Source organism: Mesorhizobium australafricanum (assembly GCF_033977265.1).
GTDB lineage: Bacteria > Pseudomonadota > Alphaproteobacteria > Rhizobiales > Rhizobiaceae > Mesorhizobium > Mesorhizobium australafricanum.
Genome location: NZ_JAVIIT010000010.1, coordinates 1 through 114028, shown reverse-complemented (window position 1 = coordinate 114028; position 114028 = coordinate 1). Strand labels below are relative to the sequence as shown.

Annotated in this window: 101 protein-coding genes and 1 pseudogene (1 of these 102 cut by a window edge); 41 read left to right on the top strand and 61 right to left on the bottom strand. The window is 64.6% G+C overall.

All coding sequences use genetic code 11. The features are described from left to right. From RFM98_RS20200 to RFM98_RS20180, 5 genes are all read right to left on the bottom strand, one after another. Positions 1-185: the start of a molybdopterin-dependent oxidoreductase gene (locus tag RFM98_RS20200; protein ID WP_320310522.1), read on the bottom strand. 427 nt of this gene lie to the left of the window's left edge; only the first 185 of its 612 coding nucleotides appear in the window; the start codon lies at positions 183-185; its stop codon lies off the left edge, out of view. Between the two features lie 125 nt (positions 186-310). After that, positions 311-1855 carry a DegQ family serine endoprotease gene (locus RFM98_RS20195; protein WP_320310521.1) on the bottom strand — a complete coding sequence of 515 codons (1545 nt, stop codon included), beginning with the start codon at positions 1853-1855 and terminating at the stop codon, positions 311-313. A 186-nt stretch (positions 1856-2041) separates the two neighbouring features. Beyond that, a complete protein-coding gene (locus RFM98_RS20190; RefSeq protein WP_320310520.1) occupies positions 2042-2788 on the bottom strand; it encodes an MBL fold metallo-hydrolase in 747 nt (248 codons plus the stop codon). Then, on the bottom strand, positions 2788-3954 hold the full coding sequence (locus RFM98_RS20185; protein ID WP_320310519.1) for a diphosphate--fructose-6-phosphate 1-phosphotransferase: 1167 nt from the start codon (positions 3952-3954) through the stop codon (positions 2788-2790). The genes RFM98_RS20190 and RFM98_RS20185 overlap by 1 nt, the downstream gene beginning before the upstream one ends. A gap of 165 nt (positions 3955-4119) precedes the next feature. Beyond that, positions 4120-4887 (bottom strand): L,D-transpeptidase, encoded by a 768-nt coding sequence (locus RFM98_RS20180; protein WP_320310518.1) that lies wholly within the window; start codon positions 4885-4887, stop codon positions 4120-4122. Between the two features lie 231 nt (positions 4888-5118). Here RFM98_RS20180 and RFM98_RS20175 point away from each other — a divergent pair, with 231 nt between their 5' ends. The 3 genes from RFM98_RS20175 (at position 5119) to xylB (ending at position 8824) form a co-directional block, all read left to right on the top strand. Beyond that, positions 5119-5742, top strand: coding sequence for a LysE family translocator (locus tag RFM98_RS20175; RefSeq protein ID WP_320212937.1), 624 nt, complete (start codon positions 5119-5121; stop codon positions 5740-5742). 219 nt (positions 5743-5961) lie between these two features. Beyond that, the gene (locus tag RFM98_RS20170; RefSeq protein ID WP_320310517.1) at positions 5962-7287 is read left to right on the top strand and encodes a tetratricopeptide repeat protein; all 1326 of its coding nucleotides are present in this window, start codon (positions 5962-5964) and stop codon (positions 7285-7287) included. 82 nt (positions 7288-7369) lie between these two features. Beyond that, positions 7370-8824: a xylulokinase gene (gene xylB, locus RFM98_RS20165; RefSeq protein ID WP_320310516.1), complete on the top strand. Its 1455-nt coding sequence runs from the start codon at positions 7370-7372 to the stop codon at positions 8822-8824. Positions 8825-9051: 227 nt separating this feature from the next. On the opposite strand, the gene RFM98_RS20160 is transcribed toward xylB, so the two are convergent. Then, entirely contained in the window at positions 9052-9414 is a 363-nt protein-coding gene (locus RFM98_RS20160) for a nuclear transport factor 2 family protein (RefSeq protein ID WP_320310515.1), read from the bottom strand. 113 nt (positions 9415-9527) lie between these two features. Between RFM98_RS20160 and xylA the strand changes: the two genes are divergently transcribed. The 3 genes from xylA (at position 9528) to RFM98_RS20145 (ending at position 12093) form a co-directional block, all read left to right on the top strand. Beyond that, on the top strand, positions 9528-10853 hold the full coding sequence (gene xylA, locus RFM98_RS20155; RefSeq protein WP_320310514.1) for a xylose isomerase: 1326 nt from the start codon (positions 9528-9530) through the stop codon (positions 10851-10853). 190 nt (positions 10854-11043) lie between these two features. Next, positions 11044-11247: a hypothetical protein gene (locus RFM98_RS20150; protein WP_320310513.1), complete on the top strand. Its 204-nt coding sequence runs from the start codon at positions 11044-11046 to the stop codon at positions 11245-11247. Positions 11248-11295: 48 nt separating this feature from the next. Next, a complete protein-coding gene (locus tag RFM98_RS20145) occupies positions 11296-12093 on the top strand; it encodes a TIGR01458 family HAD-type hydrolase (RefSeq protein WP_320310512.1) in 798 nt (265 codons plus the stop codon). Positions 12094-12153: 60 nt separating this feature from the next. On the opposite strand, the gene RFM98_RS20140 is transcribed toward RFM98_RS20145, so the two are convergent. Beyond that, entirely contained in the window at positions 12154-13134 is a 981-nt protein-coding gene (locus RFM98_RS20140) for a GlxA family transcriptional regulator (RefSeq protein ID WP_320310511.1), read from the bottom strand. Positions 13135-13266: 132 nt separating this feature from the next. Between RFM98_RS20140 and bcoG the strand changes: the two genes are divergently transcribed. From bcoG to RFM98_RS20080, 12 genes are all read left to right on the top strand, one after another. Next, positions 13267-14184 carry a 3-dehydrocarnitine:acetyl-CoA trimethylamine transferase BcoG gene (gene bcoG / locus RFM98_RS20135; RefSeq protein WP_320310510.1) on the top strand — a complete coding sequence of 306 codons (918 nt, stop codon included), beginning with the start codon at positions 13267-13269 and terminating at the stop codon, positions 14182-14184. A gap of 15 nt (positions 14185-14199) precedes the next feature. Beyond that, positions 14200-14823 carry an HD domain-containing protein gene (locus tag RFM98_RS20130; RefSeq protein ID WP_320310509.1) on the top strand — a complete coding sequence of 208 codons (624 nt, stop codon included), beginning with the start codon at positions 14200-14202 and terminating at the stop codon, positions 14821-14823. Between the two features lie 2 nt (positions 14824-14825). Next, positions 14826-15953, top strand: a complete 1128-nt coding sequence (locus RFM98_RS20125) for a carnitine 3-dehydrogenase (protein WP_320310508.1) — start codon at positions 14826-14828, stop codon at positions 15951-15953. Between the two features lie 4 nt (positions 15954-15957). Next, positions 15958-17121, top strand: coding sequence for an acyl-CoA dehydrogenase family protein (locus RFM98_RS20120; protein WP_320310507.1), 1164 nt, complete (start codon positions 15958-15960; stop codon positions 17119-17121). Positions 17122-17185: 64 nt separating this feature from the next. Beyond that, positions 17186-19264 carry an acetate--CoA ligase family protein gene (locus RFM98_RS20115; RefSeq protein WP_320310506.1) on the top strand — a complete coding sequence of 693 codons (2079 nt, stop codon included), beginning with the start codon at positions 17186-17188 and terminating at the stop codon, positions 19262-19264. Next, the gene (locus RFM98_RS20110; protein WP_320310505.1) at positions 19257-20039 is read left to right on the top strand and encodes a carnitinyl-CoA dehydratase; all 783 of its coding nucleotides are present in this window, start codon (positions 19257-19259) and stop codon (positions 20037-20039) included. Before RFM98_RS20115 ends, RFM98_RS20110 begins: the two co-directional genes overlap by 8 nt. A 216-nt stretch (positions 20040-20255) precedes the next feature. After that, positions 20256-21188, top strand: a complete 933-nt coding sequence (locus RFM98_RS20105) for an alpha/beta hydrolase (RefSeq protein WP_320310504.1) — start codon at positions 20256-20258, stop codon at positions 21186-21188. Positions 21189-21553: 365 nt separating this feature from the next. Next, positions 21554-23515, top strand: a complete 1962-nt coding sequence (locus RFM98_RS20100; RefSeq protein ID WP_320310503.1) for an NHL repeat-containing protein — start codon at positions 21554-21556, stop codon at positions 23513-23515. A gap of 11 nt (positions 23516-23526) precedes the next feature. Continuing rightward, entirely contained in the window at positions 23527-27417 is a 3891-nt protein-coding gene (locus RFM98_RS20095) for a DUF7929 domain-containing protein (protein WP_320310502.1), read from the top strand. A 188-nt stretch (positions 27418-27605) separates the two neighbouring features. Next, the gene (gene rpe, locus RFM98_RS20090) at positions 27606-28283 is read left to right on the top strand and encodes a ribulose-phosphate 3-epimerase (protein ID WP_320216762.1); all 678 of its coding nucleotides are present in this window, start codon (positions 27606-27608) and stop codon (positions 28281-28283) included. A gap of 262 nt (positions 28284-28545) precedes the next feature. After that, positions 28546-29283 carry a GntR family transcriptional regulator gene (locus RFM98_RS20085; protein ID WP_320310501.1) on the top strand — a complete coding sequence of 246 codons (738 nt, stop codon included), beginning with the start codon at positions 28546-28548 and terminating at the stop codon, positions 29281-29283. A gap of 111 nt (positions 29284-29394) precedes the next feature. After that, complete coding sequence (locus RFM98_RS20080; protein WP_320310500.1) at positions 29395-30912, top strand: malonate--CoA ligase; 1518 nt, start codon at positions 29395-29397, stop codon at positions 30910-30912. Between the two features lie 286 nt (positions 30913-31198). Here RFM98_RS20080 and nagA read toward each other — a convergent pair whose 3' ends face one another. The 4 genes from nagA to RFM98_RS20060 are packed head-to-tail and all read right to left on the bottom strand — an operon-like array spanning position 31199 to position 35088. After that, positions 31199-32359 carry an N-acetylglucosamine-6-phosphate deacetylase gene (gene nagA / locus RFM98_RS20075; RefSeq protein ID WP_320310499.1) on the bottom strand — a complete coding sequence of 387 codons (1161 nt, stop codon included), beginning with the start codon at positions 32357-32359 and terminating at the stop codon, positions 31199-31201. Beyond that, positions 32356-33387, bottom strand: a complete 1032-nt coding sequence (locus RFM98_RS20070; protein WP_320310498.1) for an SIS domain-containing protein — start codon at positions 33385-33387, stop codon at positions 32356-32358. Before RFM98_RS20070 ends, nagA begins: the two co-directional genes overlap by 4 nt. Further along, positions 33384-34163: a GntR family transcriptional regulator gene (locus RFM98_RS20065; RefSeq protein WP_320216757.1), complete on the bottom strand. Its 780-nt coding sequence runs from the start codon at positions 34161-34163 to the stop codon at positions 33384-33386. The genes RFM98_RS20070 and RFM98_RS20065 overlap by 4 nt, the downstream gene beginning before the upstream one ends. A gap of 43 nt (positions 34164-34206) precedes the next feature. Continuing rightward, positions 34207-35088 (bottom strand): glucosamine kinase nucleotide-binding domain-containing protein, encoded by an 882-nt coding sequence (locus tag RFM98_RS20060; protein WP_320310497.1) that lies wholly within the window; start codon positions 35086-35088, stop codon positions 34207-34209. A gap of 201 nt (positions 35089-35289) precedes the next feature. Here RFM98_RS20060 and RFM98_RS20055 point away from each other — a divergent pair, with 201 nt between their 5' ends. The 6 genes from RFM98_RS20055 (at position 35290) to RFM98_RS20030 (ending at position 42063) form a co-directional block, all read left to right on the top strand. Then, positions 35290-36198, top strand: coding sequence for an N-acetylmuramic acid 6-phosphate etherase (locus tag RFM98_RS20055; protein ID WP_320310496.1), 909 nt, complete (start codon positions 35290-35292; stop codon positions 36196-36198). Positions 36199-36251: 53 nt separating this feature from the next. After that, positions 36252-37511 (top strand): ABC transporter substrate-binding protein, encoded by a 1260-nt coding sequence (locus RFM98_RS20050; protein WP_320310495.1) that lies wholly within the window; start codon positions 36252-36254, stop codon positions 37509-37511. Between the two features lie 240 nt (positions 37512-37751). Then, positions 37752-38681, top strand: coding sequence for a carbohydrate ABC transporter permease (locus tag RFM98_RS20045; RefSeq protein WP_320310598.1), 930 nt, complete (start codon positions 37752-37754; stop codon positions 38679-38681). 8 nt (positions 38682-38689) lie between these two features. Then, positions 38690-39529: a carbohydrate ABC transporter permease gene (locus RFM98_RS20040; protein ID WP_320310494.1), complete on the top strand. Its 840-nt coding sequence runs from the start codon at positions 38690-38692 to the stop codon at positions 39527-39529. A 250-nt stretch (positions 39530-39779) separates the two neighbouring features. Then, entirely contained in the window at positions 39780-40838 is a 1059-nt protein-coding gene (locus tag RFM98_RS20035; protein ID WP_320310493.1) for a Gfo/Idh/MocA family protein, read from the top strand. Between the two features lie 226 nt (positions 40839-41064). Beyond that, positions 41065-42063, top strand: a complete 999-nt coding sequence (locus RFM98_RS20030) for an ABC transporter ATP-binding protein (protein ID WP_320310492.1) — start codon at positions 41065-41067, stop codon at positions 42061-42063. Between the two features lie 209 nt (positions 42064-42272). Here the strand turns inward: RFM98_RS20030 and RFM98_RS20025 are convergent, their stop codons facing one another. The 5 genes from RFM98_RS20025 to RFM98_RS20005 all read right to left on the bottom strand — a co-directional run bounded on the left by RFM98_RS20025 (position 42273) and on the right by RFM98_RS20005 (position 49150). Then, positions 42273-43118, bottom strand: coding sequence for a fumarylacetoacetate hydrolase family protein (locus tag RFM98_RS20025; protein WP_320310491.1), 846 nt, complete (start codon positions 43116-43118; stop codon positions 42273-42275). A gap of 199 nt (positions 43119-43317) precedes the next feature. Next, positions 43318-44049 carry an SDR family oxidoreductase gene (locus RFM98_RS20020; RefSeq protein ID WP_320310490.1) on the bottom strand — a complete coding sequence of 244 codons (732 nt, stop codon included), beginning with the start codon at positions 44047-44049 and terminating at the stop codon, positions 43318-43320. Between the two features lie 239 nt (positions 44050-44288). Then, complete coding sequence (locus RFM98_RS20015) at positions 44289-46664, bottom strand: aldehyde dehydrogenase family protein (RefSeq protein ID WP_320310489.1); 2376 nt, start codon at positions 46662-46664, stop codon at positions 44289-44291. 168 nt (positions 46665-46832) lie between these two features. Then, positions 46833-47885 (bottom strand): deoxyribose-phosphate aldolase, encoded by a 1053-nt coding sequence (gene deoC / locus RFM98_RS20010; protein WP_320310488.1) that lies wholly within the window; start codon positions 47883-47885, stop codon positions 46833-46835. 437 nt (positions 47886-48322) lie between these two features. Continuing rightward, positions 48323-49150, bottom strand: coding sequence for a ferredoxin--NADP reductase (locus RFM98_RS20005; RefSeq protein ID WP_320310487.1), 828 nt, complete (start codon positions 49148-49150; stop codon positions 48323-48325). A 221-nt stretch (positions 49151-49371) separates the two neighbouring features. Here RFM98_RS20005 and RFM98_RS20000 point away from each other — a divergent pair, with 221 nt between their 5' ends. Together RFM98_RS20000 and RFM98_RS19995 are read left to right on the top strand one after the other, a co-directional pair. Continuing rightward, positions 49372-51444 (top strand): hydantoinase/oxoprolinase family protein, encoded by a 2073-nt coding sequence (locus tag RFM98_RS20000; protein WP_320310486.1) that lies wholly within the window; start codon positions 49372-49374, stop codon positions 51442-51444. Between the two features lie 2 nt (positions 51445-51446). After that, complete coding sequence (locus RFM98_RS19995) at positions 51447-53147, top strand: hydantoinase B/oxoprolinase family protein (protein ID WP_320310485.1); 1701 nt, start codon at positions 51447-51449, stop codon at positions 53145-53147. 262 nt (positions 53148-53409) lie between these two features. Here the strand turns inward: RFM98_RS19995 and RFM98_RS19990 are convergent, their stop codons facing one another. From RFM98_RS19990 to RFM98_RS19965, 6 genes are read right to left on the bottom strand one after another with little or no spacing between them, the layout of a single operon-like run. Next, positions 53410-53871, bottom strand: a complete 462-nt coding sequence (locus tag RFM98_RS19990; protein WP_320310484.1) for a MarR family winged helix-turn-helix transcriptional regulator — start codon at positions 53869-53871, stop codon at positions 53410-53412. Beyond that, complete coding sequence (locus tag RFM98_RS19985) at positions 53868-54452, bottom strand: amino acid synthesis family protein (RefSeq protein WP_320310483.1); 585 nt, start codon at positions 54450-54452, stop codon at positions 53868-53870. Before RFM98_RS19985 ends, RFM98_RS19990 begins: the two co-directional genes overlap by 4 nt. Further along, entirely contained in the window at positions 54445-55326 is an 882-nt protein-coding gene (locus RFM98_RS19980) for a UPF0280 family protein (protein WP_320310482.1), read from the bottom strand. The genes RFM98_RS19985 and RFM98_RS19980 overlap by 8 nt, the downstream gene beginning before the upstream one ends. Beyond that, positions 55323-56867, bottom strand: a complete 1545-nt coding sequence (locus RFM98_RS19975) for a 6-hydroxynicotinate reductase (RefSeq protein WP_320310481.1) — start codon at positions 56865-56867, stop codon at positions 55323-55325. Before RFM98_RS19975 ends, RFM98_RS19980 begins: the two co-directional genes overlap by 4 nt. Continuing rightward, positions 56864-59641 carry a molybdopterin-dependent oxidoreductase gene (locus tag RFM98_RS19970; RefSeq protein WP_430682330.1) on the bottom strand — a complete coding sequence of 926 codons (2778 nt, stop codon included), beginning with the start codon at positions 59639-59641 and terminating at the stop codon, positions 56864-56866. Before RFM98_RS19970 ends, RFM98_RS19975 begins: the two co-directional genes overlap by 4 nt. Before the next feature lie 32 nt (positions 59642-59673). Then, a complete protein-coding gene (locus RFM98_RS19965) occupies positions 59674-60531 on the bottom strand; it encodes an FAD binding domain-containing protein (RefSeq protein ID WP_320310480.1) in 858 nt (285 codons plus the stop codon). 300 nt (positions 60532-60831) lie between these two features. Here RFM98_RS19965 and pncA point away from each other — a divergent pair, with 300 nt between their 5' ends. Then, positions 60832-61446, top strand: coding sequence for a bifunctional nicotinamidase/pyrazinamidase (pncA, locus tag RFM98_RS19960; protein WP_320310479.1), 615 nt, complete (start codon positions 60832-60834; stop codon positions 61444-61446). Between the two features lie 130 nt (positions 61447-61576). Then, positions 61577-62899, top strand: coding sequence for a sodium:proton antiporter (locus tag RFM98_RS19955; RefSeq protein ID WP_430682329.1), 1323 nt, complete (start codon positions 61577-61579; stop codon positions 62897-62899). On the opposite strand, the gene RFM98_RS19950 is transcribed toward RFM98_RS19955, so the two are convergent. The 8 genes from RFM98_RS19950 to gcvA all read right to left on the bottom strand — a co-directional run bounded on the left by RFM98_RS19950 (position 62896) and on the right by gcvA (position 72065). Next, positions 62896-63624 carry an ABC transporter ATP-binding protein gene (locus RFM98_RS19950; protein ID WP_320310477.1) on the bottom strand — a complete coding sequence of 243 codons (729 nt, stop codon included), beginning with the start codon at positions 63622-63624 and terminating at the stop codon, positions 62896-62898. The genes RFM98_RS19955 and RFM98_RS19950 overlap by 4 nt on opposite strands. Beyond that, on the bottom strand, positions 63617-64345 hold the full coding sequence (locus RFM98_RS19945) for an ABC transporter ATP-binding protein (protein ID WP_320310476.1): 729 nt from the start codon (positions 64343-64345) through the stop codon (positions 63617-63619). The genes RFM98_RS19950 and RFM98_RS19945 overlap by 8 nt, the downstream gene beginning before the upstream one ends. After that, the gene (locus tag RFM98_RS19940; RefSeq protein WP_320310475.1) at positions 64342-65304 is read right to left on the bottom strand and encodes a branched-chain amino acid ABC transporter permease; all 963 of its coding nucleotides are present in this window, start codon (positions 65302-65304) and stop codon (positions 64342-64344) included. The genes RFM98_RS19945 and RFM98_RS19940 overlap by 4 nt, the downstream gene beginning before the upstream one ends. Next, positions 65301-66182, bottom strand: a complete 882-nt coding sequence (locus RFM98_RS19935; RefSeq protein ID WP_320310474.1) for a branched-chain amino acid ABC transporter permease — start codon at positions 66180-66182, stop codon at positions 65301-65303. Before RFM98_RS19935 ends, RFM98_RS19940 begins: the two co-directional genes overlap by 4 nt. Positions 66183-66400: 218 nt before the next feature. Then, entirely contained in the window at positions 66401-67705 is a 1305-nt protein-coding gene (locus RFM98_RS19930; RefSeq protein ID WP_320310473.1) for an ABC transporter substrate-binding protein, read from the bottom strand. A gap of 247 nt (positions 67706-67952) precedes the next feature. Next, positions 67953-69392, bottom strand: coding sequence for a hypothetical protein (locus RFM98_RS19925; protein ID WP_320310596.1), 1440 nt, complete (start codon positions 69390-69392; stop codon positions 67953-67955). A gap of 194 nt (positions 69393-69586) precedes the next feature. After that, positions 69587-70891 (bottom strand): nicotinate phosphoribosyltransferase, encoded by a 1305-nt coding sequence (gene pncB / locus RFM98_RS19920; RefSeq protein ID WP_320310472.1) that lies wholly within the window; start codon positions 70889-70891, stop codon positions 69587-69589. A 199-nt stretch (positions 70892-71090) separates the two neighbouring features. Continuing rightward, positions 71091-72065, bottom strand: a complete 975-nt coding sequence (gene gcvA, locus RFM98_RS19915) for a transcriptional regulator GcvA (RefSeq protein ID WP_320310471.1) — start codon at positions 72063-72065, stop codon at positions 71091-71093. 210 nt (positions 72066-72275) lie between these two features. On the opposite strand from gcvA, the gene speB reads away from it, so the two are divergent. The 4 genes from speB to RFM98_RS19895 all read left to right on the top strand — a co-directional run bounded on the left by speB (position 72276) and on the right by RFM98_RS19895 (position 75607). Further along, the gene (gene speB, locus RFM98_RS19910; protein ID WP_224631519.1) at positions 72276-73331 is read left to right on the top strand and encodes an agmatinase; all 1056 of its coding nucleotides are present in this window, start codon (positions 72276-72278) and stop codon (positions 73329-73331) included. A gap of 74 nt (positions 73332-73405) precedes the next feature. After that, the gene (locus RFM98_RS19905) at positions 73406-74215 is read left to right on the top strand and encodes a transporter substrate-binding domain-containing protein (protein ID WP_320310470.1); all 810 of its coding nucleotides are present in this window, start codon (positions 73406-73408) and stop codon (positions 74213-74215) included. A gap of 79 nt (positions 74216-74294) precedes the next feature. After that, a complete protein-coding gene (locus RFM98_RS19900) occupies positions 74295-74963 on the top strand; it encodes an amino acid ABC transporter permease (RefSeq protein ID WP_320310469.1) in 669 nt (222 codons plus the stop codon). Further along, the gene (locus RFM98_RS19895; RefSeq protein ID WP_320310468.1) at positions 74960-75607 is read left to right on the top strand and encodes an amino acid ABC transporter permease; all 648 of its coding nucleotides are present in this window, start codon (positions 74960-74962) and stop codon (positions 75605-75607) included. Before RFM98_RS19900 ends, RFM98_RS19895 begins: the two co-directional genes overlap by 4 nt. 33 nt (positions 75608-75640) lie before the next feature. Here RFM98_RS19895 and RFM98_RS19890 read toward each other — a convergent pair whose 3' ends face one another. The 4 genes from RFM98_RS19890 to RFM98_RS19875 all read right to left on the bottom strand — a co-directional run bounded on the left by RFM98_RS19890 (position 75641) and on the right by RFM98_RS19875 (position 82441). After that, positions 75641-77044: an MATE family efflux transporter gene (locus RFM98_RS19890; RefSeq protein WP_320310467.1), complete on the bottom strand. Its 1404-nt coding sequence runs from the start codon at positions 77042-77044 to the stop codon at positions 75641-75643. A 260-nt stretch (positions 77045-77304) separates the two neighbouring features. Further along, positions 77305-80115: a DUF3131 domain-containing protein gene (locus tag RFM98_RS19885; RefSeq protein WP_320310466.1), complete on the bottom strand. Its 2811-nt coding sequence runs from the start codon at positions 80113-80115 to the stop codon at positions 77305-77307. Then, positions 80112-81389 carry a glycosyltransferase family 2 protein gene (locus RFM98_RS19880; protein WP_320310465.1) on the bottom strand — a complete coding sequence of 426 codons (1278 nt, stop codon included), beginning with the start codon at positions 81387-81389 and terminating at the stop codon, positions 80112-80114. Before RFM98_RS19880 ends, RFM98_RS19885 begins: the two co-directional genes overlap by 4 nt. Next, positions 81386-82441 carry an NAD-dependent epimerase/dehydratase family protein gene (locus tag RFM98_RS19875; RefSeq protein ID WP_320310464.1) on the bottom strand — a complete coding sequence of 352 codons (1056 nt, stop codon included), beginning with the start codon at positions 82439-82441 and terminating at the stop codon, positions 81386-81388. Before RFM98_RS19875 ends, RFM98_RS19880 begins: the two co-directional genes overlap by 4 nt. 447 nt (positions 82442-82888) lie before the next feature. Between RFM98_RS19875 and RFM98_RS19870 the strand changes: the two genes are divergently transcribed. After that, positions 82889-84235, top strand: coding sequence for a nucleotide sugar dehydrogenase (locus RFM98_RS19870; RefSeq protein ID WP_320310463.1), 1347 nt, complete (start codon positions 82889-82891; stop codon positions 84233-84235). A 175-nt stretch (positions 84236-84410) separates the two neighbouring features. Here RFM98_RS19870 and RFM98_RS19865 read toward each other — a convergent pair whose 3' ends face one another. From RFM98_RS19865 to RFM98_RS19825, 9 genes are all read right to left on the bottom strand, one after another. Next, entirely contained in the window at positions 84411-85997 is a 1587-nt protein-coding gene (locus tag RFM98_RS19865; protein ID WP_320310462.1) for an FGGY-family carbohydrate kinase, read from the bottom strand. Continuing rightward, complete coding sequence (locus RFM98_RS19860; protein ID WP_320310461.1) at positions 85994-86677, bottom strand: HAD family hydrolase; 684 nt, start codon at positions 86675-86677, stop codon at positions 85994-85996. The genes RFM98_RS19865 and RFM98_RS19860 overlap by 4 nt, the downstream gene beginning before the upstream one ends. Before the next feature lie 123 nt (positions 86678-86800). Further along, on the bottom strand, positions 86801-88279 hold the full coding sequence (locus RFM98_RS19855; RefSeq protein WP_320310460.1) for a mannitol dehydrogenase family protein: 1479 nt from the start codon (positions 88277-88279) through the stop codon (positions 86801-86803). A 185-nt stretch (positions 88280-88464) separates the two neighbouring features. Next, positions 88465-89235: an L-iditol 2-dehydrogenase gene (locus tag RFM98_RS19850; protein ID WP_320310459.1), complete on the bottom strand. Its 771-nt coding sequence runs from the start codon at positions 89233-89235 to the stop codon at positions 88465-88467. After that, positions 89232-90236: an ABC transporter ATP-binding protein gene (locus RFM98_RS19845; protein ID WP_320310458.1), complete on the bottom strand. Its 1005-nt coding sequence runs from the start codon at positions 90234-90236 to the stop codon at positions 89232-89234. Before RFM98_RS19845 ends, RFM98_RS19850 begins: the two co-directional genes overlap by 4 nt. A gap of 46 nt (positions 90237-90282) precedes the next feature. Continuing rightward, positions 90283-91107, bottom strand: coding sequence for a carbohydrate ABC transporter permease (locus tag RFM98_RS19840; RefSeq protein ID WP_320310457.1), 825 nt, complete (start codon positions 91105-91107; stop codon positions 90283-90285). Positions 91108-91117: 10 nt separating this feature from the next. After that, positions 91118-91990 (bottom strand): carbohydrate ABC transporter permease, encoded by an 873-nt coding sequence (locus RFM98_RS19835; RefSeq protein WP_320216372.1) that lies wholly within the window; start codon positions 91988-91990, stop codon positions 91118-91120. Between the two features lie 143 nt (positions 91991-92133). Then, the gene (locus tag RFM98_RS19830; RefSeq protein ID WP_320310456.1) at positions 92134-93444 is read right to left on the bottom strand and encodes an ABC transporter substrate-binding protein; all 1311 of its coding nucleotides are present in this window, start codon (positions 93442-93444) and stop codon (positions 92134-92136) included. Between the two features lie 172 nt (positions 93445-93616). Beyond that, entirely contained in the window at positions 93617-94525 is a 909-nt protein-coding gene (locus RFM98_RS19825) for a LysR substrate-binding domain-containing protein (RefSeq protein ID WP_320310455.1), read from the bottom strand. 110 nt (positions 94526-94635) lie between these two features. On the opposite strand from RFM98_RS19825, the gene RFM98_RS19820 reads away from it, so the two are divergent. Then, on the top strand, positions 94636-94821 hold the full coding sequence (locus RFM98_RS19820) for a hypothetical protein (RefSeq protein WP_320310454.1): 186 nt from the start codon (positions 94636-94638) through the stop codon (positions 94819-94821). A gap of 42 nt (positions 94822-94863) precedes the next feature. On the opposite strand, the gene RFM98_RS19815 is transcribed toward RFM98_RS19820, so the two are convergent. Continuing rightward, complete coding sequence (locus RFM98_RS19815; protein WP_320310453.1) at positions 94864-95823, bottom strand: sugar-binding transcriptional regulator; 960 nt, start codon at positions 95821-95823, stop codon at positions 94864-94866. Between the two features lie 312 nt (positions 95824-96135). Between RFM98_RS19815 and RFM98_RS19810 the strand changes: the two genes are divergently transcribed. Next, on the top strand, positions 96136-96768 hold the full coding sequence (locus RFM98_RS19810; protein WP_320310452.1) for an HAD family hydrolase: 633 nt from the start codon (positions 96136-96138) through the stop codon (positions 96766-96768). Between the two features lie 327 nt (positions 96769-97095). Here RFM98_RS19810 and RFM98_RS19805 read toward each other — a convergent pair whose 3' ends face one another. From RFM98_RS19805 to ureC, 8 genes are all read right to left on the bottom strand, one after another. Next, a complete protein-coding gene (locus RFM98_RS19805; protein ID WP_320310451.1) occupies positions 97096-97863 on the bottom strand; it encodes a class II aldolase and adducin N-terminal domain-containing protein in 768 nt (255 codons plus the stop codon). 66 nt (positions 97864-97929) lie between these two features. After that, entirely contained in the window at positions 97930-98562 is a 633-nt protein-coding gene (gene ureG / locus RFM98_RS19800) for an urease accessory protein UreG (RefSeq protein WP_320310450.1), read from the bottom strand. Further along, positions 98559-98999 carry a DUF3995 domain-containing protein gene (locus RFM98_RS19795; RefSeq protein WP_320310449.1) on the bottom strand — a complete coding sequence of 147 codons (441 nt, stop codon included), beginning with the start codon at positions 98997-98999 and terminating at the stop codon, positions 98559-98561. Before RFM98_RS19795 ends, ureG begins: the two co-directional genes overlap by 4 nt. After that, entirely contained in the window at positions 98996-99667 is a 672-nt protein-coding gene (locus RFM98_RS19790) for an urease accessory protein UreF (RefSeq protein WP_320310595.1), read from the bottom strand. The genes RFM98_RS19795 and RFM98_RS19790 overlap by 4 nt, the downstream gene beginning before the upstream one ends. Then, positions 99660-100232 (bottom strand): urease accessory protein UreE, encoded by a 573-nt coding sequence (gene ureE, locus RFM98_RS19785; protein WP_320310448.1) that lies wholly within the window; start codon positions 100230-100232, stop codon positions 99660-99662. Before ureE ends, RFM98_RS19790 begins: the two co-directional genes overlap by 8 nt. A gap of 71 nt (positions 100233-100303) precedes the next feature. Then, positions 100304-100939, bottom strand: coding sequence for a glutathione S-transferase family protein (locus tag RFM98_RS19780; RefSeq protein ID WP_320310447.1), 636 nt, complete (start codon positions 100937-100939; stop codon positions 100304-100306). 57 nt (positions 100940-100996) lie between these two features. Continuing rightward, on the bottom strand, positions 100997-101590 hold the full coding sequence (locus tag RFM98_RS19775) for a hypothetical protein (protein ID WP_320310446.1): 594 nt from the start codon (positions 101588-101590) through the stop codon (positions 100997-100999). 91 nt (positions 101591-101681) lie between these two features. Continuing rightward, the gene (ureC, locus tag RFM98_RS19770) at positions 101682-103394 is read right to left on the bottom strand and encodes an urease subunit alpha (protein WP_430682327.1); all 1713 of its coding nucleotides are present in this window, start codon (positions 103392-103394) and stop codon (positions 101682-101684) included. A 197-nt stretch (positions 103395-103591) separates the two neighbouring features. Between ureC and RFM98_RS19765 the strand changes: the two genes are divergently transcribed. Both RFM98_RS19765 and RFM98_RS19760 read left to right on the top strand, forming a co-directional pair. Next, the gene (locus RFM98_RS19765) at positions 103592-103975 is read left to right on the top strand and encodes a hypothetical protein (RefSeq protein ID WP_320216385.1); all 384 of its coding nucleotides are present in this window, start codon (positions 103592-103594) and stop codon (positions 103973-103975) included. 117 nt (positions 103976-104092) lie between these two features. Beyond that, complete coding sequence (locus RFM98_RS19760; RefSeq protein ID WP_320310445.1) at positions 104093-104578, top strand: hypothetical protein; 486 nt, start codon at positions 104093-104095, stop codon at positions 104576-104578. Between the two features lie 20 nt (positions 104579-104598). On the opposite strand, the gene RFM98_RS19755 is transcribed toward RFM98_RS19760, so the two are convergent. From RFM98_RS19755 to RFM98_RS19735, 5 genes are read right to left on the bottom strand one after another with little or no spacing between them, the layout of a single operon-like run. Next, the gene (locus tag RFM98_RS19755) at positions 104599-104904 is read right to left on the bottom strand and encodes an urease subunit beta (RefSeq protein ID WP_320310444.1); all 306 of its coding nucleotides are present in this window, start codon (positions 104902-104904) and stop codon (positions 104599-104601) included. Positions 104905-104911: 7 nt separating this feature from the next. Further along, positions 104912-105505, bottom strand: coding sequence for a HupE/UreJ family protein (locus RFM98_RS19750; RefSeq protein ID WP_320310443.1), 594 nt, complete (start codon positions 105503-105505; stop codon positions 104912-104914). A 19-nt stretch (positions 105506-105524) separates the two neighbouring features. Continuing rightward, positions 105525-105779 carry a DUF1272 domain-containing protein gene (locus RFM98_RS19745; protein WP_320310442.1) on the bottom strand — a complete coding sequence of 85 codons (255 nt, stop codon included), beginning with the start codon at positions 105777-105779 and terminating at the stop codon, positions 105525-105527. Positions 105780-105784: 5 nt separating this feature from the next. Continuing rightward, positions 105785-106087, bottom strand: a complete 303-nt coding sequence (locus tag RFM98_RS19740; protein WP_041003069.1) for an urease subunit gamma — start codon at positions 106085-106087, stop codon at positions 105785-105787. Between the two features lie 21 nt (positions 106088-106108). Then, positions 106109-106969 (bottom strand): urease accessory protein UreD, encoded by an 861-nt coding sequence (locus RFM98_RS19735; protein WP_320310441.1) that lies wholly within the window; start codon positions 106967-106969, stop codon positions 106109-106111. Positions 106970-107172: 203 nt separating this feature from the next. Here RFM98_RS19735 and RFM98_RS19730 point away from each other — a divergent pair, with 203 nt between their 5' ends. From RFM98_RS19730 to RFM98_RS19720, 3 genes are all read left to right on the top strand, one after another. Further along, entirely contained in the window at positions 107173-107427 is a 255-nt protein-coding gene (locus RFM98_RS19730) for an acyl carrier protein (RefSeq protein ID WP_027167033.1), read from the top strand. 4 nt (positions 107428-107431) lie between these two features. Further along, on the top strand, positions 107432-108640 hold the full coding sequence (locus RFM98_RS19725; RefSeq protein ID WP_320310440.1) for a beta-ketoacyl-[acyl-carrier-protein] synthase family protein: 1209 nt from the start codon (positions 107432-107434) through the stop codon (positions 108638-108640). A gap of 133 nt (positions 108641-108773) precedes the next feature. Then, the gene (locus RFM98_RS19720) at positions 108774-109478 is read left to right on the top strand and encodes a glutathione S-transferase family protein (protein ID WP_320310439.1); all 705 of its coding nucleotides are present in this window, start codon (positions 108774-108776) and stop codon (positions 109476-109478) included. Between the two features lie 186 nt (positions 109479-109664). Here RFM98_RS19720 and RFM98_RS19715 read toward each other — a convergent pair whose 3' ends face one another. The 4 genes and pseudogenes from RFM98_RS19715 to RFM98_RS19700 form a co-directional block, all read right to left on the bottom strand. After that, entirely contained in the window at positions 109665-109991 is a 327-nt protein-coding gene (locus tag RFM98_RS19715; RefSeq protein ID WP_320310438.1) for a hypothetical protein, read from the bottom strand. 155 nt (positions 109992-110146) lie between these two features. Further along, on the bottom strand, positions 110147-110758 hold the full coding sequence (locus tag RFM98_RS19710) for a nucleoside triphosphate hydrolase (protein WP_320310437.1): 612 nt from the start codon (positions 110756-110758) through the stop codon (positions 110147-110149). 354 nt (positions 110759-111112) lie between these two features. Next, positions 111113-112219 (bottom strand): hypothetical protein, encoded by a 1107-nt coding sequence (locus RFM98_RS19705; RefSeq protein ID WP_320310436.1) that lies wholly within the window; start codon positions 112217-112219, stop codon positions 111113-111115. 177 nt (positions 112220-112396) lie between these two features. Then, positions 112397-112607 (bottom strand): annotated as a pseudogene (locus RFM98_RS19700) (methyl-accepting chemotaxis protein); the annotation flags it as partial. Positions 112608-112779: 172 nt separating this feature from the next. Between RFM98_RS19700 and RFM98_RS19695 the strand changes: the two are divergent. Beyond that, positions 112780-113808 carry a D-alanyl-D-alanine carboxypeptidase family protein gene (locus RFM98_RS19695; protein WP_320310435.1) on the top strand — a complete coding sequence of 343 codons (1029 nt, stop codon included), beginning with the start codon at positions 112780-112782 and terminating at the stop codon, positions 113806-113808. The last annotated feature ends 220 nt before the right edge of the window (positions 113809-114028 follow it).

The window sequence follows — 114028 nt, the reverse complement described above, 5'->3', positions numbered from 1 at the left end:
CAGTTCCATTTCTTGAGCGGCTTTGGCCCCTGCTTGAGCGTGAAGGACCAATCCTCTGTGCGCACCCGCGGCGTCGGCCCGGCTGAAAGCACGGGAAAACCCTGCTCCAGATATTGGCCGGGCGGGATGCGCGCGTCGGTGTCGGAAGGAGGACGCCGTCCGGAAAAGAAGCCACGCGTCACCATCGATTACATCCCTTGCGCCGGGTTTAGTCGAGCGCAGGGAGTGTTCTCGAAAGCGCCGCAAGGGGCAACAGAAATCTTGCCGGCAGAGCCCGCCGGCGACGCCGGCGTCTCTGCCGGAGCCTTTGTCAGCCGGCGGCGAAGGGCACGGCGACGAAGATCTGCGCGTCGCCGCGATCGATCAGCAAGAGCACCGACTTCCTGCCGGACTTGCCGGCCTCGGCGATCGCCCGGTTGGCCTGCCTGGCCGTCTTTACCGGCGTCTGGTCGACACCGACGATGACGTCGCCGGGCTGGATGCCGGCGGTCGAAGCCGCCTTGTCCGGATTGACGCGCTCGACCACCGCGCCGCGCTGGTTGCCGGCAAGGTTGAGCTGGTCGCGGATATCGGGCGTGAGGTCGGTCAGGCCGAGGCCGAGCGAGGGAACGCGCTGGCCCTGTTCGGCCGACGGGCCGCCGCCTTCATTGCCGTTCGAGGCGGTCTTTTGATCGTCGCTGTTGCGGCCGACATCGGCGGAAATCTGCATCACCTTGCCCTTGCGCCAGACATCGAGCTTTTCCTTGGCGCCCGGCGAAACATCGGCGACGGCGCGCGACAGATCCTTCGGATCCTTGACCTCCTGGCCGGCAAAGCCGGTGATAACGTCGCCGGTCTCGATGCCGGCCTTGGCTGCCGGTGAGCCCTGCGAGACCGCCGAGACCAGCGCTCCACCCGGGTGATCGAGACCGATGGCGCTGGCGACATCCTGCGTGACGGGCTGGATCTGCACGCCGAGATAGCCATATTCGATGTTGCCACCCTTCATCAGCTTGGCGACGACCTTCTGCGCCTGATCCGAAGGGATGGCGAAGCCGACGCCGACGCTGCCGCCATTGGGCGAATAGATCGCCGTGTTGATGCCGATGACATTGCCATTGACGTCGACCAGCGGGCCGCCGGAATTGCCGTGGTTGATCGGCGCGTCGATCTGGATGAAGTCGTCGAACGGCCCGCTGTGCAGGTCGCGGCCGCGTGCCGAGACGATGCCGGCGGTGACCGTGGTGCCGATGCCGAACGGGTTGCCGATAGCCAGCACCTGGTCGCCGGTCATCAGCTTGTCGGAATCGCCCCATTTGACGGTCGGCAGCGGCTTGTCGGCCTTGATCTTGAGCACCGCCAGGTCGTTCTTGGCGTCGTGGCCGACGAGCTTGGCGGGAAGCTCGGTGCCGTCGTCGAGCGTGACCTTGATCGAGCTTGCGCCGTCGACGACGTGGTTGTTGGTGACGATTGCGCCATCCGCGCCGACGATGAAGCCGGAGCCGAGCGCCTCGGCGCGCTGGCCCTGCTGCTGCGGCGGCGTCTTCGGCATCGGCATGCCCTGCTCGCCGAAGTACTGCTGGAAAAACTGGTCGAAGGGCGCATCACCGCCGAGCGGCGAACCCTCGTCCTCCCCTTCGGGCTGCGCCTTCATCACCGAGGTGATGGTGACGACCGCGGGCTTGGTGACGGCGATGACCGGCGCGAAAGAGCCGTTCGGGGCCGTGATGCCGGCGACGGGCGTCTGGGTCGTCGCGGCCACGGTGCTGAGGCCGGAATTGCTTTGGGCAAAGGAGACGATGGCGGGCGAAATGATCAGCGCGGCGCCCAGCAGGGCGGCGACGCGATGTCTGCGAAGAATGCTTGAGGGTGACATGGTCGTTCTGTCCGGGCGAGAGTTGATCCGGCGTCGCGGACGCTCCCACGGGATCGTCCGTCGACGTGCCGATGACCGGATTTGCCTGTCTCGCCGTGCATGGCAGCCGGCCGTCTCGACGGACAGTCATCTAGGACGCCGAATGGCCCGAATTAGGGTTTTGAGGTGACCTTACAGAGATTTAATTCAAAGGGCGCTTACGAGCCGCTCCCGCCGGCGCAGGTAGGTCGAGGCGATTTCGCGCATGCGGACGGCATCGAAAGCCGGTCCGTGGCCGCCTAGCCCGATGCGGATCGGCAAATCGAGCAGGCGCTGCATGGTGTGGCAATAGGCCGTGCGGTCCGAATCCGGCAAGTCATCGATCAGCATGCCGTCATAGATGGCGTCGCCGGCGAAGAACAAGCCGTCGGCTTCATCGAAAAGCGCGATCGAGTCCGGCGAGTGTCCAGGCAGATGCAGCACGCGGAATTTCCTGTCGCCGAGATCGACGACATCGCCTTCGTCGAGCGCGCGGGTCAGCGGGGCGGAAGGAATGCGGTAGTCAGCCGCCTTCCAGTCCGGCGCGGGCAGTTTCGAGACGGCGCCGTCGAGATTGTGGAACATGTAGGCGTAGGTGACGGCGTCATCCATGCCCTCGAACTGCGGCGCGCTCATCTTCGGCCCCATGCGCAGCGGGAATTCATGCAGCGAGCCGACATGGTCGAGATGGATATGCGTGGCGACGACGATGAGCGGCTTGCCGGCCGGCGTGTCGATCTCGGGCGCCAGCGGGCAAATCCCCATCCCGGCATCGACCAGGAGGTCGGCATCGCGGCCCTTCAAATGCCACATGTTGGCCCGCACGAAATCATGCACGAACGGCTCGGTCAGCATCGTCGTCCTGGCATCGACGATAGCCTTGCCGAACCAGTCACCCACTACGAGCTCGCCCATTAGACGAACGGCTTTCCGACCTTGTATTTTTCCGGCACCAGCCGCTTCAGATAGGCCATGCCGGCTTCCGAAAGCTGATTGGCGTCCGGCTTCATGAAATCGTCGGGCATATGGCGCGTCTTGCCGGCCACCGCCTTCAGCGGCACTTTCTTCAAGAGGGTCTTCGACCCGTCATATTGGATCGCGACCGAGCCGTCGCCTTCCCCAGCGACGGCAACCGCGAAGGCGCCGGCATCGAAGGCTTCCTTGGCGTCGACGGCGTTGATCGCACCGACATAGCCGCGCGGCATGTAACCCAATGCGTCGACCCGCGCGCGCTTGCCCGGCAGGCCTTCGGCCAAGGCCCGTTCCAGCGCCGCCGGCAGGTCGCTGCCTGACAATTTGACGTTGCCGTGCTGGTCGCGCTCGAGCTTTTCCTGCGGCACCAGGCTTTCGACCAGCGCCTTGCCGTCGGCGGTGCTGACGCCTTCGGAGACGGCGACGATGCAGCGCTTGTGGCGGTCGAGCTTTTCGCGCACTTCATCGATGAAGCGCTTCGCCGAGAAGGCACGCTCCGGCACGTAGATCAGATGCGGGCCGCTGTCGGGATCGAGCTGCCAGGCGGCCGCGGCGGCGGTGAGGAAGCCGGCATGCCGGCCCATGACGATGCCGACATAGATGCCGGGCAAAGCGCGGAAATCGAGATCGACCGAGAGGAAGGCGCCGGCGACGAATTCGGCGGCCGAGATGAAGCCCGGCGTATGGTCGTTCTCCTCGAGGTCGTTGTCGATGGTTTTCGGCGCATGCACGAATGCGATCGAGCCGCCGGCGGCGTCGGTCAGGATCTGCTGGGTGCCCGACGTGTCGTTGCCGCCGATATAGATGAAGGCGTCGGCGCCGGCCTTCTTCAGGCCGTTGAGGATGACCTCGCAATAGGCGGCGTCCGGCTTGTCGCGGGTCGAGCCAAGGGCGGCGCTCGGCGTGCCGGCGATCAGCCGCAGCCGGTCTTCGGGGATGGCGGACAGGTCGACATAGTTGCCGTCGCGGATGCCGCGCACGCCATGGATCGAACCCAGCACCTTGGCGCCGGGATGACGCTTGCGGATTTCCAGCGTGGCGCCGACGACCGTCTGGTTGATGACGGCGGTGGGGCCGCCGCCCTGCGCGATGACGAAAGTTCCGGCCATGTTTTTCTCTCCCGAGGCGAAGGTTTTCAGGGCACCTTCGCCTGTCTTGCGGCATCGCGCAACGGGAGAACTGATGCGTGTCGCCCAAAAGTGTGAAGCGGTTTTGGGACAACGACACGCATCAAAAACAAGAAGATTGCCGGCCGCATGGGCCGCCCGAGAAGATCAGACCACGACGACCGGGTTCTTCTTGGAAACGCGGCTGTAGAGGTCGATGATGTCCTGGTTGATCAGGCGCACGCAGCCCGACGACATCGCCTGGCCGATGCTCCACCACTCGGGCGAGCCGTGGATGCGGTAGCCGGTGTCCTTGCCGTCCTGGTAGATGTAGAGCGCGCGGGCGCCAAGCGGATTGGTGAGGCCGCCGGGCTGACCCCCCTGCCATTTCACCAGTTCCGGCTTGCGCTGGATCATTTCCGGCGGTGGCGTCCAGACCGGCCATTCGCGGCCATACTGGATGTTGGCGCGGCCCGACCAGCGGAAGCCGTCCTTGCCGATGCCGACGCCGTAGCGGATGGCGTCGCCGCCCGGCTGGACCAGATAAAGCATGCGCTCCTGCAGATGGACGACGATCGTGCCGGGCGCTTCGCCGGTCTTGTCGACGACGATCTGGCGGCGGAACTGCGGCTTGACCTTCTGCCACGGCACCTCCGGCACCTGGAAGCCGCCATCGGTGAGCGCGGCGTACATGACGTCGGGGCCGGTGATGTTCTTGTCGACGCTGATCGCCGGGCGCATGGGAACGGAACCGGTGACGGTGTTGTCGAGCTGCATCTGCGGCAGGTCGAGCGTATCGGTGGTGCTGCAGCCGGCCAAGCCGAGCAGCGCCATGGCGCCGGCGCCGGAAAGCACGGCGCGGCGGGAAAGCTGAATTTCGGTATCGATTGCGGCGCCGTTGGAAGGCGGCGTCAGACTTTGCGGCAACTCGCGCATACACCAAACCCTACGCTGTCGGCGGGAAGCACGGTCCGGCCGGATCGCAGGCATTTTCGCCAGTCATGGTTGAAAAAGCGTGAAGGACCGCAGGCCCGGCTTAACCCTAACCGATCGTTATGCCGGCTGATCGGCCTGCCGGCTAAGGTGTTGAAGATTTTTCCAACGGCCTCTTTACATTCGCGGCGACCCCGGGATTTATCCTGTTCTTTGCGCTCAAGGAGCAGGGAAATGTCCTTCGAAAACTGGGCTGCCTTTGCCGCTGCCTCTTCCATCCTTCTCGTCATTCCGGGGCCCACGATCCTCCTGGTAGTCTCCTATGCGCTGGGACAAGGCTGGCGCACGGCGCTGCCAATGGCGGTGGGTGTCGCGCTGGGCGACTTCACCGCCATGACGCTGTCGATGCTCGGCATCGGCGCGCTGCTGGCGGCTTCGGCCACGGTGTTCACCGTGCTCAAGGTGATCGGCGCCGGCTACCTGATCTATCTCGGCATAAAACTGTTCCGTGCCGGCGGCGCGCTGAAGGCGGAGCCGCGCACCGACGCGGTGTCGGCGGCAAGGATGATGGCGCATGCCTGGCTGGTGACGGCGCTGAACCCGAAGAGCATCACCTTCTTCGTCGCCTTCCTGCCGCAGTTCCTCGACCGGCACGCCGACTTCTGGACGCAGATGCTGGTCTTCGAGACGACCTTCCTGACTTTGGCCTTCGCCAACGCCTTCGGCTACGCGCTGGTCGCATCCAGGGCCCGCGCGATCGTGCGCAACCCGAAGGCGATCCGCATCTTCAACCGCACCGGCGGCACGCTGCTGGTCGGCGCGGGCATCGCCACGGTGGCAATGCGGTCGGGCAATTGAGACGAACACCGGCCGCGGCAATACCGGAACTCCGTCCACGTCGATTGGCGGCCATGCGTTCGATGGTTTAAAGCGCGTCGCGCTGAAACGGATTCAGGCGACGCGCTTTAAGTCCTTGTTTGTATGCATGTCGTTGTCCCAGAACCGCGTACACTTCTGGGCGACATGCATTAGGATCGCTTCCCTCAAGGTGGAAGCGACAGGCTCGAAGGACATCCAATGGCGCTGAAGGACGCGTTCGGCCTCACCTATTCCGGCGCGACCGAGCCGGGATACTCGTCCTACGCCCGCGCCGTGCATGAGCTGCAATGCTTCATCGGCGACCCGGCAGGATCGATCGGTCGCGCCATTGCCGACGACCCGGCCTTTGTCATGGCGCATGTCTTCAAGGGCTATTTGTTCGGCCTCGCCACCGAGCGCGAGGCAATGGCGGTCGCAAGGTTGAGCCACGAGGCGGCGCTGCCCCTTGCCGCCACCCCGCGCGAGGCGGCGCATGTGGCGGCGCTCGGCCATCTCGCCGAGGGGCGGTGGCATGAAGCCGCCCGCATCCTCGAGGATATCGCGATCGACAATCCGCTCGATGCGCTGGCGCTGCAGGTCGGGCATCAGATCGATTTCTTCACCGGCAATGCGCGCATGCTGCGCGACCGCATCGGCCGGGCGCTGCCGGCCTGGCACAAGGACATGCCGGGCTACCACGCCATTCTTGGCATGCAGGCTTTCGGGCTGGAGGAAATGGGCGATTATGCCCGCGCCGAATCCTTCGGCCGGCAAGCCATAGAAATCGAGCCGCGTGACGGCTGGGCGCAACACGCGGTCGCGCATGTCATGGAAATGCAAAGCCGGCAAAGAGACGGCATTGCCTGGATGCGCGCCAACCCGGATGCATGGACGAAGGAAAGTTTTCTCCAGATCCACAATTGGTGGCACCTGGCGCTGTTTCATTACGATCTCGGCGAGATCGGCGAGGTGCTCAAGCTCTATGACGGGCCGATCTACGGAACGCGCTCGACATTGGCCCTCAACATGGTTGATGCCTCGGCGATCCTGTGGCGTCTCACCCTCGGCGGTGTCGATGTCGGCGACCGCTGGGCGGCGCTCGCCGCCAACTGGATCCCGAAAGCCTCCGCCGGCAATTATGCCTTCAATGACGCCCATGCGATGATGGCCTTTGTCGGCGCCGGACTGGAGGCGCCGGCGCGGATCTTGCTCGAGGCGCAGCGCGAGGCAATGCGCGGGCATGACGACAACGCAGCATTCACGCGCGATGTCGGCCACCCGCTGACGCTTGCGATCAAGGCCTTTGGCGAAGGCGATTACGATGCGACCGTACGCCTGATCCGGCCGATCCGCTCGATCGCGCATCGCTTCGGCGGCAGTCATGCGCAGCGCGACGTGATCGACCTGACGCTGATCGAGGCCGCGTTGCGCGCCGGCGATACGGCGCTCGCGCGGGCATTGACCGCGCAACGACAGCTGGCCCGGCCCGACAGTCCGCTGTCGGCGCTGTTCTCGCGGCGCGCATCCGATTTGTCTGAGAATTGACCCGAAGCGGATCTTGCCCTAAAAACTGGCCGAGCCAGATTTTTTCGAGATCCGAAAAAATTAATGGCAATGGGAGGAAATCATGTATCTCGGCCTCGACCTGGGCACTTCGGGCGTCAAGGCGCTGCTGATCGACGATGGCCAGAAGGTCATCGGCTCCGGCCACGGTTCGCTCGACGTCTCGCGGCCGCATTCCGGCTGGTCGGAGCAGGATCCGGCGCATTGGGTCGAGGCCTGCGAGACGGCGCTTTCCGAACTCAAGGCTTCCCACCCGAGGGAGCTTGCCGCGGTCAAGGGCATCGGCCTTTCCGGCCAGATGCATGGCGCCACCCTGCTCGACGCCGCGGACAAGGTGCTGCGTCCCTGCATCCTGTGGAACGACACGCGCAGCCATGCCGAGGCCGCCGCGCTCGATGCCGATCCCCGCTTCCGCAAGCTCACAGGCAACATCGTTTTCCCGGGCTTCACCGCGCCGAAGCTCGCCTGGGTGAAGGAGCACGAAGCCAAGATCTTTGCCGCTGTCGCCAAGGTGCTGCTGCCCAAGGATTATCTGCGGCTCTGGCTGACCGGCGAGCATATTTCGGAAATGTCGGATTCGGCCGGCACGTCGTGGCTCGATGTCGGCAAGCGGCGCTGGGCGCCCGAATTGCTGGCAGCGACATCGCTTGACGAGAAGCACATGCCGTCGCTGGTCGAAGGTACTGCGAAAGCCGGCGCGTTGCGCGGCGAGCTGGCATCGAAATGGGGTATTGCGGCGGGCATTCCGGTTGCCGGCGGCGCCGGCGACAATGCGGCCTCCGCCTGCGGCATGGGCACGGTCGGCGCCGGCCAGGCTTTCGTGTCGCTCGGCACGTCCGGCGTGCTTTTTGCGGCGAACGCATCCTATCTGCCCAACCCGGAAAGCGCGGTGCATACGTTCTGCCATGCGCTGCCCAACACCTGGCACCAGATGGGCGTGATCCTGTCGGCCACCGATTCGCTCAACTGGCTGTCGGAAATCACAGGGAAGAGCGCCGGCGACCTGACCGGCGAGCTCGGCGAGGCGCTGAAGGCGCCGACGGGGGTCACCTTCCTGCCCTATCTTTCGGGCGAGCGGACACCGCACAATGATTCCGCCATCCGTGGCTCCTTCACCGGGCTGGCGCATGAATCGAGCCGTGCCGTGTTGACGCAGGCCGTGATCGAGGGCGTCGCCTTCGCCTTCCGCGACAGTCTGGAAGCGCTGAAGACGGCCGGCACGACGCTGACGCGGGTGACCGCGATCGGCGGCGGCTCGCGCTCGCGCTACTGGCTGAAGGCGATCGCCACCGCGCTGCAGGTGCCGGTCGATATTCCCGCCGACGGCGATTTCGGCGCCGCGTTCGGCGCGGCGCGGCTCGGCCTGATTGCCGCGACCGACGCCGATCCGCTTGGCGTCTGCACCGCGCCGGCCACCGATGCAACGATCGAGCCGGACGCCGGCCTCGGCGGCGCCTTCGCCGACGCCTATCAGCGCTACCGCGCGCTTTACCCGGCGATCAGGTCTGTAACCGCGTGAGTAGGCGCGAGGCACCTCGTAATCGCATGAGCGGGCGCGAGGCACCCCCCTCTGCCCTGCCGGGCATCTCCCCCGCAAGGGGGGAGATTAGCAGCTCCGGCGCAGCCACATTATTTTCAACGCTGGCGATTGGCGAAGGTCCGCGTGAAAGCCAATCTCCCCCCTTGCGGGGGAGATGGCCGGCAGGCCAGAGGGGGGTGCCTCACACCGCCCCTCCGCAATTCGCCTCACTGCGCCGGCACCTTGTCGAGAAAGCCGGTGACGATTTTGAGACGGCCGTCCTCGATGACGCCGATATCGGTGCCTTCGATGACGGATTCCGTGCCTTCGGGTCCGAGATTCCACGAGAAGCGGATGCGGTCGGCGAAACCGTCGGGCTCGCCCCTCAACGAGAAGCGGAAGCCGGCAAAGCGCTGCTGCACGCCGTCGATCAGCCCGGCGATGCCGTCATGGCCGTCGCCCTGCATGACCGGGTCGCGATAGCTGACGTCCTTGGTGAAGGCCGTATCGAGCAGCGCCTTACGGCGGGTCGCATCGCTCTCGTTCCAGGCGGTGATGTAGTTGCGGGCGATCGTGTTGAGGTCGGTCATGGTCTTCATCCTTCGTTGGATCGTTTCGACATGAGCCTTTTCGCCCCGCAAAAGAGTGAAACCAATTACGCCTGAGGTAATCGGGCGAAGCCATCTCGGAGAGGAAGGAAACCATGAACAGCGGATTTTTCGGCGACATCAAGACAATCAAATATGAAGGGCCGGATTCGACCAATCCGCTGGCCTACCGGTTTTACAATCCGGACGAAGTGGTGGCTGGCAAGCGACTTGAAGACCATCTGCGCTTCGCCGTCGCCTACTGGCATTCCTTCGCCTGGCCCGGCGGCGACCCGTTCGGCGGCCAGACCTTCGACCGGCCGTGGTTCGCGAAGCCCGGCGGCATCGACACGATGGAACTGGCCAAGCTCAAGGCCGACGTCGCTTTCGAGATGTTCTCGCTGCTCGGCGCACCCTATTTCTGCTTCCACGACGCCGACGTTCGCCCGGAAGGCAAGGATTTCTCGGAAAGTGCGGCGCGCCTCGACGAGATCGCCGACTATTTTGCCGGCAAGATGAAACAGACCGGCGTCAAGCTGCTCTGGGGCACGGCGAACCTTTTCTCGCACCGCCGTTTCATGTCGGGCGCGGCCACCAATCCCGATCCGGATGTGTTCGCCTATGCGGCGGCCACGGTGAAGAGCTGCATCGACGTCACCAAGCGCCTGAAGGGCGAAAACTACGTGCTGTGGGGCGGGCGCGAGGGCTATGAGACGCTGCTCAACACCGACCTCGGGCGCGAGCAGGAGCAGGCCGGCCGCTTCCTCAACCTCGTCGTCGACTACAAGCACAAGATCGGCTTCAAGGGCACGATCCTGATCGAGCCGAAGCCGCAGGAACCGACCAAGCACCAATACGACTATGACGTCGCCACGGTGTATGGCTTCCTCAAGCGCTTCGGACTGGATAAGGAAGTCAAGCTCAACATCGAGCAGGGCCACGCGATCCTGGCCGGCCATTCCTTTGAGCATGAGCTGGCGCTGGCCAACGCCTTGGGTGTCTTCGGCTCGATCGACATGAACCGCAACGACTACCAGTCGGGCTGGGACACCGACCAGTTCCCCAACAACGTGCCGGAAATGGCGCTCGCCTACTACCAGGTCCTGCAGGCCGGCGGCTTCAAGACCGGCGGCACCAATTTCGACGCCAAGCTGCGGCGCCAGTCGCTCGACCCGGAAGACCTGCTGATCGGCCATATCGGCGGCATGGATGCCTGCGCCCGCGGCCTCAAGGCGGCGGCGAGGATGGTCGAGGACAAGGCGTTGTCCGGCCCGCTCGCCGAACGCTATGCCGGCTGGAACACCGCCGAAGGCAAGGCCATGCTTTCCGGCAAGCGCACGCTGGAGGAGATCGCCGAGCGCGTGGTGAAGAAGAAGATCGAGCCGCAGCCGCGCTCCGGCCGGCAGGAACTGCTCGAAAACATCGTCAATCGGTACGTCTGAGGTGCGGCCATCCTGCGGCGCCCATCGGGGCGCCGCCACGGCTGAAATCGCTTTCCGCGCGGGGCAAGTCTGTACGACAAGGTTTTGCCTCGCACTGCCCTTCAATCGCCCCGCTCTTGCCTTCAAACAGCCGTCACGGATCTCCTATATTGTGGACACATGGCGGGAAGGAAAGAAGGAGGCGAAACGTATGCAGCACGAACGCGAAATCGACGCCCTGCTTTCTCCCGGCGAGGCTGGATCGATCATCGATCGGCTGATGGCGCTGCCGCATTCCAAGGACGGCGCCGGCAAGACAAATGAATGGGATCGCGCTGTCGCCGCGCGGCTCGAAACAGCGCTGGCAAAGAGCATGCGTTCGCGCATTGTGGGCGAAAACCGCGACGCCGCCTGACAATTCCCCTGATTTGACGAACAGAGGCAGTTTCTCCATCCTTCAGAGATGATACGCGCGGTGCTGCTCGATCTTGCCGGTGTCGTCTATGATGGCGACACCCCGATCGCAGGCGCTGTGGCGGCGGTCGAGCGTCTGCGCAAGGCTGGCCTGCCGCTCCGCTTCGTCAGCAATACGACACGCTCGCCGCGCCACAGAATCATCGCGCAGCTTGCCGCGCTGGACGTCGAGGTGGCGGATGAGGAATTGCTGACGCCGGCGCGCGCTGCGATCGAATGGCTGCGCAGGCATGGCCGCCAGCCGCATCTGCTCGTTCATCCCGACCTCGAAACCGAGTTTACCGGCCTGGGAGGCGGCAAAGGCCGCGCTGTCGTCGTCGGCGATGCCGGCGAGGCCTTCGACCATGCCAGCCTCAACCGCGCTTTCCGCGAGCTGGTTGCCGGCGCCGATTTTCTGGCTTTGGCCACCAACCGTACCTTCCGGGATGCCGATGGCCAGCTCAGCCTCGACGCCGGCGCCTTCGTCGCGGCGCTGGAATTCGCCAGCGGCCGAAGCCCTGTCGTGCTCGGCAAGCCGTCGCCGGATTTCTTTCATTCGGCGCTCGCCGATCTGAACTGTCCGGCAGCCGACGCGGTCATGGTCGGCGACGATGCCGAAAGCGACGTCGCCGGCTCCTTGCGCGCCGGGCTTGGCGCGGCGCTGCTCGTACGGACGGGCAAGTACCGCCCTGGCGATGAAACACGCTTCGATCCGGCCCCGACGGCGGTGGTCGACGACCTTGCCGCGGCGACCGACTGGATACTTAAAGCGCGTCGCGCTGAAACGGATTCAGGCGACGCGTTTTAAGGTCTTTGTTTGATGCATGTCGTGGTCCCAAAACCGCTGCGCACTTTTGGGCGACATGCATTAACCTTGCCGCAGCCTGACCGGCGCTTCACCGAATGCTCTTGAAAATGCCCTGGAAAATGCCGCGGCGGACGAAAAGCCTGTACGCCCGGCAATATCCGCCATGGCAATGCGCGTGTCGACCACCAGGCGCCGGGCGGCGCTGAGGCGCAGCCTCAGATAATAGGCGCCGGGCGTCTCGCCGATCGATTTGCGAAAGATGCTTTCCAGCGTTCTTGCCGTCACGCCGGCGCGCTTTGCCACGGCGTCGATGGTGAGCGGCTGGTCGACATGCGCCTCCATCAGCCGGATGGCCTGGGCGAGGCGCGGATCGTAACCGTCGAGCCGGCCGAGCGAGACCAGCGGCTGCGCATCGGTCGCGGCGCGCGCCTGGTCATAGATGAAGACGCTCGCCACATCGAGCGCGGCGGCCATGCCGAGCCGGGTGCGGATGAGATGCAGCATCAGGTCGAAGGTCGGCGAGGCGCCGCCGGAGGTGAAGACCGGCCCGTCGATGACATAGCGGTCCGGCCGAACGTCGACGCCCGGGAAGGCGGTCGAGAAATCCTCCATGTCTTCCCAATGCGTGGTGGCGCTGCGGCCTTCGAGCAGGCCGGCGCGCGCCACCAGCCAGGTGCCGGCCTCGACGCCGCCGCAGGCGCGGGCGGCACGCGCCGCCCTCCGCAGGCCGGCAAGCAGCGCCGACGTGGCGTAATTCTGGGTGCCGAAGCCGGCGACGACGACCAGCATGTCGGTCGGCTCGGCGGCGTCGAAGCGGCCGCTGACCGCCACCGGCAGGCCGCAAGTGGTGACCGGCGCCTCGCCGGTGACCGAGACCAGCTTGAAATCGAACAAGGTCTCGCCGGAAATGCGGTTGGCCGCGCGCAACGGGTCGACAGCCGAGGCGACACACATGATCGACGAGCCCGAAAACACAAGGAACGTCACCTTGAGCGTCTCGCGCTCGGAGCGAAAGATGGTCGGCTTTTCGCTTTTGATCATGAGACCTTCGTAAAACGCAAAACAGTTTCCGGCAAGTCGGGCATTGTTGGTGAATTCCCGTGCATGCCGTGCCGCTGTCGGCTCCCGCTCTTGGGTGGCATGCATGGCCGATCGAATCTGGGAGGATCAAAGATGCCGCTCGCGATGAACCGTGAGGTCTTCATTACCTGTGCAGTGACCGGCTCCGGCGGCACGCAGGATCGCAGCCCGCATGTGCCGCGCTCGCCCAAGCAGATCGCCGATTCGGCGATCGACGCCGCCAAGGCCGGCGCTGCCATCGTCCATTGCCATGTGCGCGACCCCGAGACAGGCAAGCCGCGCCGTGATGTCCATCTCTACCGCGAGGTGACCGAACGCATCCGCGAGGCCAATGTCGACGTGGTCCTGAACCTCACCGCCGGCATGGGCGGCGACATGGTGTTCGGCTCGCCGGAAGCGCCGCTGCCGCTCAACGAGAAAGGCACCGACATGGGCGGCGCCACAAACCGCATGGAACATGTGCGCCAGTGCCTGCCGGAAATCTGCACGCTGGATTGCGGCACGATGAACTTCGCCGAGGCCGACTATGTGATGACCAACACGCCCGGCATGCTGCGCGCCATGGGCGGCATGATGACGGCGCTGGGCGTCAAGCCGGAGATCGAGGCCTTCGACACCGGCCATCTGTGGTTCGCCAAGCAGCTGGTCGAGGAAAAGGTCCTCAATCCCGATGCGCTGGTGCAGCTTTGCATGGGCGTGCCATGGGGCGCGCCCGACGACCTCAACACCTTCATGGCGATGGTCAACAACGTGCCGTCCACCTGGAACTGGTCGGCCTTCGCCATCGGCCGCAACCAGATGGCCTATGCGGCGGCGGCCGTGCTCGCAGGCGGCAATGTCCGCGTCGGACTGGAAGACAATCTGTGGCTCGACAAAGGTGTTTTAGCCACCAATGCGCAGTTGGTCGAGCGCGCGGCCAGCATCGTCACCAATCTCGGCGCCAGGATCCTGGGGCCGGAGGAAGTGCGCAAGAAGCTCAACCTCACCAAACGAGCGCCGATAGCCGCGTAGTTTGGAGGGGTCGATATGGCTACCGTCAAATTCACCGCGATGAAGGACGGCGACAGGCAAGACTACGAGTTCCTGACCGCCCATGAGATCGACTACGCCGCCAAGACCGGCGAGCGCCTGCTCGATGCGCTGGTGCAACTCGACGAGGGTCTTTCGGGCTATAAGATCACCCGGCTTGGCCACTCGCTGCAGGCGGCGACGCGCGCTTGGCGCGACGGCGCCGACACGGACTGGATCGCTTGCGCGCTGCTGCACGACATCGGCGACATCTACGCGCCCTACAATCATGACGAATATGCCGCGACGATCCTGAAGCCGTTCGTGCGCGAGCAATGCACCTGGGTGGTGGAAAAGCACGGCGACTTCCAGCGTCTCTATTACGCGCATCATCTTGGCGGCAACCGGCATGCGCGCGAGCGCTTTGCCGGCCACGCCTATTTCGACGATTGCGACCAGTTCTGCGAGCGCTGGGACCAGTCGAGCTTCGACCCCGACTACGAGACGCTGCCGATCGACTTCTTCCGGCCCTTCGTGCTCGAAGTCTTCGCCCGCAAGGCCTATGACCCGGCGGTGATCCGCGCCGGCGAGCGCGTGGCCCTCACCGATCCAGAAACAGCCAAGACAAGAACCGGAGCCTGACCATGAGCATCATCAACAAGGCGGCCGCCATCGGCGGCGGTGTCATCGGCGCCGGCTGGGTGGCGCGGCTGCTCTTGAACGGCATCGATGTGTCGATCTTCGATCCCGATCCGGAGGCGTCGCGCAAGGTCGGCGAAGTGATGAAGGGCGCGCGCCGCGCCTACAAGCAGATGCTGCCCGGCGGCCTGCCCAAGGAAGGCAAGCTCACCTTCGCCAAGACCATCGCCGAGGCGGTGGCCGATGCCGATTTCATCCAGGAGAGCGTGCCGGAGCGGCTCGACCTCAAGCACAAGGTGCTGGCCGAGATCGACGCCCATGCGCCGGCCAACGCCATCGTCGGCTCATCGACCTCCGGTATCAAGCCGACCGACATGCAGGTGGCCATGAAGAAGCACCCGGAGCGGCTGGTCGTCGGCCATCCGTTCAACCCGGTCTATCTGTTGCCGCTGGTCGAGATCGTCGGCGGCCAGCAGACTTTCCCGGAAGCGATCGAGGTCGCCAAGGAGCTCTACGCCTCGATCGGCATGAAGCCTGTGGTGGTGCGCAAGGAGATCGAGGCCTTCGTCGGCGATCGCCTGCTTGAAGCCGCCTGGCGCGAAGCGCTGTGGCTGGTCAAGGACGGCATCTGCACCGTCGAGGAACTCGACGACATCATGCGCTATTCCTTCGGCCTGCGCTGGGCGCAGATGGGCATGTTCCAGGTCTATCGCGTCGCCGGCGGCGAGGCCGGCATGCGCCACTTCATGGCGCAGTTCGGGCCCTGCCTGAAATGGCCGTGGACCAAGCTGATGGACGTGCCGGAGTTCAACGACGAGCTGGTCGACCTGATCGCCACGCAGTCGGACGAGCAGGCACACGGCCTGTCGATCCGCGAGCTGGAGAATATCCGCGACGACAATCTGGTCGCGATCATGGAAGCGCTGTCGAAGCAGAACAAGGGCAAGGGCTGGGGCGCCGGCGCGCTGCACAAGGACTATACCAGGCAGCTCGCCAAGCTGGCGGCGAAGCCGGCCGCCAAGGCCGCCGACAAGGCTAAGGCAGCCAAGCCGGCGAAGAAAGCAGCGAAGCCGGCAAAGGCTGAAAAACCCGCCAAGGCTGAGAAGGCAAAAAAGAGCAAGAAGAAGGGCTGAAGCGATGGATTTCGGGCTTTCGGAAGAGCAAAAACTCATCGTCGAGACGACGCGGGCCTTCGTCGAGAACGAGCTTTACCCGCATGAGCGCGAGGTGGAGCGCACCGGCGAGCTGCGCCGCGAGCTGATCGACGAGCTGAAGGCCAAGGCGATCGAGGCCGGGCTCTACGCCGCCAACATGCCGGCCGATGTCGGCGGCGCGGGCCTCGATACGGTGAGCTGGCTGCTCTATGAGAAGGAGCTTGGCCGCGCCAACTACGCGCTGCACTGGACCTGCGTGGCGCGCCCATCCAACATCCTGCTCGCCGGCACGCCGGAGCAACGCGAAAAATACCTCTTCCCCTGCATCCGCGGCGAGAAGTGGGACTGCCTGGCGATGACCGAGCCGGGTGCTGGCTCCGACCTGCGCGGCATGAAGGCGACCGCCGTGCAGGACGGTTCGGACTGGGTGCTCAACGGCACCAAGCATTTCATCAGCCATGCCGATCTTGCCGATTTCGCGATTTGTTTCATGGCCTCGGGCGAAGAAGAGACCCCGCGCGGCAAGCGCAAGAAGATCACCGCCTTTTTCGTCGACAAGGGCACCAAGGGTTTTTCGGTGCGCGACGGCTATCGCAACGTCTCGCATCGCGGCTACACCAACTCGATCCTGGAATTCGATGACTGCCGGCTCCCGGCAAGCCAGGTGCTCGGCGAAGTCCATAAGGGCTTCGACGTCGCGAACTCGTGGCTCGGCGCCACCCGTCTTCAGGTCGGAGCCACCTGCCTCGGCCGCGCCGAGCGCGCGCTGTCGCATGCCATCGAATATGCCGCCCAGCGCCAGCAGTTCGGCCAGCAGATCGGCAAGTTCCAGGGCGTCTCGTTCAAGCTCGCCGACATGGCGACGGAGCTGAAGGCCGCCGATTTGATGGTGTTCGAAGCCGGCTGGAAGTACGATCAGGGCACCGTCACCGATCAGGACATGGCGATGGCCAAGCTGAAGGCCACCGAGATGCTGGCTTATGTTGCCGACGAAGCTATCCAGATCCATGGCGGTATGGGGCTGATGGACGACCTGCCGCTGGAGCGCATCTGGCGCGACGCGCGCGTCGAGCGCATCTGGGAAGGCACGTCGGAGATTCAGCGACATATTATTTCGCGGGCGCTGCTGCGCCCGTTCGGTGCTTAGAGCATGATGAGCCAAAGCCGGGATCCGGTTTTGGAAAAGATCGTGCTCAAACGAAAAGATGGCCATGCATAAACTCGAACGTCTCCTGCGCCCGAAATCGATCGCCGTGTTCGGCGGGGCGCAGGCCGCCACCGTCGTGGCGCAATCGATCAAGATGGGCTTTGCCGGCGAAATCTGGCCGGTGCATCCGACCAAGGACGAGGTCGCCGGCCGCAAGGCCTACCGCTCCGTCGCCGATCTTCCGGGCGCGCCGGACGCCGCCTTTGTCGGCGTCAACCGGCATCTCACCATCGAAGTGGTCAAGGCGCTGGCCGAGCGCGGCGCCGGCGGCGCCGTCTGCTTTGCCGCCGGCTTCCTGGAGACCGAGGCCTATGACGAGGACGGCGAGCGGCTGCAGGCCGAACTCGTCACTGCCGCCGGCCAGATGCCGATCATCGGCCCGAACTGCTACGGCCTGATCAACTATGCCGACGGCGCCTTGCTATGGCCCGACCAGCATGGCGGCATCCGCCTGGCCGAAGGCGGCAAGGGTGTGGCCATCATCACCCAGTCGTCCAACATCGCCATCAACATGACGATGCAGAAGCGCGGCCTGCCGATCGCCTTCCTGATGACGGCCGGCAACCAGGCGCAGACCGGCCTGTCCGAAATGGCGCTCGGCCTGATCGAGGATGAGCGCGTCACCTCGCTTGGAATGCATATCGAGGCTTTCGACTCGGTCGCCGGCTTCGAGAGGCTGGCGGCCCGGGCGCGCGAGCTGAAAAAGCCGATCATCGCCATGAAGGTCGGGCGGTCCGAACAGGCTCGACAGGCAACTGTGTCGCACACCGCCTCGCTGGCCGGATCGGACGCTGCGTCCGGCGCGTTCCTGAAGCGGCTCGGCATTGCGCGCGTCGATTCCATTCCGGCCTTCATCGAGGCGCTGAAGCTGCTGCACATCACCGGGCCATTGCCCGGCTACAAGTTGTCGTCGATGAGCTGCTCGGGCGGCGAGGCTTCCGTGATGGCCGACAGCGCCGAAGGGCGCTGGGTGCATTTCCCGACGCTTACCGATCAGCATCGCGCGCATGTCAAATCGACGCTCGGACCGCTGGTCGCGGTCGCCAATCCGCTCGACTACCATACCTTCATCTGGAACAACGAGCCGGCGATGACCGCCACCTTCACCGCCATGGTGTCGGGGGGCTTCGACCTCAACATGCTGGTGCTCGATTTCCCGCGCCCCGACCGCTGCTCAGACGTCGACTGGTGGGCGACGCTGCGCGCCTTCGAGGCGGCGTTGAAGACCAACAAGGCGCAAGGCGCGATCGTCTCCTCGCTGCCGGAAAACCTGCCGGAGGAATACACTGCCGGGCTGATGGCGCGCGGCATGGTGCCGTTGTTCGGCATCTCGGAGGCCATGGACGCCGCCCAGGCCGCCGCCTTCATCGGCTGGGCCTGGCGCGAGCCGCAGGCGCAGCCGGTCGACACCACGGCGGCAGGCGCGTCCGAGGCCAAACGCGTGACCCCGGACGAGGCCGAAGCCAAGGAAAGGCTGATCAAGGCCGGCCTGCCGGTGCCGAAGGGCGAGCGGGCCTCCAATGCGGTCGAGGCGGTGATCTCGTCCATGACGCTCGGCTTCCCGGTGGCGCTCAAGGCTCTCGGCGTCACGCACAAGTCGGAAGTCGGTGCTGTCAGGCTGAACCTCAAGGACGCCGAATCGGTGAGCGCCGCTGCGCATGACCTTTTGCCGCTCGGCACCGGGCTTTATGCCGAGCGCATGGTGCGCGACGCCGTCGCCGAGCTGATCGTCGGCTTCACCCGCGATCCGATGTTCGGCGTCGTGATGACGCTCGGTACCGGCGGCGTGCTGGTCGAGCTGTTGCGCGACAGCGTCACCCTGATGCTGCCGGCAACGCGCGACGACATCGAGGCGGCATTGCGTGGATTGAAGCTCTACCCCCTGCTCGAAGGCTATCGCGGCCGGCCGAAGGCCGATGTCGCGGCCGCCATCGACGCCATCGCCGGCATTGCCGACTTCGTGCAGAAGAACGAAGGCGAGATCGAGGAACTCGACATCAACCCGCTGATCGTCTGCGCCGAAGGCAAGGGCGCTTGGATCGCGGATGCCCTGCTGGTGCTTGGAGAAAAGAAGAATGGCTGACGTGATCACCACCCGGCGCGAAGGCGCCATCCTCGAGGTCACGCTCGACCGGCCGAAGGCCAATGCCATCGACCTGAAGACGTCGCGACTGATGGGTGAGACCTTCAAGGCGTTCCGTGACGATCCGGACTTACGCGTCGCCATCGTCAAGACGGCAGGCGACAAGTTCTTCTGCGCCGGCTGGGACCTGAAGGCGGCGGCGGCCGGCGACGCGGTGGACGGCGATTATGGCGTCGGCGGCTTTGCCGGACTGCAGGAACTGCGCGACTTGAACAAGCCGGTGATCGCCTGCGTCAACGGCATGGCGGTGGGCGGCGGCTTCGAGCTGGCGCTGTCCTGCGACCTGATCTACGCGTCGGATCATTCCTCCTTCGCGCTGCCCGAAATCCGCGCCGGCACGCTGGCCGATGCCGCGACCATCAAGCTGCCGAAGCGCATCCCCTATCACATCGCCATGGACCTTCTGTTCACCGGCCGCTGGATGGATGTCGCCGAGGCGCATCGCTGGGGCCTGGTCAACGAGGTGCTGCCTAAGGAAAAGCTCGAAGAGCGCGTCTGGGAGATCGCCAGGCTTCTGGCCAGCGGCCCGCCGCTGGTCTTCGCCTCGATCAAGGAGACGGCGCGGGTGGCCGAGGCGCTGACATTCCAGGACGCCATGAACAAGGTGACGCGCAGGCAGCTGCCGACCGTCGATATCCTCTATGGTTCGGAGGACAACATGGAAGGGTTCCGAGCGTTTGCGGAGAAGCGCGACCCGGTGTGGAAGGGGAAGTGACTCTGCGGAAATGACGGCGCGAGGCACCCCCCTCTGCCCTGCCGGGCATCTCCCCCGCAAGGGGGGAGATCGGATGTCGCGAAGGGTTTCGCCAATCGCCAACGTTGCAGGACTGGCGCCGTCGGCAAAACTGCCAATCTCCCCCCTTGCGGGGGAGATGTCCGGCAGGACAGAGGGGGGTGCCTGGGCGCCATCCTCAAAAGTTGGCCGTCCTTCATGACCGACTACAAAACCCTGATCGATGCCGAGACCTGGGCTTTCATCGAGAAGACCAACTCCTATTATCCGCCGGACACGATCGACCACACGATCGCCCAGCAGCGCGCGATCTACGACCGGATGTGCCGGGAGTTCTTTGCCGGCTATCCGCAAGGCGTGACCGCCGAAACAAAAAGCATCGCCGACGACATCCCGATCCGCGTCTATCGCAACGCTACCCCGAACAATGCCGCGATGGTGCTCTACATCCATGGCGGAGGCTTCATCCTTGGCGGGCTGAACAGCCACGACGATGTCTGCGCCGAGCTTTGCGAACGCACCGGCTATGATGTCGTCTCAGTCGACTATCGGCTGGCGCCCGAACATCTGCATCCGGCTGCTTTCGACGACGCCATGGACGCTTTCGAATGGGCGGCGAAGACCTATGATTGCTCCGTCGTGCTTTGCGGCGACAGCGCCGGCGGCAATCTCTGCGCGGCTGTCGCCCATGCGACGCGCGGCCATCGGAAGAAGCCGGCCGGCCAGATGCTGATCTATCCCGGCCTTGGCGGGGACCACTCGCGCGGCTCCTATCTGACACATGCCGAGGCGCCGATGCTGACCGTGCGCGACCTCGACTTCTACAAGCATATCCGCACCGGCGGCGTGGACCGGACCGGCGACATCACGCTTTACCCGCTCGCCGATGCCGACTTCGCCAATTTGCCGCCGACGGTGCTGATCACGGCCGAGTGCGATCCTCTGTCGTCCGACGGCGAAGCCTATCGCGACCGTATCGTCGCGGCCGGCGGACACGCCACCTGGTTCGAGGAGCCGGGGCTGGTGCACGGCTATCTCAGAGCCCGGCATATGGTCGGCCGGGCACGAACGAGCTTCACCGGCATCGTCGAGGCGGTATCGGCGCTCGGCCGAGGCGACTGGATCTGGTAACGCCCCTGGCAGCCGGGAGCGCTTTCCGCTCCGCTATCGCCACATGAACCTTTCCCTGCCTGACAGCGACTGATGGCCAGGCGCCGCAATGGTGCGGCCCGGAAAGGGAAAGCCCCATGACCAGAAACCCAGAGGCTCCGCGGTCTCCGGGAACAACGGGAGTCCAGCGCGATCACCGCCTTCGGGAAGGGGTCGACACGCTGGGCTTTCGGCTGATTCCGTTGACCCTGCCCAGGAGCAGGCGTATCGTCACGCAGAGGAAAGCAGACAATTCGATCAGGGAAGAACGTGCCGCAAAGCCGCGCCTTGCCCTGGTTGGCGCGGTAAGACCGGACGTTCCTTCCAGCGGCTTCGGGGGGAGTTCAATGTCTGGCGGTCGCGGCTCGTTCGTGCCTTCCCATGGCGGCCGTTTACGCCGCGCAATCGCCACAAGCAGCGGAATTCTTGCCCTGGCGCTGTACGCCGGCCTCTGGCTCGGCGGCGTGGCGAAGGCGCAGGAAACCCAGATCATCTATCCCGGCTCGATGGCGGTGACGGGCTTCCCCGGGACCGTGATCCCCGGCTTTGACGAGGGCCTGCCGCCCGGCGTCGATCCGGTCGACGAGACCTTCATCGACACCACACGCGCCTCGTTGCGCATTTTCGACGTCTCGCATCTCGGCGGCCCGGCCTCGGGCCAGCTCGTCTTCACGCCACCGCCCTTCGAGGTGCCGGCCGGCCAAATCGGCGAGGTGTTCGGTCTCACCTATGACGACGGCGTGCGCGAGGGCATGCCCTCGGGCATCCCCAACCTCTATGCCGCCGCGACCTCGCTGCATGGCCTCGAGATCGTCACGCCGGACGCCGACAGTGACGGGCGCCCGGAGCGGCAGCGCCGCGGCGCTGCCGGTGCCACCTTCATGGACGGCCAGTTCGGCACCGAAAATGGCGGCGGGCCGGGCACGATCTGGAAGATCGACGGCATCACCGGCGCCGTCTCGAAATTCGCCGACATCGACACCAACAGCGGGCCGGGCATCGGCAACCTGGCCTTCGACCCCATCCACCGTGAATTCTTCGCCTCCGACCTCGACACCGGCCTGATCCACCGCATCGACGCCAATGGACATCTGATCGATACGTTCGACCATGGTGTCGCCGGGCGTCCGGCGCATGGGCTTGCCCCGGTCGCCGACGACGGCGCCGTCATGGACATCCAGGGCGCGGCCTTCGATACTGAAGATCCCGAGACCTGGGGCTACACCCAGGACGAACGCCGGGTCTGGGCGGTCTCCTATCACGGCGGCCGGCTCTATTATTCGGTCGGCGAAAAGTCCGAGATCTGGTCGGTCGGCATTGCGCGCGACGGCACATTCGCCGGCGATCCGCGCTGGGAACTGACGGTCAGGGCCGACAAGGACTATGCCGTCACCGACATTGCCTTCGACAACAAGGGCTTCATGTATCTCGCCCAGCGCGGCCCGGTCGAAAACCGCTACGATTACAGCCACTTCGCCGATTCCGGCAAAGGCGAGCTGATCCGCTACTGGCGCGAGGATCCGGATGATCCGGGTACCGAATCCGTTTGGGTCGAAGTGCCGCAGGAATATGCTGTCGGCTTCCCGCAAGGCAACCGCCAGTCGGCCGGCGGCGTCGACCTGCAATATGGCTATGACGCCGAGGGCAATATCGACACCTCGGTCTGCACCGACACCGTCGTCAACACGGGCGACAAGTTGCGCGACAATCCCGAGCTTGCCGAGCGGCTCGCCGCCGGCGGGCCGCTTGCCGTGCACGGCGTGCAGCTGACACCGAGCGCGCTGGTCAAGCCGGCCAACGCGCCGCCTTTCGGCTCCTGGTTCGTCGACTTCGACGGCTATTTCGAAGACCCCGAGGTCGAAGGCCATGTCGGCGACATTAGGGTCTGGCGTCCGTGCGAGGGCCGCGCCGGCTATTATGAGGAAATCCCCGGCGGCTATCTGCCTCCGTTCTATCCGCCGGACTTCCCACCACCCGGCAATTTGCCGCCCTGCGTGGACGTCGAGGACGTGCACTATTACTGCACGCCGCGCGGACTCCAGGCCGATCTCTATCTCCATGACCATGCCGGCTTCGGCGGCGATTCGATCAAGGCGCAATCCAGGACGCCCGGCGTCGGGGTGACAACCCCCATGTCGCATGTTCCGGGCAAGCCCTACACGATCGACATCACCGGCCACTATCCTGGCGACACCATCAATGTCGGGCTCTGCTTCTACCGCAAGTCCGACCAGGACAAGGGCGGCTACTACCCTTGCTGCAAGATGACGCTGCCGCTCAGAACGCCAGCCGTCAGCTGCGAACGTTGAGGGAGGGACAGATGAGCAATCTCGCCCTTTCCCGCTTCGTTTCGAGCAATCCGAAAACCGTCATGGAGACGATCATGAAACCCCTGTCATATGCCAGGCGCGGCGCGCGCTGGCTGATGGCGGCCGGTATCGCGGTCGCCATGATGCCGGCACTGCCGGCGCTTGCCGAGGACACCGCGCCCGCTAAGCTCACCGAAATTGCCGGCCCGGAACCCAGGCTCGACCTGGACAATCCGCGTGTCGTCAATCCCGAACCCGGCCGCATCGTGCCCTTCTTCACCAAGACGGGCGGCCAGCGCGGCTGCGACTATGTCTATTACACGCTGACCTTCGGCCTGCGCGGCAATGAGCAGGCCTTCGGCAATCCAGTCTTCGTCAATGCGCTGAAGAACGCCAGGATCGACTTCAAGGACCAGCTTCCGCACGGCCTGAAGATCGTCAACGTGAATGTGACCGGCGACGGCACGGACGCCGGCGGCGGAGCGCTGCCGGCGGCCACGATCAGCAGCTCGGCCAATCCCGACGATACGGCGACGGTGTCCGATTTCCGGATCTCGGCTTCCGACCTCGACGGGTCGGGCGCGCCGAACGAGCGCGTCATCACCTTCCGGATCCTGGCCAAGATCGACCAGGCGGCGTTTCCCGCGCCGGCCAATGTCGACAACCAAGGTCAGATCAAGGTGACGGCCGGGACCGGCACGGGTACCATCATTCCCTCGCAGGACCCGAGCAAGCCGGATGACGGCAACATCCTCACCGGCGAAAAGACGACGGTGCGCATCGACGTCACCAAATGCAACCCGCCGCCTCCACCTCCCGGCAAGGAATGCTTCAAGGTCGAGCGCGGTACCGTCGACTGCGTGCCCGGCGGCGGCGCCTTCATCTACCACATGCCGGTCGGTCCCGAGATGGGCGGCAAGTGGGTGCAGGTGTCGACGACGACCCCCGGCATCACCATCGTTCCCGACATGCAGAAGGTGCCAGTCGGCGGCGGCGTGCTGAACTGGAAGATCATCGGCGCCTCGCCCGGCGAGGCCATCCACCTCATCGTCACCGGCATCGAAACCTATGCCGGACCGAAGGAAGGCTGGGGGCTTTGCTGCACGCAGGTGATCGACATCGTCATCCCGCGCGACCTCAGATGCCCGCCCAGGGACAAGGAGCCGGACCTCAAGGTCGAGAAGCATGCCGACGTGCCGCGTTGCACGATGGCCGGCGGCTGCGACTTCACCATCACCGTGACCAATGTCGGCGACGCGCCCTATAACGGCAAGATCGTGCTCGACGAGGTGACGTTGCCTGCCGGCTCCGTGCTGACCTCCGGCCCGAACGCGCCATGGGTCTGCGTGCCCGGCACGACGCCGATGACGTGCACCTATCCGGTGACGACGCTCAACCCCGGCGCCTCGGTCGACCTCAAGCTCGGCTTCAAGCCGGCCGGCGGATGGCAGGGCAGCGTGCTGCGCAACTGCGCCGCCTATGACTACCAGGCCAGCGGCAAGCCGCTGTTCGGCAGCCAGCTCAATGACCGCGGCTGCGCCTCGATCCCGATCTGCCGCCGTGGCGACCGCGATCCGCAGTGCAACCCACCGGTCGAGAAGAAGGTCGACCTGATCCTGAAGAAGCGCGCGCGCATCCCGGTCTGCACGCCGGACGGCGTCTGCTACTTCGTGATCGACATCATCAACAACGGCACCAACACCTATAACGGGCCGCTGACGGTGATCGACAACTACCCCGGTGGCGCGCCGACTTCCTCGACCTTCGGGCCGAGCCCGCCATGGACCTGCGGACCGAACGGCCCCGGCCAGTTCCGCTGCGACAATGCCGGCATCTCGCTGCCTCCGGGCGCCTCGACGCCGATCGTCGTCAAGGCGGTGATGCCGGCGAATTACCGGCCGGATACGGTCGAGAACTGCGCCGAGGTGAAAGGCATTCCCGGCGAGGTCGACCTTGCCAACAACAGGGCCTGCGCGACCGAACGCATCCGCCATCCGAATGGCGGCCAGCCCGGCCTGCGCATCACCAAGACGTGCGGCGGCTCGCTCGCCGGTGCCGCGGTTGTTTCCTGCCGCATCACCGTCACCAATGCCGGCACAGCCGCCCCCACCGGTCCGGTGCGGGTCAGCGATGCCGCCGCGCTGGTGTCGGGCGGAGCGCCGGTCCAGATCCAGACCGCCACTCCCGACGGTGCGGACTGGAGTTGCGGTCCGGTGCCCGCCAACTCGCTGTCCTGCCAGATCCCGGGCGCCGTGATGACGCCTGGAGCCCGCCGCCACTTCGACGTGACGGTGAGCGGCAATGGCGCGTTCGAGAACTGCGCGCGCGGCTCCTACGGGCCGGCGCCGGGCGACGACATCGTCTACCCGATCGGCCAGGCCTGCGCGAAGGGCGGCGGCGGCTCGACCATCCGTGTCGAGAAGACCGGCGATGCCGAGTGCCAGCCCGGCCAACCCTGCTCGTTCGAGATCACCATCACGAACGATGGCGAGAGCCCCTTCTCCGGTCCGGTCCGCATCGGCGATGCGATCGGCGTGGAAGGGCTGGGCCGGCTGGAAGGCGTTGAGATCACCTCGATCGACCCGCCCTTCGGCTGCTCGCCCGAACCGACGACACTGCCCGCATCCTGCATCGCCAACCTGACGCTGGGCGCCGGCGAAAGCCACACCCACCACGTTACCGTGATCCTTCCCGAGGATGGGCGCCTTGCCAATCTGCAGGGTACGGTCAACGGGCAGAACTGCGTTGGCGTGCTGTCTCCGAACACGCCGGTTCAGGGCGGCGGCGAGCTGCTGTCGCGCGACCTGACCAACGTCCAGGGAAATCGCGGCAAGGCCTATGCATGCCACCCCTTCACCATCAGGCATGAGGTGAAGAAGCAGTGCTCGGATGGGCTGGTGCTCAACTCGGCCGGCCGTTGCGCCTGCCCGGACGGCACTAGCTTCCGCAACGGCCAATGTTCGGGTAGTGGGGGCTCCGGCGGAGGCACCAAGCTCTTGCCGTTGCCGGTGCCGCCGCGCTGCGTCCTGTTGCAGGGCCAGATCCGGACCGCGGACGGACGCTGCGTCTGCCCGCGTGGGACGGAGCTGGAAAACGGCAAGTGCGTGCGGGGCGAACAGCCGCAGGAGCCGCAGTGCACGCTGCGTCCCGGCCAGTACCGCGACCAGGACGGCAACTGCGTGTGCCGCCGTGGCGAGCTGGTGGACGGCGTGTGCCAGGTCATTCCGCCGAAATGCACGGTGCGCGGCGCCGTGCCGACCTCGGACGGAAACGGCTGCACCTGCCCGGACAACACGCATCTCGACCGGGCAGCCAAGGCCTGCGTGCCCGACAGGCAGCCGCCGGCTCAGTGCCGCATCCCGGGCCAGGTCCGCAACGGCGACGGCGATTGCGTCTGCCCGCGCGGCACGGAGGTGCGAGACGGCGCCTGCCGGCCGGTCGTATCCAGGCAATGCCCGATCCGCGGCCAGGTGCGCGACGCCAACGGCAACTGCGCCTGCCCGGACGGGCTGGAAGTGCGGGGCAAGGCCTGCCAGCGGCCGAAACCAAGCCAGGAGCAGTGCACCATCCGCGGCCAGGTCCACAACAAGCGAGGCGACTGCGTCTGCCCGCGTGGAACCGAAATCCGCGATGGCGCCTGCCGCAAGCCGCAACAGGAGTGCGCGCCGGGCTCGCGCTTCATCGACGGACAGTGCCAGCCGATCTTGATCAAGCGGCGCTGCCCGGTAGGCACGACCGGACTGTTCCCCGACTGCTCGCCGATCCGCAGGCGGCCGGGCATCGAGATCAACCCCGGCATGCTGCTCAACCCGAACCTGCTGCAGCAGCTGGTGCCGCAGCGCCAACCGCGGCGCGTGCCGCAGGATCCGGCAGGCGCCAACATCCAGAACTACAAGCCGTAATCTTCATGCGGATGGAGACGAAAACCCGCCGGAGCAATCCGGCGGGTTTTTCTTGTCCCCTGCTTCCCCTTTCCAGCGTCTTGTTCTTGTTGGCCGCATTTCTGCGGCGCCAGGTGATTCCACTTGGCCGCAAAATGCTCTAGGCAGTCCTGACATTTGCGTTCGGACAAACGAGACGAGGCCGCAGCATGAGCAAGAAGACCCTGATTGCGCCGTCGGTGCTGGCGTCGGATTTTTCGAAGCTGGGCGATGAGGTCGAGGCTGTCGCGGCGGCCGGCGCGGACTGGATCCATCTCGACGTGATGGACGGCCATTTCGTGCCCAACATCACCTTCGGCCCGCCGGTGATCAAGGCGATCCGCAACCGCACCAAGGCCTTCTTCGACTGCCATCTGATGATTGCGCCGGCCGATCCTTACCTGGCAGCCTTCGCCGAGGCCGGCTGCGACGGCATGACGGTACACGCCGAGGCCGGGCCGCATCTCGACCGCTCGCTGCAGACCATCAAGAGCCTCGGCAAGAAGGCCGGCGTCTCTCTCAATCCGGCGACGCCGGAAACGGCGATCGAATATGTGCTCGACCGGCTCGACCTGATCCTGATCATGACCGTCAACCCGGGTTTCGGCGGGCAGGCATTCATCCCGGCGATCGTCGACAAGGTGAAACGGGTGAAGGCGCTGATCGGCAGCCGGCCGATCCATATCGAGATCGATGGCGGCGTGTCGGCCGAAACGGCGCCACTGGTGACCGCGGCAGGCGCCAATGTGCTGGTGGCGGGCGCCGCCGTCTTCAAGGGCGGCAGCGTCGAGGCCTATAGGGCAAATATCGAAGCAATTCGCAAGGCCGCCGACGAGGCCGCCAGTTAAACGTATAAACGCCCCACCTCTCGCGGGAGCTGCAGAACCGCGGCGGCCGTTGAACGACTGTTCAATATATAAAGCGGTGCACGAGCATCAGCTTTTTTATCGAGATTCTACTTCATCCGATCAATAGACCCCCGGCCTTGTCTTAAAGTCGAATATCGTCACCTTCCGCTTTGAGACGCCATTGCCCGGCTGTATGATACATGTACGGAAATTGCTTCGCCGAGGGGCCCTGACAAAGCAGGGGCAAGCAACAGGAGTGCGTTTGACATACGGAACTGTCGATCCGGGCGAAGGCAAGGGCGCCAAGAGCACGCTGGCCAGCTCGGTCTACCAACAGCTCCGCGATGATCTTTTGCGCGGGGCGCTGGCGGCCGAGAGCAAGCTACGCGTCGAATGGGTCGTCTCGCGCTACGGCGCGGGCGCGTCGCCGGTGCGCGAGGCGCTCAACCGTTTGGCCGCCGAGGGCCTGCTCGGGCGGCATGACCAGCGCGGCTTCTTCCTTATGCCCGTCAGCGCCACGGAGCTGGAGGAGCTGACGCGGACGCGCTGCTGGCTGGAGGAACGGGCGCTGCGTGAATCCATTTCTCACCGCACGGCCGAATGGGAAGAGCAGCTGGTGCTGGCACTGCACCGCCTGGCGCGCGCCGAGCGCCGACTGCCGGAAGATCCCTCAACCAACAATCCAGAGTGGGAGAAGCTGCACCGGGCCTTCCACCGGGCGCTGATCGGGGCGTGCCGGTCGCATTGGCTGGTCGGCTTCTGCGATCAGCTTTCCGATCAGGCCTCGCGCTACCGCCTGATCTCGCAAGACACGCCGGGCACGGGACGCGACGATCTTGGCGAGCACCGCATAATTGCCGAGCGCACGCTGGATGGCGACGCCGACCGCGCGGTCGAAGCGCTTCTCAATCACTATCGCCTCACCGCGGCGAGGTGCATGGAGCGCTTCGCCCAGGGTTATGATCCGAGAGCCGGCGTTGCCAAGGCGCGCCGCAGATAGCCAAAAGCCGCTTCGCACTTTTCCTGGAATTGCTCCGGCCGCCAAATCTGGTATTCGCTCAGGTGGGCGCAACTGCTTGCCATTGGCTTCGGCGCGCCCTGAGGACACTTCATGACCAACCATCTCTTCGGCGCTTTCCGTTCCCGCATGCCGGCGCCCGGCCGATTGCTGATGGAGACGGATGACGGCCGTTCGATCACCTATGGCGACATGCTGGCGAAGTCGGCGCAACTGGCGCATGCGCTGGCGCAGGCCGGCGTCGAGCACGGCGACCGCGTCGCGGTCCAGGTCGAGAAGAGTCCGGAGGCGGCGCTGCTCTATCTCGCCTCGTTACGCGCCGGCGCCGTCTTCCTGCCGCTCAACACCGCCTACACACTGCCGGAACTCGACTATTTCTTCCGTGACGCCGAGCCGAAACTGATCGTGAGCGATCCGGACCGTTTTTCGGGCGTCGAACCGCTTGCCGCGTCGATCGGCGCCACGGTGCTCACGCTCGGCCGCGACGGGCAGGGAACGCTGGCCAGCCAGGCTTCCCGGCAGGCCACGGATTTCAGCGATGTCGCGCGCGGACCGGACGATCTTGCCGCGATCCTCTACACCTCCGGCACGACTGGCCGTTCCAAGGGCGCGATGCTCAGCCATGAGAACCTCGCCTCGAATGCCCGCGTGCTGGTCGAGCAGTGGCGCTTCAGTGCCGATGACGTGCTGATCCACGCGCTGCCGATCTTCCACACGCACGGCCTGTTCGTCGCCACCAACGTCGTCCTGATGGCCGGCGCGAAAATGCTGTTCGAGCAGAAATTCGATCCCGGCCGCATCCTGTCGCTGATGCCGCGCGCGACGGCCTTGATGGGCGTGCCTACCTTCTATGTGCGGCTGTTGCAGCAGGACGGCCTGACACGCGAGGCGGCGAGGGCCATCCGGGTCTTCATCTCCGGCTCGGCGCCGCTCTTGGCCGAGACGCACAAGGCCTGGCGCGACCGGACCGGCCACGCCATCCTCGAGCGCTACGGCATGACCGAGACCAACATGAACACGTCCAACCCCTATGACGGCGAGCGGCGCGCCGGCACGGTCGGATACCCCTTGCCCGGCGTCTCGCTGCGCATCACAGATCCCGAGAACGGCAAGCCGCTCCCGCAGGGCGAGATCGGCATGATCGAGGTCAAGGGCCCGAACGTCTTTGCCGGCTATTGGCGCATGCCCGAGAAGACCAGGGCCGAGTTCCGCGACGACGGCTTCTTCATCACCGGCGACCTCGGCCTGGTCGACGCCGACGGCTATGTGCATATCGTCGGGCGCGGCAAGGACCTGATCATCTCAGGCGGCTACAACGTCTATCCGAAGGAGATCGAGAGCGAGATCGACGCGCTCGACGGCGTCAGCGAAAGCGCGGTGATCGGCATCGCCCATCCGGATTTCGGCGAAGGCGTCACCGCGGTCGTGGTGCGCAAGCCGGGATCCGCGATCAACGCTGCCGACATTGCCGCCGCCATTGCCGGGCGGCTGGCGAAGTACAAGCATCCGAAGCAGGTGATCTTCGTCGACGAACTGCCGCGCAACACGATGGGCAAGGTGCAGAAGAACGTGCTGCGCGAGACGTATAAGGATATCTATGCGGCGAAATAGGGCCGGCTAACAATTACCGAGTGGCGAGCCTCGGACATTGGCCGAAACACCCGTCGCTTCGTCATCCTATGGCGGAGCAAGGAGCGAAGCGACGCGCGCAGACCATAGGATCCATGCCGTGACGCTAAAGCGCTGCTAACGTTGCAGAATTCTGCACCGTTGCACTTTACGTCACAGGTCACGGAATGGATCCTCGGGTCAAGCCCGAGGATGACGACGCGGGAGAGGCTCCGGTCAATCGCGAACGTTTGCGTTGCTTTCCTAATTGACGGTGGGATCGAGCCGCCTACGCGCCAAAAACCTTCTCACCACCGATCCAGACGTTCCTGACATCCAGCTCTTCCGACAGGCCGACAATGTCGGCGGCGGTGCCGTTGGCGAAACGGCCGAGCCGGTGCGCCTGACCGATCGCCTCGGCGGGATAGAGCGAGGCCATGCGCAAGGCCTCGTCGAGATCGAGCCCGACGACGCGATGGACGAAGCGAATGGCGGAAATCATGTCGAGATCGGCTCCGGCCAGCGTGCCGTCGGCGAGCCTGAGACTGCCGTCCTTGCGGTAGATGGTGCGGCCGTTCAGCGTGAAGGACGTCATGTCGGTGCCAATCGTCGCCATGGCGTCGGTCACGAGCACGATCTTGCCCGGTCCCTGCTTGCCGCGCAGCGCAAGGATCATCGTTGCCGGATGGACATGGATGCCGTCGGCGATGATGCCGGCGTACAAGCCGCCAGTGTCGATCGCAGCACCCGCCAGACCCGGCTCGCGGTTGCCGATCTGGCTCATGGCGTTGAACAGATGCGTAACCACCGTGGCGCCGGCGTCGGCGAAGGCGCTGGCGGTCGAATAATCGGTGTCGCTATGGCCGAGGCTCACGATAACGCCGGCCTTGGCCAGCGCGGTGACACGGGCCGGCTCGACCGATTCCGGGGCGATCGTGGTGAGCAGCACCGGCAGGTCCCGACGCGCTGCGATGAGAGCGGCCTCATCGGCGTCGGTCATCGGCCGGATCAGCGCAGGGTCATGCGCGCCCTTGCGGGCCATGGAAAGATGCGGCCCTTCCAGGTGCAGGCCGAGGAAGCCCGGCACCTTTTCCCGGGCCGCCCCGGCGCCGGCGGCGATGGCGGCGGCGGTGATCGCCGGCGTATCGGTGATCAGCGTCACCAGCAGCGCCGTGGTGCCGAAGGGCGCATGCGCCCGGCAGATGGTTTCGATCGAAGCGACATCGGGGTGGTCGTTGAGCATGACGCCGCCGCCGCCATTGACCTGGATGTCGACGAAGCCGGGCACGAGCATGCCGCCGCCGGTCTCGACCGGCGAAACGCCGGACGGAATGGCGCCGGCGGGCAAGATAGCCTCGACCACGTCGCCGTTGACGACAAGGGCGGCATTGTCATGCCAGTCGGCGCCGTCGAAGATGCGGGCGCCGGTGAGTGCGAAACGGTCGCTCATACGGTTTCCGTCACCTTGCGCAGGTTGCGCGGCGTATCGGGGTCGAGCCCGCGATGGCGCGCAAAGGCCTCGACAAAGCCGTAGAAGGACACGATCAGCGGCAGCGGATCGGTCAGCGGATGGCCGGTGGCGACATGCGGCAGAAGCCTCGCGGCCTTCGCCTTGTCGGACGTGATGAAGGCGGCCGCGCCCTTGGCCGTCAGGCCATCGGCCGCCTCGGCGACCGAGGGTTCGGACGCATCGCGCGCGGCAAGCGCCAGAACCGGGAAACCCGGCCCGACTAACGCCAGCGGTCCATGCATAACCTCGGCGGCGCTATAGGCCTCGGCATGCATGGCGCAGGTTTCCTTGAATTTCAGCGCCGCCTCGCTGGCGATCGCGAAGGATGGGCCGCGGCCGAGGATGAACAGCGATTGCGGGTTCTCCAAAGCACCGGCGAGCGCCATCCAGTCGCAGGCGATCGCCTTCTCGAAATGGCCGGGCAGGCCGGCGAGCGCCCGCAGCAATGGCTGGTCGTCGGTCGCATGCGCCATCAGCGCCAGGCCGGCGACGGCGGAATTGACGAAGGTCTTGGTGGCCGCGACGCTGCGTTCCGGCCCTGCCAGAATGTCGATGGCGTAGTCGGAGGCGCGCGCCAGCGGCGAGTCGGCCGTGTTGGTGATGGCAACGGTAAGCGCCCCTCCGGCCCTTGCCGTTTCGGCCATGGCAACGATGTCGGGACTTTTACCCGACTGCGAGACCGCCAGGCAGGCGGAGCCGCGCAGCCTCAGCTTCGCGCCATAAATGGAAGCGATCGACGGCCCTACCGAAGCGACGGCGAGACCTGCCGTCAGCTCGACGGCATATTTCATGAAGGTCGCGGCATGGTCGGACGAGCCGCGCGCCACGGTGACGACGAAATGCGGGTCGCGCTCGCGCAGGCCGCGGCCCGCCTCGACCAGCGCCGAAGCCGAGCCGTCGAGAAGGCGGGCAGTGGCTTCAGGGATCTCATTGATCTCGCGCCGCATATGAGTGGTGTTTGCCATCATGGCCGAATCTCCTCTCCCGGCCCGGTCAGCCGGAGTTCCGCGACGAAATCATAGGCGTCGCCCCTGTAGACCGAGCGGGTGAACTCGATCACCTTGCCGCTCGCCAGATAGGAAATGCGCTCGATCTGCAGACCGGCAACCCCCGAGGGCACTTCCAAGAGGCGCGCATCGGCATCGCCAAGATTGGTGGCGGAGATGCGCTGCACGGCGCGTACCGGGCGATTGCCGGTCGTTCCCAGCGCCGCGTAAAGCGAGGAGCCGATCGCTTCGGGATCCGGCAGCACGCTCGCCGAAATCGCGGCGCGCTCGATCGCCAGCGGCGTGTCGTTGGCGATACGCAGGCGCGCGACGCGCGCCACCAGTTCGGTCGAGGACAGGCCCAGCACCATCATCTCGTCCGGCGACGGCGCGTAGAGCCCGCGGTCGAGCCAGACCGAGCGCACGGTCATGCCGCGGCGGGCCATGTCCTCGGTGAAGGAGGTGAGCCTCGACAGCGATTGCTCGACGCGCTCCATGCGCGGCGCGACGAAGGTGCCCGAGCCATGACGCTGGACGAGGATGCCGCCCTTGACCAGGTCCTGCACCGCCTTGCGCACGGTGACGCGCGAGATATCGGCCTTGCTGGCGATGTCGCGCTCGGACGGCAGCGCATCGCCGGGGCCGATCAGGCCCCGATTGACCGCCTCCTCGATGCTGCGCCTGAGCTGCAGGTAGAGCGGCGCGCCGCTCTGCGAGGATTCTTTCAGCATGGCGAAGATCTGGTCGGCGGCGCTCATCGCGGCGCCTCCGGCAGCACGGCCAAGATCTGGTCGGCGGCGCTCATCGCGGCGCCTCCGGACCCCTGGCGAAGACGCGCACAGCCATCTGCACGGCGCCGCCAAGCGCATCGTCGAGCGGGGCTTTCAGCAGCGCCTGATAGCGTGCGGACAGGCGCGGCGCATAAAGCGGCGCCAGGCCGCCGAGCAGGCAAAGCGGAGCATCGTCGGCAAGATCGAGCGCGCCGAGCGAAGCCTCGACATCGGCCACCGCCTTGCCGAGGATCCAGTTGGCGACGAGGTCGCCCTTTTCGGCATGCTCGAAGACTTTTGGCGCGAAGCCGCCGAAGTCGCCCGGCTTGGCGCTGGTGGTGAATTCGACCACGTCTTCCGGATTGTTGCGGAAGACGGCAAGCATCGCGTCCGTCAAGGGCGAGCCAGGACGGATGCCGTCATAGGCAAGCAGCGTCTGCTCGAGCAGGTCGCGGCCGATGCGGGCGCCGCTGCCCTGGTCGCCGACCTGGAAACCCCAGCCGCCGATGGCGCGCGACTTGCCCGCTTTACGCGCCATGTAGGCGGTGCCGGTGCCCAGAATGGCCATGGCGCCGTCACTGGGCCCGACCGCGCCCTCAAGCGCGATCTCGGCATCGGTTTCGACACGGCTCCTGCTGAAGGGCAGGATTGCCTCGAGCTGCTGGCGATAGGTGCCGACATTGGCGCCGGCGAGACCGAGAACGGCCGGCGTCCGCGGAATCAGCTCCGGATCCGCGCCTGCGGCAAGGAAAGCCTGCCTGGCCGCCTCGACGATGTTGGCGCGGGCACCGGTGAGGTCGGTGCGGATGTTGGCGGCGCCGCTCTTGGCACGGCCGACGACAGCGCCGTCGACGGTCGCAAGGGCCGCCCTGCAGCTGGTGCCGCCGCCATCGATGCCAAGCACGAATTTCACACGATTTCTCCTCGGGCCTGGATAATACCAATAAAATACCAATAGCCAAGAGTTAATTTCGGTTTCAAAAAAGATTGAGCCGTATTTTATTGAAAATCCACGTTAATTTGCCGGCAATCGAGTTCCGTCGTCCGAAAAGTGTTAATGCGTGTGGACAAGTGGTATTTTTTTGGTATTGTTCCTTCAGTTGGAGGAAAATGGATGGCCGAGACGCGCACGGAAGCGCTCCACCAGAATGCCGAGGGGCTGGATGTCCAGGCCCCTGAAGCCATTCTGACGTTCCTGGCCAATGCCCAGATCGAGGCCAGCAAGGCCGTGCACGGGGCCATTCCGGCGATCGCCGCCGCCGCCGAACTCATCGCCAAGCAACTGAGGAGCGGCGGCAAGCTCGCCTATGCGGCGGCAGGCAGCTCCGGCCTTATGGCACTGGCCGACGCGCTGGAATTGCCCGGCACTTTCGGTATTGCGCGCGACCGTATCGCCATTCTGATCGCCGGCGGCGACGACGCCTTCCGCACGCTGGCCGGCGGGCCGGAGGACGACACGGAGGAAGCGTCGGCGGCCGTTGCCGCGGCCGATATCGGCAAGGGCGACTGCCTGATCGCCATCTCCGCCAGCGGCTCGACCCCCTATGCGGTGCAGGCGCTCCAGGACGCGCGGCGCCGCGGCGCGGCTACCATCGCGATCGCCAACAACCGGGGCGCCGCGCTCTTCAGCCAAGCCGATGTCGCCATCCTGCTCGAAACGCCACCGGAGCTGATCGCCGGCTCGACGCGCATGGGCGCGGGCACCGCGCAAAAGATCGCGCTCAACATGCTTTCGACGCTCACCGCCATCCATCTCGGCCATGTCCATGACGGCTACATGGTCAACCTCACCGCCGACAACATCAAGCTGCGCGACCGCGCCGTGCGCATGGTCGCCGCCATCAGCGGCAAGAGCCGCGACGACGCCATCCGCCTGCTCGAGGCGAGCGGTGGCGTCGTCAAAACCGCTATTCTGCTCGCCGCAGGCGCCGCCAACGCCGACGCGGCCGAGAAGATACTGGAAGGAACCGGCCAGAAGCTCAGGCCGGCGCTTTCCGCGATCGAGGGGAGCAAGGGGCGCTGAGCCTCTGTTCTCATCAAAACCGAACCTGAAAAAGGTCAACAGGGAGACTGACGATGAAGACCAAACTACTGACGGCCCTTCTGCTCGGCACAAGCATCCTCGGCACCACCGGGATGGCGCTGGCCGACGACGTAACGCTCAACATCGAAAGCTGGCGCGGCGACGACCTGACCATCTGGAAGGACAAGCTGATCCCGGCCTTCGAAGCCAAGAACCCCGGCATCAAGGTAGTGTTCGCGCCTTCGGCCCCGACCGAGTATGACGCGGCCCTCGGCGCCAAGCTCGCCGCCGGCTCGGCCGGCGACCTGATCACCTGCCGCCCCTTCGACAAGTCGCTCGAGCTGTTCAAGAAGGGCAACCTCGCCGACCTCTCCTCGCTGCCGGGCATGGAGAACTTCTCGCCGGTTGCCAAGTCCGCCTGGCAGACCGACGACGGCAAGTCGAGCTTCTGCGTGCCGATGGCCTCGGTCATCCACGGCTTCATCTACAACAAGGACGCCTTCGACAAGCTCGGCCTCAAGGTGCCGACAACCCGCGACGAGTTCTTCGCCGTGCTCGACAAGATCAAGGCCGACGGCACCTATATCCCAATGGCGATGGGCACCAAGGACCTGTGGGAAGCCGCGACCATGGGCTACCAGAACATCGGCCCGAACTACTGGAAGGGCGAAGAAGGCCGCACAGCGCTGATCAAGGGCGAGCAGAAGCTGACCGATCCGCAGTGGGTCGAGCCCTACAAAGAACTGGCCAAGTGGAAGCCGTATCTCGGCGACGGCTTCGAGGCGCAGACCTATCCGGACAGCCAGAACCTGTTCACGCTCGGCCGCGCCGCCATCTACCCGGCCGGCTCGTGGGAAATCGGCCTGTTCAACACCCAGGCCCAGTTCAAGATGGGCGCCTTCCCGCCGCCGGTCGAGAAGGCAGGCGACACCTGCTACATCTCCGACCATACCGATATCGGCATGGGCCTGAACGCGGCTTCCAAGCATGCGGAAGAAGCCAAGAAGTTCCTGTCGTGGGTGGCCTCGCCGGATTTCGCCACCATCTACGCCAACGCGCTGCCGGGCTTCTTCAGCCTGAACTCCTCGCCGGTGAAGATGGAAGACCCGCTGGCGCAGGAATTCGTCTCCTGGCGCGGCAAGTGCAAGTCGACGATCCGCTCGACCTACCAGATCCTGTCGCGCGGCACGCCGAACCTCGAAAATGAGACCTGGGTTGAATCGGCCAATGTGATCAACGGCACCGACACACCGGAAGCCGCGGCCAAGAAGCTGCAGACCGGTCTCGACAGCTGGTACAAGCCGGCGAAGTAAGGGCGATTGCGATGCCGGCCGGGCGCGAGCCCGGCCGGCGTTCAAACAGTTCCAGATAGCGATTGTCGGCGCTGCCTCCCGGTCCTACCCTCGATCTTGCGGGGAAGACGGGGCCGATTTGTCGCTGGCCTTGTCTCTCCCCTGAAGGGGAAAATCAGGCCGTGCATCGAGGCATCAGCTAGCATCAACCGACCTGGAACCCAGAGACGGCGGGGAACCGAACTCATGGCTACCGAACTCATGGCTGCAGAAACGCGACCGAAAAGATCGATACGCTGGCATATCGGCGTATTCCTGGCACCGGCGGTGCTGGTCTACACCGCATTCATGATCCTGCCGCTGTTCGGCACGCTGCAGCTCTCCCTGTTTCGCAACATCGAGCAGTCCCAGGTGTTTGTGGGCTTCAGCAATTTCCGCACGCTGTTCGGCGATCCGAACTGGTCGGTGAATTTCTGGAATGCGCTGAGGAACAATGTCTGGTTCTTCATCATCCACATGCTGGTGCAGAACCCGATCGGCATCCTTTTGGCGGCGCTGCTTTCCAGCCCAAGGCTGCGCTTCACTGCCTTCTACCGCACGGCGATCTTCGTGCCGACGATCCTGTCCTTCGTCATCGTCGGCTTCGCCTGGAAGCTGATCCTGTCGCCGATCTGGGGCGTGGCGCCGCACCTGATGGATTTCGTCGGATTGAAGAGCTTTTTCACGCCGTGGCTCGGCAAGGAGCAATATGCGCTCACCGCGCTCAGCCTGGTCTCGGTCTGGCAGTTCGTCGGCATCCCGATGATGCTGATCTATGCAGCGCTGCTGTCGATCCCCGACGAGGTGATCGAGGCGGCCGAATGCGACGGCGTCACCGGCATGGCGCAGTTCTGGAAGATCAAGCTGCCGCTGATCCTGCCCTCGATCGGCATCATCTCGATCCTGACCTTCGTCGGCAATTTCAATGCCTTCGACCTGATCTACACCGCGCAAGGCGCGCTCGCCGGGCCGAACTATTCGACCGACATCCTCGGCACCTTCCTCTACCGTGCCTTCTTCGGCTTCCAGCTGCAGGTCGGCGATCCCAACATGGGCGCGGCGATCGCCACGATCATGTTCCTGATCATCCTCGCCGGCGTCTGCGTCTACCTGTTCCTCGTGCAGACGCGCCTGCGTCGCTACCAGTTTTGAGGCGCGCCATGAGCCTAGCAACCCGCTCCTTGCCCCGCACCATCGGCGCGCACGCGATCCTTCTGACCTACACCGCGATCGCGCTGTTCCCGGTGATCCTGGTGGTGATGAATTCGTTCAAGTCACGCGCCGGCATCTTCGGCGCGCCGCTGACGCCGCCGACACCGAAGACCTTCGACCTGATCGGCTACACGACGGTGTTCGGCCAGGGCGATTTCATCCACTATTTCCAGAACAGCCTTGTCGTCACCGTCGCCTCGCTGTTCTTCGTGCTGCTGTTCGGCGCCATGGCCGCTTTCGCGCTGTCGGAATACCGTTTCCGCGGCAACACGATGATGGGGCTTTACCTCGCGCTCGGCATCATGATCCCGATCCGCCTCGGCACCGTCGCCATCCTGCAGCTGATGGTGGCGAGCGGGCTGGTCAACACGCTGACAGCGCTGATCCTGGTCTACACCGCGCAAGGCCTGCCGCTGGCGATCTTCATCCTGTCGGAATTCATGAAGCAGGTTTCCAACGATCTGAAGAACGCCGGACGCATCGACGGGCTGTCGGAATACACGATCTTCTTCCGCCTGGTGCTGCCGCTGGTGCGCCCGTCCATGGCGACGGTCGCCGTCTTCACCATGATCCCGATCTGGAACGACCTGTGGTTCCCGCTGATCCTGGCGCCTTCGGAAGCGACCAAGACGGTGACGCTCGGCGCGCAGCTCTTCCTCGGCCAGTTCGTCACCAATTGGAACGCCATCCTGGCGGCACTGTCGCTGGCGATCCTGCCGGTGCTGGTCCTCTATGTCATCTTCTCGCGGCAGCTGATCCGCGGCATCACGTCGGGAGCGGTGAAGTGAGCGGTGACCGCGAATTCTCCATAGGGTTGCGCTTCACCCCGCCCGGCGCTGCGCGCCGACCTCCCCATCGAGGGGAAGTAGGAGGTTGCCGCTTCACTCCCGATAGCCGCAGTTCTGAGTTTAACGCGGCCCCTGCGGCGGTGAGCATGTTCACGCCGACGCCCTACCTCCCCTTGATGGGGAGGTCGGCGCGAAGCGCCGGGTGGGGTGACACCTTCTCAAGAGAACATGGAATGTCTGGAGTAGTCAGGTGAGCGATAAACCCCTTCGCGTTGTCGTCGCCGGTCTCGGCAATATGGGCCGCAGCCATGCGCTGGCCTACCATACCAATCCGGGCTTCGAGATCGCAGCGCTCGTCAACCGCTCCGACGTGCCGTTGCCGGACGGGCTTGCCGGCTACGGCATCAGGCGCTCGTTCGAGGACGCGCTGCGCGACGAGAAGCCTGACGTCGCCGCGATCGCCACCTATTCCGACAGCCATGCCGACTATGCGGTGCGGGCTTTCGAGGCGGGTTGCCATGTGTTCGTCGAGAAGCCGCTGGCAACGACGGTGGCCGACGCGCAACGCGTCGTCGATGCCGCCAAGGCCAACGGCAGGAAGCTGGTGATCGGCTACATCCTGCGCCACCACCCGTCCTGGGTGCGGCTGATCGCCGAGGCGCGCAAGCTCGGCGGTCCATACGTCTTCCGCATGAACCTCAACCAGCAGTCTTCCGGCCACACCTGGGGGACGCACAAGCAGCTGATGCAGACGACCTCGCCGATCGTCGACTGCGGCGTGCATTATCTGGACGTGATGCTGCAGATCACCGACGCTAGGCCGGTCGAGGTGCGCGGCATGGGCGTGCGGCTGACCGACGAAGTCGCTCCCTCGATGTACAATTACGGCCATCTGCAGGTGCTGTTCGAAGACGGTTCGGTCGGCTGGTACGAGGCCGGCTGGGGGCCGATGATCTCGGAAACGGCCTTCTTCGTGAAGGACGTGATGTCGCCCAAGGGCTGCGTGTCGATCGTGATGAAGGAGGGGGCGAAGTCCGACGACATCGACACCCACACCAAGACCTCGACCATCCGCCTGCATAGTGCTGCGACCGGGCCGGACGGCAGGTTCGCCAAGCAGGACCAGATGCTGTCGATGGAGGGCGAGCCGGGCCATCAGGAGCTCTGCGACCTCGAACAGGCCTTCCTGCTCAAGGCAATCCGCGAAGATATCGACCTCACCGGCCACATGGACGATGCGGTGAAGTCGCTCGCCGTCTGCCTTGCCGCCGACGAGAGCGTTCGCAGCGGGAAGGCGGTGCGGTTGTGACAAGGGAATTATCGTCAGGGATTGCGCTCTACGGCGCCCCCCTCTGGCCTGCCGGCCATCTCCCCCTCGAGGGGGGAGATCAGGTGCCGGAACTGCTTTCGCTAATGATCAGCGCCGCAAAGTGGCGCGAGACCTTGAAGCTGCCAATCTCCCCCCTTGAAGGGGAGATGTCCGGCAGGACAGAGGGGGGTGTCTTGGCGCCCACTCATCAATTTGGAGGACTGCCGTGGGCTCGCTGAAGATCGAGAATGTGAAGAAGGCTTTCGGGCCGGTCGAGGTGCTGAAGGGTATCGACCTCGAGGTGACGGATGGTGAGTTCGTCGTTTTCGTCGGCCCGTCCGGCTGCGGGAAATCGACACTGCTGCGCGTCATTGCCGGGCTGGAGGACTCGACCTCGGGCCGCGTGCTGATCGACGGCACCGACGTTTCGGTAACGCCGCCCGCAAAACGCGGCATCGCCATGGTGTTCCAGACCTATGCGCTCTACCCGCATCTGACGGTGAAGAACAACATGGCGCTGGGCTTGAAGCAGGCCGGCACGCCGGCCACCGAGATCGAGCGCCGCATCAAGATCGCTTCCGCCATGCTCTCGCTCGAGCCTTATCTGGAGCGCCGGCCGGCGGAACTGTCGGGCGGCCAGCGCCAGCGCGTCGCCATCGGCCGCGCCGTGGTGCGCGAGCCAAAACTGTTCCTGTTCGACGAACCGCTGTCGAACCTCGACGCGGCATTGCGTGTAAACACCCGGCTGGAGATCGCGCAACTGCACCGGCGGCTGAAGGCGACAATGATCTACGTCACCCACGACCAGGTCGAGGCGATGACGCTGGCCGACAAGATCGTGGTGCTCAATGCCGGCCGCATCGAGCAGATCGGCAGCCCGATGGAGCTCTACAATTCGCCGGCCAATGAATTCGTCGCCGGCTTCATCGGCTCGCCGAAGATGAATTTCATCGACGGCGCCCAACTGGGCGAGACGGCCAAGACCATCGGCGTGCGGCCGGAGCATCTGACGGTCGACACGAAATCCGGCGCCTGGAAAGGCACGGTGGTGCATGCCGAGCATCTCGGCGCCGACACCAATCTCTATCTCGACTGCGAGAAGGCCGGGCTGATCACGGTGCGCATCTTCGGCGTCTACAACGCCGACCCGGGCTCGACACTGTATGCGACGCCGGATGCGGCGAAGACGTACCGGTTTGGCGCGGATGGGAAAGTGCTGAGGTAGCGCCAGCTTTCCCTTCTCCCCATGTGGGAGAAGGTGGCCGCGAAGCGGCCGGATGAGGGGTGTTGGAAGGATCTCGTCGCGGCAGAAATAAGTGCGCCCGGGATCCTTCAATCTTCAAGGTCGCACTCCGCTGGAGCACCCCTCATCCGTCTCGGCGCTGCGCGCCGATCCACCTTCTCCCACAAGGGGAGAAGGAGAAAGGCGGCGTTCTACTCGTCCGCCTTGAACGTCTGCTTCTGCTGGCCGAGCCCTTCGATGCCAAGCTCCACCACATCGCCCGCCTTCAGGAACACCGGCGGCTTCATGCCGAGGCCGACGCCGGGCGGGGTGCCGGTGGAGATGATGTCGCCCGGATGCAGCGACATGAACTGGCTGAGATAGGACACCAGATACTTCACGCCATAGACCATGGTCTTGGTCGAACCGTTCTGCATGGTCTTGCCGTTGACGGTCAGCCACATCTTCAGGTTCTGAGGATCGGCGACCTCGTCCTTGGTCACAAGCCACGGGCCGGTCGGGCCGAACGTGTCGCACGACTTGCCCTTGGTCCACTGGCCCTGGCGCTCGGCCTGGAAGGCGCGCTCGGAAACGTCATGCGCGACGCAATAGCCGGCGACATAATCCAGCGCGTCGTCCTCTGAGACATATTTCGCCGTCTTGCCGATAACCACGCCGAGCTCGACCTCCCAATCGGTCTTGGCCGAGCCGCGAGGGATCAGCACGTCGTCGTCCGGCCCGACGATGGCGGAGCTCGCCTTCATGAAGATGATCGGCTCGGGCGGCACGGTGGCACCGGTTTCGGCGGCGTGGTCGGAATAGTTGAGGCCGATGCAGATGAATTTGCCGGTGCCGGCGACGCAGGCGCCTATGCGTGGGCTACCGGAAACCGCCGGCAGCGACTTCGGATCGAGTTTCGAAAGCATCTCCAGCGAGGCCGGATGAAGCGTCGTGCCTGCAATATCGGCGACATGAGCAGAAAGGTCGCGGATCGTTCCATCCGCATCGAGCAGGCCGGGCTTCTCGCTGCCGACTTCGCCATAGCGCAACAACTTCATCTTACTTCTCCTAAGGTGCGGCCTAAAGCCATTTTGCAAAATTCGTTTCGCTTAGGGTGACGTTGCGAAAGCCGGGCGGACCGTAGCCATCGACCTGATCCCCGGCAAGCGCGAACGCCGCGTCGGGCGATCTGGCGAAAGGGATTTTCAGACTGATCGATGCAGAACCCCGATCTCCTGCCAAGCCCTTTCCGATCCCTCAGATCGACCAGCCGCCGTCGATGTTGTAGGCCTGCCCCGAGGTATAAGTGGCGCCGGCCAGATAGACGGCGAGATCGGCGATTTCTTCCGGCGTGCCCAGCCTTCCCATGGGCTGGCGGGCGATGAAGGCGGCGCGGGCCGCCTCATAGTCGCCCTGCGCATGCATGCGGTCCTGCAGCGACGGGCTTTCGACGGTGCCGGGGCAGATGGCGTTGCAGCTGATGCCCTTGGCGACATAATCGGCGGCGACCGCCTTGGTGAGGCCGACAACCGCAGCCTTGGTCAGGCCATAGGCGAAGCGGTTAGGCACGCCCTTTTGCGAGCTTGCCAGCGAGGCCATGTTGATGATCGAGCCGCTGCCGCGATCCAGCATGCCGGGCAGCACGGCGCGGATGGTGCGGATCATCGAGCGGACATTGAGGTTGAGCGCGAAGTCTAGGTCCTCGTCCTTCATTTCGAGGATCGAGCCCGAATGGACGAAACCGGCGCAGTTGAACAGCACGTCGACGCGGCCGATCTCGGCGAAGGCAGCGGTGACGGCTGCGTCGTTCAGCACGTCGAGCTTGCGGGTTTTTATCCCGGGAATCTTGGCGAGATCGGCAAGAAGCGGTTCATTGATGTCGGTGGCATAGACGGTGGCGCCCGCCCTGGCGAAAGCCAGCGCGCTCGCGCGTCCGATGCCCTGCGCCGCCGCGGTGACGACCACGACCTTGCCTGCCAGATCCGCCATGCCTCTCTCCTCGCCTGACTACGCGTCCGGCTTTATCGATGATCCACTGCGGCGTCGTGTGCCAGACAGCCGGCATCGTGCGGCCTACGCTCCGCTTCACAGATAAAGATGTTTTTTCTCGTTAAAGAGCACGTGCACAAGCGTCAAGCCCGAAGGCGGCCCTTTGCGATAATGGGCAAACGGCTCCGGCGCCGAATATTATTGCCGCAAGCGGCCTGGCGCGCTTCAGGCGGGATGCCTCAGTCGCCGTAGGGCACCCAGACGTTCTTGACCTCTATGGCGCGGCGCAGGAAGGCCTCGCCGGCGGCCTCACTCGACGCCCAGTCGAGAGTGCGGCCATTGCCGGTCCAGACGCGCTTGAGGTTGCCGATGGAATCGGCCTCCGCCTTGGCGCAGGTCTCGGCATCCGCGAATACCCAGAGCCCGTCGACGTCGTCATGCTTGGCCAGCACGCCGCAAAGCTCCGCGCTGCGGCCGGTGACGATGTTGATAGCGCCGGCCGGAATATCGGAATATTCGATCACCTGATAGAGATCGGTGGCTAAAAGCGGGTGCCGTTCGGACGGGACGGCGACCACCGTGTTGCCCATGGCGAGCGCCGGCGCGACCAGCGAGACGAAGTTGAGCAGCGGCTGGTTATCCGGCGCGACGATGCCGACGACGCCGACCGGCTCATGCAGCGCCAGCGTGACGACACGGGCCGGCGGCTGGTGGACGCGACCCTCGAATTTGTCGGCGAGCCCGGCAAAAAGAAACAGCCGCTCGATGGAGAGGTCGACCTCCTCCCGCGCGGCCTTGGCGGTGACGCCGGTGAGTTGGACCAGGCGCGCGGCGAATTCCTCGGCGCGGCCGGACAGGTTCTCGGCGAAGTAATAGAGCACCTGGCTGCGATTGAAGGCGGTCGCGTCCGGCCAGGCCTTGCACGCGCGAGCAGCAGAAACCGCATCGCGAATGTCCTTGCGGTTGCCAAGACCGACCTCGCCGACAAGCTTGCCCTTGGCGCTGGCAATGGCGAGCGAATAGTTGCCGTCCGGCCGCACCTGCTTGCCGCCGATGAACAGTTTCGCCGTGCGGTCGATTGCCGAGCCGTCGGCCTGTTCGACCGGCTGGGCCGAGCCGGCCGCGGCCGGCTTGATCACCGGGCCGGCCGGCAGCTTGGCGGCAAGATATTCGAACATGCCTTCGCGGCCACCCTCGCGGCCGAAGCCGCTTTCGCGGTAGCCGCCGAAGCCGCAGGCGGCGTCGAACATGTTGGTGCCGTTGACCCAGACGACGCCGGCCTTCAATTGCGGCGCGACGTGCAGAGCCAGATTGATGTTCTCGCTCCACACGGAGGCAGCAAGGCCGTAGCGCGTGTTGTTGGCGAGCTCGATCGCTTCTTCGGTGTTGCGGAAGGTCATCGTCGCCAGGACCGGACCGAAGACTTCCTCCTGCGCCAAGATGTTAGCCGGCGAAACAGAAGTCGCGAGGGTCGGCAGATGATAGTGGCCGGTTGTCGGCAAGGCAGCGTCCGGCTGCCAGCAGACGGCGCCTTGTTTCGCGCCTTCGGCGATCAGGCCCTTGACTCGATCGAGCTGGGTCAAGTCGACGAGCGGGCCGATATCGGTGTTCTTGTCGAGCGGGCTGCCGACGCGCAGCCGGCTCATCCTGACCTTGACCTTGGCGATCAAAGCCTCGGCGATGCCTTCCTGCACCAAGAGGCGCGAGCCGGCGCAGCAGACCTGGCCCTGGTTGAACCAGATGCCGTCGACCAGACCCTCGACGGCGCTGTCGAGATCGGCATCCTCGAAGACGATGAAGGCCGACTTGCCGCCGAGCTCCAGCGAAAGTTTCTTGCCCGATCCGGCGGTTGCCTTGCGGATGATCTTGCCGACCTCGGAAGAGCCGGTGAAGGCGATCTTCTGCACGCCGGGATGGTTGACGATCGCGGCACCCGCTTCCGGCCCGCCCTGGACGATGTTGACGACGCCTTTCGGCACGCCTGCCCGCTCGCAGATCTCGGCGAACAGGATGGCCGTGAGCGGCGTGAATTCGGCCGGCTTCAGCACCACCGTGCAGCCGGCGGCCAAAGCCGGCGCGATTTTCCAGGCCAGCATCAGCAGCGGAAAATTCCACGGGATGACCTGGCCGACGACGCCGACCGGCTTGTGATCGGGAAAATCCTTCTCGAGCGTCTGCGCCCAGCCGGCATGGTGGATGAAATGGCGGATCGCCAGCGGCACATCGATGTCGCGGCTCTCACGGATCGGCTTGCCGTTGTCGATCGATTCCAGCACCGCGAACAGGCGTTGATGCCGCTGCATCGCGCGGCCGATGGCGTAGAGCACTTTCGCGCGCGCATAGCCCGAACTGGCGCTCCACTTCGGCAGCGCTTTGGCAGCCGCCGTAACGGCGGCGTCTATGTCGGCAGCGCCGGCATCCGATATCTTGGCCAGCAGCTTGCCGGAAGACGGTTCGCTGGTCTCGAAAGTCTTGCCGCTGGCCGCCGCTTTCCAGGCGCCGTCGATGAACAGCGCTTTTGCGAAATCGCGGCCCGCGAGCCAGGCATCGGCCTCGTTGCGGGCTTCCGGCGCCGGGCCGTATTCCATGGCGTGATAGCGTTCGAGGATGTTCATGGGGCGCCTCCTTTACCCTCCCCCTTGTGGGGAGGGTCGATCGGCTTTGCCGATCGGGGTGGGGGTAAATAGATGATGGGTTTCGTTCATTGGACCGGCTGATCTGGTTTTTACGACCCCCACCCCGCCGCTTCGCGGCGACCCTCCCCACAAGGGGGAGGGTGGGAGCTACGCCATCGCGTGGCGATGGTTGGCCGAATAATGGCCGGTCAGATGATGCTCGAGCTGGCGTTCGATATCGGTGAGCAGGCTGGACGCGCCGAAGCGGAACAGGTCCGGCTCGAGCCAGGGCCGGCCGAGCTCTTCCTTCATCAGCACCAGCCAGTCGAGCGAGACTTTCGCTGTTGAAATGCCGCCGGCCGGCTTGAAGCCGATCAGGTAGCCGGTCTCCTCGAAATAGGCGCGGATGGCGCGCACCATGGCAAGGCCGACGGGCAGCGTGGCGTTGACGCTTTCCTTGCCGGTCGAGGTCTTGATGAAATCGGCGCCCGCCATCATCGCCACCATCGAGGCTAGCATGACATTGCGCAAAGTGGCGAGATCGCCGGTGCCGAGGATGACCTTGAGATGGGCATCGCCGCAGGCGGCGCGCATGGCGACGATCTCGTTGAACAGCTCGCGCCATTTGGCGCCGTAAACCAGGCCGCGCGGAATGACGACGTCGATCTCGTCGGCGCCGTCCTTTACCGAAGCCTCGATCTCCTGCAGTCGGGTCGAGAGCGGCGCCAGCCCATGCGGGAAGGCGGTGGAGACGGCAGCGACACGGATGCCGGTGCCGCGCACGGCATCGACCGCCGTGGCGACGAAGGGATGGTAGACGCAGACCGCCGCCGGGCGGATGGTCTCGCCGACGATGCCAAGACCTTCGACGATGTCCCGACGCAGCGGGTTGATCGCCTTGGCGCAGAGCCGGCGCACGCGCTCGTCGGTATCGTTGGAATTCAGCGTGGTGAGGTCCATGCAGGCAATGGCGCGCAGCAGCCAGGCTGCCTGGTTGTCGGCCTTGATCGAGCGCCGCTTGGTCAGCGTGGCGACGCGGCGCTCCAGCGCCGAGCGATTAACGCTGCGCACCGATTCCAGGAAACCGAGATCGAGCTTCATGCCGGGGTTGCGGGCAATGCCGTGTTCCAGCGGCATCGGTGTGTTGGCCGCGGCGCGCGCCGGCAGCGGCATGACCTTGGACGCGCCGGTGCCTGTGCCAGCCTCGCGGATCGTGCTCATCTCCTGCCCTTTCATTCAGCGCGGTTGCGCTCCATACCTTCATGCGCGTCGCTGGGCGACAGGCATGAAGATAGCCCGCGAAGCGATGCTTCACGAGTCTTTCAACGCGTCATAGCGGAAAAAGGCAGCTCAGGCAGCAGATTTTTGACCGTATGGTCAAAGCACCATGCTGAGCAGGCGCTCCCGGCGTTGGAGATTGGCCGAAACGCCCATCCCTTCGTCATACTCGGGCTTGACCCGAGTATCCATGCCGTGACCTTTGCCGCAGAGTGCAACGGCGCAGAATTCTGTAACCGCCGCAACGCCTTAGCGTAACGGCATGGATTCCAGGGTCTGCGCGCGTCGCTCCGCTCCTTGCTCCGCCCCAGAATGACGAAGCGCGAATGTCGTCGCTAATCTCAGACGCCTCCAACAGAGCTGGCGGACTGTTGCGCGCCTCAGCCGACGAAGGCGCGCTCGACGACGAAGGTCGCCGGATGGCTGAGCGAGCCTTCCTGGAAGCCGAGGCTTTCGGCGAGTTCCTTGACGTCCTTCAGCATGTGCATCGAGCCGCAGATCATGATGCGGTCGGTCTCGGGGTTGAGCCTGTCGATGCCGAGGTCGGAATAGAACTTGCCCGAGCCGATCAGCGCGGTGATGCGCCCCATGCGCGCCGACTCCTCGCGGGTGGTCGAATTGTAGAGCGTGACGCGACCGCCGGTGAGCTCGCCGATCAGCGGATCGCTTTCGAGCGCCGCAACGAGCTCCTGGCCATAGGTAAGCTCGGCATTGTCGCGGCAGGTGTGGGTGAGGATGACCTCGTCGAACTTCTCGTAGGTGTCGGGATCGCGCAGCAGGCTGGCGAAGGGCGCGATGCCGGTGCCGGTCGAGATCATGACCACGCGCTTGGCGGGTGTCAGAGCATCGAGCACCAGCGTGCCGGTCGACTTCTGGCGCATGATGACGGTGTCGCCGACCTCAATCTTCTGCAGCTCGGAGGTCAGCGGACCGTCCGGCACCTTGATCGAGAAGAATTCGAGCTCGTCGTCCCAGGCGGGGCTGGCGACGGAATAGGCGCGGAAGATCGGCTTCTCGGCATTGGGCAGCCCGATCATGACGAACTCGCCGGAGCGGAAGCGCAGCGACTGCGGGCGGGTGATGCGGAAGGAGAACAGCCGGTCGGTATAATGCTTCACCGACACCACGGTCTCGGCATAGACATTGGCCGGGATCGGGAACTGCAGCGGCTTTGCGCCGGCGACGTTCAACGCGGATGTCGTGTTCATCAAACCCAACTTTCCGGCCCCAGACGGAACCCACTGGGGCCAAACTTTCTCCTGCGCGCCCGAACGGTCAGGTTCCGGCGTGCTCCCTGCACACTGCCAAGCGGTAAGCTCTTGTGTCCCGAATTTATTAGTATACAAATGATCTCCAGGTCAAGATGGCAGCGTAAAACGCCTTTCCAAACCAAGGCATATCCGTAGTCCTGGCATTTCGGGTTTCGGCAATGAATGAGAAATTTTCGGCGTCGGCGGGAAGCGTCGTTGCCGGCATCGATGTCGGCGGAACCTTCACCGATCTGCTCCTGATCGACGGCAAGGCGGGCGGCAAGGTGCATATCGCCAAGACGCCGACGACAGTTGAAAACCAGGCCTATGGCGTGGTCGCCGCACTCGGCGCCACCGGCTTCCCGGTCGACGGCATCGACCTCATCGTGCACGGCACGACGACCACCACCAACGCCGTGCTGGAGCGGCGGCTTGCGCGAACCGGCATGATCACGACGCGCGGCTTTCGCGACGTGATCGAGCTCGGGCGGCGCACGAGGCCGCAGGCCTATGGAATGACGGGCACCTTCGTGCCGGTCATTCCGCGCGACCTGAGGTTCGAAGTGTCGGAGCGGGTCGAGGCTTCCGGCGCCGTTCGTGTCGAGCTCGACGAAGCAGAGATGCGCCATGCGGTGAACAAGCTGCTCGATGCCGGCTGCGAGTCGCTCGTCATCCACTTCCTGCATTCCTATGCCAACCCTGCGCATGAGCGGCGCGCCGCCGAGATCGCGGCGGAGCTCTGGCCGAACGGCCATATCACCACCGGACATGCGCTGCTTTCGGAAGCGCGCGAGTTCGAGCGCGGCGTGACGGCGGCGGTCAATGCCTCGGTGCAGCCGATCCTCGAGCGCTATGTCGAGCGGCTGCGCAAGGAGCTTGGCGCCAAGGGCTACGCCCGCGACTTCCTGATCATGAACGGCAATGGCGGCATGATCTCGGCCCGTTTCGTCACGCTGGAATCGGCAAAGACCGTCATGTCCGGCCCGGCGTCCGGCGTGATCGCCGCCGCCTACACGGGCAAGCGCGCCGGCTTCGGCAATCTCGTCACCTACGACATGGGCGGCACCTCTACCGATGTGGCGCTGATCCGCAACGCCGAGCCCGCCGTTTCCAACGAGATCGAGATCGAATATGCGATGCCGATCCATGTACCGATGGTGGCGGTGCACACCGTCGGCGCCGGCGGCGGCTCGATCGCGCGCGTCGACGCGGCCGGGCTGATCCAGATCGGCCCGGAAAGTGCTGGCGCCAACCCCGGTCCGATCTGCTACGGGCGCGGCGGCGCGGAGCCGACCATCACCGACGCCAATCTGGTGCTCGGACGGCTGGCGCCGAAGAAGCTGCTCGCGGTCGACAATCCGGTCACCGTCGAGCGCGTGACCGGCATTTTCGAGGAAAAGATCGGCAAGCGCACCGGCCTTTCCGGTGTCGAGGCGGCGGGTGCCGTCTTGAGGCTCGGCAACATGAAGATGGCGGGCGCCATCCGCATGGTCTCGGTCTCGCGCGGCCATGACCCGCGGGATTTCGCGCTGTTCGCCTTCGGCGGCGCGGGCCCGCTGCATGCGACAGCACTTGCCCGCGAACTCGGCCTGCCCCGGGTGCTGGTGCCGGCGCGTCCCGGCATCACCAATGCGCTTGGCTGCGTCGTCGCCGATCTCAGGCACGACTTCGTCAACACAATCAACATGCCGGTAGCGAGTCTCGACGAAGCTGCGCTTCGCGAGGTGTTGGAACGGCACCGGGACGAGGGCGAGGCGCTGATCGCCAAGGAAGCCGTCAAGCCCGACGCGATCCGCGTCACCCATTCGGCCGACATGCAGTTCGTCGGCCAGACGCACATCATCAATGTGCCGCTGCCGTCGTCGTCGGTTTCACGAGAAACGCTGCAGCTTCTGTTCGAAAAAGCCTATTTCGCTCGCTTCAAGGTCGAGTTGCCGGAGATTCGCGCCAACCTCGTCAACCTCAACACGTCGGTCACCGGCGTGCGGCCACAGATCGACCTGTCGCGGCTGATCGACCCGGCGGGCCGCGCGGCAACGCTCGAGGAGGCGCGGCGCGAGATCCGGCCGGTCTGGTATCACGGCACTTGGCACGACACGCCGGTCTATGCCCGCGAAAAACTGCCGCTCGACGCCGTCATCGAGGGGCCGGCGATCCTGGAACAGATGGACGCCACCACAGTGCTGGAACCCGGCGACCATGCGCGTTCGGACGCGGACGGCAACATCATCATCGACATCGGCGAGGCCTGACAATGCCAGCGTTCGGGGCAAAGCTCGACACGATCACGCTTTCGGTGCTGCAGGCGGCGCTGCAGCAGGTCTGCGACGAGATGGACCTGACCTTTTCGCGCGCCGCCTTCTCGCCGGTGATCGCCGAAGCCAACGACCGCTCGGACGGCATCTATTCGGCTGTCGACGGCTCGCTGATCGCGCAAGGCAGCCAGGGCCTGCCGGTGTTCGTCGGCGTCATGCAATATTCGACCAAGACGGTGATCGAGATGATTGCCGACGGTCGTTGCCTGGCGCCGGAACAAGGCGACATCTACATCGTCAACGACCCCTATCTCGGCGGCACGCATCTGATGGATGTGCGCTTCGTCATGCCGGTCTACCGCGACGGCAAGATCTTCTGCTGGCTCTCCAACACCGGCCACTGGCCGGACATCGGCGGCTCGGTGCCTGGCGGCTTCTCGGCCTCGGCCACCGCCGTCGAGCAGGAAGGGCTCAGGCTACCGCCGGTGAAGCTGTTCAAGAAGGGCGTGCTCGACCCCGAGATCTACGCCATCATCTGCTCGAACATCCGCGTCGCCGACCAGCGGATCGGCGACATCCGCGCGCAGGCGGCGGCGCTCCTGATTGGCCAGGACAGGCTCAATGAAATACTGGATCGTTACGGGGACGAAACCGTCGTCGAGGCGATCGCCGAACTGCGCCGACGCGCCGCCGAGCAGATGCGCGCCTCGATCGCCGTCATTCCCGACGGCACCTACCGCTCGCAGGCCTTCGTCGATTCCGACGGCGTGGTGAACGAGCCGCTGACCATCAATCTCGCTGTCGAGAAAAAGGGCAACACGCTCACCTTCGATTTCGCCGGCTCCTCGAAACCCTGTGCGGGGCCGATGAACAGCGTGCTGGCGACGACCTTGTCGTCCGTCTATCTCGCCATGCGCCATATTTTTCCGGAGGTGCCGATCAGCGCCGGCGCCTTCGAACCGCTGCACGTCAAGCGGCCTGAAGGCACATTCCTCGACGCCAAGTACCCGCGCCCTGTGTCGGGCTGCGCGGCAGAAGTCTCGCAACGCATCGCCGAGGCGGTATTCGCCGCCATGGTGCAGGCGCTGCCGGAGAAGGTAACGGCGGCGCCGGCCGGCTCCAGCGGCAATTTCGCGCTCGGCGGCAACGACCCGGCGCGCGGCCGCGACTATGTCATGTACCAGATCTCCGGCGGCGGCTATGGCGGCAATGCCGGCCATGACGGCTTGAGCAATGGCTGCTCGACCATCGGTATTTCGAAATCGCCGCCGGTCGAGATCATGGAGCAGGCCTTTCCGGTGCTCTACCGGCATTATGCTTTGCGCGAAGGCTCCGGCGGCGCTGGCAAGCATCGTGGCGGCTTCGGGCTTGCCTATGAGGTCGAGATATTGCGCGGCGAGGCGCGAGCGTCCTTCGTCATGGATCACGGCCGCTTCGGGCCGCAAGGCGCGCTCGGCGGCAAGGACGGCGCGCCGAACAGCGTGACGGTGTTCCGGGGCGGTGAAGCGCATGTGCCGCCACATCTTTCGAAAGAGCAGGACATCGCGCTCAAGGCCGGTGATCGCGTGCGCGTCGGCACGCCCGGGGGCGGCGGCTATGGCGATCCCAGCGAGCGTGACGTGAGGCTTGTCGCCGAGGATGTCAGGCTCGGTTACTATACGCCCGAGCAGGCCAGGGAGATGTTCGGGGTGGAGTTGTAGGCGGGCGGACGTGGCGGATAGGTCGCGATCCATCCAAGCGCCCACGCCGAGTTCCGTCACACCCCCCTCTGCCCTGCCGGGCATCTCCCCCGCAAGGGGGGAGATCAGCCGTCACCCACGCTTTCGCCAATCGCCGACGATGCAGGAAGAGCACCGGCGACCGAGCTGCTAATCTCCCCCCTTGCGGGGGAGATGGCCGGTAGGCCAGAGGGGGGTGCTGTCCCTCCGGCGCTTAAAGGTGTCACCTTGTCGAAAGCACCTTTCAGGCCAGCTTCGCCAGCAACCGCAGGAAAGTCGCGGCCTCCTTGGCCGTTAGCGGCGCGAGCGTCTCCTCGGTGATGGTACGGGCGAGCGGGATCAGCCGCTCGATCGCCTCGCGGCCTTCCGGCGTCAGATTGACCAGCAGCCGCCTTTTATCGACCTCGTGCTTGGAGACCTCGACGAGGCCCCGCGCCTTCAGCCGGTCGATGACGCCCTTCACGGTGGCGGCATCCATCGCGATCAACATGCCGAGCTGGTTCTGCGAGGTTTCGCCGATATCGTGAAGCTTGGCCAAGGCGGCGAATTGCGGCGGCGTCAGATCGCCGATATGCGAGGCGAAAAGCGCGACATGACGCTGATGCGCCTTGCGCAGGATGAAGCCGACCTGGTCCTGCAAATGATAGTTGTTCTCGTCGCTCTCTTCGGCCTCGACCAGCCGCAGCAGATTGTCCTCGCCGCTCATCTCAGGCCGTCCCATGCCTTGATGTCCGCGGCCGCGAGGCCGCCCATGCGGTTGTGGACGCGCGGGCCGCAGGCCATGGCGAGGCAGAACAGGATTTCGTCGGGACGCGGACCGTCGCTCACGCCCACTTCCATGGCGTCGAAATGGCTGCGCACATAGGCGGCGTTGATGTGGCCGAGCGGCACGTCTAGCCGTGTGCCGAAGGCGCCGACCTTCTTGGCCGACGGCACGATGGCCTTGGCATCGCCGAGGCGCTCGCGCATGGCGTAGCCGCCCGGCACATGCCACAGCGCGCCGTGTTCCAGTTCGCCGGCGGAACCGACGATCGCGCCCTTGCCGTAGCCGTCGATCTTCTTCACGTCGCCGCCGAGTGCTGCGATCAGCCGGTCGGAGAGCAGAAGCCCGAGCGGTTTCAGGTCTTCCATCGCGCCCTGCAAATCCTCGACAAAACGGCCGGCAAAGGGGTTCTTGACCACGGCAAGCGCCGCCGCGCGAAGGCGCGGTTCTTTCGCCACCGGTCCGCCGTCGTGGAAAATCTCTTCGGTCAGAACCGCGACCTTGCGAATCGGAAAGTCAGGCATGGGCAGTTTCCTTCATTTTATGTTTGGGCGCGGCGAGCGCCACGGAGCCACAGATGCGCGTTTGACCGCCCAGAAACAGCGCCGATGCGGCAATCAGGCCGCGCCGGCGAAAATCTTCGGCGACGGCAAGGCCGTTGTCCAGCGCCCGCGCCACCTCGCCTGGGGCGAGCGCGCCGACGCCTTGTGTCACCAGCCGCTCATCGAGATCGCTGTCGGGCGCCAGATCGCGCGCCGAAACGCGTGCGATGGCCGGATGTCCAGGCAGGTCGACGGCGTTGGCAATCAGCGTCGCCGCCGCGTCGGCCGCGGCGCCGGTCGGCGCCAGAACGGTGACGGCGTCGGCGACGCCTAAGGAAAACGACCGGCCGCGCCAGCCGCTGGTGGCAATGCCACGCACGCCATCCTCGGCGCGTATGGTGACGCGGTCGGCCATGCCATGCCCGGTGCCGGCAATGGCCGATGTCATCGACTGGCCTTTGCAGAGATGGAGCGCGCAGTCGCCGCCATTGTTGACATAGGCGCGGTCGAGCCGGCGGCCGGCGAGAAGGGAGCTAAGAATTTCGTCGGCTACCGAACCGGCAACGGCGGCCATCGGCGTGATGAAGCATTCCGCCAGCGGCATGACGGCTGCCTCCATGCGGCGCGCCGTCGAGCCGGTGAAATCGCGCGGCGCCAGGAAGAAGGCCGGGAGGCGCAATTCGGGTAGCTCTTTGACCAGCTCGATCAGGATCGTCTGAAAGCGAGCGACCGCCTGCGCATAGGCTGCGCGGCATTCATCCGCGGAACCAAACGCCTCGACGATGAGGTCAATCGGCCCATGGTTGAGGTGGAGCCTTTTGCCGTCGGAGAGCCAATGCGCCTGCGGGCCGTTCATAATCCGGCCCCGTTCGCCGCTGCCCGCCGCAGTTGCGCCAACGGCGGCCAGGGATTGTTGACCGGCGCGCCGGTACTGCTGCGCGGGTTGAGATATTCGCCGCCCTTGGCGAGAATGTCCTCGACACTACGGATCTCGCTTTCGTAGCCGCCCAGCCGGACATAGTCGTCGCGGCGCAGCGTGAACTCGATCGGCGCCACCAGGGCCGGCGTCGGCACGTAGCCGAAGGCGCCTTCCGGCACCCGGGTGACGTCGACCATCAGCGTGATGCCGCCGCCCGGCCAGACATAGACCGGCGCGCCGCCGACCGTGACATAGGTCCTCAAGCCCTGCACCGAGCGGGTGAGATTGACCGGGTTCTCGGTGACGCCGGCGCGCAGCGAGCCGCCGGCGCCGCCGATGAACAGAACCGTGCACAGCGCCGGCTCGCAATTGTCCTCGATCAGGCCGACGGACTTTTGCAGCCGTTCGGGGAACGGCTTTTGGACCGGTTTCAACTCGTCGTCGAGCTCGTAATAGGCGAACTGCTCGCCGGTGGTCGACACCATCAGCAGCGACAGGCCGGGACGAGCGCCCTTCTTGGCGTTCCAGTCGCCGAGGATCGACAGTGGGTCGTCGATGCTGGTACCGCCCCAGCCGAGGCCCGGCTCCGACACCTTGAAATAGCGACCGGGCGTCGAGCGGCGGCCGATGATTTTGATGCCCGTATCCTCCCAGCCCAGCACCTTGCCGGCCTGATGCTCGGAGACGACGCCGGTGATGTGGTCGTCGACCACCACCACCTCGTCGACAAGGCCGCGCCATTGCGTGGCGAACATGCCGATGGTGGCCGAGCCGCAGCCGACGCGCATGCGGTGTTCGGCCTTGCCGTCGATGACCGGCGCCTTGCCGGCCTCGACGACGACCGTCGCGCCGCCATCGATCGTAAGCTCGACCGGTTTGCGGTTGCACAGACTGAGCAGCGCGTCGCAGGTGGCGCGTCCTTCCGCCTTGGAGCCGCCGGTCAGATGATGGACACCGCCGAGCGACAGCATCTGCGAGCCGTATTCGCCGGTGGTGACATGGCCGATCGCCTCGCCTTGCGAGCGCACGATCGCCGTCTCGTCGCCGATGTGGCGGTCGGTGTCGATCTTCACCTTGACGCCGCAATAGGAGAAGATGCCTTCGGTGACGACGGTGACGAGGTCGACGCCCTCGACCTCCTGGCTGACGATGAAGGGCGCCGGCTTATAGTCGGGATAGGTCGTGCCGGCGCCTATAGCCGTAACGAAGCGACGGCCGGTGTTGACCAGCTCGCCGCCCCACTCTTCGCCCTCGGCGACGAAGGGCACGACGGCGCCGCCGGTCTCGGCCGCATGGTCGAGAATGGTCAGCGGGTCCATGCGCACGATGCGGCCGCCGACATTGCCATAGCGGTCGCAGGCGCCGGTGCGACCGTCGGCGATGTAGCACATGACCGGACAGGCATCGCAGCGGATCTTTTCCGCCACCTGCTTCTCGCCGGGATCGTGGGTTTCGAAACGTTCGGCAAGCTCGCTCATCGGCGTGCCTCCTTCTCGCGGATCGCCGCCAGGATGCGGCTCGGCGTCGCCGGCACCTTGGTAACCAGCACGCCGGTGGCATGGCGGATAGCATTGAGGATCGCCGGCGCGGTCGGGATCAGCACATGCTCGCCCAAGCCCTTGGCGCCGAAGGGTCCTTCCGGGTCCGGAACCTCGACCAGTATGTGCTCGATGGGCGGCACGTCGCCGATGGTCGGGATGAGATAGTCGTGCAAATTCTCGGTGCGGCCGGGGATGTATTCTTCCATCAACGCCATGCCGATGCCTTGCGCGATGCCGCCCTCGATCTGGCCTTCGACCAGCAGCGGGTTGATCGCCTTGCCGACATCATGCGCGGCGGTGATCTTGATGAGCTTCACGGTGCCCAACTTGAGATCGACCTCGAGCTCGGCGATCTGCGCCCCATAGCCATAGACCGCGTAAGGCTTGCCCTGGCCGTTGGCGTCGAGCGGCAGGGTCGGCGGGTCATAGGTTTCTTCCGCGACGAAGACCAAGCCGTCGGCATCGGCCTTCAGCGCCGACAGATCGATGCGCCGCGCGGCATCGCCTTCCTGGATGAAAATGCCGGCGCCGTCGAGCGCGATCGTCGCCCGATCAGACACATTGGCGAAGCGCAGGATCTTTTCGCGTAAGGCGCGGCCAGCCTTCTCCGCCGCCTTGCCGGTGACGAAAGTCTGGCGCGAGGCGGATGTTTTGCCGGCGTCGGGCGTGATGGCGGTATCTGCGCTCTTCAGCCGGAATTTCTCCAGCGGCAGGCCGAGCGCGTCGGCGCAGATCTGGGTGATGACGGTGTTGGAGCCCTGGCCGATATCGACCGCGCCCTGATGCAAGATGACCTCGCCGGATGCCGAAATGCCGACCTTGATGGTCGAGGGATTGGGCAGCGAAGTGTTGCCGCAACCATACCAGCAGGAAGCGACGCCGACACCGCGCTTGCTTGTCGTATGCCTCGCGTTGAAGGCTTCCGCTTGTGCGAGCGCGCGCGTCCAATGCGGCTCAAGCTGCTCCAGGCATTCGCCGATGCCGACGCCCGTCTCCAGGCGCTGGCCGGTAACCGTTTCGGTGCCATTGCGCAGGCAGTTCTTCAGTCGGAAATCGAGCCTATCCATGCCGAGCTTTGCGGCGAGCTCGTCATAAAGCGTCTCCTGCATGATGGTGGCTTGCGGCACGCCGAAGCCGCGAAAGGCGCCGGCGATCGGACCGTTGGTGTGGATGGCGTAGCCGGTCGCGCGGTAGTTCGGCGTCAGATAGGGGCCGGAGGCATGTACGGGCACGCGGTTGGCGACCGTCGGCCCCCAGCTTGCGTAGGCGCCGGTGTTGAAATCGCCCTCGAAGACCATGCCGGTGACGCGGCCTTCGGCATCGGCGCCGATGGTCGCCTTCATCTCGGCGGGGTGACGCTTGGTGGTCGACATCATCGATTCGTTGCGGGTGTAGGCAAGGGCTGCCGGCCGTCCCGTCTTCATCGCGACGAGGCCGATGAGAGGCTGCAGCGAGACATCAAGCTTCGAGCCGAAACCGCCGCCGGTGGCGGTCGGCACGATGCGGACTTTCTCGACCGGCAGGCCGAGCACCTTGGCCGTCTCGTCGCGATCCATGTAGGGCGCCTGGGTGCAGGCGACGACGACCAGCGCGTCGCCATCCATATAGGCGTAGCCGGCTTCCGGCTCGATATAGGCATGCTCGACAAAGGAGGTTTCGATGGCGCCGGACGCGGTGACGGCGGCACCTGCAAGCGCGCCATCGGGATCGCCGCGCTCGACATAGCCGGAGGTAAGCAGGTTCGCTGGGCGGTGCTGGTGGATCAGCGCCGCGCCGTCGGCCTTTGCCTCGCGCGGCTGCAGCACATGCGGCAGCTCCGTCCAGGCGACCGGGAAATCCGTCAGGTCGAGATCGAGGATCGCCTCGCGCTCGCCCGCCACCAGCGCCACTGCCTCGCCACGCAGGCGGGCAAAGCCTTCGGCCAGCGCCGGCTGGTCGGCAAAGGGGCCGATGACACCAAAACAGTTCTTGCCGGGAATATCGGCGGCGGTGAAGACGCCGGCGATGCCGGAATGCGCTTTCGCCCACGCGCCGAGATCGCCGAAGCTGAAACGCGCATGATAATGCGGCGAGCGGACCACGAGCACCGCCAGAGCATCGGCCGGAAAGGAATCGCCGCCGAATTTTTCGTCGCCGGTAACTTTCGGCACGCCGTCGAGCCGGATCGGCGAAGCGCCGACGGCACGGCCGACTTCGGGCTGGCGAAGGTCGACGCCGTCCATATGCTGCGAAGCCTGCATCACCGCCGCGACGATCTTCCTGTAGCCGGTGCAGCGGCAAAGCACGCCGCCCAGCGCATCCTGCGTCTCGGCCTCGCTCGGCGTGGGGTTGCGTTCCAGCAGCGCGGTGGCCGCGACCAGCAGGCCGGGCGTGCAGATGCCGCATTGCGCGGCACCATGTTCGAGGAACGAGGCCTGCAGGGCGGACAGCCGGCCATTGGCAAGGCCTTCGACCGTGGTGACGGAAGCGCCTGCCACGGAGGCCGCCGGCATCAGGCAGGCGCAGACCGGATCGCCGTCGACCAGTACGGTGCAGGCGCCGCAATCGCCGGCATCGCATCCGACCTTGGTGCCGGTCAGCCGCAACTCGTCGCGCAAAACCTGCGACAGCCGCCGCACCGGCGGCACCGACACGCTGACAGCTGCGCCGTTGACCTCGAAGGCAATGTCGGCGCGTTCCATACCGGATTGGGCCATACCGGATTGGGCCATGCCGAATTGCGTCATACCGGACTGGGCAATGCTCATGCCGCCACCTTGCCTTCGTCAGGGCCGATAGCAGCGCGCACCGCGCGGGCGACGATCTCGCGCGCCGCATCCCGCCGGTACTCGGCGCTGCCGCGCACGTCGGCGATCGGCGACAATTCATCGATCGGCGCGGACAGCACCGCGTCCACAAGCCCCCGGGTGACCGGCTGGCCGCGCAGCGCCGCCTCGACGCCGGCGAGACGGCGGGCAACCGCCGAGCAGGAACCGACCGCGATCGCCGCATCGGCGACCAAGCCGTCTTCGATAACAATGCGAGCCGCCGCCATCGCAATCGAGATGACGAGATAGCGCCGCGCGCCGAGCTTGACGAAGGCCGAGGTGCCGGCGACGGAACGATTCGGCACACGAATGGCGGTGACCATCTCGCCGGGCTGCAGCGCGGTGCGGCGATTGCCGAGGATGAACGCACCAAGCGGCAGATGGCGGGTGGCTTTGGCCGACCGCAGTTCGACATCGGCATCGAGCGCCAGCAGCGCCGGCACGCCATCCGCGGCGGGCGAGGCGTTGCAGAGATTGCCGGCAACCGATGCGACGTTCTGGATCTGGACCGAGCCGACTTCGCGTGCGGTGGCCTTCAGCGCGTCGAATGCGGCCGGCAGCGGATGGCGGACAATATCGGTCCAGGTGGTACGGGCGCCGATCCGCCAATGCTCGTCCGTCTCTTCGAGGTCGCGCAGCGCGGCGAGACCGTTGATGTCGAGGATGTTGTCGCGGAAAGGTCTCGCGCCCTGCGCGGGATAGAAATCCGTGCCGCCGGCGAGAATGCGCCAGCGGTCCTCGCCAAGCAACGCAAGCGCCTCGTCGACCGTGGTGGGTTTCGCGTAACGGATCACGCTATGCCTTCCAGACAATTGGGCCTTCCCGAAAAGGGGCCTTCCCCCGGCTCTCCGAAGGGCCTGCTTCGGGTCTTCTTGCCGGTATGCGGACCGGTCAAATTCATTCGTATGCAAATGATATCAGGCCGGCGGCAATTGTCAAAGCCAGAGTTTGTCCCGCACGGCGGGTCGGACCGACCGCAACGACATTGTTACGCCTTCGGAGGTTGACGCCGCCGGCCATCTGGTCAAGGTTCTGCGTCCGGTCGCGAGAGCGGCATTTTTACTGGGACCCAAGTCGAAACGAGAGGGAACCGCATGGCCGAAGAAGCGCTCATCGTCATCGACCTGCAGAACGATTTTTGCCCCGGCGGCGCGCTGGCGGTTGCCGGCGGCGACGAGATCGTGCCTTTAGTCAACGACCTGATCCGGCGGACCGAGCATGTGATCCTGACGCAGGACTGGCACCCCGCCGGACATTCGAGCTTTGCCTCCAGCCATCCGGGCAAGCAGGCCTTCGAAACCATAGAGATGCCTTACGGGCCACAGACGTTGTGGCCGGATCATTGCATCCAGGGCAGCCTGGGTTCCGATTTCCATTCCGGGCTCGCCTGGACCAAAGCCGAGCTGGTGATCCGCAAGGGGTTCCGTACCGCGATCGATAGCTATTCCGCCTTCTTCGAGAACGATCACACGACGCAAACCGGTCTCGCCGGTTATCTGAAGGAACGCGGTATCGACACCGTTACCCTGGTCGGACTAGCCACCGACTTCTGCGTCGCCTTCTCGGCGCTCGACGCGGTGAAGCAGGGATTCAGGACGACCGTGCGGCTCGATGCCTGCCGCGGCATCGACCTCAACGGCTCTGTCGAGGCGATGCTGAAGCGCATGCACGAAGCCGGCGTGACGCTCGAAGACCATTCGGCGGACTGACCGGACTGTGGGGCACCGAGGGGGCGTCAGCGGATTGGCGAGTGCGTCGACGGCAGGCGTGCTTGTCGCGGTCCTCGCGTTCGCGCAGCCGGCTTACGCCGCCGAGGTCCAAGAGCTGCCGGGAGCGGCGATGTCGCTGTGGTGGGGATTGCCCTTTGCCGGCCTGCTCTTGTCGATCGCGACCGGGCCGTTGCTCTTCCACCACGTCTGGGAACACCACTACGGCAAGATCGCCGCTGCCTGGTCGGCGCTGGTTGTGGTTCCGCTGGCGGTCGCCTTCGGGCTTCCAACAGCAGGCGAAGCGGTGCTGCACACGCTGCTCACCGAATACATGTCCTTCATCATCCTCCTGTTCGCGCTCTACACGATCTCGGGCGGCATCCTGCTTGCCGGCAACATCCACGGAACGCCGCTGGTCAATGCCGGCTTGTTGCTCATCGGCGCGATGCTTGCCTCGATCATCGGCACGACCGGCGCCTCGATGATCCTGATCCGGCCGATCCTGCGCGCCAACGACAACCGGCCATTCAACGCCCATGTGGTGATCTTCTTCATCTTCCTGGTTTCCAACATCGGCGGCTCGCTGACGCCGCTCGGCGACCCGCCGCTGTTCGTCGGCTTCCTGCGCGGCGTCGATTTCTTCTGGACCAGCACCAATCTCTGGCGCGAGACGCTGTTTACCGGCGGGCTGGTGCTTATGGTCTTCCTGGTGCTCGACATCGTGCTGCATCGCCGCGAAGCCGGCGCACCGAAGATCAAGGATCCGACGCCGGACACCAAGGTGCGGCCGCGCGGACTGGCCAACCTGCCGCTGCTTGCAGGCGTGATCGGTGCGATCCTGCTTTCGGCGAGTTGGAAGCCGGGCATCAGCGTTTCGGTGCTGGGAATTGGCCTCGAACTGCAGAACCTGGTGCGCGACGCCATCATCCTGGCGCTGGCCTTTCTGTCGCTTCGCGTGTCGTACAAGAGCCACAGACAAGCAAACGGCTTCACCTGGGGGCCGATCGCCGAGGTGGCGAAATTGTTTGCCGGCATCTTCATCTGTATCGTGCCGGTCATCGCCATCCTGCGAGCCGGCCATGACGGCGCGCTGGCGCCGCTGGTGGCACTGGTCACGTCGGCCGACGGCCGGCCCAACGACCTCGCTTTTTTCTGGCTGACGGGGGCACTGTCATCCTTCCTCGACAACGCACCGACCTATCTGGTGTTCTTCGAGCTTGCCGGCGGCGATGCGAAGCACCTGATGACCGAGGCCGCGTCGACGCTCGCGGCGATCTCGGCCGGCGCGGTGTTCATGGGCGCCAACACCTATATCGGCAACGCGCCAAACTTCATGGTCTTTGCCATCGCCAGGCATCGCGGCTTCAAGATGCCCGGCTTCTTCGGCTACATGGCATGGTCCGGCCTGGTGCTGATCCCGACGTTTTTGATCGCGGGGTTTTTGTTTTTCTAGCCCACCCCGACATAACGCCGCACCGCCGACGGATCGGCGCGCAATGCCTCGACGTCGACCGTCTCGCGGTTGCGGCCATTCTCGATGAATGAGACGCGGTCGGCGACCGAGAGCACGGCGTCGACGCGCTGCTCGACCAGGATGGTCGAGACACCGCGCTCGCGCAGTTTCGCCACCGTCTCGCGAATTTTGGCGATCATCGACGGCATCAGCCCTTCGGTGGGCTCGTCGAGCAACAGCACATGCGGTTCGAGGCAGAGCGCGCGGGCCATGGCCAGCATCTGCTGCTCGCCGCCGGACAGGGTGCCCGAACGCTGCCTCAGCCGCTCGCGCAGCAATGGGAAAAGGTCCAGCACGTTTTCCCGCACGTCCCGGCCCTTGCCGCGCGCCATCAGACCGATCTCGATGTTTTCCGCCACGCTCATGTCGGCGAACAGCCGCCTGCCCTGCGGCACATAGGCGACGCCGGCCTTCGGCACGTCATGCGCGGCGAGCCCGGTCAGTTCCTTGCCGTTCAATTTGATGGAGCCGCTTGCCGCCGGCACCAGGCCCATGATCGCCTTCAGCGTCGTCGTCTTGCCGGCGCCGTTGCGGCCGAACAGGCAAAGCACCTCGCCCTTGTTGAGGACGAGATCGAGGCCGTAGAGCACCTGCACCTCGCCATAGAAGCAGTCGAGCCCGGAAATGGTGAGCAGGCCGCCATCGGTTCTGACTGGATCAGCCATGGGTCGCCCCGAGATAGGCATCCTGGACCTCAGCGTTGGCGCGGATCTGGTCCGGCGTGCCCTCGGCGAGGATCTTTCCCGCATTGAAGACGGTGATGCGGTCGGCGAGCTGCATGACGACCGGCATGTTGTGCTCGATCAAAAGCACCGTCGCGTCCTTGGCGATCTCGCGCACCAGCGTGATGAAGTTGTCGATCTCGCTGTCGGCCAGGCCCTGCGTCGGCTCGTCAAGGATCAGCAGGCGCGGCTTCAGCGCCAGGCCCATCGCCACTTCCAGCAGGCGCTGGTGGCCGTAGGACAATTGCCCCGCCGGCGTGCCGGCGCGGTCGGCGAGGCCGGTGCGCTCCAGCGCCGCCATGACGCCGGTCCTGACCTGCCCCCTGGTGCGGCCATCCGTCAGCGTGCGCTGCACCGGCAGCGCGACATTGTCGAAGGCCGTGAGATTGGCGAAGACGCTGGTGATCTGGAACGTATAGGCAACGCCGAGGCGAACCCGCTTGTAAGCCGGCATGGTGGTGATGTCGGCGCCGTCGAAGACCACCATGCCGGAGGACGGCCGGATGCGGCCCGAGAGCAGGCTGACGAAGGTGGTCTTGCCGGCGCCATTGGGGCCGATGATGGCGCGGATCTCGCCCGGCATCAGCGCGAAGTCGACGCCGTCGACGGCGCGCAGGCCGCCGAAATTGCGCGACAGGCCCCTGGTGGTGAGCAGCGGCATCATGGCAGCCACCTGAGCCAGCGCTCACGGATCGAACCCAGAATGCCTTTCGGGAAGAACAGCACCAGAAGGATCAGCGCCACGCCGACGATCAGCAGATAGGCGGAGGTGAAGCCGCTGGTGATGTCGGTGACATAGTACATGAACAGCGTGCCGATCAGCGGTCCAAGCGTGGTCGCAGCACCCCCGAGCAGCACCCAGAGCAGCGGCAGGATCGAATACTGCACGCCGGCGAAGCTCGATCCGACATAGCCGAACAGCAGCGCATAGGCGGCCCCCGACGCCGCGCAGATGGCGCCGGAGGCAACGACGGCGGCAAGCTTGTTGGCCACTGTGTCGTAGCCCAGCATCCTGGTGCGTTCCTCGTTCTCGCGGATCGCTACCAGCACGCGGCCGAAGCGGGAGCGGACGACAGCAAGCGTCACGAGCATCACGGCCGAGAACAGCACCAGCGCGCTCATGTAGCGCACCGTTGGATCGGCCAGGTCGAGTGAGGCGCCACCGAGCGAGACCACCCGCGATGCCTGCTGGATGACCAGGCCCTGGTCGCCTCCGGTCCAGGCGGCGAAATAGAGGATGAGCAGGTAGAAGACCTGGGCGAACATCATGGTGACGATCATGAAGGCGACACCGGAGGTGCGCAGCGCCAGCAGGCCGATGACCAAAGCGAGGAGCGCGCCGCAGGCGACCCCGGCGACGAACGCTTCGGGCACGGCCCAGCCGAGGTGATAGACGGTAAGCCCCGCGCCATAGAGGCCGGCCGAGAAGAACATGGAGTGGCCGAGGCTGAGCAGGCCGACATAGCCGAAGAGCAGATTGTAGCCCATGGCGAAGACGGCGAGCGCCATGATGCGGGCGAACAGGCCCTGGTGGTAGTCGGGCAGGATGAAGTTCAGAGCGAACAGAAGCACGATGACGCCGATATGCAGCGCATAGGTCTTTGCCGGCGAAGCATCCCTCATCTGGACGTCGCCCCAAACAGGCCTTGCGGCCGGAACACCAGCACCATGGCGACCACAAGCGTGGCGATGATCTTGGCCAAGGTCGGCGAGAAGAACATCGAGATGATGCCGTCGGAGAGGCCTATCAGGACGGCGGCGACCACGGTGCCGCGCAGCGAGCCGAGACCGCCGATGATGACGACGATGAAGGACAAGAGCAGCGGGTCCTGCCCCATCAAATAGTGCGCCTGGCTGATCGGCACGATCAGCACCGCGGCGATTGCCGCCAGCATGGCGCCGACGGCGAAGACGCCGGCATAGACACGCTCGACCGGGATGCCGAAGGCCTGCGCCGTCTCGCGGTCATATTGAGTGGCGCGCATGATCAGGCCGATTTTCGTGCGCGTCAGCACCAACCAGGTGATCACCAGCAAAATGGCGGAAGCGGCGACGACCGAGAGCTTGTAACCGGAATAACCGAACCACGGCAGAAGGATGCGGTAGCTGAAAGGCGGCTCGACCGGGCGCGCCTCGGGGCCATAGAAGGTCAGCGCCAGCTGCTGAATGATATAGAGCATGCCGATGGTGGCGACGATGGTGCTTTCGGGATTGTAGTTCAGCCGGCGCAGCACCAGCCACTCAGCGAGAAACGCGACCAGCCCGACCAGCAACGGCGCGATCACGAGTGCCGCCACGAAGCCGATGGCCGGATGGCCCGAAATCGCCGTCGAGATCGCCCAGGCAAGCACCGCGCCCAGCATGAAGAACTCGCCATGGGCGACATTGACGACGCGCATGACGCCAAACACCAGCGACAGGCCAAGCGCCGTCAGCGCCAGCACGGCGGAGGTGACGAGGCCTTCGAGGGCGGCGAGGAGGAGATGGGGTCCGAAATGCATGGGTTACACGCCAGCGGATGCGCGAGGCACCCCCCTCTGCCCTGCCGGGCATCTCCCCCGCAAGGGGGGAGATTGGCAGTTCGCGCGGCGGCGCCCACTTGACAACTTTGGAGATTGGCGAAACCCAAAGCGACATCTGATCTCCCCCCTTGCGGGGGAGATGGCCGGCAGGCCAGAGGGGGGTGACTTGGCGCTCACGCTTGCTGGAGCAGCCAAGCTCACAGCGCTTGCGTCGTGTAATCCCCTTCCGGCTCGTAGAGGCCGTCTTCGATCTTGGTCTTGTGGACGACCTTGAGCTTGCCGCCTTCAACCTTCGAGATGTTCTGGATACCGAAGCACTGGTGGATCTTGCCATTGAACGTCTTCGGCCCCTGCGGATGCTCCGGCCCTTCGGCGAATTCCTTCAGCGCCTCGGTGGCCTCGACCAGCTTGGCGCGGTCTTCGGGTCCCTTGTAGCCGGCATCTTCCATCGCCTTCTTGACGACATAGAGCGTTTCCCAGCAGCCGAACATGTGCGAGGCGGTGGAGACGTCCTTTGGATCGCCGACGGCGGCGCCATTGTCGTCGATGCCGACAGCGGCGCGGTAGGCTTTCTGCGCGGCGGAATCGTCAGGCTGCGCATAGCGCGGCGAGCCTTCCCAGAAGTGGCTGCCGTCAAGGAATTCAAGGCCGGGGCTGTTGATGTCGGTGGCCTCGAGCGAATCCATGAAGCCGAAGAGCTGCGGCCGGGTCGAGCCGTAGAACTCGCCGAGCTCCTTGACGAAGGTGAGCACGGCCGGGCCGACCATGACATGGTAGATCACCTCGGTCTCGGCCGGGATCTGCGGGAAGTACTTGGTGAAAGAGCTTTCCGTCGGCGGGATGGCGATCTGGGCGATGACGTCGGCGCCTTGCGCCTTCAAGGCCGGCGGCAGGTAGTCGCGATGATCGTAGCCGAAGGCGAAGTCGGGGAATATCTGCGTCACCTTCTTCCCGGCGTTCTGCGCGATCCACGGCGCCATCGACTGGATCTGGCTCTTCACGTCGGTGATGCCCGGCTGGAAGACGTAGCGGTTGAGCTTGGTCGAGGCGACGTGGTGGCCTTCGCTGACTACGAAATAGGGGATCTTGTTCTCGCCGGCGGCAGGTGCGGAGCCGATCACGACATGCGAGAACAAGGTACCGAAGACGATGTCGGTCTTGTGCTGCTTGGCGAACTTGGCGACAACCTCGGCGCCGCGGGCGGGGTCGGTGCCGTCATCCTCGATGACCAGCTCGACTTTACGGCCGCCAATGCCGCCGGCGTCGTTGATCGCCTTGACCGCGGCGGCGCTCGTCTTCTCGTACCAGCGGCCATAGGCGGCGCCGATGCCCGTGCGGTGCGACTGGAAACCGATCTTGATCGGCGCCGAGCTCTGCGCCTGGCTGTAGCGGACGAAGCCGGGCGCCAGCGCCAGGCCGGCGCCGGCCGCCATCCCCTTCAGCGCGGTGCGGCGCGAAAGCGGCGTCTTGGAGAGGTCGAAAAATCCGTTCTTGTCAGCCATGTCCGTTCCCCTGTTTTTCAAGTCTTGACCAGCGATAAGGCGGCTAACCCATCCCGGTTCGGAGGATGGGGAAATTGCATGTGTACAAACTAAATCACCAAAGCCTTGGCCTGGCAAGCGAGCTTCCACTCCAGCGCCGCGCGTCCTCTCGGGACGCGCAAAGGACGCTGCAGCACTTTGATTTTGCGCATAATCCTTTCCGAAAATCGAACCCGGGTCATGCGCGCGTCACGACGCGGCCCTTGTCTCATCCCACCGTCGGCGTGGCAAGCAACCACAGGCCGAAGATCGTGTAGGCGATCATCAACAGGGTGAGCGGCAATTGGCTGAGCGCGGCGCGCGACGGCTGCGGGTGGAGACGCCAGGCGAGGCCATGCGCGACGAGAACCGCCAGCACATGGCCGGCGATGATGACACCCGCCTGGATATTCCAAAGCCACCAGGCCGACTCGGCACCGGCGACAACGCCGGCTTCGACCATCATGTTGGCGGTGCCGAACAGGTTCCATCCCTGCGCGAAAGGATCCGACAGGGCGACCAGCGCATACTGGCCGTCGACCAGCAGCAGGGTGAGGTAATGCGCGATGTGGTAGGCAAGCGCGATCGGCACGATCGACCAAACCAGCAGGCCGGCCGTCTTGCCAAACAGATGCCTTTCGCCGGCAAGGCGCTGGCCGAGAAGGACGGCAAGCGCGAACACCGCCGCCAGCAAAACGAAAGTCAGCACGAGGCCGAAGCTGCCGATGCCGATCAGCGCGGTGCGGCCTGGGTATTCCAGCGGATTGACGCCGAACAGGCCGAGCCAGAAGAAGGTTTTCGACAGGCCGTCGAATGATACTGAAGACAGGGCCAAGAGGAGAAAGGCTGTACCGCTCAGCGGCAGCGGCTCGGCCGCCAGCAGCTTGGCGCCGGGCCAGCAGAGCGAGAGGCGGGTCTCCCGGCGCTCAAGGGGCGCGAAGCGGGCGACCATGGAGAAGAAGATGGTCAGGAATTCACCCCGTTTGCTCCAGTCGTTATAGCCGAAGATGAGCATCGCAATGAAGCTGACCAGCCAGTAGAGGCCGGCAGCATATGCCAAACGGGCCGGGTCGTCGGGCGCCGGGTCGATCAGCTCGAACCAGGCGAAGGCTAAGAACAGCACGAAGGCCGGCCAGAAGCCGAGCCATGATGACAGGCGTGGCGGGTGCCTGCCGTCGCTGCGTCGGCTGAAGAGCCGGCTTGCAACGCGCCAAGATCCATACCACGGGCTGAGCCATGACCAGAGGTCGCCGAACACGCCCTGCAACAGGGTGAATCCGGCCCAGAGCAGTGTCCAGATCACCAGCGGCAGCGGGTTGGAAAGCGGGTCGCGGCCGCCGAAGATGCCGGCGGCGATGAGAATCGCAAAGCCGGCAAAGGAAAGCAGGCTGGCGATGGTGCGCGGACTGTCGCTGAGGGTGAGCAAGGGCAGGCGCCGGCGCCAGAAGCGATCGAGGGCGGCAGGCGGCAGCAGTGCCAGGACGAGGAAGCTGACCGCCACGGCAAAAGCGCCGCCGACGAGGTAGTAGCCGGTGGGGAGGAGAAGGACGTGGCCACGATCGGAGGCGTGGGCGAAGGCGGGGGTAGGGAGGAGGGCGAGGGTGGTGGCTAATGCGAGAATAACACCAACGCCGCGATCCTTCACACCCCCCTCTGTCCTGCCGGACATCTCCCCCGCAAGGGGGGAGATCGGATGTCGCCCCGGCTTTCGCCAATTTTCGACGTCGCAGAAAGAGGCGGGGCGCCCGAAGCTGTCAATCTCCCCCCTTGCGGGGGAGATGTCCGGCAGGACAGAGGGGGGTGGGCGGGAACTCAACTTATCCGAATTCCATATGTGGCCAACTCGGGTGAATTAGACGCCCTCTACACCTTCACCAACTGCTCCACCCGCCCCTTCTCGCCGAAAATCCTCAGATACCGTTTGATCTCCTTCCCGTCCCCGGTCGCCTTGGCGGGGTTGTCCGACAGCTTCACCGCCGGCCGGCCATTGGCCTCCGTCACCTTGCAGACCAGCGAAATCGCATCAAGGCTGTCGGTTTCGGTCGGGGCGCAGCCTTCGAAGTCGTTGGTGAGGTTGGTGCCCCAGCCGAAGGACATGCGCACCTTGCCGCGGAAATGCCTGTAGGTCTCCTCGATGGTCTCGACCTCGAGGCCGTCGGAGAAGATGAGCAGCTTCTGCTTGGGGTCCTTGCCCTTCTTGCGCCACCAGTCGATGATTTTTTCGCCACCCTCGATCGGCGGCGCGCTGTCGGGGCGGAAGCCGGTCCAGTCGGCGACCCAGTCCGGCGCGTCGCGCAGGAAGGAGTCCGTGCCGAAGGCGTCGGGCAGCACGATCAAGAGATTGCCGCCATAGTAGCGCTGCCAGTCCTGCAGCACCTTGTAGGGCGCCTGGCGCAACTCCTGCTCGGAATTGGCAAGGGCTGCAAACACCATCGGCAGTTCATGCGCGTTGGTGCCGAGCGCTTCGAGGTCGTTGTCCATGGCCAGAAGCACGTTGGAGGTGCCGGTGAAGGCGTCGCCGATGCCTTCCTTGAGCGCCTCGACGCACCAGCGCTGCCAAAGGAACGAGTGGCGGCGTCTCGTGCCGAAATCGGAAATGCGGATGCCCGGCAGCGCCTTCAGCCGCTCGGTCTTGGCCCACATCTTGGCCTTGGCGCGGGCATAGAGCACGTCGAGCGCAAAGGGGCCGTAGGAGCGCATGGCCGCGCGGGAGCGGAGCTCATTGATGATGGCGAGCGCCGGGATTTCCCAGAGCGTGGTGTACATCCACGGCCCGGCGAAGGAGAGCTCATATTGGCCATCGCGTTTGGAGAGCTCGTAGTCGGGCAGCCTGAAACCTTCCAGCCAGGCTAAAAACTCCGGCTCGAAGATATGCTTGCGGCCGTAAAAATTGTTGCCGCCCAGCCAGATCATTTCCTTCTTGGAGAAGCGCAGTGTGCGGGCGTGGTCGAGCTGCTCGCGCAATTCGCCCTCGTCGATATCGTCGGCGAGACGCACCGAGGTCGTGCGGTTGATCAGCGTGAAAGTGGCGTCGACCTTGGGATACATGCCCCAGATCATCTGCAGCATCAAAAGCTTGTAGAAGTCGGTGTCCAGCAGACTGCGGACGATCGGGTCGAGCTTCCAGGTATGGTTATAGACGCGCCGCGCTATATCGGTTTTTGCCATGCTTGCTCACCCATAAAGCACAACGCACGGAAACGCCGGCGCCACGCTTCAAGTCCTCGTTTGAGCAATTCCGGAGGGAAGACCGTCGCGCGGTCCTCCCGGAATTGCTTTAGCCAACTGCCTCTTAGCACTGTATTTTCGAACGCGCTTGCTGCTTTGCAAGCTGGCCCGACAAAAAGCAGCTATGCAAGTCCAGCCATCAGGACGACGCTCTTGCTCCTATCACCTTGAGGGCAGGACGTTTCCTGCGGCTGGGCACACGGCCGGCCACCGGCGCGTCGGCGCGCCCCTCGTCCTGTTCCTTCTCGGCGAACAGCCAGTCGATGAAGAGCTGGACGATCGGCGCCGAGCGCATTTCGTTGCGGCAGACGACGTAGAAATCATCGACCGCCGGCACCGACAATGTGAAGGGCGCGACGAGCATGCCCCTGGCGAGCAGAGCGCGCGCGGTGACGGAATCGCCCAGCGCCACGCCATGGCCGTGCACGGCGGCCTCCGTCGCCATGCGCGCGTCGCCCAGATGATGGCGGCGGCCGCGCTCCAGATCGAGCGCGTCGGCGGCGGCCAGCCAGGTGTGCCATTCGCGGCCGTCGTCACCATGCAGGAAGACGTGATCGGCGAGATCGCGGACGCTGCGGATCGGTCGGTTGTTGATCAATGTCGGGCTGACCACCGGAAAAAGTTCCAGCCCCGACCATTTGCGCATCCAGCAATCGGTCCAGCTGCCGTCGCCGTAATGCACGCAGACATCGATCTGCGGAGCGCGAATATCGCGGGCGTCGTTGGACGGGATGAGCGTGAGCTGGATATCAGGATATTGCGCGGTGAAGGAGCCTAGCCGCGGCGTCATCCACAATAAGAGCAGCGCCGGCACGCAGGACACCGACAGCGCGCCGGCGCTTGCCGGCCGCGTCATGCGCTGGGTCGCGGCGGCGATGCCGTCGAAAGCGGCTGACACCGCCGGCAGGAACTCGGCGCCATGCGGCGTCAGCTTCACACGCTGACCGGTGCGCTCGAAGAGTTTTACGCCGAGCGACTGCTCGAGCGCCTTGATCTGGTGGCTGACGGCGCCATGCGTGACATTGAGTTCGCCCGCCGCCTTGGTCAGCGAGGCGTGCCGCGCCGTGGCCTCGAAGGCGCGCAACGGGTTCAGCGGCGGCAGGCGCTTGGCCATGGAGTGCTCCTACTTTGTGAGATTTTCTCACAACAAAGACCCTAACAATATCAATTGATTTTTCAATGCGGCTGCCCGACACTTTTGCCCGGAACAGCTTCAAGAGACGTGGTATCCGCAGGCCAGCGGGGGCAACGATCCAGCCGAAAGGCTGGCTTGGCAGCCACCTATGCGGGCAGCACCCGCAAGCAGGCACAGAGGAGGACGGACATGGGTTACGATCGCGGCAAGCTCGAAGCGTTGCGCCGCAAATATGGCGAGAGCCATGGCGGCGAGATGTTCGACCCGAAATTCCGCAAGGTCGCCGACAAGATCTTCAACAAGTCGGGCACGCGCCTCGCCCCCTATTCCGGCATCCCCACCTTCCTCGCCGCGCCCTACCGGGAAATTGCCGCCGACAATCCTGATTTCGGCGACCTGCAAGTGGCGATGATCGGCGTGCCGATGGATCTCGGCGTCACCAATCGTCCCGGCTCGCGCTTCGGGCCGCGCGCGCTGCGCGCCATCGAGCGCATCGGCCCCTACAATCATGTGCTGGAATGCGCGCCGACGCATGAGCTGCGGGTCGCCGACATCGGCGACACGCCATTCCGCAGCCGCTATCGGCTGGAGATCAGCCATGAGGACATCGAAAAGCGCACCAACCAGATCGTCGATGCCGGCGTGCTGCCGCTCTCGGTCGGCGGCGACCATTCGATCAGCCATCCGATCCTGAAGGCAGTCGGCAAAAAGGCGCCGGTCGGCATGATCCATATCGACGCCCATTGCGACACCAGCGGGCTGTTCGACATGACCAAGTTCCATCATGGCGGACCGTTCCGCAACGCGGTGCTGGACGGCGTGCTCGATCCGTCGCGCACCATCCAGATCGGCATTCGCGGCTCGGCCGAATATCTGTGGGAGTTCACCTATGAATCCGGCATGACCGTCGTGCATGCCGAGGAGGTGACCGGGCTCGGCATCCCGGCCATCATCGAGAAAGCGCGCAAAATTGTCGGCGACGGCCCGACCTACATCTCCTTCGACGTCGACAGTATCGATCCGGCCTTCGCGCCGGGCACCGGCACGCCGGAAGTCGGCGGGCTGACGACGCGGGAGGTGCTCGAGCTGCTGCGTGGCCTGAAAGGCCTCAACATCGTCGGCGGCGACGTCGTCGAGGTGGCGCCGCAATATGACGCGACCACCAACACCGCCCATGTCGGCGCCCAGGTGCTGTTCGAGATCCTCAGCCTGATGGTGTTCAGCCCGGCGATCAAGAAGGGCTAATACCAAACCAATACGGCCGCCGCGCTGGAGCCGGCGGCCGGGTGCAACAACAAGCTTCCAGCAGGGGAACCACAATGACACTTCATGCCAAGTTCAAGTCATCCATTGCCGCGGCGATGATGCTCGCCACGGCGGGCTTCGGTCTCGCCACCCAGGCCGCGAAGGCCGACGCCGTCGATGACATCACCAAGGCCGGCGCCATCAATGTCGGCATCTTCTCTGATTTCCCGCCCTTCTCCTCGGCCAGCGCCGACATGAGCATCAAGGGCTATGACGTCGACGTGGCGCAGGCGATCGCCGATGCCTTGAAGGTGAAGCTCAACCTGGTCAGCGTCACCGGCCAGAACCGCATCCCTTATCTCACCGACAAGCGCGTCGATCTCCTGATGAGCGTCGGCTACTCCAAGGAGCGCGCTGAGGTGATCGATTTCGCCGCCGCCTACGCGCCCTATTACATCGCCGTCATCGGCCCGGCCGCGCTTGCCGTCAAAGGCAAGGAAGACCTCGCCGACAAGTCGATCGCCGTCAATCGCGGCACGCTTGAGGATACTTCTCTGACCCAGGCGGCTCCGGCTTCCGCCGACATCCGCCGTTTCGACAACTACAATTCCGTCATCCAGGCCTTCATCTCCGGCCAGACGCAACTGATGGTCGTCGGCAACGATGTCGGCGCGCAGGTGTTGGCCAAGCAGGACGCGCTGAAGCCGGAGCAGAAGTTCCAGCTGCTCACCTCGCCTTCGCATATCGGCCTCAACAAGAATGAGGACCGGCTGAAGAAGGCGGTGAACGATGCGGTCGCCAAGATGCTGGCCGACGGCAAGCTGGACGAGAGCTCGAAGGCCTGGTTGAAGACGCCGCTCAATCCCGACAACCTCAAGGATTGATCCCGAGCGGTTCGGCTCCCCAAGCCCCGAACCGCTTCCACTTTCTTCGCGCTAGGCGCGGCCAACAAGGTCAATCGCCATGGGCTACAGCCTGGACTTCGGCTGGCTTGCGGGTGCAGTGGGTGCGATCGCGCGCGGCGCGGGGACGACGATCCTCCTGATTGCCGTCACCACGCTCGCGGGAACCTTCCTCAGCATCCTGGGTGCTGCCGGCAAAAGAAACGGCCCCAAGCCGGTTCGCCTGGCGATCGCGGCCTATGTCGAGGTGATGCGCAACACGCCGTTCCTGGTGCAGCTGTTCTTCATCTTCTTCGGGCTGCCCAGCCTCGGCGTCAGGCTCGATCCGATCCTGGCCGCGATGCTGGCGATGACGCTCAACATGGCCGCCTACACGATCGAGATCGTCGGCGCGGGGCTCGACGCCGTGCCGCGCGGGCAGACGGAAGCCGCGCTGGCGCTTGGGCTGAGGCCGCGCCAGGTGTTCATCAAGATCGTGCTGCCGCAGGCGCTGAAGGTGATCTATCCGGCGCTGACCAGCCAGGTCGTGATCATGATGCTGGAATCGGCCGTGGTGTCGCAGATCGCGGTGCGCGAGCTGACCTACGAGGCCGATATGCTGCAGGCGCGCACCTTCCGCGCTTTCGAAACCTATCTGGTGGTGACCCTGGTCTATCTCGGCCTGTCGATGGGACTGCGCCGGCTGCTGGTCGGCGGCGGGCGCCGCGTTCTCGGAGCCGGCGTGTCATGATCGAGTTCACCTTCTGGGACATATTGCGCAACCTCCTGCTCGCCGCGCGCTGGACGGTGCTGTTGTCGCTCGCCGCCTTCATCGGCGGGGCGCTGGTCGGGCTGGTTGTGCTGTTCTTCCGCATCGCCAAGAACAAATGGGTGAAGCGGGTCGCCTCGGGCTACATCGCGCTGTTCCAGGGCACGCCGCTTTTGATGCAGCTCTTCCTGATGTTCTTCGGCCTGCCGATGCTGGGGCTGCGGATCGAGCCTTGGACGGCGGCGATGCTTGGGCTCACCTTCTTCGCCAGCGCTTATCTGGCCGAGATCTGGCGCAGCGGCGTCGATGCCCTGCCGCGCGGCCAATGGGACGCCGGCGCCAGCCTCGGGCTGCACTATCTGCAGGAGTTGAGGCTGATCATCCTGCCGCAGGCCTTCGCGATCACCCGCGCGCCGACCGTCGGCTTCCTGGTGCAGCTCATCAAATCGACGGCGCTGACCTCGATCATCGGCTTCGAGGAACTGGTCAGGACCTCGAACGCGATCAACAACGCGACCTTCGAGCCGTTCAAGGTCTATGGGCTGGTGGCGCTGATCTTCTTCATCATGTGCTTTCCGCTGACTCAATACGCGCGGCGCCTGGAGCAACGCGCCGGAACGCACTAAGCAGGCTGCCGATCGTGCCGACAGCCTGTCTTGTCAATGCCCGAAGGACAGCACCGGCGCGATGCGGTCGCGTCTGAGCCAGCGCGTCAGCAGCAATGCCGCCACCACGGCCAGTCCCGAGGCCAGGCCGATCCAGATGCCGACGCCGTTCAGGCCGAAATGGAAGGCGAGCAACACGCCGAGCGGCAGGCCGATGCCCCAATAGCCGATCGCCGCGTAGATCATCGGCACCTTGGTGTCGTGCAGGCCGCGCAGCATGCCGGCGGCCACCGCCTGGGCGCCGTCGAAAATCTGGAAAAGTGCTGCAAACACCAGGAACGACACCGCAAGCGTGATCACCCTGGCATTGGCCGGATCGGCGAGATCGATGAAGGCGCTGATCAGCGCATGCGGCCACAGGATCATCACCAGGCCCATCAGCGCCATGAACGAGACGCCGATGACGAAGGCGGTCCAGCCGGCGCGCGAGACGCCTTCCGGATTGCCGGCACCATGCGCCAGGCCGACGCGCACGGTCACCGCCTGGTTGAGGCCGAGCGGCACCATGAAGGAGATCGAGGCGATCTGGATGGCGATCGCGTGCGCGGCCAGCGAATCGGCATCGATCAGGCCCATCAGCAGGGCCGCCGCGTTGAAGATCGTCACCTCGAAGGCGAGGATGCCGGCGATCGGCAGGCCGAGCCTGAGCAGCCCGCGAAAGCGCGGCCAATCGGAGCGCCAGAAGCGGCCGAACAGACGATAGCGGCGGAACTTCTTCTCCTTGATCACCACCGCCGCCAGGCCGATGAACATCAGCGTGCTGGAGAGCGTGGTGGCGAGGCCGGAGCCGGCAATGCCCATCGATTTGACGCCGAGATTGCCGAACATGAACACCCAGTTGAAGACGGCGTTGCAGGCGACTGCGACGAAAACGATGATCAACGCCCAGCCCGGCCGCTCCAGGGCCGAGATGAAGGAGCGCAGCACGATATAGAAGTAGAAGGGCAGCACCGACCATTGCAGCGAACGCAGGTAGATGCCTGCCTGATGCGCGAGCTCCGGCTTCTGGCCCATGGCCAGCAGCACCTGTTCACCATGCCAGAGGAATACCCAGATCGGGACCGAGATCAGGATCGCTAGCCATAGGCCCTGGCGCACGGTGCGGCGCAGGTCGCGCACCGAATGGCGGCGACGGCCAAGCTCGGTCGCCATCATCGGCGAGGTCGCAAGCATCAGGCCAAGGCCGAAGATCAGCGGCATGAAATAGAGATTGGAGCCGAGCGCGCCGGCTGCCAGCGTATCCGGCCCCAGGCGGCCCATCATCATGACGTCTGTCGCGGTCATGGCGGTCTGGCCGAGATTGGTGAGCACCATCGGCCAGGCGAGCGCCAACGTCGCCCTGATTTCCTGACGCCAAAGATTTTCCGGCGCGCGAGCGCCGGCTTCGATCGCAGACATTATTCCGCTCTTTCAGATCGCGGCGCATCGGGACCATGCCCGGAAGCCGCACTGCAAACGGCGGAAATGCGCCGTTTGCGTCGCCTTGTGAACGAAATGCGACATTTTGGCAAGAGAGGAGGGCTGGCTAGCGATTGATCCAGCCAATGCAAGCCACCGTGGCCCGTCGCGATGGCTGCCAGGTCGCTACCAGGTGCGACCAGCTACAGCGACACGGGCCATTGGGCGACATGCGACGCCGACGCCGCCCCCGGCAAGGTTCAGGCCTCCGCCGACGAAAGCAGCGGTTTGCGGCCGCCGAGTATGTAGGCGGCCGACTCCAGGATGATGCCGTTGGTGTTGATGTCGGTGACCTCGATGCGCTTGCCTGTCCGCTCGGACACTCCAGCGGAAAAACCCATTCCTTTCATCTTGGCGCGCTCCCTGACATAGGCCACGAGCTTTTGCGCGTAATCGCCCGGCCGGGCCGCGAGCCATAGATAGGCGCCTTTGGAATTGACCAGCCGCAGCGAGTCGGAAAGCTTCGCCGCCTTGTCGGGCGCGGAGGTCTTCAACGTGTCGACCGGGAAAGTGCCGCCATCGTCGGTCAATTGGTAGCCCTGATAGGTGAAATACGGAGGCCCGGCCATGGCGGTCTCCGAAACACAGGTCAGGATGCCGGTATCCCGGAAGCGCTTCATCTGAGCGGCGTAGAGGATGTCCGCGATGAGGCGCCCGTGCGGTGACCCGCCCAACTCGATTTCCTCGGTGACATGGGGTTCGGTCGCGATGCGGCCGCGCCGCTGGATTTCCGCCATGGCCGCGAGGGCGGCATCCATGTCGTTGCTCGGATCGGGAGTGGTGAACGCCGGCGATATCGCCTCGCCCCAGAGGCTGTATCCGCGGCCGGCATAGCCGCCATAGCTGTTGTACTGTGCCGACGAAATCTTGCCGGCGTCACTGACCACATGCAACTCGCCGTCTTCGAGGACGGGCCCGAACGACCAATGCTGCACCAGCTTGAACACCGGGAAAGCACCGGCCGTGTAGCTGTCCAGAATCTTGAGCGCAACCAGCAGGCGTCCAACGTCGGCACTGTCGAAGCCATCGCGCTCGCCGCCCTTCGAGCTAAGCCGCCGCTCGGTATTTGGGAGCTTCACCCCGGCAAAGCTGAAGTCACCCTGACCCAGGAATGCGAGAATTCGATTGATCATCTTCTCGAATTCGGTCTGGTCGATGATGCGCAGGCGCTGAGCCGAAACCGCCGCCAGGATGTGCGATCCGGTATCCCACATCGTTGTGAACGGATATCCGGTCTGCTTGCCGAATTCGATCCACGACGTGGCGGGCGCCATGCCGTTGAAGTTCTTTGCACCCCAGTCGAAATAGGTCCAGGCCAGTTCGGCATCGGCTCTCAGCGCTTCCTCTTCCAGCCGATGCGGATCGGGTTTTCTCCAGTCCTTCACCGACACGTCGGCGCGGGCTTGCCTGATACGATCCAGCTTCGGCATCGCCGGGCAGACGGCTTTGTAATACTCCGCGAAATTGATCAGCGTCGTGCCCGGCTCGCCCGACATCCGAGCGATGGAGTCGAGTATCGCTTTCTTTTTTTCGGGCGTTTTGGCGGTGTCCGGGTGAACGCAAAAGACCGCGTCATTGTCCGCTCCAAGGTAATCGAAAACCTGTTCCTCGGAGAAATAGGGAAGGTCGCCCGTCCAGGCGCTTTCGAACTTGATGGTGTTGGACACATGCAGGAGTCCGTGCCTGTCGAGCCCATTGAACCAGCGCAGGGTCCCCTTCTCGGCGGCGAATATCGGCGTCCCTGTGCCGGCCACGGCATTGAGCGTGTTGTCGTCGAAATCGTCGTTCGGGGGAATATAGGTCAGCGGCAGCCTGCCGGTGGAGCGGTAGATTTCGCTCATACAGTCCCTGATGAGGTCGACATCTTTTCCGAGCGAGTTTCCGAGCAGTTCGGAAGGCGTATGGTGCCAGCCATGTCCCGCAATATCATACCGCTGGTCCGCGAGCATCGATTGCAGATAGGCCTTGCTGCTTTCGTCCGCCGACAGCAGGCCCGCCTTGGGAGCCGGGATGATGGCGTTGGTGACTGGATAGCCAGCTTCAATGAGACCGCGCACGAAGGCCATGTGGCTCGGATCGGTATCGCTGTCGAGACGCAGGTCGTCCACCCTGACCACAATGTAGCGCCTGCCGGTACCGCGGCTCTGCGCATAGAGCTTTTGCGGGGTCAGGACACGCGCGGCGCCGGATGAGGTGGCTGCAAGCACTGCCATGGCAACGCCAGCCGCATAGTCGGCCGCATCCGCGTTGGACAAACCGGCGAGCGCGTCAAAGGGGATTTCAACGATAATCGGGTCGGTGTTGGCGGTAAGAGCCGCGATGTTCGGCGCAAGCATGGCCGGCGCCGTCAGGGCGGCGACAGTCCCGTTGCCCGATGTGGCGGATGTCCGCGCCGAGGCAAAGGTGTTCACAAGACCGGTGTTGGTCGTCCAGTAGCCGCCATCCGACGGCTGCAGGCCAACCTTGTCGTCGTGTTCTCCCGCGAGACGAATGACGGTGCGGATGCCGGCGGACCGCATCGATGCGGCGTCCTGGTATGATTGCAGCGGCTGATTGGTGGTCAGCGTCAGCGCGGTGATGACGGCCTTGGACTTGTAGCGGTCGAACGCATTGATCATCTGCGAGAATGCGGCCTGCATTTCGCCGGCATGCCGGGCCTGAAGATAGGGATCGGCTGCTACGATCTTCGCGGCATGGATTCCGAATTCAATGGCGTCTGGAGCCAGCTCCACGGACTGCCTGATCCACTTGGCCAGATTTGAGCTATAGCCCGGGATGCCACGGGGATCGCCGGCCATCTTGATGGTCATGGCGATCGGCAGGCCGGCGGACGAGAAGGCGTTTGCGACAGCCCCGAGCTTGCCGGTATCGGCGTCGGCGCCGACGCCGCTGATCGTCACGATCAACGGATTGGGCAGGCGCGCCGCGGCCGTGGCGACGCCCCTGCCGGCAACGGCCAGAAACGGAAGGCTGATACCGCCGAGAAGAACCGAACGCCGGGTAATGTTCATGAACGCCTCCTGTCGGCATCGGGGATCGCGTACCTCGCCGGGCTTACCCAACGACCGTCGGATTTCGCGGAGAAGGATTTGGCAAGGGCGCGCAGGAAAAGCGCGGCATCGAGAAGCCGTATGGCGGGAAAGGCGATGCCGTAGAGCATTAGGCTCGGCCGCCGCTCGATGATCGCAACGATAAAGGTGAGCGCATAGTCGACGGCGAGAAACAGCGCGAGGAGAATGAGAGGCGAGACCGGTCGTATCGCCAATTGGCCTATCGACAATGCGGGGATTTCAAAGCCGGTCGTCAAGTAAGCCAGGGTGGCCAACGGCAAGGCGAGGGCGAAAATCGATATGACGAGCAATTCCGCCAGCAAGCCGCCGAGCGAAAGCCAGAAACGGCTTGGCCAGACCCCGTGCCGGCGCACCGTCTGCCAGAAGCCGAGATACCAGCGTTGCACCTGTTTGCGATAGTCGGAGAGGTTGAAAGGGTCTTCCGACGAACATCGCGCTCTCGGCGTATAGGCGACGCGTCCCAGCCGTTTGTGCTGCACCTCGAAGGTCATGTTGAAGTCTTCGATGACAAGGCCCGGGGCCGTGATGTCGATCTGGGTCAGAGCCTGGGTGCGATACATGCTTGCAAAGCCAGGCGCGATATAGCTCACGCTGGTCCATTTCCAGGACTGGCCATACTGGAACGCCATCTGCAGGATCCTGTAGAGGCGTGTCCGATAGGCGGCGAAGAGCATATCCAGCGTCGGCAGGCGCTGATCGCGCCAGCGTGACAGGACATGGCCCGCGACGACGCAGACACCCCGATCGTCAAACAGCGGAAGGGCGTAGTCGAAATAGTGCGGGTCGATTTCGGAGTCGGCGTCCTGGATCAGCACGGCCTTGAACCGCTTGCAAAGGCGGTAGTGCTTGATAGCCCGGTCTATGGCCTTGGCCTTGCCCCCGTTGGGCTGGATATCAAGGGCCCTGCAGCCCAGGCTCCGGGCGATAGCCACCGTGGCGTCTCTCGATCCGTCGCTGGCAACATAGATCTGCCGGGCCGGGATAATCGCCTTGAGAGCGGCAATGCATTTGGGAAGCGCGATCTCTTCGTTATGCGCGGGAATGACGACCGCGACATCGGCGACCTTGATGGCGCGAGCGCCCGCGGCGACCTTGCGGCTGCCGAGTTCGGCGACGAAGCGCAGCAGTCCGACCGTGCACCAGAATGCGATGTTGATGCCCAGCGACGCACTGAGCACCATCAAGGTCAGGTTGAGGACGGCCGTCGCGCTCATGGCGAGGCGGGCTGCGACCGATCGCCCAAGACCGGCGCGCTGCCGCCCTTGCTGCGCGCGGAGCCGAAGGCCGCGCGCGCCGGCTTGATCTCCATCGAGGCAAGCAGATCCTGATAACTCTGGCGAATGCCTGCTTCCAACGGGATGTTCGGCCGCCAGCCAAGAGCCCGCAGCTTGGTCGTGTCCGGCCAGCGGCCGCGGTGATCTTCGATGAAATGGTCGCGAAAGGCAGCTTCCCCCGAGAGCCCGGTCGCCTTTTTCACCGCGGAAAAGAGATCGCGGACGGTGATCTGTTCGTCACCGCCGACATTGTAAACCTCGCCGCTGTCGCCCTTCTCGACGACCACGAGAAGCCCGTTCACCAGATCGTCGACGTGGAGAAAGGTTCGCGTCTGCGTTCCGTCGCCATAGATCGGCACGGGCTTGCCGGCGATGAGGCGCGTCAACATCTGCGGGATGACACGCTGATCCTTGGGCGACATGGCCGGGCCGTAGGTGTTGAAAATGCGCACGATGCGCACCTCGACGCCGTATTTGCCGCCCCAGAAGCGGGTTAGCGCCTCGCCGAAGCGCTTGCCTTCCTCGTAAGGACTGCGCGGGCCGACGGGATCGACCCGCCCGACGTAAGTTTCAGCCTGCGGGAAAACGTCCGGATCGCCGTAAGCCTCGGCGGTGCTGGAAAACAGGTATTTCGCCTTGCACCTGCGCGCGATCTTCAACAGGTTCAGCGTCCCGGCGGACGAGGCCATCAGCATCTGCTCGCCCAGCCGCTTGATGTTGGGAACACCCGTGGGACAGGCCAGGTTATAGACATGGCTGTAACGGCGACGCTGCACCCGGCGGCAAATCGTCGGATCGGCGACATCCATCTTGATGAACCCGAAGTTCCGATGCCGCGACAACTGGTCGACATTCGCCTGGCGACCGGTGGAGAGATTGTCGACGACATCGACATGCGCGCCCTGATCGAGAAGGCGACGGGCCAGATTGGTCCCGAGACACCCCGCGCCTCCCGCGATAAGGCATCTGACTTCGTTGCTGTTCATGCTCATAGAGCGACAATCCCCGCTTGCAAAAGAAGAGAGCCGCACCCCCTAATTGTGCGCCTTTCTCCATGAAACGAGGATTTCCCCAGGCAACGCAACTGATAGTTAATAATATGATAAACAACAGTGGTTAATTACGACCTTGTAATCATTGCCTTTTTTGGGACTTGTTTTCTAACGTGATCTAAAATGAAACAGGTACGTGCGAAACCGGCACAAGCAGCACACACTTGACAATCCGTGGAATTTTGATCCGGCGCGGACCGCTGTTCTTTGCCTTTGCGGCTTCGCGCAAGGCTCAGACGCGCATGAAACCTCGTGGCACGAGAGTTGCAACGCGACCCGCGACGATGTGGGGTTATGACGCCGGCTACCAGAAAGTCCTGTCCGTCAGAATTCACGGCATTGCAATGCGGCGCCGGTCCCGGACCAGCGCCACCGATGGAGGCAACAATGACTTTGACCGAGCAGGCTCGCGGCGCGACACTTCATTCAAGACTTGAATCACGAACGGCCACGATCGGCATCATCGGACTTGGCTATGTCGGGCTGCCGCTTGCCGCGGTTGCGGCGCGAGCCGGCTTCCGGGTGATCGGCTTCGATACCGACAACAGCAAGCTCGAGAGACTGAAAGCGGGCCGGTCCTATATCGGCGCCGTTACCGACGAGGCCTTGCAGGACATCAGCGCGAGCGGGTCTTTCCAGGCAACATCGGATTTCGCGGCCCTTGAGGAATGCGATGTCATCTCCATATGCGTCCCCACGCCGCTGACGAAGCAGCGCGAGCCCGATCTTTCCTTCGTGGAAGAAACAACGCGCGCCATCGCGGCCCATCTGCGCAAGCACCAGCTTGTCGTGCTGGAATCGACCACCTATCCCGGCACCACCGATGAGGTGATGAAGCCCATACTGGAAGCGACGGGCTACAAATCCGGCAGGGATTTCTTCCTCGGCTATTCGCCCGAACGCGAGGATCCGGGCAGCATCGGCTTTGAAACCGCTACCATTCCGAAGGTTGTCGCCGGCGACGGGCCGGTCGCTGCGAAACTGGTGGCGCTCTTCTACGGCGCGATCGTGGAGAAGGTGGTGCCTGTCTCAACCATCAAGGTGGCTGAGGTGGTGAAGCTGACGGAAAACATCTTCCGGGCAGTCAACATTGCTTTGGTCAATGAGCTCAAGGTCATCTATTCCGCGATGGGGATAGACATCTGGGAAGTCATCGAGGCGGCAAAGACGAAGCCCTTCGGCTACATGCCGTTCTATCCCGGTCCGGGGCTCGGCGGACATTGCATCCCGATCGACCCGTTCTACCTGACCTGGAAGTCGCGCGAGTTCGAGGTGTCGACGAAGTTCATCGAGCTTGCCGGCGAGATCAACGTCTCCATGCCGCACTATGTCATGTCCAAGCTGTCGGGAGCCCTCGACACGCAGCTTGGCCTGCCGTTGAGCCAGGCAGCGATCCTGATCGTCGGCGTTGCCTATAAGAAGAACGTGGCGGACGTGCGTGAAAGTCCGGCGCTCAAGCTGATCGAGCTGCTCGAAACACGCGCCGCGGACATTGCCTATCACGACCCTCATGTCGCGCGGATACCGAAGACGCGCAAACACCCGATGCTGGCCGGCAAGGATTGCATCCGCCTCAACCGCGACTCCATCGCGGCCTATGATGCGGTCGTCATCGTCACCGATCACGATGGGGTGGACTACGGGCTCCTGGCAAATCATTCGCGGCTGATCATCGACACGCGCAACGCCATGCAGCGCAACGGCATCGTCTGCGACCGGGTGGTAAAAGCCTGACGGAAACCGGAAATTTCTCACCTACGGCATGGCGCATCCGCAATGATGCGGCCCACGGCAGTGCCGGGCGACGAGTGCCCTGCAGTCCGGGTCGGTGTTTCCGGAGAAGGCGCAGCCAATCGCAAGACCACGGCTGCGCCCCAGTTCCTTGAGCGGAACGCCCAAGTCCGCCACGTTATCCAATGGCGTCGAGCGCCTGCCGCTGGCGGTGCATTTCGAGGAATATCCGGTAGTCGCGGTCGAAGCGCGCGCCGGCGGCCTTGTTGGGCGCGCGCGTCCTGCCGCCCTGCTGCATGGCGACACAGGCCGCGTTGAGATCGCCATAGAGTCCGGCGGCGGTCGCCGCCACCATGCCGGTGCCGAGCAGCACCGCCTCGTCGGCCAGCGGCTCGACCACCGTGCAGCCGGTGGCGTCGGCATAAAGCTCCATCAAAAGCGGGTTCTTGGTGTGGCCGCCGGTGACATGCAGCGTGTCGATCAGATAGCCGTTCTCGTTCAGCGCCTCCAGCACATGGCGCACGCCGAGCGCGATACCGACGGCGGTACGCCAGTAGAGCTTGCACAGACTGTCGAAGGAGGCATCAAGCGTCAGGCCGCTGATGACGCCGACCGCGTGCGGGTCGGCGAGCGGCGAACGGTTGCCGTGAAAGTCCGGCAGCACATGCAGCCGCGCCGCCAGCGCATCGCCGTCCTCGGCGCGCAGCTCGGCAACGCGGCTGGCGATCTTCATATGCATGGCCGCGTCCGGCTCGCCGCCGGCGCCGTGCCAGCGGATGATGTGATCGAGCAGCGCGCCGGTGGCCGACTGGCCGCCTTCCGACAGCCACAGCGTCGGCAGTGCCGCGCCGTAATAGGGCCCCCAGACGCCGGCAAAGGGCTGCGGGTCGGGCGACATCGCCATGACGCAGGACGACGTGCCGGCGATCAGCGCCAGATGCCGGCTGATGTTTCGCTCATCGCCGGCAAAGCCGCCGAGCACGCCGAGCGCGCCCGCGTAGGCGTCAATGACGCCGGCGCCAACCCGGCACTTCTCGGTCAGCCCAAGTTCCGCAGCCGATTGCGCCGTCAATGCGCCGATGTCAGCGCCGACGGAGCTGGCTTTCTCCGGCAGATTGCCGTGCTCGAACAGGTCGCCGAGGCCGACAAGCTCGAAGAAATCGCGCCGCCAGCTTTTTTCCTCATGCGCGAGATAGGTCCATTTGGCGGTGAGTGTGCATTGCGAGCGGGCAAGCGAGCCGCTTGCCTTCCAGGTCAGGAAATCGGCGAGGTCGAATAGATAACCGGCTTCATTCCATGTCTTCGGCAAATGACGCTTCAGCCACATCAGCTTCGGCGTCGCCATCTCCGGCGACATCACGCCGCCGATGTAATCGAGAACGGCATGACCGCTCGTCGTGCATTCATCGGCCTCGGCGATGGCGCGGTGATCGAGCCAGACGACGGTGTCCCAGCGCTTCTCGCCGGTGACCGAGACGCTGAGCTGGCCACCCTGCCTGTCGCGAACGACCAGCGAGCAGGTGGCATCGAAAGAGATGCCGGCGATTTCGCCTGCGGCGACGCCGGATTTCTGGAGCGCGACCCGCACGGCCTTGCACACCGCCGACCAGACATCTTCCGAATCGTGCTCGGCATGATCGGGCTTGGGCTGATGCATGGCGATAGGATGGTCGGCGCGGCCGAGCAGGTTGCCACGCGAGTCGAGAATGCCCGCGCGAGCGCTTCCGGTGCCGACATCGACCGCGCAAACAAAGCTTTTCGTCAAGATGCTTTTACTCTCGCTCCCAGGCCTGCAATCAGATCGGGCAATTGCAGCATGTCAGCGAATATAGAGTCCGGCTCCGTCGACGCAAGCCGCGCCTTGAGGGCGGGGTTGGACGCATGCGAGCCACCGGTGAATGCAAGGACGCGCATGCCGGCCGCGCGGGCCGCGGCAATGCCGGCGGGACTGTCCTCGATCACCAGGCAGTCGCGCGGATGCGCCCGCATGCTGGCGGCGGCATGGAGGAAAAGGTCGGGTGCCGGCTTGCCGCTTTTGACCATGGTGGCGCTGAAGAGATGCGGCTCCAGCAGCGAGAGCAGGCCGGTGACGTCGAGCGCGTAGCGGATGCGTTCCAGCGTGCCTGACGAGGCGACGCAGCAAGGCAGGCCGAGCTTCGGCAGCACCTCCTTGACGCCGGCGATCGGCTTCAGTTCCTCGCGGAATTTGCGCATCAGGTCGACGCGCATGGCCGTCAGATGTTGGTCGCTGATTTCGAGTCCGAAGTCGCGGCCGAGGATTTCACGGACGCTTTTCATGCTTTTGCCGAGGAAGTGCTCGTAGGCGTCGTCTTCGCTGACCGCGCCGCCGGCGCGCTCGATCATGCCAAGCAGCGCCGAGACCGAAAGCGCCTCGCTGTCGACCAGGACGCCGTCACAGTCGAAGATGACCAGTTCGGGCGTCATCGAGGCATGCTTCCAGCGCGCCTTGGATCAGGATAACGCTTCGTTGAATCGTCATCCCGATCCAACTCTTTGTTGGAGCGTGATCTATTCCGAAAACCGGTTCCCACTTTTCGGGATCACGCTCTAGAGCTTTCCGGCGAGATAGCGCGTCAGGGTTTCGCGCGCGCCGTTCGCCCACAGGACTTTCAAGGCATGGGCGAAGGCCTCGGCGAAGACGGGCGAGCGGCCGACATCGCCATAGATGTCCTCCATCGCCAGCCAGGCTTTCGGATCGCCCTTCGCCGCTTTCGCGGTCGCCTGCATGCGGTCCCAGCTCGGATCGTTCGGCTCGATGACGGCGCCGCTGTCGGTGGTGCCGAAGCAGTAGCGGCACCACAAGGCCGATTCCAGCGCGAGACCAGCGACGCCCTTGCCTGCCTTGAGCCGGTCGGCGATCGTCGGGATGATGAATTTCGGCTGGCGATTGGAGCCGTCGAGGCAAAGCCTGCGGATGGTGTCGCCGATCTTCGGATTGGAGAAGCGGCGCTCGATGAGCTGGTAATAATCCTCCAGATCGGTGTCCGGCACGGGCGGCACGGTCGGGATGATCTCGTCATGCTCGAGCTTGCCGAGGAAGGCCCGCACCAGCGGCTCCTGCATGGCTTCATGGACGAAATGGATGTCCATCAGCCCGGCCGGATAGGCGATGGTGGCGTGGCCGCCATTGAGGATGCGGATCTTCATCAGCTCGTAAGGCGAGACATCTTTGACGAACTGGACGCCGACCTTCTCCAGCGCCGGGCGGCCAGCGGTGAAATGATCCTCCAGCACCCATTGCTTGAACGGCTCGCAGAACACCGGCCAATTGTCCTCCAACCCGAAATCGTCGGCGAGGATCTTGCGCTCGCGGTCGGTGGTGGCCGGCGTGATGCGGTCGACCATGCCATTCGGGAAGGCGACCTTGTCCTCTACCCATTTGGCAAGGTCCTCGTCGATCAGCCGTGCCAGGCCGATGACGCCGTCGGACGTGACATGGCCGTTATGGGGGATGTTGTCGCAGGACATGACCGTGAACGGCACGATGCCGTCGGAACGCCTGCGCAGCAGCCCGGCGAGGATGATGCCGAAAACCGTTTTCGGCGCCGCGCCTGCTTGAGCGTCGGCAACGATGTCGGGATGGGCCGGGTTGAACTTGCCGGAGGCCGGGTCGATGAAATAGCCGCCCTCGGTGATGGTCAGCGAAACGATCTTGATCGCCGGGTCGGCAAGCTGGTCGATGATCGCGGCAGTATCGCCGGGCGTCAGGAAATCGATCATGGCGCCGGTGACGCGGGCGCTCATATGACCCTGGTCCTGCTCGACCACGGTCGTCAGCCAGTCCTGCTCCTCGAGCTTGGTGCGGCCAACCTTTTCACCCTCGAACACGCCGGCGCCGATCAACGCCCAGTCATGGCCATCGCCGGTGCCGAACAGGTCGTCGAGATAGACCGCCTGGTGCGAGCGGTGGAAGTTGCCGACGCCGAAATGGACGATGCCCGCCTTCAGGATGGAGCGGTCGTATTTCGGACCGGCGACCTTGGCCGGCAGCCTGGCGAGGTTCGAGGAAGAGAGTTTTACGGTCATCTCATTTTACCCTTTGGCCGATCGGCTTACCCTTTGGCCGATCGGCGGCCCGACTGTTTCCGCCTTCTTCGGGAGGGCGAGGATGAGGGGCAACACCTGGTGTTCCAGCATGCTGCCCCTCACCTGCCCCGCGGCGTCTTCTCCGGAGGAAAGAAGAGAAGCGCCTCCCCCTCAGCTCATCCCCGTCAACTCATCCATTGGCCGCCATCGACGTTGTAGGTCTGGGCGACGATGTATTCGGCCTCGTCGCTGGCGAGGAAGACCGCCATGCCGGCGAGGTCCTCGGGCTTGCCCATGCGGCCGTAGGGAACGCCCTCGCCGACAAGCCGCCTCTTCTCGCCTTTCGGCCGGTTCTCATATTTGGCGAACAGCGCGTCGACCTGGTCCCACATGTCGCTGTCGACGACGCCCGGCGCGATGCCGTTGACGTTGATACGGTGTTTGATGAGATCGAGCCCGGCCGATTGGGTGAGTGAGATGACAGCGGCCTTGGTGGCGCAGTAGACGGCGACCAGCGGCTCGCCGCGGCGCCCGGCCTGGCTCGCCATGTTGATGATCCTGCCGCCCTTGCCAGCGGCGATCATCGATCGGGCGGCCGCCTGCAGCATGAACAGCGTGCCGGCGACATTGACCGCGAACAGCTTTTCATAGCTCGCCTTGGTTATCTCGACGATCGGCGCTAGGTCGAACAGGGCGGCGTTGTTGATCAGCACGTCGAGCGCGCCGGTCCTGGCCTCGACCGCCTTCACCGCGGCGTCGATCGAAGCCTGGTCGGTCACGTCGAGCCGGATAGCGTAAGCAGCAGAACCGATCGCTTTCGCCGTCGCTTGCGCCGCTTCCAGGTTGATATCGGCAATCGCCACCGTCGCGCCTTCGCGCGCATAGGCTTCGGCGAAGGCCCTGCCGATGCCGCGCGCAGAGCCGGTGATCAGCGCCGATTTGCCTTTCAGCCTCACTGCGCCAGCGCCTTGCCGTCGGCGCTGAAGCGATGCAGCTTGGCCCTGTCCGGGCTCAGATAGACGGTGTCGCCATGCCTCACCGCAACCTCGCCGTCGGCGCGCACATTGACGGTACCGATGCCGTCGGCCTGGACGTGCAGGAAGGTGTCGGAGCCGAGATGCTCGGCAACGCCGACCGTCGCCTTCCAATCACCGGACGTGGTCGAGATGTTGAGATGCTCGGGCCGGATGCCGATGGTTTTGGCGCCATACTTTTCCGCTGGCGCGCCCTCGATCATGTTCATCTTGGGCGAACCTATGAAGCCGGCGACGAAGAGGTTCTTCGGCGTCTTGTAGAGCTCCATCGGCGAGCCGACCTGCTCGATATTGCCGGCGTTGAGCACGACGATCTTGTCGGCCATGGTCATGGCTTCGACCTGGTCGTGGGTGACGTAGATCATCGTCGTCTTCAGCTGATGGTGCAGCTCGCTGATCTCCAGGCGCATGGTGCCGCGAAGTGCGGCGTCAAGGTTGGAGAGCGGCTCGTCGAACAGGAAAGCCGAGGGCTGACGCACGATGGCGCGACCGATGGCGACGCGCTGGCGCTGGCCGCCGGAGAGCTGGCCGGGGCGGCGCTCGAGATAGTTGGTGAGGTTGAGCACGCGCGCGGCGTCCTTGACCTTCTTTTCGATGGTCGCCTGGTCCTCGCCCGCCATCTTCAGCGGGAAGGCGATGTTCTTGGCGACCGTCATATGCGGGTAGAGCGCGTAGGACTGGAACACCATGGCCAGCTTGCGCTTGGCCGGCGCCTCCTGAGTGACGTCGCGGCCGTCGATGGTGATGGTGCCGCCGCTGACGTCCTCGAGCCCGGCGATCAGCCTGAGCAGGGTGGACTTGCCGCAGCCAGACGGGCCGACGAACACCACGAACTCGCCATCCTCGATATTGAGGTCGATGTTCGGAATGATCGTCGTCGACCCGAAGGACTTGGAGACGTTCTTGAGCGTGATGTTTCCCATGGTTTCCTCCCGGGGATAGTCTTCGTCGTCCGCCGCTTGGGCGTTCTTACTTCACGGCGCCAAAGGTGAGGCCGCGCACCAGTTGCTTCTGACTGAACCAGCCCATGATCAGGATCGGCGCAATCGCCAGCGTCGAGGCGGCCGAGAGCTTTGCCCAGAACAGGCCTTGCGGACTGGAGAAGGAGCTTATGAAGGCGGTCAGCGGCGCCGCGTTGGTGGTGGTCAACCGGATCGTCCAGAACGCCTCGTTCCAGGCCAGGATGATGTTCAAGAGCATCGTCGAGGCAATGCCGGGAACGGCCATCGGCGTCAGCACATAGATGATCTCGTTCCACAGCGATGCGCCGTCCATGCGCGCCGCTTCCAGGATCTCGCCCGGGATCTCGCGGAAATAGGTGTAGAGCATCCAGACCACGATCGGCAGGTTGATCAGCATCAGCATGACGGTGAGGCCGATGCGGCTGTCGAGCAGGCCTGAGTCGCGGAAGATCAGGTAGATCGGGAACAGCACCGCGACGGCCGGCATCATCTTGGTGGACAGCATCCACATCAGGATGTCCTTGGTGCGCTTGGTCGGCGAGAAGGCCATCGACCATGCCGCCGGGACAGCGACCAGGAGAGCCAGGACGGTGGAGCCGACCGACAGGATCACCGAGTTCAGGAAGAACTTGAAATAGCCGCTCTGCGCCTGCACCTCGGCGTAGCTTTCCATGGTGCCCGACGGGATCAGGGCGAAGCCCTGGATCGCCTCCTGCTCCGACTTGAACGAGGTGATGATCGTATAAAGGATCGGAAAGAAGATCAGCAGGGCGACGATCCAGGCCGCGGCCGTGGCGATGGTCTTGTGCTGGGTGGTGACTGCGCGTGCCATCTTGTCCTCCCTATTTGTCGAGGTTCTTGCCGACGGCGCGCATGGCGAAGAAGGCAACGATGTTGGCGAGAATGACGGCGATCACGCCGCCGGCGGACGCCTGACCGATTTTGAACTCCAGCAGCGCCTTCTGGTAGACGAGGAAAGGCAGGTTGGTGGAGGCATAGCCCGGGCCGCCATTGGTGGTGACCAGGATCTCGGCATAGATCGAGAGCAGGAAGATCGTCTGGATCAGGATGACGACGGTGATGGCGCGCGACATGTGCGGCAGCGTCAGATAGATGAAACGGCTGATGAAGCCGGCGCCGTCCATCTCGGCCGCCTCTTTCTGCTCGCCATCGAGCGACTGCAGCGACGTCAACAGGATCAGCGTCGCGAAAGGCAGCCATTGCCAGGCGACGATGATGATGACTGCCGTCAACGGATGCTGCCCGAACCAGTCTACCGGCTGGACGCCGAAGAAGCGCGCAATGTCGGCGAAGACGCCGTATTGCGGGTGCATGATCATGTTCTTCCAGACGAGTGCGGCAACCGGCGGCATGACGAAGAACGGCGAAATGACCAGGATGCGCACGATGCCCTGGCCCCAGATCGGCTGGTCGAGCAGCAGCGCAAGAAGAATGCCGCCTATGATGGTGATCAGGAGGACCGCCACGACGATGGTCAGGGTGTTGAGAATGGCGGCGAAGAACGCCGGATTGTCGTAGAACAGCTTGTAGTTGGACAGCCCGACGAAGCCGTCGCGGATCGGGTTCAGCGGATTGTATTGCAGGAACGAGAACCAGAGCGTGAAAGCCAGCGGCACGATCATCCAGATGAACAGCAGGATCACCGATGGCGCCATCATGAAACGGGCAAGCGAACGGGTTTGTTGAGTAGCCATGGCGGTCACCCTTCCAAAGTCAGCCGGATTTTCAGAGTCGTGCCAGAATTTTCCCGATTTTGAAAAGTGGCCGCCCGAACTGGGTTTCGGGCGGCCACCTGCCGGTCATGATGGGCGACCGGCATTCGGCACCGGGAGGAGCCTTACTTGATGTAGCCGCCCTCGGTCATCGCCGCGGTGGCTGCGTCCTGGGCCTGCTTCAGCGCATCGTCGACGCTCGACTGGCCGGCGAGCGCCGCCGAGAAGAGCTGGCCGACGGTGGTGCCGAGGCCCTGGAATTCAGGAATGGCAACGAACTGCACACCGACATAGGGCACCGGCTTGACGGTCGGATGCGTCGGGTCGGCGGCATTTATGGAGTCCAGCGTCATCTTCGCGAAAGGCGCTGCCTTCTGGTATTCCGCATTGGCGTAGAGCGAGGAGCGCGTGCCCGGAGGAACGTTGGCCCAGCCTTCCTTTGCAGCGACCAGCTCGGCATAGTGCTTGCTGGTTGCCCAGGAGACGAACTTCTCGGCGGCATCGGCCTTCTGGGTGCCGGCCGGGACCGCGAGCGACCAAGCCCACAGCCAGTTGCCGCGCTTGCCGAGACCGTTGTCGGGCGCCAGCGCGTAGCCGACCTTGTCGGCGACCTGCGAGGCCTTCGGATCGGAAACGAAGGACGCCGCGACGGTGGCGTCGATCCACATGCCGCACTTGCCCTGCTGGAACAGCGCCAGATTCTCGTTGAAACCGTTGGACGAAGCGCCTTCCGGACCGTCGGCCTTCATCAGGTCGACATAGAACTGCAGCGTCTTCTTCCATTCCGGCTGGTCGAACTGCGGCTTCCAGTTCTCGTCGAACCAGCGGGCGCCGAAGGAATTCGACATGGCGGTGAGGAAGGCCATGTTCTCGCCCCAGCCGGCCTTGCCGCGCAGGCACACGCCGTTCACGCCGTTGGCGCGGTCGGTCATCTTGTCGGCGGCCTGCTTGATGAAGTCCCAGGTCGGCGCGTCGGGCATCTTGAGGCCGGCTTTCTCCATCAGGTCCTTGCGGTACATGACGAAGGAGCTCTCGCCATAGAACGGCGCGGCATAGAGCTTGCCGTCGACCGAAAGGCCGCCGGCGATGGCCGGGATGATGTCCTTGACGTCGTAGTCGTCGCCGAGCTTGTCGAGCGGCAGGAGCCAGCTCTGCTTTGCCCAGATCGGAACCTCGTAGGTGCCGATGGTCATGACGTCGTACTGGCCACCCTTGGTGGCGATGTCGGTGGTGACGCGCTCGCGCAGCACGTTCTCTTCAAGCGTGACCCAGTTGAGCTGGATGTCGGGGTTAGCCTTGGTGAAGTCGTCCGTCAGCTTCTGCATGCGGACCATGTCGCCATTGTTGACGGTGGCGATGGTGATGGATTCGGCATGCGCGGCGAAAGCAAAAGCACTGGCCGACAACAGGCCCAGGGTAAGCGTGCGAAGTTTCATCAATTCCTCCCATAAACCAAGTTGAGCATTTGCCTTGGCTTTGAGCAATTACTCACTTGGCATGAATTATGTCAAGCCGGAATCTATGCTGCAGCGCAACAGAAATGACGCAACGTGACCCTAACCCGGCGACGCGGCCAGGATGCTGGAGAGGAAACCGAGGACAGTCGGCTTACGGGCAGGCGATCTCGGCGAGGATCCAGTCGCGGAAGGCGCGGATCTTCGGCACGTTGCGACGCGCCGTCGGATAGACCAGCCAATAGGCATGGCCGTCGTCGCCGACCAGGTCGAAGGGCTGGACCAGGCGACCATCGGCGATCTCGTTCTTGAACAGCGCCCTGGTCAGGATCGCCACGCCATGGCCGGCCATCGCCGCGTTCGCCTCATAGGCCTGCGCGCCCATGCTGCTGCCCGGCCGTTTGGCAAGATCGTGCCCTGCAACGCCGGCGGCCTCGAACCATTGCGTCCACCAGATGTCGCCGGGATCGAGGATCGGCAAGCGCAGCAGATCCGCCGGCTCCCTGACGCCGCCGATGCTCGCCGCGAGCTTGGGGCTCAGCATCGGGGTGAAATCGGCGTCGAGCAGCTTATGCGCCTCGAGGCCAGGCCACTTGCCGCCACCGGAGCGGATGGCGAGATCGACATCCTCGCGGGCGAAGTCGGTCAGGCGGCTCGACGTGTCGAGCCGCACGGCAAGTGCCGGATGAGCGATCTGGAACGCGCCCAGATGCTGCGCCAGCCAGTTCGAGGCAAAGGTCAGCACGGTGGTGACGCATAGCAGGCCTTCGGCGCCGCCGCGCGCCGCGGCATAGGCCTGGCCCAGAATGGCGAAGGCCTCGCTGACGGCGGGCGCCAGGCGCTGACCGGGCTCGGTCAATTCAATCTGCCGTGGACGGCGCAGGAACAGCGGCGCACCGATGCGCTCCTCGAGCAGCTTGATCTGATAGCTCGCCGCGGCCTGGGTCATGCCCAGCTCCTGCGCCGCCTTGGTGAAGGACAGGTGCCGGGCCACCGCTTCGAACACCCGGATCGCCTGCAGCGGCGGCAGCGGCGCAAGCTGCGGAGAGCTGAGATCGGGCATAAGGCCTCCTTATGGGTCATGATCGAGGTTTAATTGGAAGCACGAACCGGCCAACCCGATATTTGGGGTCGACGATCAATCCAGTTCAAGCATGGCGAAGGCTGAAGATCATGGTCACGGTTCAAGAAAAGCTCGTTTCCGCGCCGGTGCGCGGCTGGTTTTTCATGCTGGCGCGGGAATTCTCACGGTTTTCGGGCCGTAGGCGCGGCTATGTCGATGTCCGGGAATTGTCGGAGCATCTAAAGCGCGACATGGGCTTTCTCGACGGCAACGATCCGCGCGGCCGCTCGCAATAGCCGGCTGTTTTTATCGGTCGCGCGTGAGCTGTCCGGCTCGGATCATGCGCCGGCGAGCAGGGCTTCGGCCGTCCGCTCATCGGTGATGAGGCCGTTGACCAGCCGGCGATTGACGGCGGCAAGGATGCCCGGCAGCTTGCGTTCGCCCATGGCCAGGGCAATGACCAGCGACCTTTCCCGCGACGGCAGCGCGGCGGAGGAGACACGGTCGTTGGTGATGCCCTCGATCATGCGGCCTTCGCGATCGAAGACCCAGCCGACGATCTCGGCGATGCCCCCGGCTTTCTGCAGCGCCTTCAACTCGCTTTCCGAAATGAAGCCGTCCTCATAGAGCGGTGCCCTGGCACCGAGGTCGCCGATGCCGACGAAGGTGACATCGGCTTCCGCGGCCAGCGCCAGGGTCGGCTGGATCATCGGCTGGTTGAGCAGCATCTCGCGCTCCTCCGGCGAGGACGCGATGACCGGCAGCGGCATCGGGAAGGAGCGCGCCTTGACGCGGTCGGCCATGGTGAAAATGACGTTGTAAAAGGCCGCCGAACCGTCAGGCGAGATGTTGCCGGTCAAGGACACCACCTTGTGCTGCGGGCAGTCCATCGGCGGCAGTTGCTCGATCGCCGCCTTCAGCGTTCGCCCGGTACCGATCGCCATGACGATGGGGGCTTCCGAGCGCAGCCGGCGTTCGATCTCGGCGGCCGCCGCCTCGGCGATGCCGATCGTCGTCGAGCTCGATGTCGGATCGCTCGGCACCACTTCGACAAGGTCGAGCGCGAAGCGTGACTTCAGCCGGGCGGCGAGATCGAGGCAATTGGCGATCGGATGATCGACCCGTACCTTGATCAAGCCCTCCGACATGGCGAGCGATACAAGCCGCTGCGCCGTCTGCCTGGAAATGCCGAGCTTGGCGGCGATCTGGTCCTGCGTGTTGCCGGCAACATAATAAAGCCAGCCGGCGCGCGCGGCGTCGTCCAACCTGGAGCTGCCGGTTTCCTGTCGCGAATTCACGTCCTGCCTCCCGGCCCGTAGAAATCCTGAAACGGACGCTATAGCTTACAGCGAATACGCCCGCGCGCAATTGTCTATCGAATGGGCAATTGCTTGGGAGGCTCCCGGATCTCCGGAGGATCAATTCGTCGCGCTCCCAGCCATTTGCCGGCGGGACGGTTTATCTCCATCGGGAAACGTACTAAAGCGCGTCGCGATCTTTCAGATCCGCTCCATGCGCTTTAGTTTTTTATTTTGCGCATGTCTTTATCCCGAAACCGGTTACCACTTTCGGGAGACATGCTTTAAGGGGATCGGCGAAGGGAGCCGCGCATGACGCCGAAAGCCGTTTTCTGGGATATGGACGGGACGCTGGTCGACAGCGAGCCGCTGCATGAGGCAGCACTTGTGGCGGCGCTGCGCAGCGTCGGCGTCGCGCCGCCGGTCGACCTGCATGAGCGCGTGCTGGGCATCGCCGCGTGGCCGGTCTACGAGATGCTGCGCGACGAGTTCGGCCTTAGCCTGCCGTTCGACGACTGGATCGTGCGCAAATACGATCACTATTTGCCGATGGCCGAGACGCTGAAGCCGCGTCCCGGCGCGATCGAGGTGTTCAACGAATTGCGGGCGCTCGGCGTCGAGCAGGCGGTGGTGTCGAATTCCGACCGACTGATCGTCGATGCCAATCTGCGCGCCGTCGGCCTCACCTATCCGGGCATGATGACGGTCAGCCGTAACGATGTGATCGACGGCAAGCCGCTTGCCGAACCCTTCCTGCGCGCCGCCTATCTCGCCGGCGTCGATCCGGCGGATGCTTTCGCCGTCGACGACAGCCTGACCGGCGCCATGGCCGGGCTGGCGGCCGGCATGAAGACGATCTTCTGGCCGGAAGCGCCGATGGAAGGTCCGCCTGGAGCGATTGTGATCAACAGCGCTGAAGAGCTGCGGAAAGAACTCGGACTCTAACGAGACCGCCAAGGTCGGCGCCGCCCCTCATTGGACCTTCGGGCAGCTTGGCGCATGCATTGTCCAATGTAGCGCTGGCCGACCCCCACTCCGTCTCGGCTTCGCCGAGCCACCTCTCCCCCCGATCGACGGGGTAGAGGAAAGGCGCCAAGCCTTTTTTGCCGTCAACGCTCATCCAGCAACGCTCCCTTCCTTTCCCTCCGGAGGGGGGAAAGGTGGCGCTGCGAAGCAGCGACGGATTGGGGGAACCACGTGGCAATCAAGCCTCAGGTCGATCAGTCGCGCCCGTCACAGGCGAGCGTAACCGGCGAGAAGGAGGAGCCAGCATCAATTCCGATAAACCGGCTCTTCCTCGTCGAGGATCGCCTTCAGCTCGGCAAGATGGCGTTCGGCCTGGCCGGGGTAATCGTCCATTTCGCGCGCGGCCTTCTCGGCGATCTCGTCGGAAAGCGTGCGCAGCGGGCGGCCGGTCCACAACGCCTTGATGTAGGTCTCGGCGGCGCGTTCGAAATAGAACATGCGGTTGAAGGTGTCGGCGACATTGTCGCCGATGACCATCACGCCGTGATTGCCCATGATCATCACCTTGACCTTGGGATCGGTGAGAAGCTGCGAGCAGCGCTCACCCTCCTCCTCGAAAGCCAGCCCGCCATAATTGGCGTCGACGACATGGCGGTTGAAGAACATGGCGGAGTTCTGGTCGACCGGCGGCAGCGTCGAGTCGGCTAGCGAGGCAAGCACCGTGGCGTGGATCGAATGGACATGCATGGCGCAGCGCGCATGCGGGACATTGCGGTGGATGGCGCCATGCAAGCCCCAGGCGGTCGGATCGGGCGCATTGGGACCGGACAACGTTTCGGGATCGTTGGCGTCGATCAAAAGCAGGTCGCTCGCCTTGATGCGCGAGAAATGCACCTGGTTCGGGTTCATCAGGAACTTGGTGCCGTCCTCGTTGACGGACAGGGAGAAGTGGTTGGCCACCGCCTCGTGCATGTTGAGCCGGGCGGTCCAGCGGAAGGCGGCGGCGAGATCGACCCGCTCCTCATAATAGGGCAGGTTGCTCAGCGGTTCCTTGTGCAGGCGGGCAAGGCTCATCGAAAATCCTCCTGTTTGCGAGACAATGCCGCGCGGTGCGGCTGCCAGCAACCGATAACTGGTGGCTCAGGCGGCGGGGCGCGCCGATTGCAGCCCGCCATGCTCGACGATGAAGTCGATCACGTCCTGCAAGCCCTTGCCGCGCGACAGATCGGTGAAGCTGAAGGGCCGCTTGCCGCGCATGCGGGCGGCGTCGCCTTCCATCACATCCAGGTTGACGTTCACATAGGGCGCCAGATCGCTCTTGTTGATGATGAGGAAATCCGAGCGGGTGATGGCCGGGCCGCCCTTGCGCGGGATCTCCTCGCCCTGGCAGACCGAGATGACATAAAGCGTCAGATCGGCAAGGTCGGGCGAGAAGGTGGCGGCTAGGTTGTCGCCGCCGGATTCGATGAAGATGATGTCGAGATCAGGAAACTTCCTGTTCAGGTCTGCGATTGCCCGCAAATTGATAGAGGCGTCCTCGCGAATGGCGGTGTGCGGACAGCCACCGGTCTCGACGCCGACGATGCGCTCCTCCGGCAATGCTTGTAGCCGCGCGAGCATCATCGCATCCTCCTTGGTGTAGATATCGTTGGTGACGACGGCGATGGAGAAGTCGTCGCGCAACGCCTTGCAGAGCTTTTCGGTCAGCGTCGTCTTGCCGGAGCCGACAGGACCGCCGATGCCGATGCGAAGAGGACCGTTTTTCGAGGTCATGCCGGAAACTCCGTGATGGCAAGGATTGCAAAGCCTGCCCCGATCATCAGGCAGAGCGGCGAATAGAGACGCTGGTCGAGCCGCGCGAAAGGCTGTTCCGGAGCGAGCCGGCGCCACCACGGTGTGAAGCCGGCAATGCCGCGCCCAAAGAAGACGAGGCCGATCATCAATGCCGTGGCCGCCAGTCCCTGCTTTGGAAAGGGCGTCGCAAAAACACCCTCGAGCGCCAGCGGCCACAGCGTTGCGAGAACGAGGCAAGCGGCGACAGCGAAGCTCGCGAAGGCCGAAGGCATCTCGTCGACGCCGCGGAAGCCGACGACGGCGCGGGCGCAGGATGCCTGATCGGTGCCCGGCCAGATGCCGCCTATGCCCCAATAGACATGCAGCGCGGTGATAACCAGCAGGACGAAGGAGAGGACGAAGGCGAGAAGGGTCATGAGCGGAACAGCCGCGAATATTGGGTTTCGTGCTTCATCGCCATGATGTCGGACATGAAGGCTGCGCCGCCTAAATCGTCGAGCGTCGACGCCGCGGCGCAGGCAGCCGTAGCGATGGCCAAAGTTTCAAAGCCGGCTAACAATGCGACAGCATCGGTTTGGCCTATGACACCAAGCCTGATCGCCGCCTGCACCAAATTGGAGAAGAAAGCCTGCAGGAAGGCGGACAGCGCCTCCGCAAGGCCGATGCCGCCGCTGCCTGCAACGGCACCGACTGCAACGCAATAGGGGCAATCGGCCGGCAAGCGCTCCAGCGCCGGAGACGACCAGGCGGACGCCGCCTGGAGAAAGGCCGCGCCCTGCAGCATGGTTTCGAGATGACGTTCCTGCGAGCCCGCCAGCGCCTCGGCCAGAGCCGCGACCTCCGCCAGATCGCCACCGTCTCGCGCGCGCCGCCAGCTTTCGGCGAAGAGCACGGCGTCGTTCCAGCCCGATCCCATCTCGACCAGCGTCTCCAGCCACCGGGCGAGATCGTCGCGATCGTTGATCAGTCCATCATGCACCGCGCGCTCGAGGCCATGGCTGTAGGAGAAGCCGCCGACCGGAAAGGCCGGCGACAGCCAGGCCATCAGCCGCAAAAGCGCGACGCTGGAAAGCTGCTCAGTCATGGTGATGGTGATGACCATGATCGTGGTGATGATGGTCGTGCGCATGATCATGGTCATCGTGGTCATGATCATGGTGGTCATGCGAATGGCCGTGATCGTGACCGGAATACGCACCGCGCACCGGGCTGAACGGTTGCGAAACCTCGCTCACCTTGGCGCCGAGACCTTCCAGCATCGCCTTGATGACATGGTCGCGCAGGATGAGGATGCGGTCCGGCTCGATGCTTGCCGCGAGGTGGCGGTTGCCGATGTGCCAGGCAAGCTCGGTAAGATGCACGGCGTCGCGGGCGCGGATGTCGTAGACCTCCTCCGGCGCCGCGACGATCTCGAGCTGGCGGCCGTCCTCCAGCACCAGCCGGTCGCCATTGGCGAGCGCCACCGGCTCGGCCAGGTCGACCAGGACCTTGTCACCGGCCGCCGTCTCGATGGCGCGGCGGCGCAGATGCCGCTCGTCATGCGGCAGCACGGCCTTGTCATAGGGCTTGGTCAAAGCCGGATCGCCGGCGGCAAGCACCGAGACCGCGCGCGGAAACTTGGTGAAATCGGTGTTGATGTTGAGCTTCATTTCATGGCTCCGCCATTAGAGCGCCGCGCGTCCTCTTGGACGCGCAAAAGGACGCTCTAACACTTTTGAATCTATGCATCGTGCTTTCCGAAAATCGATTCCGATTTTCGGGCCGATGCATGGGCTTGGGCGCGAGCCCGAGCGGGTCGCGACAGCACACGGTCGAAATAGTTGTTGACCCGTTCGGACTCGATCGGAAACCGTCCGGCGCGGGCCCAACCGCCCATATCGCCGAGCAGCACGTCGACGGCGGAGAACCTGTCGCCCAGCGCAAAGGACTTGTCGCCAAGCCGGCGATCGAGCGCTTTCACTTCGGAGGCGAAATCATAGGTGGCAGCCGGGCCGACATCGACCCGCACTTCCTTGGGCAACAGAAAGCGGTGGCGCAGCTTGTTCCACAGCGGCGCTTCCAGCTCGCTCTGCGCGAAATGCATCCAGGAATCCATCTCGGCACGGCCGGCAAGGCCAGGATTGGCGCCCATGCCCATCTCGGCATGCTTGTCGGCCAGATAGACGCAGATCGCCGCCGAATCCGTGACCTTGAGGTCATCGTCGATCAGGATCGGCACCTTGCCGGACGGGTTGAGTTCATAGGCCTCCGGCGAGCGCAATTTGACCTCGACGAACGCGTAGGGCTGCCCAAGCTCCTCGAGCATCCAGAGCACGCGGCTGACCCGGGAACCTCGCGATCCGATAGCCTTGTACATGGTTGAATCCTGCATTCCCCAAATCCTAGACCAACGCGGGCATCGGCCCAATGCCTCTTACACGATGGTGTCGAAGAGCCGCAGGATGAACGATATCTGGTAGATCAGCGCCGCCGCGACGAAGGCGATATGAAAGCGGCGGTCGCGCACCAGGATCGCCACCAGGCAAAACGCCACGAACACCGGCGTGCGGAACAGATATTCGTTGCCGAAACGGGCGAAATGCTCCGGGCCCTTGAGCAGCGTGTCGATGACGTCGAGCAGGTAGGTCGCCGCCAGCAGCCCGAAGAACCAGGCGCGGCGCGAGTAAAAATAGTCCTCGTAGCTGGTGTAGTCGAGCATCGAATCCGGAAACAGCAGCGCACAGAGCAGGAACAGCGTGATGGCGTAGAAAATGATGAACAGGTATTTGCCGAAGGTCCAGTTCTCGATGCTGTAGAGTCCGAATTCCCACCACCAGAAATGCACCAGCATCAACAGCACCGAGCCGACCCAGGCGAGATGCACCGCGTAGAGCCGGTACTGACCGGGATGCTGGACAATGCGGGCAGTTCCCGAAAGCAACCGGGTGACGCCAAGGCCGATCACCATGCCCATGACGATGCGGATATGCGGGAAGATATCGTGCGGAGAAGCGATTTCGGTGGACATGCTTATTCGCTATGCGGTTGTTCAACCGCATAGTGCAGTCTCCCTATGCCACTCGCAACGGAATTTGGCCGTGCACCCCGAGAGGCCGAGGTCAAAACAGGAAATACCTCTGCGCCATAGGCAGCACGGTTGCCGGCTCGCAGGTCAAGAGCTCGCCGTCGGCGCGAACCTCATAAGTTTCCGGATCGACCTCGACATGCGGCGTGGCGTCGTTGAGCACCATCGAATGCTTGCCGATGCCGCCGCGCGTGTTTTCGACAGCGACCATCGCCTTGTCGACACCCAGCCTGCCCTGCAGGCCGGCATCGAAGGCGGCTTTCGAGACGAAGGTGACCGATGAATTGGTCAGCGCCTTGCCATAGGCGCCGAACATCGGCCGGTAGTGCATCGGCTGCGGCGTCGGGATCGAAGCATTCGGATCGCCCATGGGCGCGGCCGCGATCGAACCGCCGACCAGCACCATCTCCGGCTTGACACCGAAGAAGGCCGGATTCCACAAGACGAGATCGGCCCGCTTGCCGACCGTTATCGAGCCGATCTCCTTCGACAGCCCGTGCGCGATAGCCGGATTGATCGTGTATTTGGCTATGTAGCGGCGGACACGGAAATTGTCGTTGTCGCCGATTTCCTGAGGCAGCGCGCCGCGCTGGCGCTTCATTTTGTCGGCCGTCTGCCAGCAGCGGATCGCCACCTCGCCGACGCGGCCCATCGCCTGGCTGTCGGAGGAGATGATCGAGAAGGCGCCGATGTCATGCAGGATGTCCTCGGCCGCGATCGTCTCCTTGCGGATGCGGCTTTCGGCGAAGGCGATGTCTTCCGGGATCGACGGCGACAGATGGTGGCAGACCATGAGCATGTCGAGATGCTCGGCCAGCGTGTTGACGGTGTAGGGCCTGGTCGGATTGGTCGAGGACGGGATGACGTTGGGCAGGCCGCAGACCTTGATGATGTCGGGCGCGTGGCCGCCGCCGGCGCCCTCGGTGTGGAAGGCATGAATGGTGCGGCCCTTGATGGCCGCCACCGTGTCCTCGACAAACCCTGACTCGTTCAGCGTGTCGGTGTGGATCATCACCTGCACGTCGTAGTCGTCGGCGACCGAAAGGCAGCAGTCGATCGCCGCCGGTGTGGTGCCCCAATCCTCATGCAGCTTCAGCGAGCAGGCCCCGGCCAGCACCATCTCCTCAAGCGCCGCCGGCCGCGAGGCATTGCCCTTGCCCGACAGGCCGATATTCATCGGGAAAGCGTCGAAGGCCTGGATCATGCGCGCCATGTGCCACGGCCCCGGCGTGCAAGTGGTGGCCAGGGTGCCATGCGCCGGCCCGGTGCCGCCGCCAAGCATCGTCGTGATGCCGCTCATCAGCGCTTCCTCGATCTGTTGCGGGCAGATGAAATGGATATGCGCGTCGAAGCCGCCGGCGGTCAGGATCTTGCCTTCGCCGGCGATGATCTCGGTGCCGGGGCCGATGATGATGGTGACGCCGTCCTGCGTGTCCGGGTTGCCGGCCTTGCCAATCGCGGCGATGCGGCCGTCCTTCAGGCCGATATCGGCCTTGACGATGCCGGCGAGCGCATCGACGACCAGCGCGTTGGTGATCACCGTATCGACCGCGCCGCCGGCCCGCGTGACCTGGCTCTGGCCCATGCCGTCGCGGATGACCTTGCCGCCACCGAATTTCACTTCCTCGCCGTAAACAGTGAGGTCCTTCTCGACCTCGATGAACAACTCGGTGTCGGCAAGCCGCACCTTGTCGCCGACCGTCGGGCCATACATCTGCGCATAGGCGGCACGGCTTATCCTGGCCATCAGCGATTGCTCCCGAAATTCAGGTTGCCAAAAGTAAGGTTGCCCAAAGTAAGGTTGTTTGGGCGCGGGCTGCACATTGTCGCCATCCAATGGTCACGCAATGACCCGCTCAGTGACACCTTGCGCGCCCATTTGGCGGTTGAGGTGGCCCCGTCAGCCCAAAACGACCGTTTGCCAAACCGATGGAAGGAACATCCATGCGCAAAACGATATTCTTCGCCGTGGCCGCCACCCTGATGATGGCGGGCACTGCCAGCGCTCAGCAGCAGCCGACCCCGCAGCCCAGTCCGGCGCCGACCGCACCCGCGCCGGCCGCGCCGAAGGCTCAGCCTGGCGTACCGGCGATCCAGAGCGTCAACATCATCGACATCACCGAACTGCCCAAGGACACGCAGACGCAGGTCAACCAGATCGTGGCGCAGCGCGGCGACGTCGGCCTGCAGACATTGCGCAAATCGATCGACGCCACGCCTAAGGTGAAGTCCGCGCTGGAGGCCAAGGGCGTCAGCTCGGCGCAGGTGATCGCCGCCAGCATGCAGCCCAACGGCGCGCTGACACTGATCACCAAGAAGGCGAGCTGATTGCACGCCAAGGCGGGCCGGTTCGCGGCCCGCCAGCCAGTTTTTGAAGGGAACCTCGGGCCAAGCAGAACCGTTTCGCTTTTTTCGCCCCGCCACGAGTTCAGTCAGGAGCGAGCGATGGCGAATGTCTCGCGCTTTGCAAAATGGACCCCTGTGGTTGCCGCCACGCTTTTCCTGCCCGCGCTCCATGCCGCATCCGCCGCGCAGCCGCTGAACGGCGACAGGCCGGCCGCTGCAATCGTCGATTCCAACATCCGGCAGGAGGAGACGCTTGCCAAGACGCAAGCCGGAAAGGTCATCACGGCCATTGACCGCACCCGCGAAAATATCGGCACGGTGCGCAAGACCACCAAGCTCGACACGGTCGACATCGTGTTCCTGACCGATGCGGCGCGCAGCGAAGGCGGGCCGCCACCGGCCATCGAGAACAAGGTGAAGCAGCATAAGGACGATGTGGCTGAGCTGCGCCAGGAGATCGAGGCGAATGCCCTGCTCTTCAATGCGATCGATTCGCGGCGCGTGATGGCCGAGGACGTGCTTGCGGTGGAGTTCGACAATCCCGGCAGGATCGTCATCTATGCCGCCGCCAAGCCGCCGAAGTGATTTGAGCGCGCCGGCCACCGTCACAGCTTGCCCATCACCTTCTGCTGGAAACCATAGACCTCGCGCTTGCCGCCCAGCGGCACCAGCGTGACATCACGCTCCTGCCCCGGCTCGAAGCGCATGGCGGTGCCGGCGGCGATGTCGAGCCGCATGCCGCGCGCGCGTTCGCGATCGAATTTCAGGCCCTCATTGGTCTCGAAGAAATGATAGTGGCTGCCGACCTGGATCGGCCGGTCGCCGCTGTTGGCGACCTTGAGCGTGACGGCCGGCCGGCCTTGGTTGAGCTCGATCTCGCCCTTGGCCGCGATGACTTCGCCGGGGATCATCGTGCCCTCACAAAACGCCAAAGGCCAGACCGACGCCGACCGCCGCGCAAGCGGCACCGGCGGCGCGCGCCATGCTTCGGAAGCGCAGGCCAAGCCTGAGGCCGGCCGCAATGCCGAGGCCATGGAGCAGCGCCGTGGCGGCGGCAAAGCCCGCCATATACTCCAGCCCACCGGCATTTTCGGGCACTTCCGTGCCGTGGGCGTGACCGTGAAACAGCGCGAACACACCGATGAAGGCAACACCCGCCGAGACCGGCAGGTCGACGGCCAGCGCCACCAGCAGACCGAGCGCCACGACGGAAGCGAGGATGCCCGGTTCGACGAAAGGCAGCGGCACATGCAGCATGCCGAGCGCGGCGCCTACCAGCATGACGCCAAGGAAGGCGAGCGGCCACACCCAGACCGCCTTGCCGCCCTTCAGCGCCGCCCACAGGCCGACGGCGATCATCACCGTCATATGGTCGAGGCCTGACAGCGGATGCCCGAAACCGGCGGCGAAGGAAGAGATCGCGCCGGCGCCGACATGGGCTTCAGCGGGCATCGCCGCCGCCAGCAGCAGGATGGCGGCGAGCGTGCTGCGTTTCGTCGAAGCGGAGATCATCTTTCTGCCCTTTCCCCGGTTAGGCGGCCTTACGCGGGCCGCAGCCTTCGGCCTTGAGAACGCGCCTGGTCGATGGCGGATATTTCGTCAGCTTGGCTGCCGGCCGGATCGGCCGCGGCGAGAAATTGCCGCCGCAATTCGGGCAGACGCCACCCAGCACATTGTCCACGCATTGGGCGCAGAAGGTGCATTCGAAGGTGCAGATCAGCGCATCGGTCGCCTCCGGCGGCAGATCCTTGTCGCAGCATTCGCAATTGGGCCTGAGCTCCAGCATCGGTCTCACCTTATGGGTTCGTGCACGGTCACCAGCTTGGTGCCGTCGGGAAACGTCGCCTCGACCTGGACGTCGTGGATCATCTCGGCGATGCCGTCCATGACCTGGGCGCGGGTGACGACATGCGCTCCCGCCTCCATCAGCTCGGCGACCGGACGGCCGTCGCGCGCGCCTTCGACGACGAAGTCGGTGATCAGGGCGATGGCTTCGGGATGGTTGAGCTTGACGCCTCGTTCCAACCGCTTGCGCGCCACCATCGCCGCCATGGCGATGAGCAGCTTGTCTTTTTCGCGCGGCGTCAGGTTCATGCAACTTCCCGGCAATCGAAATCAGAGTGACCACAATTTAGGCAGGCCCGCCCGCCCATTGAGCAGTTCGACGAGCGGAACCAGCCGCTTGCGGAGCTGGTAGCCGTCGCCGGCACAAAGCCTCGCAAGAAGCTTGCCAGATCGGCCGACGCTCCAGAAACTGGCGCCGCCCTTGCCCCCGACATGGGGGTCACCGATGATGGCGCGTGCCGGCTCCAGCAGGCTTTCCGCTTGCGGCGAAACGAGCAGCAAGGTGGCGATGGCGAGCGCACCGCCGGCCGCCGCCGGCCGCTGAAGCGTTGCCGCGATATCCGGACCGATGCGGAAATCCTCCGCATGGATCAGCGCGCCGCCCTGGCTGACCCGCCAGCGGTCATGGAAACTGCCGTTGGCTGTCCGCTCGCCCATCGCAAGCCGGCCGAACAGCGTTGCTTCGAGTATCAATGCCTCGGCATCCTGCGCGAGCTCGACATCCAGCGTGCGGGCGAAGGCGGCACGATCGAAAACGATGGTTTCCTGCGGCAGCCAGGCTATGCGGCCGCGTGGGGCGACCCGCAGGCCGACGCTTGTCTCGGCCCTGTCGGCGGCGGCGCGATAGACCTTCTCGCAGGCCTGGGTGGTGACGGAAGCGGAGGCGTCGGCGCCAACCTCGATCGCCCAGCTGAGGCGGTCGCCGCCGGTCAGCCCGCCGGCGGTGTTGATCAGCACCGCCTCGAGCGGGTCGCCTTGCACCGCCGGCAGCCGGATTTTGGCCGATCCGTCCTGGTAGAGCCGCTGCAAGCGCGTCCGGCCACCGCTTTTGCCGCAGAAAAGCCTGCCTAGCCCGGCAACACGTTGCGCGGCAGGCAAAGGAGCGGCGGGCCGCGAGCTGTTCTCGATCATGTCCACGACCCCAGGTTAAGCACTCCGACGGCTTTGTCGATATATCGCTTGTTGCTTGACATCGTTTCGGTTTCTATAGAGGGAAGCCACCCTGGAGCGGTCGCGCGGTGCCTGGCGAGGGAAGGGCAACGGCGTTTGTTGGATCCGGGGATCAAAAAGGGGCGCTGATCAGTTGGCGTCGGGAACGACAGGGAAGGAACCGAATGGCTGACCAGCTGACGACCGAGATCATCGAAAAGATCAAAGCGCATGCCGATACTGGCGGCGAGGAAATCACCACCAGCACCGATCTCAGCACGCTCGGCATCCATTCGCTGGAGCTGACCGAGATCATCTTCGATCTCGAGGAAAAGTATGGCATCGAGATCGAGATGAACACGGTCGACGCCTGGAGCAATCTCAAGAACGTCGGCGACATGGTCGAGGCGGTTCGCGAACTGATCGCGAAAAAAGCCTGATTGCATGCAAAAACGCGTCGTCATCACCGGCATTGGCGGGATTTGCGGGCTCGGCAACGATGTGCCGGCAATGTGGGATGCCATGCGCGCCGGCCGCTCGGCCATCGGGCCGATCGACAATCCGTCGCTGCATGACCTCAAGGTCAAGACCGGCTGCGAAATCAAGCAATTGCCGGACCACGGCATCGACCGCAAGCAGGTCGTGTCGATGGACCGCTTCAGCCTGCTGGCGGTGATCGCGGCGCGGGAAGCGATGCAGCAGGCGGGATTGGTTGCACATGCCGACAACACCTACCGGATGGGCGCAATCGTCGGCATCGGCGTCGCGGGCTTCGAGACCATCGAGGAGAATTACCGCGCAATCCTGATCGAGGGGCGCAACCGCGCCGCCATCTTCACCGTGCCGAAAGTGATGCCGGGCGCGGCCGCCGGCCAGGTCAGCATGAATCTCGGGCTGCGCGGCCCCGTTTTCGGCGCCACTTCGGCCTGCTCGTCGGCCAACCATGCGATTTCCACGGCGGTCGACCAGATCAGGCTCGGTCGCGCCGACGTCATGCTTGCCGGCGGCACCGAAGCGCCGCTGGTGTGGGGCGTGCTCAAGGGCTGGGAGGCGCTCAGAGTGCTTTCGCCCGACACCTGCCGGCCATTCTCGGCCGACCGCGCGGGCCTGGTGCTTGGCGAAGGCGCTGGCATGGCGGTGCTTGAAAGCTACGATCACGCGATGGCGCGCGGCGCCACCATCTTGGCCGAGATCGCCGGCGTCGGGCTTTCGGCCGATGCCTCCGACATCGTCGCGCCGACCGTCGAGGGACCGGAAGCGGCAATGCGTTTCTGCCTGGCGGATGCCGGGCTCAATCCGGAAGATGTCGACTACCTCAACGCGCATGGCACGGGCACCAAGGCCAACGATCAGATCGAGACCGCGGCAATCAAGCGCGTCTTCGGCGAGCATGCCGCTTCGCTTTCGGTGTCCTCGACCAAGTCGATGCATGCGCATTGCCTGGGCGCTTCCGGCGGGCTGGAGATGATCGCCTGCGTCATGGCGATCCGCGACGGCATCGTGCCGCCGACCGCCAACTACCGCGAGCCGGACCCGGACTGCGACCTCGACGTGACGCCGAACGTGGCGCGCGAGCGCCAGGTGCGCGCGGCGCTCAGCAACAGTTTCGCCTTCGGCGGAACCAATGCGGTTCTGGCCTTCAAGGCGGTCTGATCGCAGCCGCCCGGTTGACCGTGTGTGCATGGCAAGCCGGTTGCCGGTGTATTGATCCGGGCCGGCCGGGGTCCTAATTCTTTGCACACCCGCCATGAGCGCCGCCCGGCGCCAGCCGCATCCGGAGTTTGCGATGACCGACCTATCCGCCTTTCCGATCGCCAAGCGCTGGCCGGCGAAGCATCCGGACCGCCTGCAGCTTTATTCCGCCACGACTCCCAATGGCGTGAAGGCGTCGATCGCGCTGGAAGAGATCGGCCTGCCCTACGAGCCGCATTACGTGGATATCGGCAAGAATGAGAGCTGGACACCGGAATTCCTGTCGCTCAATCCGAACGGCAAGATACCGGCGATCATCGACCCGGACGGTCCGGGCGGCAAGCCGATCGGCCTGTTCGAGTCAGGCGCTATCCTGCTCTATCTGGCCGACAAGACCGGCAAGCTCATTCCCGCCGATCCGGCACTGCGCTACGAGACGATCCAGTGGGTGTTCTTCCAGATGGCGGCGATCGGCCCGATCTTCGGACAGGTCGGCTTCTTCCACAAATTCGCCGGGCGCGAGATCGCCGACAAGCGGCCGCTGGAGCGTTACCGCGACGAGTCGCGGCGACTGATCGGCGTCCTGGAAACGCGGCTGAAGGGCCGCAAGTGGATCATGGATGACGACTACACCATCGCGGACGTGTCGATGCTGGGCTGGGTGCGCAACCTGATCGGCTTCTACGAGGCGCGCGAGCTGGTCGGCTTCGATGATTTCCCGGCCGTGGCCGAATGGCTGGAGCGCGGCCTGGCACGGCCTGCGGTGAAGCGGGGCCTCACCATTCCGGCGAAGGGCTAAAGCGCGTCGCGCTGAACCGGATTCAGGCGACGCGCTTTAAGTCTTTGTTTTGATGCATGTCGTTGTCCCAGAACCGCTGCACACTTCTGAGCGACATGCATTAAAAGCATTCCAGGAAAAGTGCGCAGCGGCCGGCTCGTCGACTTCGCCGTAGCCTACCGTCCGGCATTGCGTAAATTCTAAACGCTATTTCGCCTTGGCCTTGGCGCCACCCCGGCCGAACATGGAAGCCGCAAGCCGCGCGGTGGCGACGACCGCGCCTGTCGCAACGCTTGCCGCGGTGCGGATCGGTCCCGACTTCTTTGCCGCCGGCTTGGGGTGCTTCGCGCTCCTGGCCGCGACCTTGTGAACCGTGCCAGGCGTCACTTTCTTCGGGGCCGCCTTGCCGAAAGCCGGCTTGGCATCTTTCGAACGCTCGGCGACCGCTGGGCCGGCGCCGGCCTTGGCCTGCGTCGTCCTAGACTGGTTGGCCTTGTTTTTCTTGGGCGCGAGTTTTCTGTTGTTGGTTGCCATCTGACGGCTCCTGCTATTTTCTTTTTCGCAATTCCGGGACGGAAAGCGGTTCTACACTCTCCTGGAATTGCTCCGGTGCCGGACAATTCTGGATAGGGTCATAACGACGTGAAAACCTTAAGGTTCCCGTCGGAAAGTATTGAAAATTAAGCGGGTTAACCAACCACCATATCGGCCGGCCGGCGCCGCGCCAGCACCCGTTCGATGTTGGGCATGTCATTGGAAGCGATCCAGGCGCGGGCGTCCTCATCGGACTTGCCATGGCCGCGCCAGCGCTCCATCAGCCGGCGCTCGAGCTCATTGCGCGGCACGTCGACGAAGATGGTGAAATCGAAAAGCGGCGCCAGCCGCGACCACGGCTCCTCGTCGAGCAGCAGATAATTGCCCTCGACCAGGATGAACTTGGTGTCGGCGCCGACGATCTCGGCCGCCGCGCGCGACAATTCGATGCTGCGATCGAACACCGGGATGGCGATATCGGGTTCGCCGGAGCGGATGCGCTTCAACAGCGTCTCGAAGCCGGCGAAATCGAAGGTCTCCGGCGCGCCCTTGCGGGGGCGCAAACCACGGCGGTTGAGAATGATGTCGTCATAGTGGAAGCCGTCCATGGACACGACCTCCGCGCTGCCCTCCGGCAGCAGCTCATGCAGCGAAGCGGACAATGTCGACTTGCCGGAACCTGGCGGGCCAGCGATGGCGACGATGAAGCGCTTGGCCTTGCCGGCGCGCTTGAAGATGGCGGCTGTGATATGGGCGATCTCGGACATCGGCGTCTTTCCGGGTGCGGTTCGGCCCGCATCTTGGCGGGTGTGGATGGAAATTTCAAACCTGGTTCCTGGAAGCCGAGGTCTCAACCGTTTGTTTGGCAGTCTCCCCGCCTTCGAGATTGGGCGAAGACGCCCCATCCCATCGTCATCCACGGGCGGACCAAGGAGCGTAGCGACGCAGCGCAGACCCGAGGATCCATGCCGTTACGCGTGAGCGCTGCGGCGGTTCAGAATTCTGCGCCGTTTGCAACCTTCGACCAAGATCACGGCATGGATTCCAGGGTCTGCGCTGCGTCGCTTCGCTCCTTGCTCCGCCCTGGAATGACGAACTCTCAGGCGCTCTGGCTCGACCTCTCAAGCCGGAACCGAGCTGCCGATGCGCAGGAACTCGCCGTCGAACTGCACCTCCCGCGCTGCCCCGTCGGAAGCAAGCACGCGCAATCGGTCGGGCGCGGCTTCCAGACCGCGCGGCGGCTCGGTCTCGGCGAACGGAACCGCGCCGATGACATGGCGGAACGAGACCGATCGTCCTTCGGCAAGGGCAAAGGCTGTGGCCACGCCTTCGTGCTTCAGCCAGTTGTCGCCGAGCGAAGCGGCGTGGCCGACCGCGGCACGGCCGTCCTCGATGCCGAGCACGCCGATATGGCGGCCGCTCCAGGGCGCGTAATCGCGACCGCCATTCGAGAACCACAGCATGGTGACCGGCAGTTCGGCCGGGTTCTTCAGCACCAGCACCAGGTCCTGCTCGGCGCGGCGGGCGATCGCCGTCCAGCCCGGGCCGCCGTGATCGGCCTCGACCAGGGTGATGAAATCCTCGCGCCTGTCCTCCATGCGGTAGTCGGTGAGGTCGGCGGCGCCGCCGGCGGCGAGCGGGAACCGCGTGAGATCGGTGGCGCGGGCGGGATAAGCCAGCATGAAACGGCCGCGCGCCGGATCGGGCTCCAGCGGCGTCGGGGGCGTGACCGCCACGCGCTTCGGCGAGAAGGCAAGCCGGCCGCCGTCCTGCATCGCAGTCATCGGATGATGGGCGACGGAGATGGCGCCGGACCCACCCGAAAAGACATGTTCCTGGTAGAGGAAGGGGTGGCCGTCGCGCAGCGTGAACACCTTGTCGACGGCCGCGCCCATCACCTTGCGGCGCAGCCGGAAGACGGCCCGCCAGCCGCCGGCAATGGCGCCGTTTTCGACGACGTCCCATTCGCTGTTGGCCGGCCAGCCATGCAAGGGTGCCGCCTCGACATCGCTGGTGGAGAAGGGAGCGCAGAGGAAATCGCCGGACAGGCGCACGGTGCCTTCAGGCAGGTTTTCCGGCAGCGTCTCGCGCGGCGCGCCGACCCAGGGGGCGCGATGCAGCGGCTTCAGGATATGGCCGTCGATTTCGACCTGCATGGCGGCGATGTGGCCAACGGTTAGGTCGAGCGAAACCGAAATTCCCTTTGCGCCGATCGTGACCCTATCCATGCATGCCTCCCGCGAATCTTTGCTCGCCGGCAGCAAAGCCTGTCCGGTACCGGGTAGGCAAGGGCGGCGGTCGGCATTTTGCATCAGCGATGGCGCGGCAGCCAATTGTCCGCGTCGCCGCTCCCCCTCATTGCCATGCCGGGCATTTCTCCCCGTGAACGGGGAGAAAGGGGCTCACTACTGCCGCTTATACTCCCGCACCGGCGACTTCGTGCCGTCGGTATAGGTCACCTGCACCGCCATCGATTTCACCTCGTCCTTGACCTTGAAATAGGGTTGGTAGTCGGAGGGAATGGCATAAGGGTCCTTGGCGTCGCAGGGCGGCATGCCTGATGGCGCAGCGGAAGGACAGCATCTGGGTGAAATAGACCAGGCCGCGATTGCCGCCGGGTCACCGGCGCCAGCCTCTTCTCCGCGCCGGGGGGACGGTGGCCGCGTAGCGGCCGGATGAGGGGGCTGCGCGACAATAAATCCTGGGTATTAGCCCCGTTAACCAGTTGGACGCGGCGGACGGGTTACGCTAGCTTCGCCGCATCTCAGCAACAGCTTCAGAACACGTCTTGCCCCGTCCCCTCGCCATCCTCCAGAAATTGATCGCCGTGCTGGCACTTCTCGCGTTCGCGACCGGCTGCACGACGGCCGCGCCGCCGGAAAGCGTGCTGACCGTACCGGCACAGCCGCAGAAATACGCCGCGATCGTGGTCGATGCCTCGACCGGCAAGACCTTGTTCGAGGTCAACTCGACGGCGCAGCGCTATCCGGCCTCGCTGACCAAGATGATGACGCTCTACATGCTGTTCGAGGCGATGGAGGCCGGCCGCGTCACCAAGCAGACGCAGATCCCGGTTTCCGACCATGCCGCCTCGCAGCCGCCGACGAAACTGCGTTTTCGGCGCGGCGAGACGATCGACGTCGATTCAGCCATCCGCGCCATGGTGGTGAAGTCGGCGAACGACGTGGCGGTGGCGGTGGGCGAGTATCTCGGCGGCGGCTCAGAGGAGCAGTTCGCCGCCATGATGACCGCCAAGGCGCGCCAGCTCGGCATGAGCAGCACCAATTTCCACAATGCCTGCGGCCTGCCCGACGATGCACAGGTGACCACGGCGCGCGACATGGCGGTGCTGGGCCTGGCGCTCGAGCATCGCTTCCCGCAGCATTTCCATTATTTCTCCGAAAGCGACTTCATGTTCCGCGGCCGGCTGGTGCGCGGCCACAACGACATGCTGGGACGGGTGCGCGGCGTCGACGGCATCAAGACCGGCTATATCCGCGCCTCCGGCTACAACATCGTCACCTCCTACAATGCCGACGGACGGCATCTGATCGTGGTGGTGATGGGCGCCGCCAGCGCGCGCCAGCGCAACGACCATGTCGAGCAGCTGATCCAGCGCAGCCTGGGGCCGAGCAGTGCGCATGCCCAGCCCAGGCTGATGTATGCCGGGCAGCAACCGGCCTCGCCACCGCCGCTTCCCGGTTTGCCGGAGCCTGGCATGCCGGCGCCCAATTCGGCGTTGCCGGGTTTGCCCGCGTCCGATTTGCCGTCGCCGGATCTGGCGTCGCCCAGTTCGCCGCTGCTGCCGGCGCAGTAGACGGCCAGAGCGCCTCGAGTTTCGGGTAGATAAAGGTTCAAAACGCCGGCGGGACAGCACCCCCCTCTGTCCTGCCGGACATCTCCCCCTCAAGGGCAGGGCTATCGCATATGAGTTATCGCCTGGATGAGATAGGCGTCATTCCAGGCGCATTTTTTGATGCGGTGGCTGATTGGAACTTTGTCGGCATCTGCGGCCTGAAGGATATTTCTGGCGATTC

Excerpts from the sequence above, each read along its gene's own strand:
- RFM98_RS19905 (WP_320310470.1), top strand. The coding sequence starts at position 73,406 with ATGACACTTCATGCCAAGTTCAAGTCATCCATTGCCGCGGCGATGATG.
- RFM98_RS20140 (WP_320310511.1), bottom strand. The coding sequence starts at position 13,134 with ATGATCAAAAGCGAAAAGCCGACCATCTTTCGCTCCGAGCGCGAGACG.
- RFM98_RS19985 (WP_320310483.1), bottom strand. The coding sequence starts at position 54,452 with ATGCCTGACTTTCCGATTCGCAAGGTCGCGGTTCTGACCGAAGAGATT.
- RFM98_RS19835 (WP_320216372.1), bottom strand. The coding sequence starts at position 91,990 with ATGGCTACTCAACAAACCCGTTCGCTTGCCCGTTTCATGATGGCGCCA.
- RFM98_RS20115 (WP_320310506.1), top strand. The coding sequence starts at position 17,186 with ATGCATAAACTCGAACGTCTCCTGCGCCCGAAATCGATCGCCGTGTTC.
- RFM98_RS19895 (WP_320310468.1), top strand. The coding sequence starts at position 74,960 with ATGATCGAGTTCACCTTCTGGGACATATTGCGCAACCTCCTGCTCGCC.
- RFM98_RS19725 (WP_320310440.1), top strand. The coding sequence starts at position 107,432 with ATGCAAAAACGCGTCGTCATCACCGGCATTGGCGGGATTTGCGGGCTC.
- RFM98_RS20120 (WP_320310507.1), top strand. The coding sequence starts at position 15,958 with ATGGATTTCGGGCTTTCGGAAGAGCAAAAACTCATCGTCGAGACGACG.
- RFM98_RS19780 (WP_320310447.1), bottom strand. The coding sequence starts at position 100,939 with ATGTACAAGGCTATCGGATCGCGAGGTTCCCGGGTCAGCCGCGTGCTC.
- RFM98_RS19750 (WP_320310443.1), bottom strand. The coding sequence starts at position 105,505 with ATGATCTCCGCTTCGACGAAACGCAGCACGCTCGCCGCCATCCTGCTG.
- RFM98_RS20160 (WP_320310515.1), bottom strand. The coding sequence starts at position 9,414 with ATGACCGACCTCAACACGATCGCCCGCAACTACATCACCGCCTGGAAC.
- RFM98_RS20070 (WP_320310498.1), bottom strand. The coding sequence starts at position 33,387 with ATGATGGCAAACACCACTCATATGCGGCGCGAGATCAATGAGATCCCT.
- deoC (WP_320310488.1), bottom strand. The coding sequence starts at position 47,885 with ATGAGCACGATCCGCGAGGCTGGCACAGGCACCGGCGCGTCCAAGGTC.
- RFM98_RS20040 (WP_320310494.1), top strand. The coding sequence starts at position 38,690 with ATGAGCCTAGCAACCCGCTCCTTGCCCCGCACCATCGGCGCGCACGCG.
- RFM98_RS19935 (WP_320310474.1), bottom strand. The coding sequence starts at position 66,182 with ATGCATTTCGGACCCCATCTCCTCCTCGCCGCCCTCGAAGGCCTCGTC.
- RFM98_RS20095 (WP_320310502.1), top strand. The coding sequence starts at position 23,527 with ATGAGCAATCTCGCCCTTTCCCGCTTCGTTTCGAGCAATCCGAAAACC.
- RFM98_RS19980 (WP_320310482.1), bottom strand. The coding sequence starts at position 55,326 with ATGAACGGCCCGCAGGCGCATTGGCTCTCCGACGGCAAAAGGCTCCAC.
- RFM98_RS20150 (WP_320310513.1), top strand. The coding sequence starts at position 11,044 with ATGCAGCACGAACGCGAAATCGACGCCCTGCTTTCTCCCGGCGAGGCT.
- RFM98_RS19930 (WP_320310473.1), bottom strand. The coding sequence starts at position 67,705 with ATGGCTGACAAGAACGGATTTTTCGACCTCTCCAAGACGCCGCTTTCG.
- RFM98_RS19940 (WP_320310475.1), bottom strand. The coding sequence starts at position 65,304 with ATGAGGGATGCTTCGCCGGCAAAGACCTATGCGCTGCATATCGGCGTC.
- RFM98_RS20005 (WP_320310487.1), bottom strand. The coding sequence starts at position 49,150 with ATGAACACGACATCCGCGTTGAACGTCGCCGGCGCAAAGCCGCTGCAG.
- RFM98_RS19900 (WP_320310469.1), top strand. The coding sequence starts at position 74,295 with ATGGGCTACAGCCTGGACTTCGGCTGGCTTGCGGGTGCAGTGGGTGCG.
- RFM98_RS19870 (WP_320310463.1), top strand. The coding sequence starts at position 82,889 with ATGACTTTGACCGAGCAGGCTCGCGGCGCGACACTTCATTCAAGACTT.
- RFM98_RS19880 (WP_320310465.1), bottom strand. The coding sequence starts at position 81,389 with ATGAGCGCGACGGCCGTCCTCAACCTGACCTTGATGGTGCTCAGTGCG.
- RFM98_RS19845 (WP_320310458.1), bottom strand. The coding sequence starts at position 90,236 with ATGGGAAACATCACGCTCAAGAACGTCTCCAAGTCCTTCGGGTCGACG.
- RFM98_RS20080 (WP_320310500.1), top strand. The coding sequence starts at position 29,395 with ATGACCAACCATCTCTTCGGCGCTTTCCGTTCCCGCATGCCGGCGCCC.
- RFM98_RS19710 (WP_320310437.1), bottom strand. The coding sequence starts at position 110,758 with ATGTCCGAGATCGCCCATATCACAGCCGCCATCTTCAAGCGCGCCGGC.
- RFM98_RS19765 (WP_320216385.1), top strand. The coding sequence starts at position 103,592 with ATGCGCAAAACGATATTCTTCGCCGTGGCCGCCACCCTGATGATGGCG.
- RFM98_RS19970 (WP_430682330.1), bottom strand. The coding sequence starts at position 59,641 with ATGGCCCAATCCGGTATGGCCCAATCCGGTATGGAACGCGCCGACATT.
- RFM98_RS19955 (WP_430682329.1), top strand. The coding sequence starts at position 61,577 with ATGTCGCTGTGGTGGGGATTGCCCTTTGCCGGCCTGCTCTTGTCGATC.
- RFM98_RS19950 (WP_320310477.1), bottom strand. The coding sequence starts at position 63,624 with ATGGCTGATCCAGTCAGAACCGATGGCGGCCTGCTCACCATTTCCGGG.
- RFM98_RS19805 (WP_320310451.1), bottom strand. The coding sequence starts at position 97,863 with ATGAGCCTTGCCCGCCTGCACAAGGAACCGCTGAGCAACCTGCCCTAT.
- ureE (WP_320310448.1), bottom strand. The coding sequence starts at position 100,232 with ATGAAGCTCAACATCAACACCGATTTCACCAAGTTTCCGCGCGCGGTC.
- RFM98_RS19735 (WP_320310441.1), bottom strand. The coding sequence starts at position 106,969 with ATGATCGAGAACAGCTCGCGGCCCGCCGCTCCTTTGCCTGCCGCGCAA.
- RFM98_RS19720 (WP_320310439.1), top strand. The coding sequence starts at position 108,774 with ATGACCGACCTATCCGCCTTTCCGATCGCCAAGCGCTGGCCGGCGAAG.
- RFM98_RS19975 (WP_320310481.1), bottom strand. The coding sequence starts at position 56,867 with ATGAGCGAGCTTGCCGAACGTTTCGAAACCCACGATCCCGGCGAGAAG.
- RFM98_RS19775 (WP_320310446.1), bottom strand. The coding sequence starts at position 101,590 with ATGTCCACCGAAATCGCTTCTCCGCACGATATCTTCCCGCATATCCGC.
- rpe (WP_320216762.1), top strand. The coding sequence starts at position 27,606 with ATGAGCAAGAAGACCCTGATTGCGCCGTCGGTGCTGGCGTCGGATTTT.
- RFM98_RS19990 (WP_320310484.1), bottom strand. The coding sequence starts at position 53,871 with ATGAGCGGCGAGGACAATCTGCTGCGGCTGGTCGAGGCCGAAGAGAGC.
- RFM98_RS19885 (WP_320310466.1), bottom strand. The coding sequence starts at position 80,115 with ATGAACATTACCCGGCGTTCGGTTCTTCTCGGCGGTATCAGCCTTCCG.
- RFM98_RS19875 (WP_320310464.1), bottom strand. The coding sequence starts at position 82,441 with ATGAGCATGAACAGCAACGAAGTCAGATGCCTTATCGCGGGAGGCGCG.
- xylB (WP_320310516.1), top strand. The coding sequence starts at position 7,370 with ATGTATCTCGGCCTCGACCTGGGCACTTCGGGCGTCAAGGCGCTGCTG.
- RFM98_RS20015 (WP_320310489.1), bottom strand. The coding sequence starts at position 46,664 with ATGAACATCCTCGAACGCTATCACGCCATGGAATACGGCCCGGCGCCG.
- ureG (WP_320310450.1), bottom strand. The coding sequence starts at position 98,562 with ATGACCTCGAAAAACGGTCCTCTTCGCATCGGCATCGGCGGTCCTGTC.
- RFM98_RS19760 (WP_320310445.1), top strand. The coding sequence starts at position 104,093 with ATGGCGAATGTCTCGCGCTTTGCAAAATGGACCCCTGTGGTTGCCGCC.
- ureC (WP_430682327.1), bottom strand. The coding sequence starts at position 103,394 with ATGGCCAGGATAAGCCGTGCCGCCTATGCGCAGATGTATGGCCCGACG.
- RFM98_RS20100 (WP_320310503.1), top strand. The coding sequence starts at position 21,554 with ATGTCTGGCGGTCGCGGCTCGTTCGTGCCTTCCCATGGCGGCCGTTTA.
- xylA (WP_320310514.1), top strand. The coding sequence starts at position 9,528 with ATGAACAGCGGATTTTTCGGCGACATCAAGACAATCAAATATGAAGGG.
- RFM98_RS20055 (WP_320310496.1), top strand. The coding sequence starts at position 35,290 with ATGGCCGAGACGCGCACGGAAGCGCTCCACCAGAATGCCGAGGGGCTG.
- nagA (WP_320310499.1), bottom strand. The coding sequence starts at position 32,359 with ATGAGCGACCGTTTCGCACTCACCGGCGCCCGCATCTTCGACGGCGCC.
- RFM98_RS20020 (WP_320310490.1), bottom strand. The coding sequence starts at position 44,049 with ATGGCGGATCTGGCAGGCAAGGTCGTGGTCGTCACCGCGGCGGCGCAG.
- RFM98_RS20175 (WP_320212937.1), top strand. The coding sequence starts at position 5,119 with ATGTCCTTCGAAAACTGGGCTGCCTTTGCCGCTGCCTCTTCCATCCTT.
- RFM98_RS20110 (WP_320310505.1), top strand. The coding sequence starts at position 19,257 with ATGGCTGACGTGATCACCACCCGGCGCGAAGGCGCCATCCTCGAGGTC.
- RFM98_RS19740 (WP_041003069.1), bottom strand. The coding sequence starts at position 106,087 with ATGAACCTGACGCCGCGCGAAAAAGACAAGCTGCTCATCGCCATGGCG.
- RFM98_RS19730 (WP_027167033.1), top strand. The coding sequence starts at position 107,173 with ATGGCTGACCAGCTGACGACCGAGATCATCGAAAAGATCAAAGCGCAT.
- RFM98_RS20180 (WP_320310518.1), bottom strand. The coding sequence starts at position 4,887 with ATGCGCGAGTTGCCGCAAAGTCTGACGCCGCCTTCCAACGGCGCCGCA.
- RFM98_RS19820 (WP_320310454.1), top strand. The coding sequence starts at position 94,636 with ATGGTCACGGTTCAAGAAAAGCTCGTTTCCGCGCCGGTGCGCGGCTGG.
- RFM98_RS19795 (WP_320310449.1), bottom strand. The coding sequence starts at position 98,999 with ATGACCCTTCTCGCCTTCGTCCTCTCCTTCGTCCTGCTGGTTATCACC.
- pncB (WP_320310472.1), bottom strand. The coding sequence starts at position 70,891 with ATGGCAAAAACCGATATAGCGCGGCGCGTCTATAACCATACCTGGAAG.
- RFM98_RS19745 (WP_320310442.1), bottom strand. The coding sequence starts at position 105,779 with ATGCTGGAGCTCAGGCCCAATTGCGAATGCTGCGACAAGGATCTGCCG.
- RFM98_RS20190 (WP_320310520.1), bottom strand. The coding sequence starts at position 2,788 with ATGGGCGAGCTCGTAGTGGGTGACTGGTTCGGCAAGGCTATCGTCGAT.
- RFM98_RS19995 (WP_320310485.1), top strand. The coding sequence starts at position 51,447 with ATGCCAGCGTTCGGGGCAAAGCTCGACACGATCACGCTTTCGGTGCTG.
- RFM98_RS20145 (WP_320310512.1), top strand. The coding sequence starts at position 11,296 with ATGATACGCGCGGTGCTGCTCGATCTTGCCGGTGTCGTCTATGATGGC.
- speB (WP_224631519.1), top strand. The coding sequence starts at position 72,276 with ATGGGTTACGATCGCGGCAAGCTCGAAGCGTTGCGCCGCAAATATGGC.
- pncA (WP_320310479.1), top strand. The coding sequence starts at position 60,832 with ATGGCCGAAGAAGCGCTCATCGTCATCGACCTGCAGAACGATTTTTGC.
- RFM98_RS20000 (WP_320310486.1), top strand. The coding sequence starts at position 49,372 with ATGAATGAGAAATTTTCGGCGTCGGCGGGAAGCGTCGTTGCCGGCATC.
- RFM98_RS19840 (WP_320310457.1), bottom strand. The coding sequence starts at position 91,107 with ATGGCACGCGCAGTCACCACCCAGCACAAGACCATCGCCACGGCCGCG.
- RFM98_RS20125 (WP_320310508.1), top strand. The coding sequence starts at position 14,826 with ATGAGCATCATCAACAAGGCGGCCGCCATCGGCGGCGGTGTCATCGGC.
- RFM98_RS20045 (WP_320310598.1), top strand. The coding sequence starts at position 37,752 with ATGGCTGCAGAAACGCGACCGAAAAGATCGATACGCTGGCATATCGGC.
- RFM98_RS20130 (WP_320310509.1), top strand. The coding sequence starts at position 14,200 with ATGGCTACCGTCAAATTCACCGCGATGAAGGACGGCGACAGGCAAGAC.
- gcvA (WP_320310471.1), bottom strand. The coding sequence starts at position 72,065 with ATGGCCAAGCGCCTGCCGCCGCTGAACCCGTTGCGCGCCTTCGAGGCC.
- RFM98_RS19945 (WP_320310476.1), bottom strand. The coding sequence starts at position 64,345 with ATGATGCCGCTGCTCACCACCAGGGGCCTGTCGCGCAATTTCGGCGGC.
- RFM98_RS19890 (WP_320310467.1), bottom strand. The coding sequence starts at position 77,044 with ATGTCTGCGATCGAAGCCGGCGCTCGCGCGCCGGAAAATCTTTGGCGT.
- RFM98_RS20105 (WP_320310504.1), top strand. The coding sequence starts at position 20,256 with ATGACCGACTACAAAACCCTGATCGATGCCGAGACCTGGGCTTTCATC.
- RFM98_RS19705 (WP_320310436.1), bottom strand. The coding sequence starts at position 112,219 with ATGGATAGGGTCACGATCGGCGCAAAGGGAATTTCGGTTTCGCTCGAC.
- RFM98_RS19860 (WP_320310461.1), bottom strand. The coding sequence starts at position 86,677 with ATGACGCCCGAACTGGTCATCTTCGACTGTGACGGCGTCCTGGTCGAC.
- RFM98_RS20065 (WP_320216757.1), bottom strand. The coding sequence starts at position 34,163 with ATGAGCGCCGCCGACCAGATCTTCGCCATGCTGAAAGAATCCTCGCAG.
- RFM98_RS20170 (WP_320310517.1), top strand. The coding sequence starts at position 5,962 with ATGGCGCTGAAGGACGCGTTCGGCCTCACCTATTCCGGCGCGACCGAG.
- RFM98_RS19925 (WP_320310596.1), bottom strand. The coding sequence starts at position 69,392 with ATGTCCGGCAGGACAGAGGGGGGTGTGAAGGATCGCGGCGTTGGTGTT.
- RFM98_RS19810 (WP_320310452.1), top strand. The coding sequence starts at position 96,136 with ATGACGCCGAAAGCCGTTTTCTGGGATATGGACGGGACGCTGGTCGAC.
- RFM98_RS19855 (WP_320310460.1), bottom strand. The coding sequence starts at position 88,279 with ATGACCGTAAAACTCTCTTCCTCGAACCTCGCCAGGCTGCCGGCCAAG.
- RFM98_RS20195 (WP_320310521.1), bottom strand. The coding sequence starts at position 1,855 with ATGTCACCCTCAAGCATTCTTCGCAGACATCGCGTCGCCGCCCTGCTG.
- bcoG (WP_320310510.1), top strand. The coding sequence starts at position 13,267 with ATGCCGCTCGCGATGAACCGTGAGGTCTTCATTACCTGTGCAGTGACC.
- RFM98_RS19790 (WP_320310595.1), bottom strand. The coding sequence starts at position 99,667 with ATGACTGAGCAGCTTTCCAGCGTCGCGCTTTTGCGGCTGATGGCCTGG.
- RFM98_RS20050 (WP_320310495.1), top strand. The coding sequence starts at position 36,252 with ATGAAGACCAAACTACTGACGGCCCTTCTGCTCGGCACAAGCATCCTC.
- RFM98_RS19715 (WP_320310438.1), bottom strand. The coding sequence starts at position 109,991 with ATGGCAACCAACAACAGAAAACTCGCGCCCAAGAAAAACAAGGCCAAC.
- RFM98_RS20025 (WP_320310491.1), bottom strand. The coding sequence starts at position 43,118 with ATGAAGTTGTTGCGCTATGGCGAAGTCGGCAGCGAGAAGCCCGGCCTG.
- RFM98_RS20185 (WP_320310519.1), bottom strand. The coding sequence starts at position 3,954 with ATGGCCGGAACTTTCGTCATCGCGCAGGGCGGCGGCCCCACCGCCGTC.
- RFM98_RS19755 (WP_320310444.1), bottom strand. The coding sequence starts at position 104,904 with ATGATCCCCGGCGAAGTCATCGCGGCCAAGGGCGAGATCGAGCTCAAC.
- RFM98_RS19830 (WP_320310456.1), bottom strand. The coding sequence starts at position 93,444 with ATGAAACTTCGCACGCTTACCCTGGGCCTGTTGTCGGCCAGTGCTTTT.
- RFM98_RS19825 (WP_320310455.1), bottom strand. The coding sequence starts at position 94,525 with ATGCCCGATCTCAGCTCTCCGCAGCTTGCGCCGCTGCCGCCGCTGCAG.